This window comes from Gillisia mitskevichiae (assembly GCF_003634585.1).
GTDB lineage: Bacteria > Bacteroidota > Bacteroidia > Flavobacteriales > Flavobacteriaceae > Gillisia > Gillisia mitskevichiae.
The window spans coordinates 230687-346029 of sequence record NZ_RBLG01000001.1 but is presented as its reverse complement, the minus strand read 5'-3'; the positions used below and the strand labels follow the sequence as shown (position 1 = coordinate 346029).

At 35.1% G+C, this 115343-nt stretch carries 101 protein-coding genes and 2 tRNA genes (2 of these 103 running past the window's edge); 51 read left to right on the top strand and 52 right to left on the bottom strand.

Annotated elements, in window-relative coordinates:
- Both nagB and BC962_RS01590 read right to left on the bottom strand, forming a co-directional pair.
- A protein-coding gene (nagB, locus tag BC962_RS01595) for a glucosamine-6-phosphate deaminase (protein ID WP_121344186.1) crosses the window boundary here: on the bottom strand, nucleotides 1–1075 show its 5' portion. Its footprint begins 845 nt before the window's first position; 1075 of the gene's 1920 nt are visible here — the first part of the coding sequence; the start codon lies at nucleotides 1073–1075; the stop codon falls past the left edge of the window.
- Between the two features lie 42 nt (nucleotides 1076–1117).
- The gene (locus BC962_RS01590) at nucleotides 1118–2389 is read right to left on the bottom strand and encodes an ROK family transcriptional regulator (RefSeq protein WP_121344185.1); all 1272 of its coding nucleotides are present in this window, start codon (nucleotides 2387–2389) and stop codon (nucleotides 1118–1120) included.
- Between the two features lie 299 nt (nucleotides 2390–2688).
- Between BC962_RS01590 and BC962_RS01585 the strand changes: the two genes are divergently transcribed.
- The 4 genes from BC962_RS01585 (at nucleotide 2689) to dusB (ending at nucleotide 10474) form a co-directional block, all read left to right on the top strand.
- A complete protein-coding gene (locus BC962_RS01585; RefSeq protein ID WP_121344184.1) occupies nucleotides 2689–3816 on the top strand; it encodes an acyltransferase family protein in 1128 nt (375 codons plus the stop codon).
- A 43-nt stretch (nucleotides 3817–3859) separates the two neighbouring features.
- A complete protein-coding gene (locus BC962_RS01580) occupies nucleotides 3860–6811 on the top strand; it encodes a glycoside hydrolase family 3 N-terminal domain-containing protein (RefSeq protein ID WP_121344183.1) in 2952 nt (983 codons plus the stop codon).
- Between the two features lie 139 nt (nucleotides 6812–6950).
- Nucleotides 6951–9386 carry an outer membrane beta-barrel protein gene (locus tag BC962_RS01575; protein ID WP_245983966.1) on the top strand — a complete coding sequence of 812 codons (2436 nt, stop codon included), beginning with the start codon at nucleotides 6951–6953 and terminating at the stop codon, nucleotides 9384–9386.
- Between the two features lie 95 nt (nucleotides 9387–9481).
- Nucleotides 9482–10474 (top strand): tRNA dihydrouridine synthase DusB, encoded by a 993-nt coding sequence (dusB, locus tag BC962_RS01570; RefSeq protein WP_121344181.1) that lies wholly within the window; start codon nucleotides 9482–9484, stop codon nucleotides 10472–10474.
- On the opposite strand, the gene BC962_RS01565 is transcribed toward dusB, so the two are convergent.
- On the bottom strand, nucleotides 10471–11670 hold the full coding sequence (locus BC962_RS01565) for an ABC transporter permease (protein ID WP_121344180.1): 1200 nt from the start codon (nucleotides 11668–11670) through the stop codon (nucleotides 10471–10473). The genes dusB and BC962_RS01565 overlap by 4 nt on opposite strands.
- Before the next feature lies 1 nt (nucleotide 11671).
- Entirely contained in the window at nucleotides 11672–12064 is a 393-nt protein-coding gene (gene rbfA / locus BC962_RS01560; RefSeq protein ID WP_121344179.1) for a 30S ribosome-binding factor RbfA, read from the bottom strand.
- Nucleotides 12065–12201: 137 nt separating this feature from the next.
- Between rbfA and mce the strand changes: the two genes are divergently transcribed.
- Entirely contained in the window at nucleotides 12202–12609 is a 408-nt protein-coding gene (gene mce, locus BC962_RS01555) for a methylmalonyl-CoA epimerase (RefSeq protein ID WP_121344178.1), read from the top strand.
- 160 nt (nucleotides 12610–12769) lie between these two features.
- Nucleotides 12770–12843: transfer RNA gene (locus BC962_RS01550), tRNA-Ile, on the top strand.
- 40 nt (nucleotides 12844–12883) lie between these two features.
- On the opposite strand, the gene BC962_RS01545 is transcribed toward BC962_RS01550, so the two are convergent.
- Complete coding sequence (locus BC962_RS01545) at nucleotides 12884–13651, bottom strand: helix-turn-helix domain-containing protein (RefSeq protein ID WP_121344177.1); 768 nt, start codon at nucleotides 13649–13651, stop codon at nucleotides 12884–12886.
- Nucleotides 13652–13994: 343 nt separating this feature from the next.
- Here BC962_RS01545 and BC962_RS01540 point away from each other — a divergent pair, with 343 nt between their 5' ends.
- The 6 genes from BC962_RS01540 (at nucleotide 13995) to BC962_RS01515 (ending at nucleotide 23664) form a co-directional block, all read left to right on the top strand.
- On the top strand, nucleotides 13995–14390 hold the full coding sequence (locus BC962_RS01540; protein ID WP_121344176.1) for a YbjN domain-containing protein: 396 nt from the start codon (nucleotides 13995–13997) through the stop codon (nucleotides 14388–14390).
- Between the two features lie 12 nt (nucleotides 14391–14402).
- On the top strand, nucleotides 14403–15119 hold the full coding sequence (locus tag BC962_RS01535; protein ID WP_121344175.1) for a PspA/IM30 family protein: 717 nt from the start codon (nucleotides 14403–14405) through the stop codon (nucleotides 15117–15119).
- 2 nt (nucleotides 15120–15121) lie between these two features.
- Nucleotides 15122–15832, top strand: coding sequence for a hypothetical protein (locus BC962_RS01530; protein ID WP_121344174.1), 711 nt, complete (start codon nucleotides 15122–15124; stop codon nucleotides 15830–15832).
- Nucleotides 15833–15844: 12 nt separating this feature from the next.
- Nucleotides 15845–17911 (top strand): flotillin family protein, encoded by a 2067-nt coding sequence (locus BC962_RS01525; RefSeq protein WP_121344173.1) that lies wholly within the window; start codon nucleotides 15845–15847, stop codon nucleotides 17909–17911.
- Nucleotides 17912–18031: 120 nt separating this feature from the next.
- The gene (locus BC962_RS01520; protein ID WP_121344172.1) at nucleotides 18032–22927 is read left to right on the top strand and encodes a DNA repair ATPase; all 4896 of its coding nucleotides are present in this window, start codon (nucleotides 18032–18034) and stop codon (nucleotides 22925–22927) included.
- Between the two features lie 377 nt (nucleotides 22928–23304).
- A complete protein-coding gene (locus BC962_RS01515; protein ID WP_147405606.1) occupies nucleotides 23305–23664 on the top strand; it encodes a hypothetical protein in 360 nt (119 codons plus the stop codon).
- Here the strand turns inward: BC962_RS01515 and BC962_RS01510 are convergent.
- A complete protein-coding gene (locus BC962_RS01510; RefSeq protein WP_121344170.1) occupies nucleotides 23661–24248 on the bottom strand; it encodes a riboflavin synthase in 588 nt (195 codons plus the stop codon). The genes BC962_RS01515 and BC962_RS01510 overlap by 4 nt on opposite strands.
- Before the next feature lie 59 nt (nucleotides 24249–24307).
- Here BC962_RS01510 and pdxA point away from each other — a divergent pair, with 59 nt between their 5' ends.
- From pdxA to BC962_RS01465, 9 genes are all read left to right on the top strand, one after another.
- Entirely contained in the window at nucleotides 24308–25354 is a 1047-nt protein-coding gene (gene pdxA, locus BC962_RS01505; protein WP_121344169.1) for a 4-hydroxythreonine-4-phosphate dehydrogenase PdxA, read from the top strand.
- A gap of 95 nt (nucleotides 25355–25449) precedes the next feature.
- Nucleotides 25450–25992, top strand: a complete 543-nt coding sequence (locus BC962_RS01500; protein ID WP_121344168.1) for a YceD family protein — start codon at nucleotides 25450–25452, stop codon at nucleotides 25990–25992.
- Nucleotides 25993–26001: 9 nt separating this feature from the next.
- Nucleotides 26002–26199: a 50S ribosomal protein L32 gene (rpmF, locus tag BC962_RS01495; RefSeq protein ID WP_034920441.1), complete on the top strand. Its 198-nt coding sequence runs from the start codon at nucleotides 26002–26004 to the stop codon at nucleotides 26197–26199.
- A 170-nt stretch (nucleotides 26200–26369) separates the two neighbouring features.
- Nucleotides 26370–27365 (top strand): beta-ketoacyl-ACP synthase III, encoded by a 996-nt coding sequence (locus BC962_RS01490; RefSeq protein ID WP_121344167.1) that lies wholly within the window; start codon nucleotides 26370–26372, stop codon nucleotides 27363–27365.
- A 26-nt stretch (nucleotides 27366–27391) separates the two neighbouring features.
- On the top strand, nucleotides 27392–27892 hold the full coding sequence (gene accB, locus BC962_RS01485) for an acetyl-CoA carboxylase biotin carboxyl carrier protein (protein ID WP_121344166.1): 501 nt from the start codon (nucleotides 27392–27394) through the stop codon (nucleotides 27890–27892).
- 54 nt (nucleotides 27893–27946) lie between these two features.
- A complete protein-coding gene (accC, locus tag BC962_RS01480) occupies nucleotides 27947–29299 on the top strand; it encodes an acetyl-CoA carboxylase biotin carboxylase subunit (RefSeq protein ID WP_121344165.1) in 1353 nt (450 codons plus the stop codon).
- Between the two features lie 291 nt (nucleotides 29300–29590).
- On the top strand, nucleotides 29591–30709 hold the full coding sequence (locus tag BC962_RS01475) for an NAD(P)/FAD-dependent oxidoreductase (RefSeq protein WP_121344164.1): 1119 nt from the start codon (nucleotides 29591–29593) through the stop codon (nucleotides 30707–30709).
- A gap of 23 nt (nucleotides 30710–30732) precedes the next feature.
- On the top strand, nucleotides 30733–31404 hold the full coding sequence (gene mtgA / locus BC962_RS01470) for a monofunctional biosynthetic peptidoglycan transglycosylase (protein WP_121344163.1): 672 nt from the start codon (nucleotides 30733–30735) through the stop codon (nucleotides 31402–31404).
- 1 nt (nucleotide 31405) lies between these two features.
- Nucleotides 31406–31849 (top strand): GreA/GreB family elongation factor, encoded by a 444-nt coding sequence (locus tag BC962_RS01465; RefSeq protein ID WP_245983959.1) that lies wholly within the window; start codon nucleotides 31406–31408, stop codon nucleotides 31847–31849.
- Here BC962_RS01465 and BC962_RS01460 read toward each other — a convergent pair.
- The 7 genes from BC962_RS01460 to BC962_RS01430 all read right to left on the bottom strand — a co-directional run bounded on the left by BC962_RS01460 (nucleotide 31846) and on the right by BC962_RS01430 (nucleotide 38848).
- Entirely contained in the window at nucleotides 31846–32817 is a 972-nt protein-coding gene (locus BC962_RS01460; protein WP_121344161.1) for an ABC transporter ATP-binding protein, read from the bottom strand. The genes BC962_RS01465 and BC962_RS01460 overlap by 4 nt on opposite strands.
- An 83-nt stretch (nucleotides 32818–32900) precedes the next feature.
- Nucleotides 32901–35060, bottom strand: coding sequence for a prolyl oligopeptidase family serine peptidase (locus BC962_RS01455; RefSeq protein WP_121344160.1), 2160 nt, complete (start codon nucleotides 35058–35060; stop codon nucleotides 32901–32903).
- Nucleotides 35061–35139: 79 nt separating this feature from the next.
- Nucleotides 35140–36135, bottom strand: coding sequence for an aspartate-semialdehyde dehydrogenase (locus tag BC962_RS01450; RefSeq protein ID WP_121344159.1), 996 nt, complete (start codon nucleotides 36133–36135; stop codon nucleotides 35140–35142).
- Between the two features lie 228 nt (nucleotides 36136–36363).
- Nucleotides 36364–36612 carry a hypothetical protein gene (locus BC962_RS01445; protein ID WP_121344158.1) on the bottom strand — a complete coding sequence of 83 codons (249 nt, stop codon included), beginning with the start codon at nucleotides 36610–36612 and terminating at the stop codon, nucleotides 36364–36366.
- Between the two features lies 1 nt (nucleotide 36613).
- A complete protein-coding gene (gene mscL / locus BC962_RS01440) occupies nucleotides 36614–37039 on the bottom strand; it encodes a large conductance mechanosensitive channel protein MscL (RefSeq protein WP_121344157.1) in 426 nt (141 codons plus the stop codon).
- A gap of 61 nt (nucleotides 37040–37100) precedes the next feature.
- Nucleotides 37101–38207 carry an alanine racemase gene (gene alr, locus BC962_RS01435; RefSeq protein ID WP_121344156.1) on the bottom strand — a complete coding sequence of 369 codons (1107 nt, stop codon included), beginning with the start codon at nucleotides 38205–38207 and terminating at the stop codon, nucleotides 37101–37103.
- On the bottom strand, nucleotides 38207–38848 hold the full coding sequence (locus BC962_RS01430) for a thymidine kinase (RefSeq protein WP_121344155.1): 642 nt from the start codon (nucleotides 38846–38848) through the stop codon (nucleotides 38207–38209). Before BC962_RS01430 ends, alr begins: the two co-directional genes overlap by 1 nt.
- Before the next feature lie 201 nt (nucleotides 38849–39049).
- On the opposite strand from BC962_RS01430, the gene BC962_RS16260 reads away from it, so the two are divergent.
- The 5 genes from BC962_RS16260 (at nucleotide 39050) to BC962_RS01400 (ending at nucleotide 43284) form a co-directional block, all read left to right on the top strand.
- Entirely contained in the window at nucleotides 39050–39805 is a 756-nt protein-coding gene (locus BC962_RS16260; protein WP_183075426.1) for a hypothetical protein, read from the top strand.
- A 28-nt stretch (nucleotides 39806–39833) separates the two neighbouring features.
- Nucleotides 39834–40505 carry a 16S rRNA (cytidine(1402)-2'-O)-methyltransferase gene (gene rsmI, locus BC962_RS01415; RefSeq protein WP_121344152.1) on the top strand — a complete coding sequence of 224 codons (672 nt, stop codon included), beginning with the start codon at nucleotides 39834–39836 and terminating at the stop codon, nucleotides 40503–40505.
- Nucleotides 40506–41075 carry a uracil-DNA glycosylase family protein gene (locus BC962_RS01410; protein ID WP_121344151.1) on the top strand — a complete coding sequence of 190 codons (570 nt, stop codon included), beginning with the start codon at nucleotides 40506–40508 and terminating at the stop codon, nucleotides 41073–41075. It begins immediately after the preceding gene.
- A gap of 93 nt (nucleotides 41076–41168) precedes the next feature.
- Complete coding sequence (gene recJ / locus BC962_RS01405) at nucleotides 41169–42863, top strand: single-stranded-DNA-specific exonuclease RecJ (protein ID WP_121344150.1); 1695 nt, start codon at nucleotides 41169–41171, stop codon at nucleotides 42861–42863.
- Nucleotides 42864–42927: 64 nt separating this feature from the next.
- Nucleotides 42928–43284: a DUF6686 family protein gene (locus BC962_RS01400; protein WP_121344149.1), complete on the top strand. Its 357-nt coding sequence runs from the start codon at nucleotides 42928–42930 to the stop codon at nucleotides 43282–43284.
- Here the strand turns inward: BC962_RS01400 and BC962_RS01395 are convergent.
- Nucleotides 43281–44039: a UDP-2,3-diacylglucosamine diphosphatase gene (locus BC962_RS01395; RefSeq protein WP_121344148.1), complete on the bottom strand. Its 759-nt coding sequence runs from the start codon at nucleotides 44037–44039 to the stop codon at nucleotides 43281–43283. The genes BC962_RS01400 and BC962_RS01395 overlap by 4 nt on opposite strands.
- Before the next feature lie 138 nt (nucleotides 44040–44177).
- Complete coding sequence (locus BC962_RS01390; RefSeq protein WP_121344147.1) at nucleotides 44178–44630, bottom strand: 6-pyruvoyl trahydropterin synthase family protein; 453 nt, start codon at nucleotides 44628–44630, stop codon at nucleotides 44178–44180.
- A 135-nt stretch (nucleotides 44631–44765) separates the two neighbouring features.
- Between BC962_RS01390 and BC962_RS01385 the strand changes: the two genes are divergently transcribed.
- Entirely contained in the window at nucleotides 44766–45416 is a 651-nt protein-coding gene (locus tag BC962_RS01385) for a 2OG-Fe(II) oxygenase (RefSeq protein WP_121344146.1), read from the top strand.
- Here BC962_RS01385 and BC962_RS16535 read toward each other — a convergent pair whose 3' ends face one another.
- The 3 genes from BC962_RS16535 to BC962_RS01380 are packed head-to-tail and all read right to left on the bottom strand — an operon-like array spanning nucleotide 45417 to nucleotide 46532.
- Nucleotides 45417–45548 carry a hypothetical protein gene (locus BC962_RS16535; RefSeq protein WP_262674086.1) on the bottom strand — a complete coding sequence of 44 codons (132 nt, stop codon included), beginning with the start codon at nucleotides 45546–45548 and terminating at the stop codon, nucleotides 45417–45419. It abuts the gene before it with no gap.
- Between the two features lie 4 nt (nucleotides 45549–45552).
- On the bottom strand, nucleotides 45553–45717 hold the full coding sequence (locus tag BC962_RS16255; RefSeq protein ID WP_183075425.1) for a hypothetical protein: 165 nt from the start codon (nucleotides 45715–45717) through the stop codon (nucleotides 45553–45555).
- A gap of 47 nt (nucleotides 45718–45764) precedes the next feature.
- Nucleotides 45765–46532: an enoyl-CoA hydratase/isomerase family protein gene (locus BC962_RS01380; protein ID WP_121344145.1), complete on the bottom strand. Its 768-nt coding sequence runs from the start codon at nucleotides 46530–46532 to the stop codon at nucleotides 45765–45767.
- Nucleotides 46533–46760: 228 nt separating this feature from the next.
- On the opposite strand from BC962_RS01380, the gene BC962_RS01375 reads away from it, so the two are divergent.
- Entirely contained in the window at nucleotides 46761–47243 is a 483-nt protein-coding gene (locus tag BC962_RS01375) for a hypothetical protein (RefSeq protein WP_121344144.1), read from the top strand.
- Between the two features lie 148 nt (nucleotides 47244–47391).
- On the opposite strand, the gene BC962_RS01370 is transcribed toward BC962_RS01375, so the two are convergent.
- The 8 genes from BC962_RS01370 to BC962_RS01335 all read right to left on the bottom strand — a co-directional run bounded on the left by BC962_RS01370 (nucleotide 47392) and on the right by BC962_RS01335 (nucleotide 59281).
- A complete protein-coding gene (locus BC962_RS01370; RefSeq protein WP_121344143.1) occupies nucleotides 47392–48723 on the bottom strand; it encodes an MATE family efflux transporter in 1332 nt (443 codons plus the stop codon).
- Between the two features lie 16 nt (nucleotides 48724–48739).
- Nucleotides 48740–49258, bottom strand: a complete 519-nt coding sequence (locus BC962_RS01365; protein ID WP_121344142.1) for a GNAT family N-acetyltransferase — start codon at nucleotides 49256–49258, stop codon at nucleotides 48740–48742.
- A gap of 144 nt (nucleotides 49259–49402) precedes the next feature.
- Nucleotides 49403–49476 (bottom strand) — tRNA-Ala (locus tag BC962_RS01360).
- Between the two features lie 67 nt (nucleotides 49477–49543).
- The gene (locus BC962_RS01355; RefSeq protein ID WP_121344141.1) at nucleotides 49544–50422 is read right to left on the bottom strand and encodes an alpha/beta hydrolase family protein; all 879 of its coding nucleotides are present in this window, start codon (nucleotides 50420–50422) and stop codon (nucleotides 49544–49546) included.
- Nucleotides 50409–53168 (bottom strand): PD-(D/E)XK nuclease family protein, encoded by a 2760-nt coding sequence (locus tag BC962_RS01350; protein ID WP_121344140.1) that lies wholly within the window; start codon nucleotides 53166–53168, stop codon nucleotides 50409–50411. Before BC962_RS01350 ends, BC962_RS01355 begins: the two co-directional genes overlap by 14 nt.
- 68 nt (nucleotides 53169–53236) lie before the next feature.
- The gene (locus tag BC962_RS01345) at nucleotides 53237–54670 is read right to left on the bottom strand and encodes an OmpA family protein (RefSeq protein WP_121344139.1); all 1434 of its coding nucleotides are present in this window, start codon (nucleotides 54668–54670) and stop codon (nucleotides 53237–53239) included.
- Between the two features lie 248 nt (nucleotides 54671–54918).
- The gene (gene kbl / locus BC962_RS01340; protein WP_121344138.1) at nucleotides 54919–56112 is read right to left on the bottom strand and encodes a glycine C-acetyltransferase; all 1194 of its coding nucleotides are present in this window, start codon (nucleotides 56110–56112) and stop codon (nucleotides 54919–54921) included.
- A 31-nt stretch (nucleotides 56113–56143) separates the two neighbouring features.
- Nucleotides 56144–59281: a UvrD-helicase domain-containing protein gene (locus BC962_RS01335; RefSeq protein WP_121344137.1), complete on the bottom strand. Its 3138-nt coding sequence runs from the start codon at nucleotides 59279–59281 to the stop codon at nucleotides 56144–56146.
- A 170-nt stretch (nucleotides 59282–59451) separates the two neighbouring features.
- On the opposite strand from BC962_RS01335, the gene BC962_RS01330 reads away from it, so the two are divergent.
- A complete protein-coding gene (locus BC962_RS01330) occupies nucleotides 59452–60066 on the top strand; it encodes a superoxide dismutase (RefSeq protein WP_121344136.1) in 615 nt (204 codons plus the stop codon).
- 241 nt (nucleotides 60067–60307) lie between these two features.
- On the opposite strand, the gene BC962_RS01325 is transcribed toward BC962_RS01330, so the two are convergent.
- The 4 genes from BC962_RS01325 to purN form a co-directional block, all read right to left on the bottom strand.
- The gene (locus BC962_RS01325; RefSeq protein ID WP_121344135.1) at nucleotides 60308–62206 is read right to left on the bottom strand and encodes an amidophosphoribosyltransferase; all 1899 of its coding nucleotides are present in this window, start codon (nucleotides 62204–62206) and stop codon (nucleotides 60308–60310) included.
- Nucleotides 62207–62270: 64 nt separating this feature from the next.
- Entirely contained in the window at nucleotides 62271–63209 is a 939-nt protein-coding gene (locus BC962_RS01320) for a PfkB family carbohydrate kinase (protein WP_121344134.1), read from the bottom strand.
- 94 nt (nucleotides 63210–63303) lie between these two features.
- Entirely contained in the window at nucleotides 63304–63768 is a 465-nt protein-coding gene (gene rnhA, locus BC962_RS01315; protein ID WP_121344133.1) for a ribonuclease HI, read from the bottom strand.
- Nucleotides 63761–64363, bottom strand: a complete 603-nt coding sequence (purN, locus tag BC962_RS01310) for a phosphoribosylglycinamide formyltransferase (RefSeq protein WP_121344132.1) — start codon at nucleotides 64361–64363, stop codon at nucleotides 63761–63763. The genes rnhA and purN overlap by 8 nt, the downstream gene beginning before the upstream one ends.
- A gap of 146 nt (nucleotides 64364–64509) precedes the next feature.
- On the opposite strand from purN, the gene BC962_RS01305 reads away from it, so the two are divergent.
- From BC962_RS01305 to pyk, 5 genes are all read left to right on the top strand, one after another.
- On the top strand, nucleotides 64510–64743 hold the full coding sequence (locus tag BC962_RS01305; protein WP_010227409.1) for an acyl carrier protein: 234 nt from the start codon (nucleotides 64510–64512) through the stop codon (nucleotides 64741–64743).
- Nucleotides 64744–64759: 16 nt separating this feature from the next.
- Nucleotides 64760–66013 (top strand): beta-ketoacyl-ACP synthase II, encoded by a 1254-nt coding sequence (gene fabF / locus BC962_RS01300; RefSeq protein WP_121344131.1) that lies wholly within the window; start codon nucleotides 64760–64762, stop codon nucleotides 66011–66013.
- A gap of 9 nt (nucleotides 66014–66022) precedes the next feature.
- On the top strand, nucleotides 66023–66757 hold the full coding sequence (gene rnc, locus BC962_RS01295; protein ID WP_121344130.1) for a ribonuclease III: 735 nt from the start codon (nucleotides 66023–66025) through the stop codon (nucleotides 66755–66757).
- Nucleotides 66758–66867: 110 nt separating this feature from the next.
- The gene (locus BC962_RS01290) at nucleotides 66868–67353 is read left to right on the top strand and encodes an IPExxxVDY family protein (RefSeq protein ID WP_121344129.1); all 486 of its coding nucleotides are present in this window, start codon (nucleotides 66868–66870) and stop codon (nucleotides 67351–67353) included.
- Nucleotides 67353–68783: a pyruvate kinase gene (pyk, locus tag BC962_RS01285; RefSeq protein ID WP_121344128.1), complete on the top strand. Its 1431-nt coding sequence runs from the start codon at nucleotides 67353–67355 to the stop codon at nucleotides 68781–68783. Before BC962_RS01290 ends, pyk begins: the two co-directional genes overlap by 1 nt.
- A 59-nt stretch (nucleotides 68784–68842) precedes the next feature.
- Here pyk and dinB read toward each other — a convergent pair whose 3' ends face one another.
- Nucleotides 68843–69943, bottom strand: coding sequence for a DNA polymerase IV (gene dinB, locus BC962_RS01280; protein WP_121344127.1), 1101 nt, complete (start codon nucleotides 69941–69943; stop codon nucleotides 68843–68845).
- Nucleotides 69944–70058: 115 nt separating this feature from the next.
- On the opposite strand from dinB, the gene BC962_RS01275 reads away from it, so the two are divergent.
- From BC962_RS01275 to BC962_RS01265, 3 genes are read left to right on the top strand one after another with little or no spacing between them, the layout of a single operon-like run.
- Nucleotides 70059–70715 (top strand): NAD-dependent epimerase/dehydratase family protein, encoded by a 657-nt coding sequence (locus tag BC962_RS01275; protein ID WP_121344126.1) that lies wholly within the window; start codon nucleotides 70059–70061, stop codon nucleotides 70713–70715.
- Nucleotides 70716–70727: 12 nt separating this feature from the next.
- A complete protein-coding gene (locus tag BC962_RS01270) occupies nucleotides 70728–71198 on the top strand; it encodes a CYTH domain-containing protein (protein WP_121344125.1) in 471 nt (156 codons plus the stop codon).
- Between the two features lie 9 nt (nucleotides 71199–71207).
- The gene (locus BC962_RS01265; RefSeq protein ID WP_121344124.1) at nucleotides 71208–71702 is read left to right on the top strand and encodes a YciI family protein; all 495 of its coding nucleotides are present in this window, start codon (nucleotides 71208–71210) and stop codon (nucleotides 71700–71702) included.
- Between the two features lie 62 nt (nucleotides 71703–71764).
- On the opposite strand, the gene BC962_RS01260 is transcribed toward BC962_RS01265, so the two are convergent.
- The 6 genes from BC962_RS01260 to BC962_RS01235 form a co-directional block, all read right to left on the bottom strand.
- Nucleotides 71765–73171 carry an efflux transporter outer membrane subunit gene (locus BC962_RS01260; RefSeq protein ID WP_121344123.1) on the bottom strand — a complete coding sequence of 469 codons (1407 nt, stop codon included), beginning with the start codon at nucleotides 73169–73171 and terminating at the stop codon, nucleotides 71765–71767.
- 22 nt (nucleotides 73172–73193) lie between these two features.
- On the bottom strand, nucleotides 73194–76331 hold the full coding sequence (locus BC962_RS01255) for an efflux RND transporter permease subunit (protein WP_121344122.1): 3138 nt from the start codon (nucleotides 76329–76331) through the stop codon (nucleotides 73194–73196).
- Nucleotides 76332–76352: 21 nt separating this feature from the next.
- Nucleotides 76353–77477 carry an efflux RND transporter periplasmic adaptor subunit gene (locus BC962_RS01250; protein WP_121344121.1) on the bottom strand — a complete coding sequence of 375 codons (1125 nt, stop codon included), beginning with the start codon at nucleotides 77475–77477 and terminating at the stop codon, nucleotides 76353–76355.
- A gap of 40 nt (nucleotides 77478–77517) precedes the next feature.
- Nucleotides 77518–78006, bottom strand: a complete 489-nt coding sequence (locus tag BC962_RS01245; protein WP_121344120.1) for a GbsR/MarR family transcriptional regulator — start codon at nucleotides 78004–78006, stop codon at nucleotides 77518–77520.
- Between the two features lie 91 nt (nucleotides 78007–78097).
- Nucleotides 78098–78931, bottom strand: coding sequence for a phospholipase A (locus tag BC962_RS01240; protein ID WP_121344119.1), 834 nt, complete (start codon nucleotides 78929–78931; stop codon nucleotides 78098–78100).
- A 157-nt stretch (nucleotides 78932–79088) separates the two neighbouring features.
- Nucleotides 79089–80192 (bottom strand): isoaspartyl peptidase/L-asparaginase family protein, encoded by a 1104-nt coding sequence (locus BC962_RS01235; RefSeq protein WP_121344118.1) that lies wholly within the window; start codon nucleotides 80190–80192, stop codon nucleotides 79089–79091.
- Nucleotides 80193–80492: 300 nt separating this feature from the next.
- On the opposite strand from BC962_RS01235, the gene BC962_RS01230 reads away from it, so the two are divergent.
- Together BC962_RS01230 and amaB are read left to right on the top strand one after the other, a co-directional pair.
- Complete coding sequence (locus tag BC962_RS01230) at nucleotides 80493–81029, top strand: 3-hydroxyanthranilate 3,4-dioxygenase (RefSeq protein WP_121344117.1); 537 nt, start codon at nucleotides 80493–80495, stop codon at nucleotides 81027–81029.
- Between the two features lie 88 nt (nucleotides 81030–81117).
- A complete protein-coding gene (amaB, locus tag BC962_RS01225; protein ID WP_121344116.1) occupies nucleotides 81118–82671 on the top strand; it encodes an L-piperidine-6-carboxylate dehydrogenase in 1554 nt (517 codons plus the stop codon).
- Nucleotides 82672–82879: 208 nt separating this feature from the next.
- Here the strand turns inward: amaB and BC962_RS01220 are convergent, their stop codons facing one another.
- The 7 genes from BC962_RS01220 to hemB form a co-directional block, all read right to left on the bottom strand.
- Nucleotides 82880–83593 carry a 3'-5' exonuclease gene (locus tag BC962_RS01220; RefSeq protein WP_121344115.1) on the bottom strand — a complete coding sequence of 238 codons (714 nt, stop codon included), beginning with the start codon at nucleotides 83591–83593 and terminating at the stop codon, nucleotides 82880–82882.
- Nucleotides 83571–84746, bottom strand: a complete 1176-nt coding sequence (locus BC962_RS01215; RefSeq protein ID WP_121344114.1) for a serine hydrolase domain-containing protein — start codon at nucleotides 84744–84746, stop codon at nucleotides 83571–83573. The genes BC962_RS01220 and BC962_RS01215 overlap by 23 nt, the downstream gene beginning before the upstream one ends.
- A 39-nt stretch (nucleotides 84747–84785) precedes the next feature.
- Complete coding sequence (locus BC962_RS01210; protein WP_121344113.1) at nucleotides 84786–85256, bottom strand: methylated-DNA--[protein]-cysteine S-methyltransferase; 471 nt, start codon at nucleotides 85254–85256, stop codon at nucleotides 84786–84788.
- On the bottom strand, nucleotides 85240–86337 hold the full coding sequence (locus BC962_RS01205) for a CNNM domain-containing protein (RefSeq protein WP_121344112.1): 1098 nt from the start codon (nucleotides 86335–86337) through the stop codon (nucleotides 85240–85242). Before BC962_RS01205 ends, BC962_RS01210 begins: the two co-directional genes overlap by 17 nt.
- A gap of 135 nt (nucleotides 86338–86472) precedes the next feature.
- Nucleotides 86473–86961 carry a hypothetical protein gene (locus tag BC962_RS01200; RefSeq protein ID WP_245983956.1) on the bottom strand — a complete coding sequence of 163 codons (489 nt, stop codon included), beginning with the start codon at nucleotides 86959–86961 and terminating at the stop codon, nucleotides 86473–86475.
- Between the two features lie 184 nt (nucleotides 86962–87145).
- On the bottom strand, nucleotides 87146–87502 hold the full coding sequence (locus tag BC962_RS01195) for a hypothetical protein (protein WP_121344111.1): 357 nt from the start codon (nucleotides 87500–87502) through the stop codon (nucleotides 87146–87148).
- Nucleotides 87503–87562: 60 nt separating this feature from the next.
- Nucleotides 87563–88537: a porphobilinogen synthase gene (gene hemB, locus BC962_RS01190; RefSeq protein WP_121344110.1), complete on the bottom strand. Its 975-nt coding sequence runs from the start codon at nucleotides 88535–88537 to the stop codon at nucleotides 87563–87565.
- 211 nt (nucleotides 88538–88748) lie between these two features.
- Between hemB and BC962_RS01185 the strand changes: the two genes are divergently transcribed.
- A complete protein-coding gene (locus BC962_RS01185; protein ID WP_121344109.1) occupies nucleotides 88749–89624 on the top strand; it encodes an ABC transporter ATP-binding protein in 876 nt (291 codons plus the stop codon).
- Between the two features lie 2 nt (nucleotides 89625–89626).
- Nucleotides 89627–93232: an ABC transporter permease/M1 family aminopeptidase gene (locus BC962_RS01180; protein ID WP_121344108.1), complete on the top strand. Its 3606-nt coding sequence runs from the start codon at nucleotides 89627–89629 to the stop codon at nucleotides 93230–93232.
- A 200-nt stretch (nucleotides 93233–93432) separates the two neighbouring features.
- Here the strand turns inward: BC962_RS01180 and hemF are convergent, their stop codons facing one another.
- From hemF to hemA, 6 genes are read right to left on the bottom strand one after another with little or no spacing between them, the layout of a single operon-like run.
- The gene (gene hemF, locus BC962_RS01175; protein ID WP_121344107.1) at nucleotides 93433–94335 is read right to left on the bottom strand and encodes an oxygen-dependent coproporphyrinogen oxidase; all 903 of its coding nucleotides are present in this window, start codon (nucleotides 94333–94335) and stop codon (nucleotides 93433–93435) included.
- Nucleotides 94336–94342: 7 nt separating this feature from the next.
- Nucleotides 94343–94738, bottom strand: a complete 396-nt coding sequence (locus tag BC962_RS01170; RefSeq protein ID WP_121344106.1) for a hypothetical protein — start codon at nucleotides 94736–94738, stop codon at nucleotides 94343–94345.
- 6 nt (nucleotides 94739–94744) lie between these two features.
- Nucleotides 94745–95770 carry a uroporphyrinogen decarboxylase gene (gene hemE / locus BC962_RS01165; protein WP_121344105.1) on the bottom strand — a complete coding sequence of 342 codons (1026 nt, stop codon included), beginning with the start codon at nucleotides 95768–95770 and terminating at the stop codon, nucleotides 94745–94747.
- Nucleotides 95767–96429 carry a uroporphyrinogen-III synthase gene (locus BC962_RS01160; RefSeq protein ID WP_121344104.1) on the bottom strand — a complete coding sequence of 221 codons (663 nt, stop codon included), beginning with the start codon at nucleotides 96427–96429 and terminating at the stop codon, nucleotides 95767–95769. The genes hemE and BC962_RS01160 overlap by 4 nt, the downstream gene beginning before the upstream one ends.
- Before the next feature lie 5 nt (nucleotides 96430–96434).
- A complete protein-coding gene (gene hemC / locus BC962_RS01155) occupies nucleotides 96435–97346 on the bottom strand; it encodes a hydroxymethylbilane synthase (protein ID WP_121344103.1) in 912 nt (303 codons plus the stop codon).
- Nucleotides 97347–98600 carry a glutamyl-tRNA reductase gene (gene hemA / locus BC962_RS01150; RefSeq protein ID WP_121344102.1) on the bottom strand — a complete coding sequence of 418 codons (1254 nt, stop codon included), beginning with the start codon at nucleotides 98598–98600 and terminating at the stop codon, nucleotides 97347–97349.
- 199 nt (nucleotides 98601–98799) lie between these two features.
- Between hemA and BC962_RS01145 the strand changes: the two genes are divergently transcribed.
- The 8 genes from BC962_RS01145 to BC962_RS01110 all read left to right on the top strand — a co-directional run bounded on the left by BC962_RS01145 (nucleotide 98800) and on the right by BC962_RS01110 (nucleotide 109600).
- The gene (locus BC962_RS01145; RefSeq protein ID WP_121344101.1) at nucleotides 98800–99705 is read left to right on the top strand and encodes an AraC family transcriptional regulator; all 906 of its coding nucleotides are present in this window, start codon (nucleotides 98800–98802) and stop codon (nucleotides 99703–99705) included.
- A 110-nt stretch (nucleotides 99706–99815) separates the two neighbouring features.
- Complete coding sequence (gene hemH / locus BC962_RS01140; protein WP_121344100.1) at nucleotides 99816–100850, top strand: ferrochelatase; 1035 nt, start codon at nucleotides 99816–99818, stop codon at nucleotides 100848–100850.
- The gene (locus BC962_RS01135) at nucleotides 100850–102214 is read left to right on the top strand and encodes an MATE family efflux transporter (protein WP_121344099.1); all 1365 of its coding nucleotides are present in this window, start codon (nucleotides 100850–100852) and stop codon (nucleotides 102212–102214) included. Before hemH ends, BC962_RS01135 begins: the two co-directional genes overlap by 1 nt.
- Before the next feature lie 56 nt (nucleotides 102215–102270).
- A complete protein-coding gene (locus tag BC962_RS01130; protein WP_121344098.1) occupies nucleotides 102271–105399 on the top strand; it encodes a VPS10 domain-containing protein in 3129 nt (1042 codons plus the stop codon).
- A 5-nt stretch (nucleotides 105400–105404) separates the two neighbouring features.
- Nucleotides 105405–105953: a CopD family protein gene (locus BC962_RS01125; RefSeq protein WP_121344097.1), complete on the top strand. Its 549-nt coding sequence runs from the start codon at nucleotides 105405–105407 to the stop codon at nucleotides 105951–105953.
- A 47-nt stretch (nucleotides 105954–106000) separates the two neighbouring features.
- Nucleotides 106001–107464, top strand: coding sequence for a sensor histidine kinase (locus BC962_RS01120; RefSeq protein WP_121344096.1), 1464 nt, complete (start codon nucleotides 106001–106003; stop codon nucleotides 107462–107464).
- A 188-nt stretch (nucleotides 107465–107652) separates the two neighbouring features.
- The gene (locus tag BC962_RS01115) at nucleotides 107653–108435 is read left to right on the top strand and encodes an enoyl-CoA hydratase/isomerase family protein (RefSeq protein ID WP_121344095.1); all 783 of its coding nucleotides are present in this window, start codon (nucleotides 107653–107655) and stop codon (nucleotides 108433–108435) included.
- A gap of 88 nt (nucleotides 108436–108523) precedes the next feature.
- Entirely contained in the window at nucleotides 108524–109600 is a 1077-nt protein-coding gene (locus BC962_RS01110) for a PA0069 family radical SAM protein (protein WP_121344094.1), read from the top strand.
- Nucleotides 109601–109610: 10 nt separating this feature from the next.
- Here BC962_RS01110 and BC962_RS01105 read toward each other — a convergent pair whose 3' ends face one another.
- Together BC962_RS01105 and BC962_RS01100 are read right to left on the bottom strand one after the other, a co-directional pair.
- Nucleotides 109611–110081, bottom strand: a complete 471-nt coding sequence (locus BC962_RS01105) for a hypothetical protein (protein ID WP_121344093.1) — start codon at nucleotides 110079–110081, stop codon at nucleotides 109611–109613.
- Nucleotides 110082–110178: 97 nt separating this feature from the next.
- Nucleotides 110179–111225 (bottom strand): endonuclease/exonuclease/phosphatase family protein, encoded by a 1047-nt coding sequence (locus BC962_RS01100; RefSeq protein WP_245983952.1) that lies wholly within the window; start codon nucleotides 111223–111225, stop codon nucleotides 110179–110181.
- 126 nt (nucleotides 111226–111351) lie between these two features.
- Between BC962_RS01100 and BC962_RS01095 the strand changes: the two genes are divergently transcribed.
- Both BC962_RS01095 and BC962_RS01090 read left to right on the top strand, forming a co-directional pair.
- A complete protein-coding gene (locus BC962_RS01095; protein ID WP_121344092.1) occupies nucleotides 111352–114162 on the top strand; it encodes a carboxypeptidase-like regulatory domain-containing protein in 2811 nt (936 codons plus the stop codon).
- Nucleotides 114163–114182: 20 nt separating this feature from the next.
- Nucleotides 114183–115343, top strand: partial view of a DUF5689 domain-containing protein gene (locus BC962_RS01090; protein WP_121344091.1) — the 5' portion only. It continues 234 nt past the right edge of the window; 1161 of the gene's 1395 nt are visible here — the first part of the coding sequence; its start codon is at nucleotides 114183–114185; its stop codon lies beyond the right edge, outside the window.

Here is a 115343-nt window from a genome sequence, read left to right as displayed (position 1 = left end):
ATCTTTTATGAGCAGGTGCGGCTCGTTCTGGTCTTTGGGATTCATCGGAATTCGGTTTTCCTCCGGGCCATCCAGTTATACTATGTTGTAGGGTATTAAAAACTTCGATGTTTATATTGTACGCGGGCCCTTTCTCGGTGACTAATTGTGCCATCCCGTTGGTATTGTAATCCTCGTCTGTAAGTTTTAGAATAGGTTTGTTAACTTCAGAAGATAGCCAGATAACAGCTTTTTTTATTAGTCTGTTATCCCAAATACAATCTTTAACTAACCAAGGAGTATTAAATCTCGTTAATTCTGAAGCTGCATCTGTATCCAGAATAAATTCAACCTGATCTGAATGTTGTAAGTAAGTAGCGGGAACACTCCCTGAAATTTCTCCTTCTACTGCTTTTTTAATAATACTGGCTTTTTTCTTACTCCAAGCCAATAATATAATTTCTCTAGCCTTAAAAATGGTACCAATTCCCATGGTTATAGCCTTGGTGGGCACATTTTCTTTACCTCCAAAATCTCTGGAAGCATCTCTTCTGGTAAGATCGTCCAAAGTTACCAGCCTGGTACCAGAGTTAGGAGCAGATCCCGGCTCGTTAAAACCAATATGTCCTGTTCTACCAATACCTAAGATTTGGAGATCTAAACCACCTAATTCTTCAATTTTATTTTCATAATCTAGGCAGAAAGCAGCAATATCTTCTTTTGGTAATGTCCCATCTGGAATATGTATGTTCTCTTTTGGAATATCTATATGATTAAATAGATTTTCTTCCATAAACGTCACATAGCTCTGAGCTGCTGTGGGCTGCATTGGGTAATATTCATCAAGATTAAAGGTGATCACATTTTTAAAACTTAAACCTTCTTCTTTATGCATTCTAACCAGCTCTTTATAAACTTCCACCGGGCTTGCACCTGTAGCAAGTCCTAAAATAGCAGAAACTCCTTGCTCTTGTTTTTTTATAATAAGGGCTGAAATTCTTTTAGCAACACTTTTGGATGCTTCTTTTTCGTTATCAAATACCGTTACTGGTAATTTTTCATAACGTGTTGCTTCAAGTAGATTTAATCTTGCCATAATAAGTTTTTGCGGGATGTTGGGTAATAAAGTGTAAAGTGGTTATTTAAGTTGCGCCTTGGCCATTGTAATTTGTTGTTTGAAAATATGATCCATAATAGCAACAGTAGCTCCTAATAAACTTGAATTCTTACCTAATTTAGATAGTGAAATTTCTGTACGTTCTTTTAGCTGAATCATACAATATGTATTTATAGACTGCTGTATGGGAGTAGTTATAAACTGCTTGGCTTCAGCTATTTTTCCTTCTAAGATTATAAGTTCTGGGTTAAAGATCTGTATTAGAATTGCGATTCCTTTCCCAAGGTTTATCCCAATTTCTGAGAGCACATTTATTGCAAACTGATCTCCGCGATTGGCTGCCTCTATAATAATTGAAGGCTCTAGATCGTCAAGCACATCATTTACCATTTCCTTTAAAATAGAATGTTGCCCAGCTTCAATTCCCACTTTCGCTTTTTTAACCAAGGCAATTCCAGAGGCAACAGTTTCTAAACAGCCTCTTTTCCCACAATGGCATAATGCTCCATCTTCTACTAATGGGATATGACCAAATTCTCCAGCAAAACCAGAGGATCCCATATGTAATTTTCCACCCATTATAATTCCTAGACCAATTCCCCAGTCCATAGAAAGCACCAAAACGTTATTCTTATTCTTAGCAAGACCTAAACGAAATTCTGCTAAACAGGCACTTTTTGCATCATTTAAAATTGCTACTGGTTTATTGAATATTTTTTCAAACTCACTTTGCAGATCTTGAGGTTGATGATCTTTTAGGAAATAAGTGAAGTTTTTACCATTTTCTGAAGAAACCAATCCGGGCATACTAATTCCAATACCCATTAATTTATCTGAATTGATCTTAGACTCAGCTATAAGCTCGGATGCATGCTGATGTAAAATGTTTACAATATCAAAATCTTTAGAAATAATGGTGCTAATATTTTTCTCGAATAGGATTTGATGTGTATTATCTAAAATTGCTAGTTGTATCTGGAAACGTTCAATATGAATACTTAGCACAAAAAAGGTGTTTTCCTTTAAACCAAAAAGATCTGGTTTTCTGCCACCTACAGATTCTCCTCGGCCTTGTTTTGCAACGATTCCATCTTCTACCAATTGGTTTAGTAAAGACATAGTCGTTGGAAGACTCACATTAAAAGTATTGCATATATCGGCATTGGTATTGGCTCCATTAAAATAAAGATGTTTGATGATCCTTATTTTCTGAAGGTATTTTTTTCTTTCAACATTACTTAATCCTGGAGTAGGATTATGATTGATGAAAAATTCCTGTAATTCTTTCGACATAAATAAAATTTAAAGTTGAATTTAATTTGTCATTAAGATGAGTCCTTTTGAATTTAAAAAAGGAAGAATTAATTTTCATTAAAAATATGCAAAAAATTAATTTCAAAAAAGACTTTATTAAAATTTTTATGAAAGATTGATTATTTAATTAAAATTTATATTTTTAAGCATTCGTTTTAAAAATAAACCAAATAATATCCGTCTTAGGTTTGCTCAATATAAGTAAACGTTGATTCTCTTTTTATTTGGAGTTAAAAAAATAATTTGAATAGAACTTTTAATGCCATGATAGTTATTCTATGATAAAAAGGTCCCAAAGGTATTTAGCCTTAGATGTATTACGAGGATTAACTATTGCTTTAATGGTATTAGTTAACAATCCTGGTAGCTGGTCTAATATTTATGCTCCTTTTAAACATGCTGCTTGGCAAGGGTTTACACCTACAGATCTAGTTTTTCCGACATTTTTATTTGTTATTGGCAATGCTATGAGCTTTAGTCTTAGAAAATATGATGAGAAATCTGAAGAAGATTTTCTAAAGAAAATATTTACCAGAAGTCTTCTTATATTTTTTATTGGCCTTTTTATGAGTGCTTTTCCTTTTGTTTATAGAAACGAAGTTGGGGAATTCATTTTTAAAGACCTTTCCCAAATGAGGATCATGGGCGTATTACAAAGAATTGCAATATGTTATTTAATTGCTGGTTTAATGCTTCATTATATAAAAACTAAGGCAACACTTATTATAAGTATAAACATATTATTACTTTATTGGTGGTTTATGTATAGGTTTGGAACTCCTCCAGATCCATTTAGTTTAGCAGGGAATGCAGCACTAAAGTTCGACCTTTTAATATTCCACCCGGATAATTTATGGAAAGGTTTCGGAATAACTTTTGACCCAGAAGGACTATTAAGTACTTTGCCAGCCATAGTGAATGTGGTGGCTGGGTATATTGCCGGAATTTTCATTCAGCGTTCCGGAAATACAATTCCCACCGTATGGAAATTAGCCTTAAGCGGATTTTTATTACTTATCGTTGCAAAATTCTGGGATCTATATTTCCCAATTATAAAAGGGATCTGGACCAGCTCTTATGTGCTATACTCAATTGGTTGGGATCTGCTTCTTATAGCAGCTTTGATCTTGCTTATTGAAATTTGGAAATTTAAAAAATGGACCTATTTCTTTGTGGTTTTCGGAAGAAATCCTCTTTTCATTTTTGTTCTGTCTGGCTTAATAGCTATGTTAATGAGCATTATATGGATAGATGGAGGTTCCATAAAACCTTGGATTTATAATAATGCTTTTTTAAGCTGGCTTTCCAAATACAATGCATCCATAGCTTTTGCCGTTTGCTTTATGCTGCTCATGTGGATTATTGGTTATGTGCTAGACAAAAAGAAGATCTATATAAAAGTTTAAATTGGGTAAACCTATGGTTTACTATTATAACCTATTATTGAATATGAAATTTATTAAATTTTACACCACACTTTTTCTTATTACCAATATTTGCGCTAACATTTTTGCCCAGGAAACTAAGGCGAAAGTTCCAGAATTTGTTCAATATGAACATAGTGTTTGGGTGGACTCTGTGATGGCAACTTTATCTCAGGAAGAAAGGATCGCGCAACTAATTATGGTAGCTGCCTATTCTAATAGAGGAGAAGAACATAAACAAGAAATTCTAAAACAGATTAAAGAACAAAAGATTGGCGGACTAATCTTTTTTCAAGGAGGACCTGTGCGCCAAGTAACCCAAATGAATGAATATCAAGAAGCTTCAAAAGTGCCATTATTAGGGGCTATAGATGCGGAATGGGGACTTGGAATGCGTTTAGATAGTACTATTAGCTACCCATTCCAGATGAGTTTGGGAGCTATTCAAAATGATAGTTTGATCTATGCTATGGGTGTAGAAGTTGCCAAACAGATAAAACGTGTTGGATTACATTTAAACTTTGCGCCTGTAGTAGATGTAAATAACAATGCAGCAAATCCTGTTATTAATTTTAGATCCTTTGGAGAGAATAAAATAAATGTAGCCGAAAAGGGAATCGCCTATATGCTTGGATTACAGGATGCCGGAGTTTTACCAACAGCAAAACATTTCCCTGGGCATGGAGATACAGATACAGATTCTCATTATGCCTTACCTAGAATAACTCATTCTAGAGCAAGACTAGACGAAACAGAGTTGTACCCTTTTAGAGAGATAATAAAAGCAGGAATTGGAGGAGTTATGGTAGCTCACTTAGATATTCCAGCATTAGATTCTACAGGAGTTCCATCTACACTTTCTAAACCTATAATTTCTGGACTTTTAAAAGAAGAACTTGGCTTTCGGGGATTAATTGTTACCGATGCTATGAATATGAAAGGGGTTACTGAGGGTCATACTCCGGGAGAAGTAGATAAGGATGCTATACTCGCGGGGAACGATCTTTTAGAATTTACAGTAGCAGTTCCTAAAGCAATAGAAGAAATTAAAAAAGCGATCAAGCAAGGATTAATTTCTCAAAAAGAGATCGATGCACGTTGCAGAAAGATCCTCGCTATAAAACAATGGGCGGGTCTAGATAAGTATAAAGTAATCGATATAAAAAATATAGATAAGGATCTTAATTCCTCTTCAACAGAACTTTTAAACAGAAATCTTACGGAAGCTTCCTTAACCGTGTTGAGAAATCAGTCAGATTTATTGCCATTACAGCAACTAGACACTTTAAAAATTGCGGCTATTTCAATAGGTGGCGATAAAGACAATCAATTTCAGAAGAGCTTAGATCTATATACAAAAATAGCGCATTTCAGTATTCCCTATGAAGCTTCAATTGCTGAATTGGATTCGGTGAAAGAACAACTTTCTACTTTCAATCTTGTAATTCTTGGGATTCATGATGATAGCAAATTTCCTAGAAATAACATGAAGCTCACGGCAGATGTACAGTCTTTCCTAAAATCAATTTCGAAAGAAAAGAAGAGCATACTTACATTTTTTAAGAACCCATATTCGTTGGACAACCTTGGTGTTGCCGAAAGTGTTTCGTCCTTGATACTCACTTACCAAGACAGTAAAAATTCTGAAGACCTTGCAGCACAACTAATTTTTGGAGGAGTAGGAGCAAATGGAAAACTACCGGTAAGTATTGGAGATAAATTTAAAGAAGGAGATGGTTTAGATATTTCTGGAGGAATGAGATTTAAATACACCCTTCCAGAAGATGCAAATATGAATGCCGAACTTTTAAATAGAAAAGTTGATTCTTTGATGCAGCAAGCAATAGATCTAAAAGCTATTCCTGGTGGACAAATTTTGATTGCTAAGAATCAAAAGGTGGTATTTCATAAAGCTTACGGCTACCAAAGTTATTCAGACACTACAAAAGTGAAATTGACAGACCTGTATGATCTGGCTTCGGTTACTAAGATATCTTCAGCATTACCAGCTTTAATGAAACTGAAGGATGATAATAAGTTCAGTTTAGAAGAAGGAATAGAGACCTATCTCCCTTATTTTAAAAACTCTAATAAAGCAGGTGTTTCTATGAGGAAGATCTTGGCACATCAAGCAGGTTTTAAACCTTGGATCCCTTATTGGAAAACCACACTTAGAAAAAATGGAACATATAAATGGAAAACCATTAAAAAGGATTCTTCAGCAAGATTTCCTATAAAGATCGCGGAGAATATGTGGCTGTTTAAAGATTATCAGAAAGAGATCTTTAAACAGATCAAAAAATCTAAATTAGAAAAAGAGCAGAAATATCTTTATTCTGGCTTAGCTTTTTATTTATTCCCAAGTCTTGTGGAAAACTTGACTAAAGAAGATTTCGCAAGTTATTTAGATGCTAAATTCTACGATAAATTAGGAGCAAGCACTCTTACATATAATCCTAACCGAGAGTATAAGCTTGACAGAATTATGCCTACGGAAAATGATTTTCTTTTTAGAAAAGAAGCAATTCGTGGAACTGTGCATGATGAAGGAGCTATTATGATGAGCGGTGTTTCTGCCAATGCAGGACTTTTTTCTAATGCAAACGACATTGCAAAATTAATGCAGATGTATCTTAATAAAGGTACTTATGGAGAAGAGCAATATATTACCGAAGCTACAATGGAGGAATTTACCAAATATCAATTTCCTGATAATAATAATAGAAGAGGTTTAGGTTTTGATAAACCCTCTTTAGGAGAACGTTCTATAAATGGAAACACAGCAATTTCTGCTAGTAATTCCAGTTTTGGACATACTGGTTTTACGGGAACTATGGTATGGATGGACCCTGAGACCAACCTTTTATACATATTTTTATCTAACAGGGTCCTGCCAACAAGAGACAATACATTGTTATATAAAAGTAATACTAGAACTAAAATCCAGCAGGTATTATATGAGGCAATGCGAGATTAGAATTTAGTTTTTAGGATAAAAATTTCACTTTTGAAATTTTGGTGTAATCCATTTGGAATTTGGCATGTATGTTATAGGAAATGTTATATTTGTTAGCTAAATCAACCAAATTCTCAAAGAAAATCACCAAATTTTAATAATGAAAAGTAATTATTCCCCTGCCTTTCTTTGTTTGATCTCCCTACTATCATTCACTACCTACGCACAGAATTCCTTAAAAGGAGTTATAATAGATGAAAACCAAAATACCGTTTCGTTTGCCAATGTGATCCTGTTGCAAGCAAATGATTCTACAACCCTGTACAGAGGTTCTGTCTCTGAAGAAGACGGCGGATTTTTAATTGACGATATAGAAGATAATAGCTATATTTTGGAAATTAGATTTGTTGGTTATGAAAATTTCGTTAAAAAAATTGAGGTAAAAGGAAATACAAATCTTAGAAAATTAGTACTTATAGAATCTGCTTCAAATCTAGATGAGGTTACTGTTACTGCCAAAAAACCCACCATTTCCCGGAGTGTAGATAGAATTACCTTCAACGTGGAAAACTCTGTGCTTTCTTCAGGAAACTCTTATGAAATCTTAAAAAGAACTCCTGGAGTCATTGTAAGTCAGGGTCAACTTCTAATCAAGAATAGGCCTGCAGATGTTTATATTAATGATAATAAGGTTTATTTAACCGCACAAGAACTTCAGCAATTGCTTGAAGGCTTTTCAGGAGAAAATGTAAAATCTGTTGAGGTGATCACCAATCCACCAGCAAAATATAATGCTGAAGGCGGATCCATTTTGAATATAATCACTTCCAAAAACTTAGCTGTTGGATATAAAGGAAGCCTTAATGCATCTAATACAATAGCTATTAAACCAAAATATTCTGTAGGGACTAGCCATTATTATAAAACAGATAATTTAAATGCTTTTGCTAGCTACAACTACAATACTAGAAAAGATATAAAAACAGATCTTGGAAACATCACTTATTTTGATCCAATGGGGAACGTAGCTTCTATATGGGACGATGAGTTTAATAAGGAAACTAAAAGGGAGTCTCATAGTTTAAGTACAATTCTGGATTTCACTCTTTCAGAGAAAAGTAAATTAAGTTTGAGTGCAAATATTTTGTACACTCCAAAAGCTGATTCTGATATTGATGGGAGAACTGAAATTTATAATCCGCAAATGCAGTTGGACTCTCTTTACACAACAGATAGTAGATTAGAAAATGAAGGTGACAATTTATTGTTCAACGCTAATTATTCAACTTCCATCGGAGAGAACGGATCTACATTTAGCGCTCAGGCCAATTATATCAAATATAACGACGATCAAACTCAGGATCTTTTAACTCAGTATTTTTCGAACTCAGGAAACTTATTGAATAACAATTCATTTTATACAGTAGCAAATCAAGACACAGATATTTATACAGGTCAGCTAGATTTCACATCTACTATCGCCGGACTTGCTTCAGAATATGGAGCTAAATATTCTGGAATAGACTCTCAGAGTGGATTGGATTTTTTTGATACTAATTCTGAATCCAGACAGTTTGTAAATTCTCTTTCAGATGAATTTAATTACAATGAAAACATCTTCGCTGGATATTTAAGTGTTGCCAAAGACTGGGATACTTGGAGTATAAAAGCAGGTCTTCGTGGAGAGTATACAGATATTGAAGGAAATTCTGCTTCTTTTGGAGCGGTAAATACTCAGGAGTATTTCGAATTATTTCCAACAGTCTATTTAATGCATACCGTGGGTGACAATCATTCTTTTGGTTTAGATTATAGCAGAAGGATTACAAGACCGAGATTCCAAAGCTTGAATCCTTACCGGTATTTTTTGAATGAAAATAATTTTCAAGTTGGAAATCCAAACCTACAGCCAGGGATATCCAATAAAGTTTTATTGAATTACACCTATAAAAATAAGCTTTCATTTGATTTATATTACGATAAGATAAATGATGCCCCGGCAATATTACCGTTTCAAAATAATCAAAACCGAACATTAAGATCTGTAGCCGATAATTTAATTTACGAGCAGCAATTTAGTTTAGATATTTCTTATTATGACTATGTTACAGATTGGTATTACTTGTACATATATAGCTCTATATTTAAAATGAAAAATGAGTTTATAGCTTTTGAAAGTGAAAACCAGAAAGTAAATAATGAGGTGACTAGTGTTTATTTAAGCGCGTCTAATTATCTTACCTTATCAAAGGATGGTACATTCTCTGGAAATTTGACAGCAACATATTCCCCAGACTTCATTGCGGGATCGTACGATTTTGATGAGCCGCAATATGGAGTTTCACTAGGTTTAAGAAAAACTTTCCTTAATGATAGATTAAGCGCTACAGTAAATGTGGAAGATCTTTTTGACACTTATAATATCCCTTTACGTTCTAATTATTTAAATCAGGATAATTCATTTTTCGCAATGCCAGAGTCCAGAAGTATCCGTTTCGGCTTACTTTATAAATTTGGAAATTTCAAGTTAAGGGATAATCAGCGAGCATTAGAAGCAGTTGAAAAAGAACGTTTAGAAGCTCAACAGATGCTATAGAAATTCTTAATTCTATAAGACATTCCTATCTTAAACTTTAGTTACTGGCAAACTCGATCTAATTTCTTAATTTTGCAGCACTTAAATAAAAAGTAGTGGCTAAAATTGGAAATATAGATGTAGGAGAGTTTCCCTTGTTGCTTGCACCAATGGAAGATGTGAGTGATCCACCGTTTCGTGCACTTTGCAAAGAGCAGGGAGCAGATGTGGTATATACAGAGTTTATTTCTTCGGAAGGCCTTATTCGTGATGCTGCAAAAAGCATGATGAAACTAGATATCTACGAAAAAGAACGTCCGGTTGGCATCCAGATCTTTGGTGCTAACTTAGAATCTATGCTACAATCTGTAGAAATAGTTGAAAAATCTGGTCCAGATATAATAGATATAAATTTTGGGTGCCCTGTTAAAAAGGTAGTGTCAAAAGGAGCAGGTGCAGGGATTCTAAAGGATATAGATCTTATGGTCTCTTTAACTAAAGCAATGGTAGAACATACCAATTTGCCAATTACCGTTAAAACCAGATTAGGCTGGGACAACGACTCTATTAAAATAGTTGAAGTTGCAGAACGCTTACAAGATGTGGGTTGCGCGGCTATTTCCATTCATGGACGTACCAGAGTTCAAATGTATAAAGGAGAAGCAGATTGGGCTCCAATTTCTAGAGTAAAGGAGAATCCAAGAATGCATATTCCGGTATTTGGGAATGGAGATGTAGATACGCCTGAGAAAGCTATGGAAATGCGCGATAAATTCGGTTTGGACGGAGCTATGATCGGGAGAGCAAGTATTGGTTATCCTTGGTTTTTTAGAGAAGTGAAACATTTCTTTGAGACTGGTCAACATTTAAATCCACCAACTTTGGAGGAACGTGTAGATGCTGCAAGACGTCATTTACAGATGGCTATAGACTGGAAAGGCGAAAAATTAGGAGTTTTTGAAACTAGAAGACACTATACCAATTACTTCAAAGGGATTCCACATTTCAAGGAATACCGAATGAAAATGGTAACAAGTGATCATTCTGTAGATGTTTTTGAAGCTTTTAATGAGGTAGAAAGAGAATTCTCTGGCTTCGAATTTGCTTAAGAATTTAAAGCGCTTTTACTTCTACTAGCTGCAATATAAGAGGCAGATATCCCCAAAATGCTAATAGTTAAGAATACCAGTATAATATTTTCAGCTTTTATCTTTACAGGATAAGGGAGGCTGGGAGTTATCATTACAAAATTATACTGTAGCTGAAGGTAGATCAGGATTAACCCACAAACTAAACCTAGCATTCCACCAACAATTGTCATTAGCGAACCTTGTAAAAAGAAAATATTTCTAATAGATTTTTTGGTAGCGCCAAGGTTATGAAGGGTTTTAATATTCTCACGTTTATCCAAGATCACCATGATTATAGATCCAATTACATTAAATAAGGCTATTATAAGCACTAAAGTGAAAATAAGATATACCGCAAGGTTTTCGGTATTTAGCATTTTGTAAAGCGTTTCATTTAGCTGCGCTCGATCTTTTATTATCACTTCATTCCCAAAAACCGATGCTATCTCATTGCGAATTACTTCTAGATCCATTGTTGGGTCTACCTTAAGTTCGATTGCTGAAACTTGTCCTTCTTCTATTTCCAGTAAGTTTCTTGCAAATTGAATATTGGTGAAAATATATTTGCTATCTAATTCTTCATTAACACTGTATATACCTGTAACTATTACACTTTCCTTATTAAAAGCTTGAGAGGCATTAGTAATTTGTCCTTTTCCGGGACGTGGAACCATAATATCCAGAAGATTATTATAGTCGAAGGTGTTTAAGGAAAGCAATCTGGAAATTCCATTTCCCGCAACCACCTGGAATTCACTTTGAGTTAGCCAAGTACCAAAGACAATGGTACTATCAATAGAATTCACTTTTCTATAATTGGCATCGACTCCTTTAATAAAGGCGGTATGATTTTTAGATTTATAATCTAGAAAGACTCTTTCTTCAATAATTTCTGAAGTTGACAGAACTCCATCAATTGCTAATAACTTTCCTTTTTCAGCTTCAGTAAAAGAGAAATTTTTTCCACTTTCCGGGAGAATTTTAAGATCAGGATCAAATTCATTAGTAAAAGAAAGACTGAAATCTTTTAATCCTGAAAAGCCTGAAAGAACGATGAATAAAGAGAAAGCTCCCGCAAAAACCCCAATCGCAGCAATTATGGTAATAATATTTATGGCATTATTCGAACTTTTGGTGAACAAATAACGTCTAGCGATATAAAAGGGGAAATTCAAATTAAGATTTTTTCCTTTTGTCTAATAGATCCGGTTTAGAAATGGGATTATCTTCCCCTTTCATAGATTTTTCTATCTGATCTATATACTCTAAAGAATCGTCTACGTAAAACGTAAGATCCGGCATTCTACGCAGCTGATGTTTGGTGCGTTGTGCCAGTTCATGCTTTATTTTATATTTTATCTCATTAAGGTCATTCAAGATCTCTTCTCCATGTTTTGAAGGAAATACGCTTAAATATGCTTTAGCTATAGAAAGATCTGTAGTTACTTTTACTTTAGAAACCGAGATCAAAATACCCGTTACCCCAGAATCTCTCAAGTGATTTTGAAGGATTTCAGCTAAATCCTGTTGCAAAACCCCACCTATTTTTTTTTGTCTATTTGTTTCCATCTTGCAAAAGTAGCATATTTAAAGATTATAGTATTTTTATAATCGGAAATATGAAAGAAGTTACAAAAAAGTATAAGACGGGTCAATCGTTTTTCCATGGTAATTCTTAGACCTGAATCAATAATAAAACACAAAGAATGAATAAGATAGAACATATTGGTATTGCCGTTAGAAACTTGGAAGAGGCCAATAAAACCTATAAAGCGATTCTGGGAGTAGACAGTTATAAGACAGAAAAAGTAGAAAGTGAAGGCGTGGACACCTCTTTTTTTAAAGTTGGAGATAGTAAAATCGAATTGCTGGCAGCTACAAATCCAGAAAGCCCAATTGCCAAGTTCTTAGAGAAAAGGGGAGAAGGAATACATCATATTGCATTTAATGTGGAAGACATCCAGACTGAAATTGAACGTTTAAAGGGCGAAGGCTTTATATTACTTAATGATTTCCCGAAATCGGGAGCAGATAATAAGTTGGTTGCCTTTATGCATCCTAAATCTGCTAACGGAGTATTGGTGGAGTTGTGTCAGGAAAAGGTTGCCGAATAGCAGTTGAAAACTGAAAAAGAGATGCTGATTTTCTTGGTTTGATGCTGAACCTAAATGTATTAGTAGGTTTCGTGAGTCTTGCTGTAAACATTCTTTAAAAAATGCTTGTTCACTAAAAAGCAATTACATAAATTTGCGCCCTCATTATACCTATTGAGCCGGTCCTATAGCTCAGCTGGTTAGAGCACCTGACTCATAATCAGGTGGTCCCTGGTTCGAGTCCAGGTGGGACCACGTAATAATTAAAAGCCTTTCACTTTGTGAGAGGCTTTTTTTATGGATTACCTTCCTTTTTAGATTTAAGTTTTGCGAACTCTTGTTCTAAGAATAATAACTTCTCTTCAATTCCATCTGCAACTTCAGGGAGTCTATGATAGAAGACATAACGGATTCGCCACATCTCCTTTATATCTTTCAGGTTTATTTTAAGATCCTCAATATTTTTATGATCTGCTCTTAGTACTAGGGTTTCGTTGGTTATAAATAATCTTCTTAAAATTAGTTGCTTATCTACCAGAACAATAACTAAAACCCCATTATTGATTTTTTTATAGACTTTCTTTGGCACAAATTCTCCAACAACAATATCTTTGGGATATAGTCCCTTATCGTTGCTGCTCATCTCTAAGCTGTCTACCGTATAACCCCTAAATGTTTTTTCAGTATTAATAGGCAATTGCAAACAAGGCATATCCTTAATAAATTGTTCTTTATCATAGTGTGTTATATAGTCGGCACTATTTTTTTGAGTGATGCAGGGTATAGTTGCAAATTGCTCTTTTATAAGCTCCTCATGATCTGCGGCGATATCTCCTTTAAATTTTAATAACTTATTTACAGTTAGTTCCTTGGTTAGTAAATCGTCAATTGGTATGCTAAAATAATTAGCAATTTTGATAATTGTTTCAATCTTAGGTTCGCTTCTTCCTTCTTCGTAAGCCCCCAAGGTTCCTCGTTTTAAGTCGAATAAGTCGGCAAATGCCTGTTGGCTTAAAGTTTTAACCGTTCTTATCTTTCGAATATTTTTTCCAAAAAATGACATATTTTGCTAATTATATTTGCAACAATAAAAATTAATTGTATATTAGTCTAACGAAATTAGCTAAAAAAATCATTTATAGCTAATCTTTTTAGCGGTTTGTGTGATTCTATTCTCAGTTTTAAAAAATTTTGTTGCAAGAAATTTCTTGAAAAAATGGAATTATAATAGCCAATATTATTATTTAGATATCAAAAAATCAATTATTAACCAACTAACTTAACATTATGATAGTTTTAATTTTTCACATCGTGTCATTCGCTATTTCAATTTTATAGCCTAAGACTATTCTTTTTCGTATTATTAACCTTTGTAATTATTTACCTTTAACCGTTATAAATTTTACATGAAGAATCACCTAACCATCACACGAGACTTTTTACTGGAATTAAACTTTAATATCACAAGGGAAAACCCTGAAGATGGAATTCTTGTAGTACAGAAACAAGACGCTGGAATTAGAAATTTAATTTTAGGAATAGCGCCTCCAATTTTAATCATGGAACAATTTATCTTTAAAATTAACAATCAATCGGAGCGTATTTTTAAAGACTTGTTACAAAAGAACAGAGATATTATTCACGGTGCATTTGTTCTGGACGAAAGTGGAGAGAAAGTTATCTTTAGGGATACTCTTCAAATAGAGAACATGGATTTAAACGAACTCGAAGGTAGTTTAAACTCTTTGAGTTTATTAATGAGTGAATACTCAGAGCAAATCATCGAATTTTCTAAATATTAAAAACTTACAATTATGAACTTATTCAAAAGATTATTTAAAATTGGTCAAGCTGAAACAAATTCAGCCATAGATAATATGGAAGATCCAATTAAGATGACCGAGCAAGGAATTCGAGATATGAAACTTGATCTTGACAAAAGTCTAGAAGCATTAGCTCAAGTTAAGGCCTTAGCAATACGAGCTAAAAACGATCAAGATGAATTTCAAAATAAGGCTGAAGAATATCAGAATAAAGCCATTATTATTTTAAAGAAAGGTCATTCTAAAGAGATGGAGGCTTCAGAAGCAGATAGACTAGCTAAGGAAGCCTTAGTTCAGAAGGAAATGGCAGATCAGCAAATGATTCGAGCTAAGGAAGAATCGGCTAAATTTGATAATAACGTCGCTCAACTTCAAAAGAATATTCAAACCATAAAAGCCAATATTGGTAATTGGGAGAATGAGTTAAAAACCTTGAAAGCTCGGGTTAAAGTAAGTAATGCAACCAAAAGCTTGAACAAACAAATGGCAGAGCTGGACAGCACGGGAACTGTTTCTATGTTGGAGCGTATGAAAGAAAAAGTTGCTCAAGAAGAAGCTTTGGCAGAGGCCTATGGCGATATCGCAAATGCATCTAAATCTATAGATGACGAGATTGATAAGGCTGCCGATACCAGCAAAGCTAAGGCAGATGAAGATCTAGAAAAGCTAAAAAGCCAATTAGGTCTTAGTAATTCTAAAGACTCGTAATATTGACAGATTTATTAAACATATTATTTTCTGAAGTCAATATGGTTCTCAGTATCCTTCTAATTGTGCTTATCTTGTATTGGATAGTTACAATGATAGGAGGATTAGATTTCGATCTTGATTTTGATATAGACGTAGACCTTGATGCAGATCTAGAGGTGGATACTGGCATAGAAGGCGGGAACATGGATTTTGAAGATATCTCTAATGCAGAAATCAATCAAGAAGATGTTTTAGGGAAGCGCAGAAAACCTTTAAAGTGGTGGCAGCTATTTCTAATTTATTTCAACTTTGTTGGGCTTCCTTTTATGTTCACATTTACCTGCTGGATTTTTATATGGTGGTTTATTACCGCAATCACTACTGCTATAACTTACTCGTATGATAATGTATTCGGATTTATTATTATGCTGTTAGCTTTTTTTCCCGCATTATTTATTAATAAAATCTTTACGACTCCATTTAAGGGATTCTTTAAAAACCTTAATAAAGACGGAGATGTTGCAATAGATTTTCTTGGTAGACAAGGCATATTAATGTCATCAATTTCAAAAAATAAAATGGGAAATGCAGAGGTGAAAGTAGATGGAAATTCTATGTCTATCTATGTAAAATCTTTAACAGGCAAACCTATAACCTACGGGTCTAATATTTTAATAATTAAAAGATCCTCAGACTCTAATTATTACTTAGTTCAATCATATAACGATTAAATAACCAATTTTATGAATTCAATTTTACCAATTATTGGCATCGGTCTAGGTGTCTTATTATTTCTAATTATAGTGTATTTCGCAATTATTGCGATGTTCTATAGAAAAGTTCCTCAAGGACAAGCCCTTATTCGTACTGGCTTTGGAGGAACCAAAGTAGCAACCGATAAAGGAATGTATGTGGTACCGGTTTTCCATAAAGTAGAAATTATGGATGTATCGGTTAAAAAGATACAGATAGAGAGAATCGCACATGAAGGTCTTATTTGTAAGGATAACATGCGTGCAGATATCAAGGTTGCTTTTTTTGTAAGAGTTAATAACGATGTAGAATACATTAAAAAGGTAGCTCAGACTATAGGTGTAGAGCGAGCATCAAAGATTGAAACTTTAGAAGATCTTTTTGAAGCTAAATTTTCTGAAGCTTTAAAAACGGTTGGTAAGAAATTCGAGTTTATTGAGCTTTATGAAGCTCGTCGTGAATTTAGAGATGAGATCGTAGATATTATTGGAACAGATCTAAATGGATATACCTTGGAAGATTGTGCAATAGACTTCCTTGAACAAACATCTGTTACAGAATTAAAGCCAGACAACATTCTAGATGCAGAAGGTATCAAAAAGATCACCGAGTTAACTGCAATTCAAAATGTAAAAGCTAATCTAATTAAGCGAGATGAAGAAAAGACTATTCGTAAGCAAGATGTAGAAGCAAGAGAAGCTATTCTAGAATTAGATAAGCAATTAGCCGAAAAAGAGGAGCAACAAAAAAGGGAAATTGCTAATATCATGTCTCGTGAACAAGCAGAGACTCTTAAAGTTGCAGAAGAAGAACTTCTGAAATCTGAAACTGCTAGAATTTTTACTCAGGAAAAAGTAAAAGTTGCAGAAGAGAATATGGAGCGTCAAATAATTGTGGCAGCTAAGAATAAAGAGCGAACTGAAGCAGTTGAAACAGAACGAGTAGAAAAGGACCGATTGTTAGAGGCAACGGAAAGAGAAAGAGTTGTGACCCTTGCTCAAATTGAAAAGGAGAAAGTAGTTGAAGTAGAAAAGAAGAATATTCAGGATGTAATTAGAGATCGCGTTACTTTGGAAAAAGGAGTGGTAGAAGAGCAAGAGAATATGAAAGATATTCAAGCTTTCAAAACTGCAGATAGAGATAAGCAAGTGAAAATAACTATTGCTGAAGCGAATGCTGAAGAAAGTTTAATCACTACTATTAAAGCTGCTGAAGCACAAAAAGAGGCTGCAAAACAAAAGGCAGAAGAAATTAATATTGAAGCCTTAGCACATAAAGAAGCTAGTGAGAAGCAAGCAGATGCACGTAAAATATTGGCAGAAGCACAAGCGAAGGAAGAGGCTACCGTTGGTATGTCTGAGGCCCAAGTAATGCATGCGAAAGCAGATGCTAATGAGCGACAAGGAATTGTGGAAGCAAGCATTATTGAAAAGAAAGCTAAAGCTGAAGCTTCAGGAATGGAAGCCAAAGCCGATGCAAAACGTAAGGATGGTCTAGCTGAAGCTGCTGTAATTAAGGAGAAAGCACTTGCTGATGCTGCTGGTATAGAGGAGAAAGCAAATGCTATGAAGAAACTTGATGGTGTTGGAAAAGAACACGAAGAATTCAAGTTAAGATTAGATAAAGATCTTCAGGTAGACTTAGCACATATCAATATTCAAAAAGATATTGCAGATGCACAAGCTCAAGTGATAGGAGATGCACTTAAAGCTGCTAAAATAGATATTGTTGGTGGTGAGACTATGTTCTTCGATCAAATTATAGGTCAGATCACGAAAGCAAAAGGATATGATAGATTGGTTGAAAACAGTACGAACATCCAACAAGTAAAGGATGCTGTTCTTGGTAATGGAGATGTACATGCAAATTTGTTAGAAAGAGTAAAAGACTTTGCAGATAAATATGGAATATCTTCTGAGGACATTAAAAACCTAACTATTTCTAAACTTATTATGGATCTAAAACAGAAATCTAATGATGCTGAAGAACATTCTGTTTTTAGCGGATTATTAGATATGGCAAAAAGCCTAGGTCTTTCAGATAAAAAGTTGAAATAGCAAATCAATTTCACAGAATACTTCTAAATACAGCCTTAGAGTTCGCCGAAAGTAGTTTTCGGCGATTCTCTAAGTATTACAACATCAATATAATTTAAGTTTGAAATCAGCAAAAATATAATGGCAGAGCAATCTATTCCAGATAAGAAAGCACAATCACTTGATGGTGGCACCTATGAGATCATACAGAACCGTTTAAGAAAGCAAAAAGCAGAACTTCAAGAAAGAGTTGCCTTATTAAATAAAGATCGAAAGGATGTGTTTGGGTCCATTGAGACTAAACTTATTGCAAATGATAGAATTAATACAGAGAACAATTGCATTGCTAGCGATATAGTTTCGCTGAAAAATATTTGCCTATTTGGTTATAATGTGCATTTCGGCCTACGAACTAATATAAATTTGTCTGATGTATTTAGCATTTATGAATTCAAAGAAAATAAGTTTGAGCCAAGGTCCTTAGATTTAATTAACGATGAGGTTTTTCAAACAGATTTCACCAACCTTTACAAGTATTATAGAAACACCGTTTTTACCAAGTTCGCGATAATTGGAAATTATCTGCACATGGTATTTCAATTAAGCGAAAGCACCTCAGATATTAAAACATTTAAATGGCTTATAAAGGATAGTTCGCTAACATATGTTGATAATAGGAGTGATCACGAATTTAAATTTCCTCCGCAGCACGAATTTAAATGGCTAGAAGTAACAAGAGAAATGCATCGTCATGGTATCCACTCTCATGTTTCAATTTTAGATCGAATTTTTGTAGAGACTATAGGAGGAGATCTTACCATTAAAATTGAGGATAATACAGAGGATGGTAAAGGAATTTTGTCTGAACCTGTAGAACATACAGATCAAACCTTAGACGATGGACAATTTAAATATGCCAATCTAGGTAATTTAATCGCCTTAGAAATAAAACCGTTTCAAGAGGTGCCACGTTATTTTGTTTATAATCATAAGATTAAAGATGTTCAAAAAATTGAAAGTATAAAGGATGCTTGTGTTCTATTACCAGATGATCAAGGGATTATTTTTTCAACTGGTTATTATTTACAATCGGGTTCCTATAATATTTTTGATAATAGTATTCCAAATGTAAAATTTCAGCAAAAGATAGTTTCTCCTAATGGAGAAGATTTTCTTTATGTATTTTATTCTTCTAAAAAGGGACTTTATAATCTAATGGCTTACAATATTATTTCTCAGGAAACAAAAACGCCAATCATATGCAGCGGTTTTACTTTACTTCAAAACGGAGAATTATGTTATTTTAAAACCGAAGAGGAGCAAACTAAACACCACATAATTCAAATTTGGCAGACCCCATTTTTAAAGGGAGATATAATGCCTTCTCAGCACAACGAAACCCTATTGTTTAAAATTGGGAATAAGGATATTGTGAAGGCAATGGCAGAGGTAAATGCTTTAGTAACCCTTTTAAATAAGGAAGATAATTATGATGGATTGTATGAGGAAATTGCGAAAATTTCCAAAGATATTTTAGATGCATATTATTGGTTACCAGAGGAGGAAACGCAAAAGCTAAATCTTCCATTAATAGAGATTAACAAGGCTGCCAACTCTGCAATAGATGAATTTGAAAAAGTTGTTCAGCTAAAGAAGCAGGCAGTAAAACTCACGAAATCTATTCGTGAAAATGCAGATTTACTCTTCGGAAAAATAAAAAGCACATCCTTTAAGTCTATCCAAGAATTTGTAAAACTTCTTACAGATTTAAGAACCTTGCGTGGAGAAATAATAAGTTTGAAAGATATACGATATGTGGATAGTGAGTATCTGGAGAAATTGGAATTGGATATTACAGAATACACCAAAAAAATATCTCAAAACTGTGTTCAATTTCTTTTAAATGAGAAAGCGCTCCAGCCCTTTCATGATGAGGTTGCTAAAAAGCAAGCTATATTGGTGGAGATTGAGAAGGTGGTGCAAGCAAAAAAGATGGAAGAAGAGGTCAATAAAATTGCGACAGACCTTGAGTTATTAATAGATATTGTATCAAACCTAGATATTGAAGACACCTCCCATTCCACTAAAATAATAGACAATATCTCTTTAATATTTGCAACTCTGAATCAACTAAAGTCGGCAATAAGGAATAAGAAAAAATCCTTGGGAAGCATAGAGGCTAAGGCAGATTTCGCTGCTCAATTGAAGTTGATAGATCAAAGTATTATCAATTATATAGATATTGCATCTACCCCGGAGAAATGCGATGAATTTCAATCTAAAATATCTATCCAATTAGAAGAATTGGAAGGGAAATTTGCAGATTTTGAGGAATTTGTTTCTAGAATAATAGAGAAACGAGAAGAAGTTTATACTGCCTTTGAAGGAAGAAAAAATTCCTTGGTAGAAAAAAGAAATAAAAAGGCATTAGCGCTTCAAAATGCCTCTGAACGAATTTTAAAAGGAGTTCAAAAAAAGTCAGAAAGCCTAGGAAGCGCTGCAGAGATAAATGGCTATTTCGCTGCAGATCTCATGATAAATAAAGTGAGGGATATCATCGAGCAATTAAAAGAGCTTGAAGATAGTGGTAAAGCTGAAGAAATTGAAACAAGTCTAAAAACGTCACGGGAAGATGCTTTAAGGAAATTAAAGGATAAGTTAGAACTTTATGAGGATGGTGAAAATGTAATTAAGCTTGGCAAACATAAATTTGGAGTTAATAAGCAGCCTCTAGATCTTACCATAATATTGAAGGGAGGAAAGTTAAATTACCACCTCACAGGAACCGATTTTTATGAGGAAATAACTCATGAAACGTTACTTAGCTCTCGTGAATATTGGAATCAGGAATTTGTATCAGAAAATAATCTGGTTTACCGTGCAGAATATTTGGCTTATAAGATATTTAAGAAATTGCCAGAGTCTAAGTTGTTAAATGCAAGTCTAGAGCAATTACTTAAAATTGTTCAGGAGGAAAGTAGTGGTGATTATTCAGAAGGTTATATTAAAGGAGTTCATGATGTAGATGCTGCCAAAATTTTAGGTGTGCTAATAAGAAAGAACCATGAGTTGGGTATCTTGAGATATAGACCAGAGATTAGAGCGTTTGCTCAATATTTTTGGAATAGCCTTTCAACGGAGCTAATGGCAGAATTAGATCAAGTAATTAAGGCCTCTGGTGAGGTTTTTACGATATTTCCAGACACACAAGAATATCAGTTTATCATTAATGAATTGGGCACACACATTACAGAGTTTGCTCAAAAAACTCAGTTATTTGAACCTAATTTAAGTGGTAAAATTTCAGCCTATATTTTCGAAGAATTACAATCAGATCATCATTTTGCGAGAAGTAATATAGCCTTATCTCTTAAGGAAGATTTTGTAAGTGCTTTAAAAAAGCAAAATGCAGATATTAAATTTAGAACCAGTTTTGAGGCTATCCCAACTTATCCTGGGAAAGTGAGGTTAATTAAGCAATGGGTTTCCGCATTTATAAATTCTAATGCAATATCAGATGACACCCTGGATATAGACTTAAATAAGATCTATTTAGATGAGGTAGTTTGTCGGATTCTATTCGAGGACGAATCTGTATCTAAAACTAAGGCTGTTTTGCCAATAGAAAAAATAACAGGACTTCATGGTGATCATAAGATAATAAAGGAAGGCTCATATATTTTTAACTATCACGAATTTATTAAGCGTTTGGGGAACTTTGTGAATGTCGAGGTACATTCATATAATGCTTTTCGTGAAGCTAAGCATCAGGTAACTGAAGAATTAAAGGCCGATTTGAAGCTGGAAGAATTCAAGCCTAGAGTACTTACCTCTTTTGTGAGAAATAAGCTGATAGATCAAGTATACTTTCCATTATTTGGAGACAATCTAGCTAAGCAGCTAGGAACTGTTGGTGGTAATAAGCGAACAGATAGAATGGGATTATTATTGCTGATTTCTCCTCCAGGATATGGAAAAACAACTTTAATGGAGTATATCGCCAATAGGTTGGGATTAGTTTTCATGAAGATAAACGGCCCAGCGATAGGTCATGAAATAACTTCTGTAGATCCAGCAGCTGCAAACAATTCTGCCTCTAGAGAGGAATTGAAGAAGTTAAACCTTGCGCTAGAAATGGGAAATAATGTGATGTTATATTTAGATGATATACAACACTGTAACCCAGAATTTTTACAAAAATTCATCTCCCTATCTGATGGGACACGTAAAATAGAAGGAGTTTATAATGGCAAGCCTAAAACATATGATCTCCGAGGAAAGAAATTCTGCGTTATTATGGCAGGTAATCCTTATACAGAAAGTGGTGAGAAGTTCAAGATTCCAGATATGCTCGCTAACAGAGCTGATATTTATAACCTAGGTGAGATAATTGGCGACACAGAGCATCTATTTAAACTGAGCCTTATAGAAAACTCACTAACTGCAAATCCAATATTGCAACAATTGGGAAGCACTCATTTTGATGATCTATATACACTAATAAATCGAATTGAAAATAACTCTCAGGATGAGCAATTAAAAGGGAACCATAGTGTTCAAGAAGTTCAGGAATATCAAGAAGTTTTAAGGAAGGTTATTTCGTTAAGAGACACTATTCTTAAAGTAAATTCAGCTTATATTAAAAGTGCGGCTATGGAAGATGAATATAGAACCGAGCCTTCATTTAAACTGCAGGGTTCTTATAGGGATATGAATAAATTAGTGGCGAAAATAGTACCCATCATGAATGATAAGGAACTAGATCAACTATTGCTTTCTCATTACGAAAGTGAAGCTCAAACATTAACATCTTCGGCTGAAGCCAATTTGCTTAAGTACAAAGAGCTTGTGAATGATATGTCCTTAGAGCAAGAAGAACGCTGGTTGGATATTAAAGAAATATTCTTAAAAAACAATAAGCTTAAAGGTTTTGGCAGTCAAAACGAAATGACCCAAGTTATTGCTCAAATGATGATGTTTTCTGAAAATCTTCAGGGAATCAAAGAAGTATTGATTTCAGGTATTAATCAAAAGTAATAGTCAAAGACTAGGAAAAGATATTAAAAGCCTTTCAAGAAATTGAAAGGCTTTTTTTGTTAAATACTTATAGATCATTCCGTGTATCTATGAATGTAAAGTGCTTTTAAAATTTATTTTCAGAATGAATTTAAGATATGTACCTTTATTACACTTATCTATTTAGAATTGAATAGTTTAAGAATCCTTAAATTTTATGATTAATTAAAGTTGGCTAATAAAATAGCCGAGCAAATAAATATTGTATCGGTGATTCTCAGTAGTTTTATTTTTATTAGATTAATTTTAACTTTTTAAAACCCTATTGGAGATTATTCCGTTAATATTACGGAACAAGTTTTTAAGTAATTTATATATAAAGTAAATTGCAGCTAATTATGATGAGAAAAACCTTTGTTTATATGCTCTTAACAATAAGAGTGGTTTTTTTATTCGGAATAAATTTTTGTGAGGCTTTTTGGAATTTTGTTTCCAAACCATCCAAATTGCTATTGCGTACTTCCGTTGTTGCTGTAATTCTTTTATCTTCTCATAATTTTGAATTATATGCACAGAATAAAGGGCCAAACTGCGATCCAGGGGAAAGATTTTGTAGAGGAGAGTGTATGCCAGCAAGAGAATGTAGGCAAGGAGTGCCACCACCACCGGGATTACCAATAGATTCTAAATTACCTTATTTAATAATAGCGGGGCTTGGACTGGGGATCTATTTTTTAAAGTCTAAAAAAACAGCTTAAGCCATTTGAGTTAGTCGCTTTACATATTTTCCAATCACATCAAATTCAAGGTTTACCTTTTCGCCAACTTTTAAACTTTTAAAGGTGGTGTGCTCATAGGTGTAAGGTATTATGGCAACACTGAATTGATGAATTTCAGAATTCACCACAGTAAGACTAACCCCATTTATTGTAATAGATCCTTTTTCTATAGTGATATTTCCTAAAGCGGGATCATAGTTAAAAGTAAAGACCCAGCTCCCATTTTCTTCTTTTAAGTCAACACATTCTGCAGTTTGGTCTACATGTCCTTGTACTAGATGCCCATCTAATCTTGCACCTAATTTCATTCCGCGTTCTAAATTAACAGAATCACCAACACTCAAACTTCCTAAATTAGATTTATCTAATGTTTCTTGAATGGCCGTGACTAGATATGAATTATCATTTATCGCAACTACAGTTAAGCAAACCCCGTTATGAGCGACGCTTTGATCTATTTTTAATTCTGAAGTCATCGAGGCAGCGACATAAATATTGAGATTGCCTTTATCTTTCTTAATTTCGAGTATTTCTCCTACTTCTTCAACAATTCCGGTAAACATGGTTGTAGATTATTGTTACATTTGTGGTGTAAAAATATAAATAAAAAAGGGTAATAATTATGAAGTCCGTTCAAAAGATAAAACTAGGAATTAGTATTGGAGATCTAAATGGAATTGGAGGAGAAATAGTTCTAAAGACTTTTGAAGATTCTAGGATGCTTGATTTTTGCACTCCTATAATTTTTGCTTCGGTTAAAACTTTAAATTTTTATAAAAAACATTTTAAGCTTTCTCTTAATTTCCAAGGGGTAGAATCTGCAACAGAGGCTATTGAAGGCAAGATCAATGTGGTGAATATTTGGAAGGAAAATGTAGAAATCAACTTCGGGAAAGAAGATCCGGAAAGTGGAAAATATGCTTTTAAATCTCTAGAAGCCGCTACAAATTCATTGATCAATAATGAAATAGATGTTTTGGTAACCGCTCCTATTAATAAGAACACCATTCAGTCTGAAGATTTTAAGTTTCCTGGACACACCGATTATTTAGCCAAACAACTAAAAGGAGATAGTTTAATGTTCATGATCTCCGATAATTTAAAAGTTGGGTTGCTAACAGACCATGTTCCACTAAAGGATATAGCAAACGTGATCACCCCAGAGCTAATTGAAAAAAAGATAGCTACAATTACTCAAACTTTAAAACAAGATTTTAGAATTTCTAAACCCAAAATAGCGGTTTTAGGTATTAACCCGCATAGTGGAGATAATGGTTTGATTGGAAATGAGGATGAAGAGATATTAAAACCAACACTTCAAAAAATTAGAGACAAAGGGAATTTAGTATATGGTCCATATGCTGCAGATAGTTTTTTCGGATCTAAGAACCATGCGAACTTTGATGCTGTAATTGCATCTTATCATGACCAAGGTCTAATCCCATTTAAAACATTGTCTTTTGGAGAAGGTGTAAATTATACTGCTGGTTTAAGCAAGGTTAGAACTTCTCCAGATCATGGAACTGCTTTTGAAATTGCAGGGAAGGATTGTGCTAATATAAATTCATTTAAAGAAGCGGTATTTAAAGCCATAGAAATTTATAAAACAAGAGAGGAATACGAAAAGATCACTCGAAACCCCCTGAAAAAACTAGGAAAAAAGATATAAACAAAATATTGTTTATAACGAATAGTTAATTCATTATATTTTATATCTTTGCACCTGCCTTAGCTCGAGGGCGGGCGCGTGAAAACGATGATGTTATGAGGAAATTAGCGGCATATACAATCCCATTTGTTGGGCTTAAGATTGGAAGCCACGAGTTTGAGTACGAGATTGGCAAAGAGTTCTTTGAACATTTTGAATATGAAGATTTCAATAGTGCTGCACTACATGTAGATGTGGTACTAGAAAAGAAAGCAACTATGATGGAGCTTTTCTTTGAAACTTCAGGAACTGTGAACGTTAATTGCGATCTCACGAATGAACCTTTTGATATGCCTATTAATAGTAGCTTGAGATTGGTAGTGAATTTTGGAGATGAATTTAACGATGAAAATGAGGAGTTATTAATATTGCCTCATGGAGAATACGAGATTAATATTGCACAATATGTGTATGAGATCATAGTATTAGCAGTTCCGCATAAAAGAATTCATCCAGGTATTGAAGATGGAACATTAAAATCTGATGTACTGGATAAACTAGAAGAATTAAGTCCGAAAGGAACTTATGAAGATAATGACAATGAGGAAGATATAGATCCTCGCTGGAATAAATTAAAAAACTTATTAAACGATAAATAATACGTAGCAATGGCACATCCTAAGAGAAAAATCTCCAAAACGAGAAGAGATAAGAGAAGAACACATTATAAAGCTACTGTTCCACAAATTGCAAAAGATCCTACTACAGGAGAGGCACATGTGTATCACAGAGCTCATTGGCATGAAGGTAAATTATATTACCGTGGTCAGATTTTAATAGATAATACAGAAGAGGTACAAGCCTAATTATAGAGCTTTGCTAGAATACAAACTCTCACATTGTGGGAGTTTTTTGTTTTAAGTTGAATAAGTCCTAAAAAGGCCTTAATTTGCAACCCGATTCAAAGAATTTTTAGTACTTTTCTTTCTCTAAGAATAGTTCTTTACTATTGCAAAGAGTTTAAAATTAGATTTTTATGAATAAAATCACAGCAGCAATTACCGCTGTAGGTGCCTATGTCCCTAACGATGTTTTGTCCAATAAAGAATTGGAGAAAATGGTGGACACCAATGATGAATGGATTTTTTCACGCACAGGAATTAAAGAGCGCCGCATCCTTAAAGACCCTACTTTGGGAACTTCTTTTATGGCTATAAATGCCGCCCAAGACCTTATAGACAAAGCAAATATTAATCCGGAGGAAATAGATCTAGTTATTCTAGCAACTGTTTCTCCAGATATGCCTGTAGCAGCCACTGCTGTTTATGTGGCGACACAAATAGGAGCAGTAAATGCTTTTGCTTATGATTTGCAAGCTGCTTGTTCTGGGTTTCTATACGGAATGTCCACAGCAAGTGCTTATATAGAATCTGGGAGATATAAAAAGATCTTATTGATTGGAGCAGATAAAATGTCTTCCATAATAGATTATACAGATAGAACTACATGTATCATCTTTGGAGATGGAGCTGGAGCTGTTCTCTTTGAACCAAATACAGAAGGTCTAGGATTTCAAGATGAAATTTTACGCAGTGACGGGATTGGAAGACATTCTTTAAAGATCGAAGCAGGTGGATCCTTGATGCCACCTTCAGAAGAAACGGTAGCGAGTAAAAGACACTTTGTACAGCAAGATGGAAAAACAGTGTTTAAATATGCAGTTTCCAATATGGCCGATGTAAGTGAACAGATCATGAAGAAGAATAATCTTACTAATGATGACGTTAACTGGTTAATTGCACACCAAGCAAACAAGCGCATAGTTGGTGCAACCGCAAGTAGAATGAATCTTGAAGAGGAGAAAGTATTGATGAATATCGAGAGATACGGAAATACAACCTCGGCAACTTTGCCATTATTATTGAGCGATTTCGAGAAACAATTTAAAAAAGGAGATAATTTAATATTTGCCACATTTGGGGGAGGATTCACATGGGGATCTATCTATCTTAAATGGGCGTATAATTCTTAACAAATCAACACCCTAATATTCTTATTATGGATATAAAAGAAATTCAAAATTTAATCAAGTTTGTAGCAAAGTCTGGTGCTAGTGAGGTAAAACTTGAAATGGATGATATTAAGATCACCATCAAAACAGGATCTGAAGATAAGGAGCCAACTTATTTTCAACAAATGCCAATGCAAGGGCAAATGCAACAAGCCATGCCACAGCAACAACTTCCAGCTGTAGGACAAGAAGCTCCTAAAGCCGCTACTGGTGAATCTCAGGATGCTGCTTCAGACGAATCTTCAAAATATATCACGGTAAAGTCTCCAATTATTGGAACTTTTTATCGTAAGCCTTCTCCAGACAAAGATGTTTTTGTTGAAGTTGGAGATACTATTAAAACGGGAGATGTTCTTTGTGTTATAGAAGCTATGAAACTTTTCAACGAAATTGAAAGTGAAGTTTCAGGAAAAATAGTAAAAGTATTAGTAGACGATTCTTCCCCTGTAGAGTTTGATCAACCATTATTTTTGGTAGATCCGTCATAAATTGACCTTTTCATTAGATTTAATTTTACTATCTCAGTAAAAAATATATAAGGTATGTTTAAAAAAATATTAATTGCCAACAGGGGAGAGATCGCACTGCGAATTATCCGTACCTGTAGGGAAATGGGCATAAAAACCGTAGCGGTATATTCTACTGCCGATGCTGAAAGTCTTCACGTAAGATTTGCAGATGAAGCGGTTTGTATTGGACCCCCACCAAGTAACCTTTCTTATTTAAAAATATCAAATATCATTGCCGCTGCAGAGATTACCAATGCAGATGCTATACATCCAGGATACGGATTCCTTGCGGAGAATTCTAAATTCTCTAAGATCTGCCAGGAGCACAACATCAAATTTATTGGTGCAAGTCCAGAAATGATAGATCAAATGGGAGATAAAGCCTCGGCCAGAGCTACTATGATGGCTGCCGGAGTTCCTTGTATCCCGGGATCTGAAGGTTTGCTTAAAGATTATGCAGATTGTTTGAAGACTGCTAAAGGAATGGGCTTTCCAGTAATGCTTAAAGCTACTGCCGGTGGTGGTGGAAAAGGAATGCGTGCTGTAATGAAAGAAGAGAACCTGCAAACCGCGTGGGACTCTGCTCGTCAAGAATCTGCCGCAGCCTTTGGTAATGACGGGATGTATATGGAAAAACTCATCTTAGAGCCACGCCATATCGAGATCCAAGTTGTTGGAGATAGTACAGGAAAAGCTTGTCATCTTTCAGAAAGAGATTGCTCGATCCAAAGAAGACATCAAAAACTTACAGAAGAAACACCTTCGCCTTTCATGACAGATAAGTTGAGAAAGCAAATGGGAGATGCAGCTGTTAAAGCGGCAGAGTTCATTAAATATGAAGGAGCAGGAACCGTCGAGTTTTTGGTAGATAAGCATAGAAATTTCTACTTTATGGAGATGAATACTCGTATCCAAGTAGAACACCCAATAACAGAACAAGTAATAGATTACGATCTTATTCGCGAACAAATCTTGGTTGCGGCTGGAATTCCGCTTTCTGGAAAAAATTATTTCCCGAAATTACACTCTATAGAATGTAGAATCAACGCAGAAGATCCTTATAACGACTTTAGACCTTCTCCAGGGAAGATCACCAATTTACACGCTCCTGGAGGTCATGGAGTGAGAATAGATACTCACGTTTATAGTGGATATTCTATTCCTCCCAATTACGATTCCATGATCGCTAAATTGATCACTACTGCTCAAACCAGAGAAGAAGCTATCAGTAAAATGAAACGTGCTTTGGATGAGTTTGTAATAGAAGGTGTAAAAACAACCATCCCATTCCATAGGCAGTTAATGGACCATCCAGATTATATAGATGGTAACTATACTACCAAATTTATGGAGGACTGGAAAATGGATGCCATTAAAGAAGAATAACTTATAAGCCTCGAATTTCGAGGCTTTTTTTATGGGGTTCCCGCTCCTAAAAAAGCGGTCGGGCTATTTGCTTTTAGTCTCTAGCCATAAAAGTGCCTAGAGAGCTAACCGCTGCTATCCCTAACCCGATTGTATTTATAATACGTTGTCACATTGAGCCTGTCGAAATGTGATTTAACTAGAGATCCTTAGACAAGCTCAGGATTACATCCAATAAGAAAAAACGTCTATCATGTTTTGCCATTAAAAATTTTCCAAAACTTTACGTAATTTCACCCCTAAATTCATCGCATGAACTTATCCTACTGGGAACATCAGTCCTGGCTTTCTAATGTAGATCATACTATTGTTGGTAGCGGAATTGTTGGTCTTAATACAGCTCTTAGATTGAGAGAGAAATTCCCGAAGGCAAATATTTTAATTCTGGAACGTGGGTTCTTGCCCAATGGTGCGAGTACAAAAAATGCAGGATTTGCGTGTTTTGGTAGTCTTTCAGAAATCTTGGACGATCTTAATTCCCACTCAGAAGAAGAAGTTGTGCAATTAGTTCAAAAACGTGTAGATGGTTTGGCTTTATTACGCACAACTTTAGGAAATGAAGCTATAGATTTTAAATTGTGGGGTGGTTATGAACTTTTTACTCCACAAGATAAAGCGTTATTGGAGGACTGTGAATCTAAAATGGAGTATGTAAATAAACTGCTATTTCCAGTTTTTAAAGAAAACGTATTTAGTTCAGTGCCAGATAAATTCAATTTCAAGAAAATTGAAGAAACGCTGATCTTCAATAAATTTGAAGGTCAGATTAATACTGGCAGAATGATGGAGGCCTTGCTTCAAAAAGCGCTATCAGCAGGAATCAAGATCCTAAATAATATAACAGTACAAGAATTTTCTGAAGTAAATTCAGGAGTAAAAATAAAAACAGATCAATTTGAATTTTCCACAAAAAAGCTTTTCATAGCAACCAACGGATTTGCAGCTCAATTAGGAATGGATTCTGTAAAACCAGCTAGAGCGCAGGTTTTAATAACGAAACCAATAGAAAACCTTCAGATTCAAGGTACATTTCATTTAGATAAAGGCTTTTATTACTTCAGAAATATAGATAAACGTATCTTGTTGGGTGGTGGAAGAAATCTGGATATAAAAACCGAAGAAACTACCAACCTAGGGGAAACTGAGCTTATTCAAAATAAATTGGAAGAACTTTTAAGAGAGACCATTTTACCAAATATAGATTTTGAGATCGATAGGCGATGGAGTGGAATTATGGGGGTAGGAGTACAAAAAAAACCCATTGTAAAGCGACTTTCCAGCAACACTTTTTGCGGAGTTAGACTGGGCGGAATGGGCGTTGCTATTGGTAGTTTGGTTGGAAAAGAATTAGCAGATTTAATCCCTCACTAAGGGAGTTGATAATAATATATAATATGAAGAAATTTTTCAGGTTCATCTTTAAGCTAATCCTCGGTCTAATTGCCTTTAGCATTTTTATAGTGTTGCTTTATAAATGGGTACCAGTTCCTGCAACTCCTTTAATGGTGATTAGATATTTTGAAAATCCAGAAGAACCCATTAAGCACGATTGGGTTTCCTATAATGAGATCTCGGGATATTTACCACTGGCAGTTCTTTCTAGCGAAGATCAGAACTTTTTGAATCATTCTGGATTCGACATGAAAGCAATAGAAAAGGCAATTGAAAATAATAATAAAGGAAAACGTGTTCGGGGAGCGAGTACGATCTCTCAGCAAACTGCAAAAAACGTGTTTTTGTGGCCTCAGAGAAATTGGTTTAGAAAAGGGATGGAAGCTTATTTCACTTTATTAATAGAAACTATGTGGAGCAAGCAACGCATAATGGAGGTGTATTTAAATAGTATAGAAATGGGACAAGGAGTTTATGGAGCAGAAGCCGCCTCCCAACATTGGTTCAAAAAATCAGCCTCTAAATTAACTGCATATGAAGCTGCTGCAATTGCAGCAATACTTCCAAACCCAAGAGTTTACAGGGCAAACCCCGCAAGTAGTTATATCGCTCAAAGAAAAAGCTGGATAGTAAGGCAAATGCAGAATTATGGACCTTTCAGCATCAAAAATTAAGATGAAAGAGGAACTTTATAAAACCTGCGAAAGCTATTTGGAAGAAAAAATAGCCAGGATCTCTCATTCTATTTTAGATCTGGAGGCTGCCTTAACTAATGAATCTAAAAGCAGCGCTGGCGACAAATACGAAACTAGTAGAGAGATGATAAATATTGAAATACATAAGCTTTCCTCTCAATTACAGCAGTTTCAAAAATTACAGGTCACTTTAGAAATGGCAAAGCGCAATGCAAGTAGAGATATTGTAAGAATGGGAAGTTTAGTAGAAGCAACCAATGCAACTTATTTTATTTGCATCCCGATCGGGGAGGTAAGCCTTGGCGACAAGAAAGTATATGTTATTGGCGCAGCTTCTCCTATTGCACAGGCTTTAATAGGTAAATCTGTAGGTGATACTTTTACTTTTAATGCTGTATCCGGAGCTATTGTTTCTATAAGTTAGTTTCTAGTTCTAGATTTAATGAGGTTCTTATCTACTGTAATAAATACGCTCTCTCCAATCATAAGTGCTTTAGAATTTTCAAAATAGATGATCTTATTTTTTAGGGAAGCTTTTATAAGGAAATTACTTCCTTTAAAATAAGATGCTAAAACCACCACCTTTATACCTGAATTTTTATCTAAACGGATCTCATGAGGATATAATAAGATCATTTTTAGACTTGTCTCATTTGGGGTAATAGACTTTAACATTACCTCGTTTATATCTCCAAACAGAGAAGCTATATATTTGTTAGGCGGATTATTATATATTTCCTGAGGAGCATCATTTGCGTAAATCTTCCCATTTTTTAGTACAATGGTTTTATCTGCAAAAGATAGTGCATCGGTGCTGTCATGGGTGGCAATTATGCAGGTGATCTTATTTTCTTTTAAATAAGCAAATAGTTTACGGCGAAGATTATTTTTTCTAAAATGATCTATATGGCTAAAAGGTTCGTCCAGCAATAATAATTCTGGCGTATTGGCTAAAGCTCTGGCCAAAGCCACTCTTTGCTGTTGCCCACCGCTTAGATCTCCCGCTTTAGCATCGGCAAGCTCTGTCATCTCCACAACTTCCAGAAGTTCCATTATGCGCTTCTTTTTCTTCCTGGGATAAGCATTACTTAGGTGTTTTCCAACATTTTCTGACACAGTAAGTGGTGGCATCAAATCGAAATCTTGAGCTAAATATTTTATAAAGTCTTCTCCGGGTACCAGATTATGATTTGGACCACCCAGTTCTATTCCGTTCCATGAAACAAAACCGTCTGTATGATGTAGTCCGTAGATCAGCTGAAGCAAAGTGCTTTTTCCGCAACCGCTTTCCCCAATCAGGGAAACATGATCTCCTACAGCAATGTTCAGGTTTATTTTCTTTAAAACTGGTTTGTCATTATAACCAAAAGAGACATTTTTTAATTTCAGCATACTTTACACATGGGTTCTTATAAATAACAAGGTCGGAAATAGTTTACATCTCCGACCTTGTTAAAATTATAAATTTTGATTGACTATCCTTTCACTTTGTCACTCACCTTTTCAGGCAATACATCAAACCCCATATTATAAAGGGTAAAAGAAAAGATGTCGGCATATTCATCTATGATCATTGCAGTTGGTTTCCCTGCGCCATGACCTGCTTTTGTTTCGATTCTAATTAGAACAGGATTATTTCCGGCTTGTTTTTCTTGTAATTCTGCTGCAAATTTAAAAGAATGTGCAGGTACTACACGATCATCGTGATCTCCTGTAGTAACAAGGGTCGCAGGATATTTTACTCCCTTTTTTACGTTTTGTACAGGGGAATATCCATATAGGTATTCAAACATTTCTTTATCATCTTCAGAAGTACCATAATCATAAGCCCATCCTGCACCGGCAGTAAAAGTGTGGTAACGCAACATATCCATCACTCCAACTGCAGGCAATGCAACTTTCATTAATTCCGGACGCTGCGTCATAGTTGCACCCACCAATAAACCTCCATTCGATCCGCCGAGAATTGCTAAGTAGTCACTGGAAGTATATTTCTCTTTGATTAGGTATTCTGCAGCAGCAATAAAGTCGTCAAAAACATTTTGTTTTTTAAGTTTGATCCCTGCATCATGCCATTCTTTTCCATATTCTCCACCGCCTCGTAAATTTGGAACTGCATAAATACCGCCTTGTTCCATCCAAACCGCATTTGCGATGCTAAAAGAAGGAGTTAAACTAATATTAAAGCCTCCATATCCATAAAGGATAGTAGGGTTCTTTCCGTTAAGCTTAATCCCTTTTTTATGGGTGATTATCATAGGAACCTTTGTTCCATCCTTAGAAGTAAAGAAAACTTGCTTGCTTTCGTAATCCTCCGGATTAAAATCTATAGTTGGTTTATTATATAATTCTGATGTACCCGCCTTGATATCATATTTATAAATACTGCCAGGAGTTACATAGTTGGTAAAAGAATAATATAAATAATCCTTCTCTTTCTTAGTGCTGAAACCACCAACAGATCCTACTCCAGGCAATTCTACTTCTCTCACTAATTTTCCGTTGTAATCGTATTGCTTTACTTTAGAAACCGCATCTACCATGTACTCGGTGAAGAAATAGCCTCCACCTGTAGAAGGAGTTAATACGTTCTTTGTTTCAGGAATAAAATCTTTCCAATTTTCTGAACTTGGGTTTGCTGCATCTACAGTAACAATTTTTTGATTCGGTGCATCAAGATTGGTTACTATAAATAGCTTGCTGCCGTCATTTTCTATCACATAACTGTCTGTATCCTCATTGCCTATCAAGGTTACCAACTCTGGATTTGCTTTGGTGAGATCCATCATAAATAACTTTCCACCGGAAGTTGAATTTCTTGCAGAAATAAATAGATAGTGATTATCCTCTGTTACGTAACCCCCAACATATCTGTGCTTTTGAGCTGCGGTTCCACCAAAAACAAGTTTATCCTCGCTTTGTTTGGTTCCTAGTTTATGGTAAAAAAGTCTATGTTGATCTGTTTTTGCTGAAAGCTCACTGCCCTTAGGCTTTTCGTAACTAGAATAATAGAAACCTTCATTTCCTTTCCATGAAACCCCACTAAATTTTACATCTATTAGTGTATCTTCTATTACTTTTTTAGCTTCAGTATCCATAAGGATCACTTTTCTCCAGTCACTCCCTCCTTCAGAAATACTGTAAGCAGCCATTTTCCCATCTTCAGAAAAACTTAATCCGCCAAGAGAGGTGGTTCCATCTTTGCTGAATTTATTCGGATCTAAAAATAATTCTGCTTCTCCAGAGTCCCCTTTTTTACGATAGATAACGTATTGATCTTGTAATCCATCATTTTTATAGAAATAGTCGTAATCGCCCTCGGTAAATGGTGCTCCTAATTTCTCGTAATTCCAAAGTTCTGTTAAACGTTCATTCAATTCCTTTCTATAAGGGATCTTTGCCAGATAATCGTAAGTAACCTCATTCTCTGCCTTTACCCAGTCCTCGGTTTCTTTACTTCTGTCATCTTCTAACCAACGATAAGGATCTTTAACTTCTGTACCAAAATAATTAGTAATGGTATCTACTTTTTTAGTTTCTGGATATTTCAATGCTTCTGCTTGTTCTGGTTTGGAATCTTCTTTACAGGAAAAAAGACTTCCCACTGCAATAATTCCGATTAATAGTTTTCTCATAGTAACTTTAGATGATTTATATAATATAGGTAACAAATATGCCCTGTAAGTTACATTTAATAAGCAATTTAAAGAAAAATTAGGCCGGTAGCAGACCGTTCTTAAGCATATATTCTGCTATTTGTATTGCGTTGGTCGCTGCACCTTTCCTTAAGTTATCTGCAACGATCCACATATTTAGTGTTTTTGGCTGAGAATAATCTCTTCTAATTCTACCAACAAAAACATCATCTTTCCCTTCAGCATAAATAGGCATTGGATAGGTGTTTACTGAAGTGTTATCTTGTACCGTAATTCCGGGGAACTCACTTAATAATTTTCTTACATCATTTTCTTCGAAGTCTTTTTCGAATTCAATATTTACAGATTCGCTATGGCCTCCCACAACCGGAATCCTTATTGCCGTAGCAGAAACTTGAACAGAATCGTCTCCTAAGATCTTTTTGGTTTCATTAGAAAGTTTCATCTCTTCCTTTGTGTAGCCATTATCTGTAAAAACATCACAATGAGGAATCGCATTTTTATGAATTGGGTAAGGATAAGCCATTTCCCCCTGTTCATTATTATATTCATTTTCCAGCTGTTGCACTGCTTTTACACCGGTTCCCGTTATAGATTGGTAGGTGGAAACAACAACTCGCTTTATTTTATAAGTATCATGAAGTGGCTTTAAGGCCATCAACATTTGTATTGTAGAGCAATTTGGATTTGCAATAATGAGATCTTCAGATGTAAGTTCTGAAGCATTGATCTCCGGGATCACCAATTTTTTTGAAGGATCCATTCTCCAAGCGGAAGAATTATCCACCACTTTTGTTCCAACTTCAGCAAATTTTGGAGCCCATTCTAAAGAGGTATCTCCCCCTGCTGAAAAGAGTGCAAGATCTGGTTTTAAGCTTACCGCTTCTTCCAACCCAATAACTTTAAAGGATTTATTGTTGAATTGAATGTTGTTTCCAATAGATTTCTCTGAAGCTACCGGATATAATTCTGATATCGGAAAATTTCTTTCCGCTAAAACTTTTAATATTACTTGCCCAACCATTCCGGTTGCACCAACTACTGCTACTCTCATGCTTTTTTATATAAATGAATTAGGAAGAGGTCTAGATCTTCTAAATAATATTTTTAATAATCGATACAAATGTATTGTACAAAAAAATATCTGGATAATTTGAAACCATTAATTTAATAGGTTTCTGCGGAATTAAACACATTTTTAATTTTAGTTAAAAAAAGAACCCTTCACATTGTGAAGGGTTTAGGTTTAGAATATATAATGTAGCGGTGATCGAGCTACGTCTTATTTAAAATATAATTCCTTGAAATTTTGAAACCTTCTACCATTATAAAACATTTTCCAGATATCGGCTTTGTCAATAACCCCTTTACTTACAAGTCTTAATCCATCTATATATGTTCTATAAATTAAGGAGTAAAATATCATGAAGATAATAAAGCTCCAAGAATCTATATAATGCATTCTCATCAAGAACAAGATTATTGCAAAGGGCAATAGGATTGTTGTATAATAAAGATAGATGTTTTTCAATTTAAGAATTTTGCTTTTTTAATTCGTCTCTAATCTCTATAAGTAACTCTTCTTGGGTAGGACCTTTTGGAGCCTCTGGTGCTGCTACTTCTTTCTTTTTAGTTTTTTCGTAAGCACGAAGCACCACAAACAGGATAAGTCCCACTATGATGAAATAGATAATTGCCTGAATTAAATTTCCATAGGTAAGAACTGCAGCTTCTGCAGCTTGAGCGGCTTCTAAAGTATCGTAATTCTCTCCATCTAATGCAACGAATTTTTGTGAGAAATCTGTACCTCCAGTGATTACACCAATAATAGGCATAATAATATCTGCTACAACAGATGAAATTATCTTATTGAAAGCTGCACCAATTACTACGGCAGTAGCTAAGGCAATAATGTCCCCTTTCATTAGGAACGTTTTAAAATCTTTGAAGAATCCCATTTTTTTTGAATTATTTGTTAGTTGGAACCCAATTTACATAAAATCCATAATAAAATGTTTTTTATTTTATAATATGCCTCTTAACCCGCTGTGAGATCCCTGTAATTAACTCGTAAGAAATGGTGTTCCCGCTTGTTGCGAATTTGGTTGCATGTTGAGGGCCGCCAAAAAGAATCACTTCATCCCCTTCTTCACATTCTATTCCAGTAATATCAATCATTATCATATCCATGCACACATTTCCAATAATTGGAGCGTATTGATCTTTAATATAAACTCCACCTCTTCCATTACCGTATTGCCTGTTAATACCATCTGCATGGCCAATTGGTAAGGTAGCGGTCTTGGTTTTTTCTATTGCAGTAAAAGCTCTATTATAGCCTACACTTTCTCCTGCTGCTAAATGATGGATTTGAGAAATAATAGTTTTAAGCGTGCCAATTGGTTTTAGATTTTTATTGATCTTTTCATCATTTCCAAACCCATAAAGACCAATACCACTTCTCACCATATCAAAAGCGGCTTCTGGGTAATTAATTATTGCTGAAGTGTTACTTATATGTAATAGAGGCCTATATTTCAAGTTTTCAAATAATTTGAATGCCATTTTCCTGAATTTCCCTAATTGTTGCAACGTAAATTCGCGTTCTCTCCAATCTTCACTTGCTGCTAAGTGGGAAAATATAGACTTTACTTTTACTGAAGATGTTTTATTTAGATAATCGAAGATCGTTTCCAATTCGTTTTCTATAAATCCAAGTCTGTTAAGGCCAGTATTTAATTTTAAATGAATTGGATAATCCTTCTGACCAAGTTTTTCAGCAGTTTTAATAAATTCTCTAAGTACGTACTCACTATAAATGCTAGGTTCCAAACATCGTTCTATAATTTCTTGAAAATTTATAGATTGTGGGTGCAGCACTAAAATAGATTCAGTAATACCGTCATCTCTAAGAGAAACGCCTTCTTTAGTATAGGCAACTGCAAAATAGCCCACTCCTAGTTCACTCATTTTTTTAGCAACCTCAGAAGATTCACTTCCATATCCAAAAGCCTTTACAACACCCATTAACTCTACATCTTTTGCGAGTTTAGATCTCAGGAATTTGTAATTATGTTCCAGAGCTTTCAGATCGATCTCTAGAGTGGTTTCATGAACAGTAGACATTAAGTGGATGTTTTTCCCGGCTCTACAGTTTCTGCATCTTTTACAGAATAATGTTTAACCCTTTCTTTAAGCATTGCCTTAAAATAAGCAGCTCTACTTAAAGGTTCGTACTCTTCATTTTCTCCTAAAAACACTAGATCATCATTAACAGCTTTTCTATAGCTAAATTGAGCAAGATTACCAGTTCTTGTGCATACCGCGTGAACCTTGGTTACATATTCTGCGGTGGCCATAAGATTTGGCATGGGTCCAAATGGATTCCCTTTAAAATCCATGTCCAAGCCAGCTACAATTACGCGAATTCCACTATTAGCGAGATCGTTACAAACAGTCACTATCTCATCATCAAAAAATTGGGCTTCATCTATTCCAACTACATCACAACCATCGGCTAAAATGCGAATATTTGCTGCAGAGGGAACCGGTGTAGACCTAATTTCATTAGCATCGTGAGACACTACCATCTCTTCATGGTATCGTTTATCTATGGCAGGTTTAAAGATCTCTACCTTTTGTTTTGCAAACGTGGCCCTTTTAAGTCGGCGAATCAATTCTTCTGTTTTACCAGAAAACATAGATCCACAGATAACTTCTATCCAGCCAAATTGCTCCTTGTGATTTACTGTATTTTCGAGAAACATTTTGTAATTTTCAGTGCAGTTTAGGATTTGTACCTAATCGGCATAAAGTTGAAACAAATTTATTAAAAATACAACCGAGGTGGATGTAGGTTAAAGTAAATTTGTAAACCAATTAATACTTATGGAAGCTAAGATAAATTAAAGTTGGTAGCATTATTGCACTTTATAGTCTATATCTTCTAAATAAAAATAATACTTGTGATGAAAAAGAAATTGGAATCTGAATTAAAAAACTTAGCAAACACTATACTTAACAATACTTCCGGATCTTCTACTACGCAATTAAAGCAAATGGCAAAGGAGCTTTATGAGAAATTGACCATTATGTCTTTTACAGAAGACAATTTGTCTAGATGGGAAGAAACACCAAGTACTTCTATTGCGGAGAAAAAAGAGGAAACTATTCAAAAAGTAGCAGTAGAGCCTGAAAAAGATGAGTACTTGCCAGATGGAACAGAATATAATAGTTCTGAAGCTATTACCGAGCTTAATACTGAAATGATAAAGGATATTGTTGCCCAGATGCCTCCAGAGACAGAGCATGTAGATAGTATGGTTGAGGGTATTATTGCTCCAAGCAGCAATGGGAAATTACCCGAGAATTCTTCTGAATTTAAAAAAAGTGATTTTAGAGATATTGGGGTAGATTATGATAATCTTCCAAGTTTCGAGCCTGTTAAAAAACAGGATAAAGATAAGCCTAGATCTCTAAACGACCGACTTAAAAAAGGGATCAATATAGGACTTAATGAACGTTTGTCGTTTATTAAACACTTATTTGATGGACATACGAACGACTATAACCGAGTGATCTCGCAATTAAACACTTTCGATAATCTAGACGATGCACATAAATTTATTCAGCAAGTCGTAAAACCAGATTATAAGAACTGGGCTGGAAAAGAAGAGTATGAAGAGCGATTTATGGCCCTTGTAGAGAATAAATTCAATCACTAGATCTTCCAGAGATTAAGTTCACTTAATTATGTCAAAACTATATTTGGTACCAACACCTATTGGTAATCTGGAAGATATCACTCTTAGGGCAATTCGTGTCTTAAAAGAGGTAGATTATATTCTTGCTGAAGATACACGTACCAGTGGAAAATTGCTGAAACACTTCGAAATTAATACACCCATGCAAAGCCATCATATGCATAATGAGCATAGAACGGTGGAAAATATTGTTAGGAGAATTAAAAACGGAGAAACTTTCGCTTTAATAAGTGATGCAGGAACTCCTGCCATTAGTGATCCAGGGTTTCTATTGACTCGGGAATGTGTAAAGGAAGGAGTAGAGGTAGATTGTTTACCAGGTGCCACAGCATTTGTGCCTGCATTGGTAAATAGTGGTTTTCCGAATGATAAATTTGTTTTTGAAGGCTTCTTACCTCCAAAAAAAGGACGCCAAACACGTTTTAAAATTTTGGCGGAAGAAACCAGAACCATAATTTTTTATGAGTCTCCGCATAAATTATTAAAAACACTTGCTGGCTTTATAGAATATTTCGGGGAAGATAGACTGGTTTCAGTTTCTAGAGAGATCACTAAGCTTCATGAAGAAACCATTAGAGGAACAGCAAAAGAAGTGTTGGAATATTATACGAATAAACCACCGAAGGGCGAAATTGTAATCGTGGTTAATGGGAAAGCATAAATGGAACATCTATTAGCTACCATTAGGCAGTGTGAATTTTGTGTAAATAATCTGCCTCAGGGCGCTAGACCAATTATTGAAGCTTCTAAAGATTCTAAGATTTTATTAATAAGTCAGGCTCCAGGTAGAGTTGTGCATGAATCTGGAATTGCTTGGGACGACCAAAGCGGTAAAAAGCTTAGAGAATGGTTAGGAGTAAATGAAAGTACTTTTTACAATACTTCAAATTTTGCTATCTTACCAATGGGATTTTGTTATCCCGGTAAAGCAAAAACGGGGGATATGCCGCCTCGAAAAGAATGTGCCCCCCTCTGGCACGAACAGGTATTTTCAGAATTAAATAATTTGGAACTTATAATTTTAATAGGCTCTTATGCGTCTAATTATTATTTGCCTCAGGAAAAGACGAAGCTTACAGAAAAAGTAGCCGACTTTAAGAAGTATCTTCCTAAATTCTGGCCTTTGCCCCATCCTTCGCCTGTAAACAGATTTTGGAGAATTAAAAATCCTTGGTTTGAAGATGCTGTGGTGCCAATGCTTCAGGAAAAGATCGCTTCAATTTTAAATTAAGCTTTTTTACATCTTAAATTAAATATGGATGTGCTAAAGCGACATTAAAATGAATCACTATACATTTATAATCAGTTTTCAATCTTAATATATATGCGCTGGACGCTTAAACCTAAACCAAATCGTGATACTGTTAGTATGCTAGCTTCTAAATTGGGAGTAGAAATACCCATAGCTTCTTTACTTGTACAACGTGGGATAGAGACTTTTGAGGAGGCTAAAAAATTCTTTAGACCTTCTCTAGAAGATTTACATGATCCATTTTTAATGAAAGACATGGATAAGGCTATAGAGCGAATAGAGCGAGCTATAGAGCAAGAGGAGAATATCATGGTCTTTGGAGATTATGATGTAGATGGAACCACTAGCGTTGCTTTAGTATCTTCTTATCTAAAGACTTTTTATCCCAATGTGGTCTCTTATATCCCAGACAGATATGCGGAGGGTTATGGAGTTTCTTATATGGGAATCGATTTTGCGGCAGATAATGATATATCCCTTATCATTGCGTTAGACTGCGGAATCAAGGCTATAGAAAAAGTGGCTTATGCAGCTGAAAAAAATATAGATTTCATTATCTGTGATCATCACCGGCCAGGAGCAGAAATTCCCAAAGCGGTGGCAGTTCTGGATCCAAAAAGAGAAGATTGCGATTATCCTTATAAAGAGCTTTGTGGTTGCGGAGTTGGATTTAAGTTATTACAAGCTTGGAACATTAAAAAGAACATCCCAATAGATATTTTATTGCCTTATTTAGATCTAGTTGCAACTGCAATAGGAGCAGATATTGTGCCTATAACTGGAGAAAATAGGGTTTTAGCTTATCACGGACTTCACGTTATAAATGTGGCTCCAAGACCCGGATTTAAGGCGATCTTAGAGCAAGTGAAAAAAGAAACGCTTAACATAACTGATGTTGTTTTTATTTTGGCACCAAGAATTAATGCCGCGGGGAGAATGAAACATGGCTTGCATGCGGTGAATTTGTTAGTGGAAGATGATATAGAAGTAGCAAAGCGATTCGCATCGGAAATTGAAGCCTATAATTCTGAACGTCGTGATGCTGATAAAAGCATTACTGTTGAAGCCTTACAACAAGTGGAGGATCTAGATGAAAAAGAGCGTTTTACAACAGTTGTCTATCAAGAAAACTGGCATAAAGGGGTGATTGGGATCGTAGCCAGTAGATTGATCGAAACTTATTATAGACCAACTTTAGTTTTTACCAAAAGTGGAGATAAATTAGCGGCTTCGGCCAGATCTGTTAAAGGTTTTGACGTTTATAATGCTCTGGAAGCTTGTACTGAGCATATAGAGCAGTTTGGAGGACATATGTATGCTGCTGGATTAACTTTAGCTGAATCTCAATATGCTAATTTCAAGAAAAAGTTTGAAGAAGTGGTTTCAGGAAGTATAGAAAAACATATGCTAACGCCAGAGATCGCCATAGATGCTGAAATAAAATTAGTAGATATTACCCCAAAATTTCATAGAATATTAAAGCAATTTGAACCTCATGGTCCAGGAAATATGTCGCCGGTATTTTTAAGTACCAATTTAAAAGACACAGGATATGGAAAATGTGTGGGAGGTGACGATCTTCATTTGAAATGCGCTGTAAAGCAAGGAAATAATAATCGTCAGATTGGAGCAATTGGATTTAATTTGGGTCCTAAAAAAGAACTTATTGGTGGTTCTCAATCTTTTGATGCAGTTTATTCTATAGATGAGAATGAGTGGCAGGGCAATGTGAGTTTGCAGTTAAAGCTGAGAGATATAAAGTCTTAAAAAACATCCGTTATTTAGATTCATTTTAAATAATAATTTTATCTTTGAATAAATTGTTTCAAAGATGGAGGATGTAAATGTTATTTATCATAATAATTTCGGAATCGCTTTTAAGTGGAAAGAGAGTATTGTAAGGATTAAAACCGATAGGATTCAACTGGTTTTTAAAGATATGGGCTTTTATTTAACTGAAAAAGAAGTTAGGGAATTCTCTGAAAATATTAGAATAGCACAACCTTATAAAGCTTGTTCCAATTGTGAAAATCCTAGCAACTGCCGAACAATACTATTGAAAACACCTTTAAAAAAGATGGATTTCGTTGTGAATAAGCAAGAGCTAAATGAGATCTGTGATCTTGTGGAAGGCACATTATTTCACTTACAAATTGAAAGTTATTTAAAAGACTTAGGTAGAAATTAAGGTTTATAAGTTTTTAGTAAAACTTCTTTTCCGTCGAATTCTGCATAGGTATAAAAATTGATCCAATCCCCAGTATTTATATAGGTTGAGGTGTTTGAAAGTTCAATTTCTAAAGGCAGATGTCTGTGACCAAACAGAAAATAATCGAAGTGTTTAGTCTCTAATTTTTTACGGCAATACTGTATAAGCCATTCCCCTTCTTCGCCTAAAAATTGCTGATCTTCTTCTCCAGAGATCAATTTATTTTTTACAGATAAATGTTGCGCTAAAGGCACCCCAATATCTGGATGTAACCATTTATACAACCATTTTGAAAGTGGATTCGTAAAGACCTTTTTCATTCTTTTATAGCCAATATCGCCTGGTCCTAAGCCATCACCATGACCAATTAAGAAGGTTTTAGAATTGAATTCGAATTCCTTTGGTTTATGATATACAGGTATATTTAACTCCTTCTCAAAATAATCGTGCATCCAAAGATCATGATTCCCAACAAAGAAGTAAATGGGGATTCCACTATCTCTTATTTCGGCAAGTTTCCCTAAGGTGCGAACAAAGCCTTTTGGTACTACATGTTTATATTCGAACCAGAAATCGAATAGATCTCCTAATAGAAATATTGCTGCAGCATCTTCTTTAATTTCGTCCAGCCACTTTACAAACTTTGCTTCTCTAGGTTTACTTTCCTCTTGAGTAGGAGCACCTAAATGATTATCGCTTGAAAAGTATATTTTTTTGCCTTCCGGAATATTCATGTTTCGTATTTGAACGTGTAAATATAACTATTTTAGGAAAGAAGCAGGATTAATGCGCAAGGGATGGTAACGGCATCCCCCGATCTTTATCGGGGATAGAGCGTACAGCCCGACCTTGCTTTTTTGCAAGGTTGCGCCCTAAGAATTATCACTTGCATACCACTCTGCAAAAGAGGTATCTGTTTCTTGTAACTTTAAAGAGAACAACTCTATTTGTGAGGGCAATTGGCTCTTGATCTTATCGGCAAAATCCAATACCATATTCTCACTGGTTGGCTGATATTCTACTAGGATCACGCTATGATCTCTGTTTTCCAACTCTTTTGCAAGTTCAATATGTGGGGTGTTCTTATTGAAAACAGTAGCATGATCGAACTTATCTACGATCTCCGATTTTACGATCTTCTTAAGGTCGCTAAAATCTATCACCATTCCATATTTTACATTGTTGGTATCTGTAATTGGCGTACCAATTACGGTAACACTTAACTTATAACTATGGCCGTGAACATTCTTGCATTTTCCGTCATAGCCATAAAGCGCATGTCCAGTTTCAAAAGAAAATTGTTTGGTGATCCTAATCTTATTCATAACTACAATTTGATGCAAAGATACTAGATTTTCCTTCTAAAACTTTTAGATACAATCAAAGCTTTCTCGCACTACATTTGTATACCGAAAAAATTATAATTTAAGTTTCTTGGAAGCGGCCAAATTAGAAAAGAAATGATAGCAACAGAGGAGTTATATGAGCAGCTAGAGTTTAGAGAGAATCCTCTTTACGAACGTATTATTACAGATCTGGTTGAAGCAAAATACAGTATTGTAGATGACTTTTTTAGCTTAGAGGAAGTAGAAAAACTTCGCTCTACCTTGTTGCATGAGTACGAAGAAGATAACTTTAAAAAGGCTGCAATTGGGAATAGGGTAAATGAAGTGATAGAAAAATCTGTTCGTGGGGATTTTATTCTATGGTTGAATGAAGCTGATGCTGGGGAAAATGAAAAGATCTTTTTTGATAAGATAAATCCATTTATCTCTTATTTAAATAAGACCTGTTTTCTAGGGATCCTTTTTAAGGAATTCCATTATGCATTATATCCAACAGGTACTTTTTATAAAAGACATTTAGATACTTTTCAGAATGACGATAGGCGTAAGCTTTCTTTGGTTTGTTATTTAAATGATGAAGACTGGAAGCCAGAAAATGGAGGAGAATTAGTGATTTATAAAGCTATAGATGGTGTAGAAAATCCTATTACTATTTATCCGTTTCCTGGAAGAGTAGTCGTTTTTGAAAGTCAGATATTAGAGCACGAGGTAAAACCTGTAAATACTATGCGATTAAGTATTACGGGTTGGTTAAAAACACGCTAGTTATTTCTTAAATTTTTTATAAAGTACCACTCCAATAAGGGCTATTGCAACTAGTATCCAAAAACCCATTCCGCTTAGAAATGAGAAAATATCGTAAGTAGTTTCACTTACAGGCACTTCATTTTGTGTCATTTTTCTAGTGTTTTTTCATGTAATTTCTAGAATACAGAAATATGGCTACAATTAAAAAGATTGCGAAGATATACCATTTATTTTCTAGGAGGAATTCCCAAAGGGTAAAGCCCCACTCCTGTTCTGGCGTTGGTTGTTTGTCTTTTGGAATTCCAATTTGCAATGGCATAGTTTTATATTTTATAGAAATATACTCATTATATCTATGGGTAGCACCTATTTTTTAAATTTTGATAAGGCATTCTTTGTGAATTCAGACAATACTAATTCTCCAGAAACGGCAGCGCGATCTATTAATAATTTATCCCAATGCGCAGTATTTTCCCAAAGGACTCTTTTCATTTCTTGGGTAGCTTGCGAATTGTAAGAAGCTAATTTTTCTGATAACACTTCTACCTCTTTATCCAGATCTGAAATTGAATCGAACACCTTTGCGTAAAGTCCTTTTTCTTGAGCCCAATAGGCGTTCTTCCATTCATGAGCTGCAAGACTTAACTCAGATAAAGCAGACAATCCCATTTTTCGTTCTACAGCTGGAGCAATAACAAAAGGTCCTATTCCAATAGTAAGTTCAGATAGTTTTATTGAAGCAGCTTCTGTGGCCATGGTATAATCGCATGCAGCAGCTAATCCAACACCACCTCCAACGGTTTTTCCCTGAACACGCCCGATGATCAATTTTTTACACTTTCTCATGGCGTTTATTACATTGGCAAAGCCTGAAAAGAACTGTTTTCCCTGGTCTAGGTTTTCAATCGCTACCAATTCATCAAATGAGGCGCCGGCACAAAATGCTTTTTCACCTTCAGACTTAAGAACGATCACATTTACATCATCATTTTCAGATAATTTGTGAAACTCCTTTTGAAGTCTTTCTAATAATTCTGAAGGAAAAGAATTGCTTGCTGGATGTCCAAATTCAATCGTGGCGATTTTATTTTGAATGCTGGTATATAAACTTCCGTTCTCGCGGGTAGTGGTCATAAAAAATAGATTTTATCAAATATAAAGATAATGCTTAAAACGTCACAATTTCAGTAGGAAACAGGGTAGTTAGTTTTCTAATCAATTTCATAACAAATTGAAAATGAGAGAACAAATGGGGCCAGGGAAATAAAGTAGAAAATATATTTATTTCTGCGCAACCTTTTGCAAATGCAAGGTCATATAAGTATAGAAACAATAAATGTTTAATCTTAAAAAATTAAAAAAATGAAGAAGTTGATTTTATTATTTGTGAGTGCATTAGTACTTGTTAGTTGTAATACCGATGATGATGGCCCAAGAACATTATTAGTGGCTGCTGAAGTAACTAATATTGATGTGCCTGAATTTTTTGAAGCAGGAAAAACTTATGATATAGATGTTACTTATTTGTTACCGGACGCTTGCCACACTGCTGCAGGAATAAAAGCTCAACGCGGGAGTAATAGCAATGGCGAAGAGGAATTTCGTCAGATCTACGTTACTGGAGTTTCGTCTTTCGATTCTAATTTAACCGAATGTAATGAAGAGGCAGAGGAAGAGGATCTTATTAAGGAAGCTACTTTTAATTTAAGCATTCCAACAGATGAAGATGAACCTTATACGTTCTTTCTTTGGGCAGGTTTAGATGAAAATGATGAAAACATTTTTACTGAGGTGGTTGTGTCTGTAGGAGATCCAGATAGCACAGATCCTGTTGCTGCCGAATAATGTGAAAATGATGTTATAGTATTTCTTTCCTAGTGATACGAAAACGTATGCTAGTAGAAGATATTAGAAATTTAAGTCACAGGGAAATCTTTTCCTGTGACTTAATATATAAGGGAGCTGCTGAAAGTCTAAAAGGATAATTTAAATTTTAAATCTCTTTCTTTAAATATTTCCTTCGGAATTGAAATACTAGGGCACTACTTCTAATAAGCATCCAGGCAAAGAAAGCGATCCATATAGCATACAGTTTCAATCCAAAATAATCACAAATCAATAGAACAGGTGTAAAAACCAAAAAAGTAGCTACCAACAATAGGTTTCTCAAATATTTTGCTTCCCCAAGACCTTTAAAGATCCCATCGAACATAAAAGCAATAGCATTAATAGGCTGCATAAGTAATACCAGCCAAAATACTGAAGAAAATAATACTAATACACTGGCTTCTTTGTTAAAAATGAGTCCGATTTCATTGTAAAATAACGCACATATCCCCATTAAGATAAGAGCGATCAGTACGGAGTATTTGCTTATTTTTTTACTTAATTCCCAAAGACTTACATAATCTTTAGCTCCTAATAATTTCCCTCCAATTGCATTGCCGGCATTTGCATAGCCATCTATAAAAAAGGCAAAGAACAACCAGATGTTCATTAGAATACTTTGTGCCGCGATATAATTCTTCCCATAATCTGTTGCATAGGCATTTGCCAAATAAATGGCAAAATTAAGCGCAGCTGTTCTTATAAAAAGATTCCCAGCCATTAAGAGCAATCCATTTAGCTGAGGGTTGATATTAAAGCTCAATTTTAAATTAAATGGAGTCTTCTTAAAGAAGAACCATAAAGCCATAATTAACATCACAGCCTGTGCTATTAAACTGGCAATGGCAGCTCCTTTTAGATGCATGGCAGGAATATAATCTTCCACGCCATAAACCAGTAAATAATCCAAACCAACATTTACCAAGGCTCCTGTAAGACTACATTTCATTGCCCAGAGCGTATTTTGTAATCCACGAAAAACCCCAAATATTGCAAAAGTCACCAATGTTAGTGGATAGCCTATGGCACGAATTTGATAATAATCTTCTGCATAATTTAAGATCAAACCTTCGGCATTATAGGCACTAAAAATGCTGTTGGCAAAAAAGGCGGTAACTGCATATATTACTAAACTAAATAAGAAATTAAAGGCAATTGCTTGGGGAATCAAAGTCTTAACCGCGTGCAACCTATTGGAACCTAAATGCCTGGAAACAATAGAGGAGATCGCGGTTTTTGTTTGTGCCACGATCCAAATAATAGCAGAGAGAAAAGACCCAACAATTCCAGCTGCCGCCAAAGCTTCAATGGGATTTGTGTCTACATTTCCTATTATTGCAATATCCGTTAAAGAAATAAGCGGCTCTGCGATCCCTGCTATAATTGCTGGAATAGCCAGTTTATTAATATTCTTAAAACTTATTGCTGAAGAAGACAAGTGGTTTGTATTAGATTTATAACGAGTTCTTTTTTAATACTAACTCATAACAATGAAATGGGGCAGCGCTTTGCTTTGGAAAGTAAATATCTTCTAATTTTTGATAACCTCTGGTTTCATAAAATTTCTGATTCCTTTTATTAAGGCTAAAAGTGTCTAATCTAATAGAAGTGTAGTTTAGATTCCTAGCAAATTCTTCAGCAAAATCCATGAGCTTTTGTCCATAGCCTTTTCCCCAACTAGAGGGATGTGTTGCCAATCTGTGGATATAAAGATTTTTTTCTGAAGGACTTATCCACGAAACAGGGATATACTCTTCATCCATTTTTTCTGATAGTACAATAATGCCTAAAAATTGATTACTTACTTCTAGAATATATAATTCCTTAAGGTCTATATCCTGTTGAAGCTTTTCTATAGAAGGATAATGCTCATTCCATTGGAAGATTCCCAATTGCTTCATTCCAACAGCACATGCTTCGGTTAGTTTTTTTGCATTTAAAAGATCTGCTTGAGATGCCTGTCTAATTTTCATATTCAAGGAAAGTTATATGCTAAAATAAAAAAAAACCATCCCGAATAGAATGGTTTTATCCCTCATTGAGGGTTTTAAATTACAGTCCCAATAGTTGTCGGGAATTTAATTACATTTAAAAATAATCTCTAAATATAAATTTTGTGGAGAATATCGGAGTCGAACCGATGACCTTTTGGCTGCCAGCCAAACGCTCTAGCCAACTGAGCTAATCCCCCAAAATTCGATCTCAAAGTTAAACAATTATTTATATGATCGAAATATATTTTAGACCGCAAAAAGAACTTAATTCTTTAAAAAGCCAAGCTCTTCTTCAGCAATAAAATTTGAAGTTCCTTCTAACACATATTTAAAATTAGCGGGTAAAGATTTACTGCTATCCCATGGATGTGATAGATCATACACATGATCTGCACCTTCTACTAGTAATAATTCTGGATATGGGCTCCATTTGAATAATTTTCCAGATTCACTTAATGGAACTGAAGTGTCTTTACTTCCATGTACTATTAAATGCGGAATTTTTAAAGCTTTTGCTGCTCTAGATATTGTTAATCGTTCCTCATTCTCTTTAAAGTTCTTGTAGAATTGAAAATGATGCGGAAGCTGCTGTTTGGTTCTGGTATTTACTATGTAGTTTACTCCTTTTTGTTTCCATTTATCCAAGGTGTCACCAGAAGGGAATCTTGAAGCAAAATCTGATACAGCCGAAAATGTTACCAACTTGGAAATTCTTTTTTCTTCTGCCGCTTTAATAATACTTATTCCACCACCTCTAGAATGGCCGATCAAGGTGATATTAGAAATATCTAAATAGCTTGCATACTTTGAATTTGGTAGGAATAACCAATCTATTACAGATTGTAGATCATCTAGCTCTTTGGTATAATTATTATCTCCAAATGCCTCAATATCTAAAAACTCAGTTGGGTTATCTGGGGTAGTTCCATTGTGAGAAAAATTGAATTTCAAGAAAAAAATTCCATTTTCTGCAAATTGTTTCGCCATCAAATCCCATGCGCCCCAATCTTTAAATCCTTTATAACCATGGCAAAATATTACTACTGGTTTAGGTTTTGTTTCTTCGGAAAACACCAGATCTGTTAAAATAGGTTTATTATGTTTACCGGTAATTTGAATATTGTTCTTTTTAATAAGCTCCATAAGCGGGTTTTAATTCTTTTTCTATAAATGGAATTTTTGGATCGCAAATTTCCAAAATCAATTTAGACAATTGTTCCTGAAAATCATTCAGAATTTCTTCTGTAATATTCGAATTTTTTATTGATTTGCTTCCTTGTCTTTCTTTTAAACTAAACTTTAAAAATCCTTCTTTTAAGTTTTTGAAGGAGATCACTCCAGCTTCTACTTCACCCTTGTTTTCTGTATTGTCCAAAAGCATAGTAGCATAGGTTAATACCTGAAAAGGTTTGGAATACTTATCATAATCTGAAGTTAGTAAATCCCACTCTGTTATTTCTAACTGATTTTGCATCACTTTACCTGTCTTGTAATCTACGATCCTTAAAACCCCATCTAAAAGGTCTACTCGATCTACTTTTCCTCGTATATGCACAGGAAAATTTAGTTCTGGGATGGAAAGTGCTGAGGTGAGATTGGTTTCTACTTCTTTTATAATAATATTCTTTCCTGCCTCTAATTCCTTGATCTCCATATTCAGGAAATTGATAACATAACGCTTTGCCACTTCAAAGATCAGAAGATTTTTCCCCAGATTTAAAGGTGCCTTGCTATAGGTTTTTTCAAACTGGAGCTTTACTTCTTGTGCGGTTAATTTTTTAAGTTTCGTTAAGTTTTCAATAGTAAGAGGTTTTCCTATAAATGGTTTATAGAACACCTCTAAAGTATCATGAACTACAGTCCCTAAAGTATTGTAGGCAACTGTTTCTTCTACCTCTTCATTGTCCTTAATTCCTAGAATGTATTGTTTATAAAAGTCTAATGGATTTCTAATATAAGTGGTGAGGGCTGAAGGTGAAAACCCGCGGCCTGCCAGAAACTTTAATTTTTCTAGTATTTCAGGAGTTTTTTGAATTTGCTGAAGTTCATTTTTAACTGCCGGCACCTCTGGTGAAATTATAGAAGTAGTTATTTTATGAGCAGATTGTTTTTCGTGTAACAATTGTAATAGAAATCTACTTTTTTCACTTCCCATCTGGCTTTCGGTATCCGTATCATGAAGTAAATAAATTTTCTTTGCTCGATGAAGCAAATGATAAAAGTGATAGGTATAAATAGCATCTTTCTCCTTGTAGGTAGGAAGATTAAAGGTTTTTTTAAGATCGTAAGGGATAAAAGAATTATTGCTTTTTCCAGCAGGTAAAATTCCTTCGTTTACAGAAGTTAATATCACAGTTTCAAAATCTAACCCCCGTGTTTCTAACATTCCCATTAGTTGTAAACCTTGAAAAGGTTTCCCTTGAAAATCTAGTGATTGTTGACTACTAAGTTCCCTGAAATATTGCAGCAGAGATACCAATGATGTAAAATGTGGGAACTCGGTTATTAATTCACGAAGTCTCTCTGTCACCAAATGGTAGTGATATAAAAATTCTAGAGACAAACTGTCTTCATCTTTATTTAATAGCTCTTTAAAATGCTTTATAATAACATCAAAGCGTTGTAAAACCTGTATTGGTTTAAGTTTGATATCTGTGAAACAGGCCGAAATTAATATCTGTTGCTTTGCTGAAAAAAAGCCATCTATTTGCTGCTTGCTTAGATATAGTAAATTTTCTGTTTTAATTTTATTTACAACTTCTTCAGATCTAAAATTGGTTGCCTTAATAATTAGTGGAGAACTTAAAACGGCAATCACATCTTTATAATAGATCTGGTTGTTCTCTATTTGATAGATTTCGAATAATTTTTCAAAAAAGCTCGAGAATATGCTGTATTTCAACGGATATCCCATTGTAATGTTTAGGGCTTCAATATTTGAAGGAATAGAATTAAGCATTGGTAGCAATAGCGATTCATCTCCTAGTACTAATGCCGTAGAATTAAGTTGAGCAGGGGTTAATTCTGAGAGGGTTTCTGCCACAAATTTCACCTGTCCAATATTTTTTGGAACTCCTATAATTTCAATTTCCTTTTCAGAATTATAGGTGTTAGAAGCAAATTGGAATTCGTTGGTTTTATAATATGGCCAGTTTTCAAGATATTGTCTTATGAACAAAGAAGCATCGTGATTATCGTCTTTTAGAAAGATTTCATCTATGTCCCAAAATATCCTTGCCTTATTAGCCAACATAGATTGAATAATATGCTGCTCTGCATTATTCAAGGCATTGAATCCTAAGAAAATATGGTTTTCGGCATTGTGCTTAGCGAACTCATCTATATTCTCTGCTGCATGCCTATATATTAAACCTTGATATCCTCCAGATTTATTTAATAAATTACTTTTTAGCAAGCTGTAATATTCTGGAAGTTTTTTCCAAAAGACTAAATAGTTCTTTACAATGTCTGTTTGGTTTTCTCCTAAAGACCAGTGATTTTTATCTTGAATTTCGAAGAGATAATTAAAGATCTGTGTTGGATCTATTAAATATCTATCAATTTCATTGAAATCATGTATTAGTGTTTGTGCCCAATTTCCAAAACTCTCGAAATCTTCTAGTTGATCTTTTGGAGTAAGTTCTTTATATACCTCATATAGCTCGAACAAGGTATGTACAGAATCTATAGTAGTTAATCCTGAAACTTTTTCTGAAAACTCTTCGATACTAATAACCTCTGGAGAAAAAATAGGTCTATCTACCAAGTTAGCAAGTTCTTTTCTAAGATAGGCACCAGCACGTTTACTAGGGAGAATAAAGACCAATTTAGAGATGTCTTTTTCCTGAGAAAGTAGCTGTTTAAGGATTTGGGTGATGAAAGATGTCATAGGTTAAAAATAGAAAACGCCCCGAGAGTATCGGGGCGTTTTTTAAAAAACTTTAAAGCTTTTTTATACTACATTTTATCTGTAGAATCTTTTTCAGTTTCTTTCGTTTCTTTCATTTCTTTGTCTTTATCCAAAGAGATGTTTACACGTCTGTTATCTTGTCTTCCTTTTGCAGTTTTGTTAGTTGCAATTGGTCTAGATTCACCATAACCTTCAGAAGTTAATCTGTTAGCAGGTACACCAGCAGAGATTAAAAATTCTCTTACAGAAGCAGCACGCTCTTGAGATAATTTCAAGTTGTAAGCATCGCTACCTTGAGAATCTGTGTGACCTTCAATATGGAAAATAGTATTTGAATACTCTTCCATGATATCAGAAATAGATTTTAAAGCATCACCAGAATCAGGACGAATAGAGGCTTTGTTAAGATCGAATAATACAGTTTTAGAGTATTCGTTCAATTCTTTAATTGCTTCAGCAGTTGGTTCTGGACATCCGTTGTTAGCTACAGTTCCTGCAACTTCTGGACATTCATCATCTTTATCTAAAACACCATCACCATCTTTATCCTTGAAAGGACAACCTTTGTTTTCTTTTGGACCAGCTTCGTTAGGACATTCGTCTTCACTATCTTTTACTCCATCCCCATCAGCATCAGGACATCCATTCATTGCTGCAATTCCAGCAACAGTAGGACATTCATCTTTAGGATCAGGAATTCCATCACCATCTGTATCTGCACATCCATCAAATTCAGCTAAACCAGCAACTTCAGGACAAGCATCTTTACGATCCTCGATTCCATCACCGTCAGTATCAGGACATCCGTTAAATTCAGCTAAACCTGCAATCTCAGGACATTCATCATCTTTGTCATAAATTCCATCACCATCAGTATCTTTTCCTCCGAAGATTAATTTAATACCAGCAGCATGTTGGAAATGAGAATCTGCTTCATCTTTAAAAGCATGTTTGTAAGTAGACTGTACGTTTAAAGCAACGTTATCTGTGAACCAGATGTTGAAACCAGCTTTACCGTTTAAAGTTCCATTTCCTTCAGAATCTAACCAGTTGTAACCACCACCAAGTCCTAGTTGTGGGTCAAACCATCCGTCGTTTAATAAAGCTCTAAGACTGTAGTTAGCCATACCATCTACTGCGTAGTAAGATAAATCATCTACACCTTGATCTCCGAAAGAGTCTATTTGGTTTACAGAACCTGCAACCTCTACAACGAATCCTCCACCAACATATCTAGAAACAGAAAGTCTAGAAACAGAAGGAAGAATATTCCATTTTTTAGTATCAAAAAATTTGTCTCCAAATTCTCCTCCGGCTACGCCGTTACCAATCATTCCTGGGGTGTCGTCACCAGTACCAAAATAGTTAACCGCGTTTGTTCCAATACCGATGGCCCACGGGTTGTTCGCGTCTTGTGCTTGCATTGAAGATAAGCCCAAAACAAACATTGAAGCTAATAAAAATCTGCTAAGATGTTTCATATTTGTTGATTTAGTTTTAAGTGTTAATTGAAGCAAAAGTATGTGCTAATTCGATATTAACAAAGATAAAAATAATAAAGTTTTCTTAATTGAAGCCTATATACACTGTATTTAAAGGGTTTTGCTAAGTTTTAAGCTATAAAACCAGCATAATTCGCCTAAATTTTAAACTAAAACATTAACAGTATAAACCTTAAAAAATTATAAAAACCTAATATTTTTAACAGTTAAAAGATTGGGTTCTGTCTTTATATTACTTTTAATTCTTTTCCCACTTTTGTAAATGCAGCAATAGCTTTGTCTAAATGTTCTTTTTCATGCGCTGCTGAAAGTTGAACTCGAATTCTAGCCTTATCTTTTGGTACTACAGGGAAAAAGAAACCAATTACGTATATTCCTTCTTCCAATAATTTATCTGCCATATCTTGAGATAGTTTTGCATCATAAAGCATAACTGGCACAATTGCAGAATCACCATCGATTATATCAAAACCAGCGGCCTTCATTTTTTCCTTGAAGTACTTTGTATTATCCTCTAACTTATCTCTTAAACTTGTATCATTTTTAAGCATATCAAACACCTTTATAGAAGCACCCACAATAGAAGGAGCTAAGGAATTTGAGAATAAGTAAGGTCTAGAGCGTTGTCTTAACAGATCAATGATCTCTTTCTTTCCAGTTGTATATCCTCCCATTGCACCACCAAGTGCTTTACCAAAGGTTCCAGTAATAATATCTATTCTGCCTAGGACTCCTTTTTCTTCCATAGTTCCAATCCCTGTCTTCCCTATAAATCCTGTGGCGTGACATTCATCTACCATTACCATCGCATCATATTTATCTGCTAAATCACAAATTTTATCTAAAGGAGCAACCAAGCCATCCATAGAGAATACTCCATCTGTAACGATCAATTTAAATCTTGCGCCTTTTTCATTAGCAGCTTGTAGCTGTTTTTCTAGATCTTCCATATTGCCATTTGCATAGCGATATCTGGCTGCCTTACAAAGACGAACTCCATCTATAATAGAAGCATGATTCAGAGAATCTGAGATAATAGCATCTTCTGCAGAGAGTAATGGTTCAAAAATCCCACCGTTCGCATCAAAACATGCAGCATAAAGAATAGTGTCTTCTGTTCCGTAGAAATCTGCGACCTTTTGTTCTAATTCTTTATGAATATCCTGAGTTCCACAAATAAATCGAACACTAGACATTCCAAATCCATGGGAATCCATAGCATCTTTTGCTGCTTGGATCACTTCTGGATGAGAAGATAAACCCAAATAATTGTTAGCGCAAAAGTTAATAACCTCTTGTCCGGTACTTATTTTTATAGCTGCTCCTTGTGGGGAAGTAATTATGCGTTCTTTTTTATAAAGTCCGTTTTCTTTAATTTCTTTAATTTCAGTTTGTAAGTGCTCTTTTATCGATCCGTACATAATTTCAATTTTTTTCAAAAATAAACATCTTTTAAATAAATGTGAGGTTCACTTCTGTATTAATATATATGAGTATTTTTTTATGAATGCTAAATCCCATTTCAGTTAGGATATTTGCGTATTGCTCCATTTGGAGTTGATGCGTCTTTTGAAATGCACCGGTTTTATAATCTATGATAGTAACTAATTTATCTTTTATATTTAATCTATCCGGTCGTAAAACTTCTCCATTTGGGTTTAGAATATTCCTTTCTTTTACAACGATACTTTTATCAGTATAATATTCTGACAGTTCTGGATGAAGAATAACTTCTGAAATTAATTTCTCTATTTCCAGAAGTTCACTTTCTGAAAGGTTTTCATCTTGAGTGAATTTCTTAATTGCTGAAGGCATATCTTCTATGGTATCTATTTCAGAAAATATATCATGATAAAGATCTCCTTTAACAATCGCTTTTTCCTGAAGCGAATCCCATAACAACCCAGATTTTGTCATTATTTGTACCGCATTATTTTGAGTAGAGGAAGAGAAAAAATGATTGTTTTTTAGATTACTTGTTTCTTCTGAAGCTTTGTAATTTTCAATAATTTTATTACCAAACTCGAAGGTTTCTTGATCTTCTTTCCAATTATTTACATCTTTTAAATAGCCAATGAGTAAGCCAGACACCTTATTTTCATTGATCTCGCCTTTAGCCGTAATATCTAAATTAGAGATTATATATAATTGCTGTGCAGCTCGAGTAAATGCCACATAAAGCACATTAATACTATCAAACTCTGTTTTATCTAAAAGTTCTTGATATGCATTTGCTTCAGTTTCTCCCCAATCTAACATCCCCTTTGAAGCTTTTAAATAACCAATTGGTATATCATTTAAACCTTCGGGCAGAGGCAACCAGATAGATTCTCTGGAGATATCCTGTAGTGCCGAATTCGCAAATGGGTAAATAACTATCGGAAATTCTAGACCTTTAGACTTATGAATTGTCATAATCTGGACGGCATCATTGGATTTTGGTGCAAGGATGCTCAATTTTTCACTTTTCTGATTCCAGAGTTCTAGAAATTCAGAGATACCTATATTTTGGTTATTTAAAGAATCAAAAACAAAATCTAAGTAGAATTGCAGATAAGCATCGGACTCTTTGATAAGAGAAAAAGCTCTTATAATATATTCTGCAGCTTCATAGATAGATAAGACCTGGATTTTTTTAATATCGAAATAGATCTCATATTCTGTTAGCCAATCAAAAAGCTCCTGATGTTCCTTTTCTAAATTTTCTAGTATTAATTTATGAGCATCTTTGATCTCTAATTTTTGAATTAGATAATTAAGCAGTTCCCATTTTATATTTTTATCGTGAGGATTTAAGGATGCAGTAAAAAGATTGTTGATAAAACGAACTTCTGGAGAATTAGATACTAATAAGGATTCCGAAGAAACTATAGCTATTCCTTGCTCATTTAAATAGTTTGCAATAGCAAAACTTTCCTTCCTAGTTCTGGTTAATATACAAATATCACTTCTGGAAACGCCTTGCTCATCTAGATCTTTAATGATTTCTAAAGATTTAATTGGGTGCATCTCTAATTCCTCTTCTTTCTTCTTTGCTTCTAAAAAAGAAATATTCACATATCCACCACCCGTTTTTATAGGCTCTTGCCCACTTTTCTGAAAAAGGGTTTTATAGGTATTACTTTCAAATTTATTAGAAATATACTGGAAGAAAGAATTATTAAATGCAACTACTTCTTTAGCACTTCTATAATTGGAAGGAAGGTCTATTACCTCTTTTTCTACCTGAAATGGATTTCCAAGCATACATAGATCGATAAACTGCTCTGCTTTTCCACCTCTAAACCTATAGATAGACTGTTTAGCATCTCCTACTAAAGTGATATTTGCAGCTGGCTCCGTGTTAGATTGAATGGTGTTAAGATTATGATCTGCTAATGGAATTATATTCGTCCACTGCATTTCTGAAGTGTCCTGAAATTCATCTATAAAATAATTTTTATAGCGTTCTCCTAGCCGCTCGTATATAAAGGGAACAGGCTGATTGTTGATCTCTTTCGCGATAGTCGGATTAAAATCGGAGATAAGCACAAGGGAGCGCTCTTTCTTAATTTTATCGATTTCATTAGAAATCTCGCTTAGAAGAGAAAGCGGAATAATACTTTTATCTATAGCTTTTAAATAATCTCGTTTAAGAATTGCTCTTTTAGACTTATTAAAATATTCGGCAATTTCAGTTTGATGTTGATCTAAAACAGCTTTTTTATCATCACTCAATCTCTGTGGGTAAAGAGCGGAATCTTCAAGCTTATCCTGCCATTTTGCTCCAAATAATTTTATATAGTTTTGATTTTTAATTTTGATGAAATATTTAAATAAATAACCACCGTTAAAATCCTTTTCGGTGAGTTCAAATTTAGATAGAAGTTCAAAGAAGGAATTAGCAGCATCGATAATATCATCTTCAATTAAAATAATCCCCATTTTAATTTTTTCAGAAAACTCTGCAAAATCCTGAAGACTCTTTCCTTTTAATTGTTGCACATATTGTTGCTGACTCTCGCGAATTAGTAATTTTGAGAAAGAAAACAGATCTCTGCTTATATCCCAACTCTTGTCGTCATCGGTTTTATCCAATGTAAACTTTAGAAGCACCTTGGTAAGTTCTTTTTCTTCACCAGCTCTATTAATTACCCGGTCCACGGCTTCTTGTAAAATAAGATCTAAATTGAGTTCAACTTCAAAGTTCACAGGAATTCCAAGATCCTTGGCAAAAGTTCTTATAATTTTATGTGTGAATCTATCTATAGTAGAAATATCGAATGCGGCATAATTGTGAAGAATATTCTTAAGAATTCTTTTTGCTCGTAGCTGAATTTCCGCTTTATCTAAATTAGTCTCTTGAATAAGTAGTTTTAAAAGAGAATCTTCACTTAAAATATTTTCTGAAGCCAACGAACTAAGCCCTTGTATCACTCGAGATTTCATTTCTCCAACAGCCTTATTGGTAAAGGTGATTGCGAGGATATTTTTATAAGCATCGTCTCTGTTGCTATTTAAAAGTAATACTAGATAATCTTTTACTAGAGTAAAAGTTTTACCAGATCCTGCAGATGCATTATATATAGTAAAGGTATTGGGATTGATCAACTAATAGATTTTATAAAGTTCGTAGGTCTAAATTAAAGGAATATGGTAATAAATACATCTCAATAGAACACAATCTTTAAGTATTTTATAACACAAAAACATTTAAATTAAAATCCTTAATGCCTAAATTTGAAACTCTTGAATAAATAATAACTAAAAAACATATAATTATGGCTTTTGAATTACCAAAATTGAATTATGCTTTTGACGCATTAGAACCACATATAGATGCTAAAACAATGGAAATTCATCATGATAAACATCATGCGGGATATACCAGCAAATTAAATGATGCTATTGCAGGAACAGATAATGAAGGAAAAACAATAGAGAATATTCTTGAAAACTTAGATATGTCCAATAAAGCTGTTAGAAATAACGGTGGTGGTTTTTACAACCATAATTTGTATTGGGAAGTGATGTCCCCAGACGGAGGCGGGAAACCAGAAGGAGAACTTGCAAAGGCAATAGACGCTGCGTTTGGTTCTTTTGATGCTTTTAAAGATGAGTTTTCTAAAGCTGGAGCTACGCAATTTGGATCTGGATGGGCATGGTTATGCGTTCATAAAGGCGGAAAGGTAGAAGTTTGTTCTACACCAAACCAAGACAACCCACTAATGCCAGAAGTTGGATGTGGTGGAACACCGATCTTAGGAATGGATGTTTGGGAACATGCTTACTATTTAAAATATCAGAACAAGCGTCCAGATTATATTAATGCATTCTTTAATGTGATTAACTGGAAAGAAGTTTCTGCAAGATATGCTCAGGAAAAAGAAAAATAGATCTTGATTATATATAACAAAAAATGGCCGAGGAAACTCGGCCATTTTTTGTTGACTATTGCGCATAAAAAAAGGTGGATGAGAATCCACCTTTTTTTGCCCCAAATCTACCATGAACTTAACCTACTTATGCTATGGCTTTGCTAATATATGGAATAAATGCACCTACGCAAACACTTTTAGACAAACAACCCAGATAATAGTTAAACGGCAGTTTATGTGCTATATATTTGAAAATCAATTAATAAGACCTGCCTTCATTTCCTTCATAAAAGTTTATAAAAGCTCTATTTACCACACGATTTCCTCCAAAAGTTGGATAATTTCCAGTAAAATACCAGTCCCCTAAATGCTCGGGACAAGCTTTATGAAGATTTTCAACCGTTTGATAAATGATCTTAACTTTTGTCTTTACCTCTGGCTCGCTTAATAATTCTGCTATTTTATCTGAGATCTCTTGGTCTGTAAATGGTTCGTAAATTTCTTTTACAAAATTCTGTACATCCTTATCTTCCAAATGAACTTGTAACTTACACTTATTATAAACTTCTTCTATAAGATCGTAATTACCTGCATCTTTTAAAAGTTCCAAGGCAGCTCTAAACGCAACTAAGCCTTCAAGTCTAGCCATATCTATCCCATAACAATCTGGATATCTTATTTGTGGTGCAGAAGAAACCACCACCAATTGTTTAGGATTCAATCTATCCATCATTTTAATGATACTTTTCTTAAGAGTTGTTCCTCTCACAATACTATCATCTATGATCACCAGATTATCTTCAGGCTTCACCACACCATAAGTAACATCATAAACGTGTGCTACTAGATCATCACGACTGCTGTCTTCAGTAATAAAAGTTCGAAGCTTCACATCTTTTATAGCAACCTTTTCAGTTCTTAGCTTGTGAGCTAAGATTTCTTGAAGTCTTTCGTCTGTAAGAGTGTCTTTTTCTGAAAGAATGGCTTCATTCTTTTGCTTGTTCAACTCATCCTGTGCTGCTTCTACCATTCCGTAGAAAGAGGTTTCTGCAGTGTTTGGAATAAAGGAGAAAACGGTATTTATGGTATCGTGGTCTATAGATTTTAAAACTTCTGGCATCAATAGACGACCAAGCATTTTACGTTCTTTATAAATTTCAGCATCACTTCCTCTAGAGAAATAAATACGTTCAAAAGAACATGCTTTTCTTTCTAAAGGTTCTAATATTTGCTTTATAGAAACTTCACCATTCAGCTTAGTGATAATTGCATGTCCAGGCTCTAATTCTTTTACATCTTCAAATTTTACATTGAAAACAGTTTGAATTACAGGTCTTTCTGATGCTACAACTACAACTTCATCATCCTTATAATAATAAGCTGGTCTAATTCCTGCAGGATCTCTTAGTACAAAAGAGTCACCATGGCCTAATAATCCAGCCATCGCATAGCCACCATCCCAATCTTTTGCAGACTTTTTCAAGATCTTCGCAACATTAAGCCTATCTGCAATTAGTGGAGATGCCTCTACTTTTGTATAGCCTTCTTTCTTTAATTTTTTATATAATTTTCTAACTTCATCATCCAAAAAGTGTCCAATCTTCTCCATCACCGTTACAGTGTCTGCACGTTCTTTAGGGTGTTGTCCAAGTTCTACCAGCTTGTCAAAAAGGGTGGAGACATTGGTCATATTAAAATTCCCAGCTACAATAAGGTTACGGTGCATCCAGTTGTTCTGGCGAAGAAATGGGTGAACACTTTCTATGCTATTCTTTCCAAAAGTTCCATAACGCACATGTCCTAGATAAAGTTCACCTATATATGGTATGTTCTTTTTCTGAAGAGCTACATCATTAAGATATTCGGGGTGCTCGCTTAATTCTGTATTAATACGCTCGTTGATCTGTGCAAATATATCCTGAATAGGTTGAGAGGCATTAGATCTTAGTCTACTAATATATCTATCTCCAGGTTCTGTATTTAATTTAATACTGGCAAAGCCCGCCCCGTCTTGTCCGCGGTTATGTTGCTTTTCCATCATTAAATACATTTTATTTACCCCGTAAAATGCACTTCCGTATTTCTCTTTATAGAATTCTAAGGGTTTTAATAATCGTATTTGGGCTATCCCACACTCGTGTTTTAATGCGTCACTCATAACTAGTACCTTTCGGGTTCAATAGGGTTGAAAATTCAGTTTAGTCACAAAAAAAACCCTGACATTACAGGGTTTTAGTAGGCGTTAATTCTATATCGAATTGTGTTAAGCTCTGAAACTCTTGAAGGCGTGATTCTAATTCTTGATGTTTTAGACTCTCCATTCTCTCGGTTCCAAATTTCTCTACACAAAAGGAAGCTAAGCTAGATCCGTAGATCACTGCATTCTTCATGTTTTCAAAAGAAATATCTTCAGATTGAGCTAAATAGCCAGTGAATCCACCAGCAAAAGTATCTCCTGCTCCAGTTGGATCAAAAACTTCTTCTAATGGTAAAGCAGGTGCAAAGAAGATCTGATCTTTATGAAACAATAAGGCTCCATGCTCTCCTTTTTTGATCACTACATATTTAGGACCCATTTTTTCGATCTTTCTAGCAGCTCTTACCAAAGAGTGTTCATCTGTTAATTGTCTTGCTTCTTCATCATTAATCGTTATTACATCTACTTTGGAGATCACTTTTTTAAGATCCTCTAAAGCATTGTCCATCCAGAAGTTCATGGTATCTAATACAACTAGCTTTGGGTTATTAACCTGTTCTAAAACGCTTAGTTGAACTAAGGGATGAAGGTTCCCTAGCATCACGATTTCCGAATCTTTAAAATCTTCAGGTACAACTGGGTTAAAATCTGCTAATACATTAAGTTGTGTGTCTAAAGTATCTCTGGTGTTTAGATCGTTGTGATATTTTCCACTCCAAAAGAAAGTTTTCCCTCCTTTTACAACTTCAATTCCTTGGATGTCTATTCCATTATTAGTTAATAAGTCCATATGTTCCTGAGGAAAATCTTCTCCTACTACAGAAACTATAGCGCTTTTAACGTTAAACTGGGAAGCAGATAAGCCAATATATGTGGCAGCACCACCTAATATTTTATCGGTTTTTCCAAATGGGGTTTCAATTGCATCGAAGGCTACTGTGCCTACTATCAATAATTTACTCATAATTACGTTTCAAAAATGTGCTGCAAATATACGGTTTGTTTTTCAAGGCACTTAGCAATTTTAAAATTTATGAAATCAAATTTTAGAGCTATTCCTATTCTGCAAAACCTTCGTCTATAAGAAGACGTTTTTGCTTAGATGCTTCCACTGCAAGCGTATCACAACGTTCATTTTGAACATGGTTATTGTGCCCTCTAATCCAATGGAAATCTACTTTGTGCTTTCTGTATTCTACAAGAAGGTCTTTCCAGAGATCTGAATTCTTCCTATCCTTGAATTTTTTCTTCTCCCATCCGAAAACCCAGCCTTTTTTTACAGAATCCACTACATACTTGGAATCTGTAAACACCAGAACGGATACTCCGGGTTTTTTTAACTTTTTAAGAGCATCTATTACTGCTAATAGTTCCATTCTATTATTAGTAGTATGCTTAAAGCCTTTAGAAAATTCTTTCTTATAAGGTTTGCCTACCCATTCCATAACGATTCCGTAGCCACCAGGGCCAGGATTACCGCGGGCGGCACCATCTGTATAAATGTGTACTTCAGGTTTAGTCAATTGTTGGAGCTTCTAATAATTTCTCGATCACTTTTGGGAAATGACGATGTTCTAATTCGTGGATCTTTTCAGTTAGACTTGTTAGAGTTTCTGTTGAAGAAATAGGAAATCCTTTTTGAAAGATGATCTGTCCATCATCATATTTTTCATTTACATAATGTATAGTAATTCCGGTTTCTATTTCCTTATTATCTAAGACCGCACGATGAACATTCTCACCAAACATCCCTTTTCCGCCATATTTAGGTAGCAAGGCTGGATGAAGATTAATGACCTTATTTGGGAATTTTGCTATGATAGCGCTAGGGAATAACCAAAGAAAACCCGCCAAAACAATAAGATCTGGTTTAGTATCTTCCAAAATATGTAAAACATCATTTGTTTTATAAAACGCATCTCTATCAAAATAAAGAGCGGTTACATTTAATTTCTGAGCCCGGTCTAAAACTTTTGCGGATGACTTATTGGATAATACACAAACCACTTCGGCAATATTGGAATCTTTAAAATAACGTATAATGTTCTCAGCGTTAGAGCCTGAGCCAGATGCGAAGACAACAATTTTTTTTGGGATTATTCTTTTTTGTGAGGACAAAACTTCGCTGTTAACAATTATTAAGTGTAAAAATAAAGGGTTTAAATGAAAATTCCGTAAATTCCCGTCACATTTTTAAAGTAAAAACCAGTTTTAAAGTAAAGTTTTTTATTTTTGCAACTTAATCAAAATTAAAATAGAATATTATGTCAGACATTGCATCAAGAGTAAAAGCGATTATCGTTGACAAGTTAGGTGTTGACGAGAACGAAGTTGTTACAGAAGCAAGTTTCACGAACGACCTAGGCGCTGATTCATTAGACACTGTGGAATTGATCATGGAATTTGAAAAAGAATTCGATATCCAGATTCCAGACGACCAAGCAGAAAACATTGCTACAGTTGGTCAAGCAATTTCTTATATTGAAAAAGCTAAATAAAAAAGAATAGTACTATATGGAGTTAAAGCGAGTAGTAGTTACAGGCTTAGGAGCCCTTACACCTATTGGAAACAATGTTGAAGAATATTGGAATGCATTGGTGGCTGGTAAGAGTGGGTGTGCACCTATAACCTATTTCGATGCTGAAAAGTTTAAGACAAAATTCGCTTGTGAACTCAAAAATTTTAATGCTCTTGATTTTTTCGATCGGAAAGAAGCTAGAAAACTAGATAGATTTGCACAATACGCAATTGTTGCGTCAGATGAAGCTATTAAAGACTCTGGAATAGACCTAAATGTTGTTAACAAACATAGGGTAGGAGTAATTTGGGGAGCAGGAATTGGAGGACTGGAAACATTCCAAGACGAGGTGATCAATTTCTCTGAGGGAGATGGAACACCGCGTTTTAATCCATTTTTTATCCCTAAGATGATTGCAGATATTGCCCCGGGTAATATCTCTATTCGTCATGGTTTTATGGGTGCAAACTATACAACAGTTTCGGCTTGTGCCTCTGCTGCCAATGCTATGTTCGATGCTTTAAATAACATTCGCTTGGGATATAGCGATGTGATTATTTCTGGTGGATCTGAAGCTGCGGTAACTAAAGCAGGAATGGGAGGATTTAATGCTATGCATGCTCTTTCTACAAGAAACGATAGTCCCGAAACGGCTTCAAGACCTTTTGATGCAACCAGAGATGGATTTGTATTAGGGGAAGGAGCAGGTGCTTTAGTTCTAGAAGAGTATGAACATGCAAAAGCACGTGGAGCAAAGATCTACGCCGAGTTAGTTGGCGGTGGACTTTCTTCTGATGCCTACCACATGACGGCGCCACATCCGGAAGGAATTGGAGTTGTTGCGGTAATGGAGAATTGTTTACAAAATGCAGGTTTAAAGCCTGAAGATGTAGACGCCATTAATACTCATGGAACATCTACTCCTTTAGGGGATGTAGCTGAACTGAAAGCGATTTCTAAAGTTTTTGGAGAACACGCGAAGAATATTAATATCAATTCTACAAAATCCATGACAGGTCACCTGTTAGGAGCTGCGGGAGCTATTGAAGCTATTTCTTCAATACTTTCTATGAAGTATGGAATTGTTCCTCCAACGATCAATCATGAACATCGAGATGAAAACATAGATCCAGAGTTAAATCTTACCTTGAACAAAGCGCAAAAACGCGAAGTGAACGTAGTAATGAGTAATACTTTTGGATTTGGAGGTCATAACGCATGTGTACTGTTTAAAAAATTAGACGAATAACCTATCGCAATGAGTGTTATTCGAAACATATTAAATTCCCGTTCTTCTAAAGACGGGAATTTTTTTATTGAAATTCAAAAGATCTTGGGTTTCAAACCAAAAAACATCAATTTTTATAAAAAAGCATTTACTCACAGATCTTTAAATCAAAGAGATGAAGACGGGAATGCAATAAATTTTGAACGCTTAGAATTTTTGGGTGATGCTATGCTTAGCAGTATAATTGCAGCCTATTTGTTTAAAACTGTGCCAGGAGGCAATGAGGGTTACCTTACCAAGATGCGCTCCAAGGTGGTAAGCCGTAAGCACTTAAATGAATTAGGAAAAGACCTGAATCTTATAGGTCACGTGCAAACCAACATCCCTAAAGAACAATTTGGTGCCAATATTCATGGAAACTTATTTGAAGCCCTTATAGGTGCAATTTATTGGGATCGTGGATACAAATACTGCAAAAAATTTATACATGATCGAGTGATCATTCCTTATGTAGATATTGAGCAGCTAGAAGGAAAAGTGATTAGCTATAAGAGCTTACTTATAGAATGGTGTCAAAAAACCAAGAAAGATTTTAGTTTCGAAGTTTATGATGATTCCGGAAATGATGAAGTGAAACATTTTGCTGTAAAACTTAGAATAGAAGATAAGGTAGTAGCAAAAGCAAGAGCAACTTCAAAAAAGAAAGCTGAGGAAAAGGCATCTAAAAGAGCATATTATGCTTTACAAGAAAAGATAGATAACTAGCAGTCAATAGCTTCCCACTATAACGTTTTCGTAGAAATTTATCAAAATATCCTATTTTTCTCTTAGAAATCTGTATTCTTATTTTATCTTTAACATTAAAGATTAAGAGTATGTTATCCCATAAATTAGTTTTGGATGATGTAGAGGATAATTATCATTTATTGGCCATCCATAGTTCATTAGAAGAATTTAAAATGGCTTTTCTTTTGAATAGGAATCTACATTTAAGCCTTAGACGTGCTCCAATTGATGTAGATTTTAATCATGGTGAGGTACAGGCGTTGTATCCACTTTACCTTTTTAAAGAACCTACTAAATACCGGACGTATTATTTGTTTAAGAACAAGTATAAGGGCTCTGTAAAAAAGGTAGTAAGTTCAGGTTCTTTATTTGTAGAAGAAGAAATTTCTACTCAGCTCACATATTTAATTCCGGAGTATAAAAAGGTAGATTATTTTTTGAAAATAGAAGATGATCTAGAAGAAGATCTTATTCAAGACCTTCTAAATGCCATTAGTAGGATACCAAGAGTTATAACAACATATATAGTTGATGTAAATCAGCTAAAATCAAGAAACAATTTAATTGTAGATTAATGCCAGAAAATAAAAGAACAAAAATCGTAGCCACATTAGGACCAGCAACCAGCGAAAAATCTGTTTTAAAGGATATGCTAGAAGCAGGAGTAAATGTGTTTAGGGTGAATTTTTCGCATGCAGACTATGAAGATGTGAAAGAGCGAATTACAATGATCCGTGAACTTAATGAAGAATTTGGATATGCTGCAGCAATATTAGCAGATCTTCAAGGCCCAAAATTAAGGGTCGGGAAAATGAAGGAAGAAGTGGTTGTGAACCCCGGAGATCAAATCATTTTTGCAACAGGAAAGGAATTTAAAGGAACTGCATCTCGTGTTTATATGAACTACGAGCAATTTCCAAGAGACGTACAACCAGGAGAACGTATATTATTGGATGATGGAAAGTTGATGTTTGAAATTGTAAGCACCAACAAAACGAATGAAGTTGTAGCAAAAGTAATTCAAGGAGGGCCATTAAAATCTAAGAAGGGAGTTAATCTTCCAAACACTAAGATTTCTTTACCAGCACTTACGCCTAAGGATATTGAAGATGCAATTTTTGCATGTGAACTTGAAGTAGATTGGATCGCGCTTTCTTTTGTGAGAAATGCGGAAGATTTAATAGGATTGCAAGATCTCATCAAGAAACATAGCGATCATAAAATTCCAATCATTGCAAAAATCGAAAAACCAGAAGGTGTTGAGAACATAGATAAAATTGTTGCTTATTGCGATGGATTAATGGTTGCTCGTGGAGATCTTGGTGTAGAAATTCCAGCACAGGAAGTTCCACTTATTCAGAAGCAATTGGTTCTAATAGCTAAAAAAGCAAGAATTCCTGTGATCATCGCTACCCAAATGATGGAAACAATGATCACAAGCCTTACTCCAACAAGAGCAGAGGTAAATGACGTTGCAAATTCTGTAATGGATGGTGCAGATGCAGTAATGTTAAGCGGGGAAACTTCTGTAGGTAAATATCCAGTTCAGGTGATAGAAAAAATGACGCAAATAATAAAAAGCGTTGAGAATTCTCCACTTATTAAAGTGCCTCATGACCCACCACATGTTAGAACAAGTAGATATATCACTAAATCTGTATGTTTTCATGCAGCGATAATGGCAAATGAAATAAAAGCAAAAGCAATTTGTACACTTACAAATAGTGGTTATACTGCCTTTCAAATTTCAGCATGGCGCCCAGAATCTACTATTTTGGTCTTTACTTCTAACCATAGAATTCTATCTCAGTTAAGTTTGTTATGGGGAGTGAAAGCTTTTTTCTACGATAAATTCGCAAGTACAGACGAAACTATAGAGGATATTAATAAAATAGCAAGGGATAATGGGTATGCAGATACAGGAGATTTTATGATCAATCTTGCATCTATGCCAATTGCAAATAAAGGAATGGTAAACACCCTTCGTGTTTCAGAAATAGCTTAAAATCAATTAATGATATTTAGCCACTGTTTACAATTATGTGAACAGTGGTTTTTTTATGTTTAAAAATCAAATCTTAGCTGTACTGCAATAGAAGATTCTTTTTCTGGAGATACCTTTCCTCCAGTATTTAAATTGGAAAGTGTAATTCCCAAAAGCCGTACTGAGTTCTTCATTTTTTCCTGATAGAGTAATTCTTTTGCAGTGTCTAAAATAATAGCTTTTGAAGCTATGTAATAAGGCAAAGACTTGCTTCTTGTTTGCAAAGTGAAATCGCTATATTTTATTTTTAAAGTGACAGTTTTTCCAGCAACTTCACTCTTTTTTAACCTGCGTTCTATTTCTTCAGCAATATTTTCCAATCTTTCCAGCATAAAGATCTCTGATGCGATATTCTCATTAAAAGTTCTTTCTGCCCCTAGGGATTTTCTAATTCTGTCTGTTTTAACTTCACTCGTGTGAATTCCCCGCACTACATTATAGTAGTACCTACCGCTTTTACCAAAATTCTCGGTTAGAAATTCTTCGGATTTTTCTTTTAGCTGAATTCCTTTAAAGATCCCTAATTGGTACATTTTCTCTGCAGTCACTTTTCCGACGCCATAGAATTTTCTTATCTGCAATTGCTCCAAAAACTCTTCTACTTCCTCAGGATTTACAGTTTTTTGTCCGTTAGGTTTATTGATGTCACTTGCAACTTTCGCTATGAACTTATTGATGGAGATCCCTGCGGAAGCATTTAAACCTGTCTTTTCTTTTATTCTATCCCGAATTTCTTTTGCTATTAGAGAGGCGCTGGGAATTCCCTTTTTATTCTCGGTTACATCTAAATATGCTTCGTCTAAAGACAGCGGTTCCACAAGATCTGTATATTCTAAAAAGATATTTCTTATTTGTGAAGAGATCTCTTTGTATCGTTCGAATCTAGGTTTTACAAAAATTAAAGATGGGCAATTCCGTTTTGCGATCACACTGCTCATAGCACTCTTTACACCAAATTTCCGAGCCTCATAACTCGCTGCAGAAACTACACCTCTTTCTGAACTTCCACCAACTGCAACCGGTTTATTCCGCAGATCGGGATTATCCAATTGCTCTACAGATGCATAAAATGCATCCATATCTATATGAATTATCTTTCGAATTGGGACCTGAGTTTTCACAATGCAAATTTAGGGAAACTTGGATTACCCAATACAATTACACGAGTTAGAACTAGGCAGTTTAAATAGTTAATAATCTACTACCTTTGATATATTACCATATTAAAAAATTCTTATGAAATCAGCTATACTATTAGGGGCAACAGGATTAACTGGTGGACACTTATTAAAAATGTTATTAGATGATCCAAAATACGATAAAGTGAAAGTTTTTTCAAGATCCAGTGTGGGTTTCGAGCATGACAAACTCGAAGAGCATTTGGTAGATTTATTGAAGCTGGAAGATTACAAGGATAGCTTTCATGCAGATGAAGTGTACTGCTGTATTGGAACCACAAAAAGTAAAACTCCAGATAAGGAAACCTATAAAAAAATCGATTTTGGGATTCCTGTTACCGCAGCTAAATTATGTAGAGAAAATGATATTTCTACTTTCTTGGTGATCTCTGCTCTTGGTGCCGATGCTAACTCCAGTATGTTTTACAACAAAGTTAAAGGAGAAATGCAGCATCACGTCTTGGAACAAGGAATTAAGAATACTTATATTTTTCAACCTTCATTAATTGCCGGCGAGAGAGAAGAAGAAAGATTTTTTGAGAAATTAGCTATAAAAGGGATGAAGGTTTTTAATAATCTATTAGTAGGATCTTTAAAAAAATATAGATCTATTCATCCTAAAACTATAGCAAAAGCAATGCATGTTTGCGCAAACTCTGGTTATCCGAAAATATTGATCGAATCTGATGAAATTGAGAAATTAGCTTCAGAATAATTTTAAAAATTTATGGTAGAGATAGAGCGAAAATTTTTAGTGACTTCAGATAAATTCAAAAATGAAGCATTTAAAAGTTCAGAAATAAAACAAGGGTATTTAAACTCGCATCCAGAAAGAACTACAAGAATCCGAATTCAGGATGAAATTGCATTTATCACAATCAAGGGAAAATCTTCTAAAAGTGGTCTGTCTAGATTTGAGTGGGAAAAGGAGATTGCCGTTGTGGAAGCTTTGGAACTTTTAAAACTTTGCGAGCCTGGAGCTATAGAAAAAGTTCGATATTTTGTGAAATCGGAGGAATTCACTTTCGAAATAGATGAATTTTCGGGAGATAATCGAGGCCTCGTGATGGCAGAGATCGAATTGACTTCAGAAAAAGATACTTTTAAAAAACCAGATTGGCTTGGTGAAGAGGTAACAGGAGATTTGCGATATTATAATTCTCAACTAAGTAAAAACCCATTTAAAAATTGGATATAATAGAAGATCATGAAAAAAGCAATTTTAATTTTAGGTGTAGTAAGTTTATTATTAGCCTGTAACCAGTCTAAAGAAAAGAAAATTACAGAAACTTCTGTAGCAGTAGAAAAGACTCAGGAACTTACTTTAGAAGAGCGTGCAGATCTACTTAAAAAGGAAGGTTATCAAATTTTTCTTTATAAAGAAGGAGATTCTACCTATTTGATGCAGCAATATTATATGGTGTTTTTGAAAAACGGAGAAAACAGAGATCAGGATTCAACGGAAACTGTCAAGCTTCAATCCAATCATTTGGCACATTTAGAAAGGATGGCTGTAGAAGGTTATGCTAGTTTAGTAGGGCCTTTAGAAAGTGATGGCGATATAAGAGGGATCGTAGTTTATAACACAAAAACGTTAAAAGAAGCAGATAGCCTTGCCAATATGGACCCCATGGTGAAAGCAGGAAGATTAAAAGTGGAAGTTCATCCTTGGTGGACCCAGAAAGGTGGGAAATTGAATTAAATAAATCAAGCCTGAAGTTTTTAAACCTCAGGCTTGATCTCCAACAACTAACTATACTTTTTTTATTGCCAACCGCCACCTAAAGCGCGGTACAGTTCTACAACAGATGCTAATTGATTAAATCGGGCATCTATTAAATTTAGCTGAGAATTAAGACTGTTTTGTCTTGCAATGATCACTTCTAAATAATTCACTAAACCATTATCCAATAATTCTTCAGAATACCTTGTAGCATCTGTGTAAGCTTCAAATTCCTTTGTTTTCACGTCTATCTTATCTGTGTTGAATTGATAAGCATACAGCGCGTCTGACACCTCTTTCCCTGCAATTAACAACGCATATTGAAAATTAAGCTTTGCCTGTTCTTGTCTGGCTTGAGAAACTTCGAATTCGGTTCTAATTCTTCTCTTATTTAATATAGGTTGAGCAAGAGACCCAACTAAATTTGCGAAAAGGGAATTTACATCGAAAAGCTTTTCTATATCTAAACTTTGTAAACCTCCTGTTGCGGTAAGTTGTAAGGATGGGTAGAAATTACTTCTAGCTACATTGGTAAGCTCGAACGCATTAATTAAATTAAACTCGGCTTCCTTAAGGTCTGGACGATTCTTTAATAATTCTGCAGGAACCCCGGTATTTAGATCTGTGGTTATTTCCTGTTCATTTAAAGTGGTTCTTTCTTTTCCTTGTGGAGCTTCCCCTAATAATATGGACAATGAATTTTCCTGAAGTCTTATCTGATTCTCGATATCTAATAATAAGGCTTTCGCGGTGTATAATTGTGCCTCGGTCTGTTTAACACCAACTTCGGTTAAATTTCCTGCATCTTTAAGTGCTATTGTGGTTTCTAAAGCTTCCTCCCGAGCACTTATGGTTTCCATAGTTACCAATCGCTGTTCATCCAATGCTAATAACTGGTAGTAAGTTGTAGCAATATCAGAGATCAATCTTGTTTTAATAGTTTGGTGCGCTGCAACACTTTGAAGGTAGGAGGCATCAAAAGCTCTGGAGTTACTTCTAATCTTCCCCCAAATATCTGCTTCCCAAGAGGCTGTTGCAGCAATTTCATACGCATCACCACTATTTAATCCTCCAAGGGCTGCCTGAGAGTTTTTAGAATATTCTTGATGTGTAACTCTTGCTCCGGCATCTAATGTTGGTAAATACCCAGCTTTCCCTTGTTTTACATAAGCTTCTGCAGCAATTATTTGTTGCAAAGCGATACGCACATCTAAATTATTTTGAAGTCCATTTTCAATATACTCTCCAAGAACAGGATCTGTAAAGAGTTCTCTCCAAGAAACCTCTGCCATGCTTAAGCTGTCCTGTGGAAGCTCATCTGTTCTGAAGAGATTTTTACTAGGAACTACATCTTCACTTCTCTTGTAATCTTTGGCTACAAAACAGGATTGAAGGCTTAAAGCAATCATTCCCACAAGTAAGAATTTCGATTTATATAGTAATTTCATTGTATTAAATTTCTTATTCTTATTATTCGTTCTCAATTAATACCGGCTTCTTTCCTACTTTCTCTTGTAACCACTGGAATAGGATAAATAAGATTGGTATTACAAAGACTCCCGTGATGGTTCCAATTAACAAACCACCAACAGCTCCGGTTCCAATTGATCGGTTTCCTGCAGCTCCTACTCCGTTTGCAAGCACTAACGGCATTAATCCTAGAATAAAGGCAAACGAGGTCATTAAAATAGGTCTTAAACGAGCTTTTGCTCCATGTATGGCCGCATCTACAATAGATTCTCCATTCTTTCTACGCTGTATTGCAAATTCTACGATTAGAATAGCATTTTTAGCAAGTAGTCCTATCAGCATGATCAAAGCGATCTGGAAATATATGTTGTTCTCCAATCCTGTTAGTTTAGTGGAAATATATGCCCCAAAAACTCCTAATGGAAGAGAGAAAAGTACCGTAAGTGGTAATAAATAACTTTCATATTGTGCAGCAAGTAAAAAGTACACAAATACAATAGATAGAATAAAGATCATAGTGGTTTGATTTCCCGCACTCACTTCTTCTCTCGTTAATCCGGAATATGCAGTACTATAATTACTAGGCAAAGTTTTAGCTACTTCCTCAATTGCGGTAATAGCATCTCCAGAACTATAGCCTGGATTTACAGCTCCAGTAAGAGTTGTAGAGTTAAACAGGTTAAACCTTGTAACAGATTGCGGTCCATATACCCGCTTTAGAGTCATAAACTCTGTAATTGGTGCCATTTCACCGCTTCCTGTTCTAACATATAGTTCATTGAGCGCCTCTTTGCTGGCTCTATCTTCTGGTAAGGCTTGAATATACACTCGATATTGTTTCCCAAATTTGGAAAAATCTGATGCATAAACCCCACCGATATATCCTTGTAAAGTGGAGAAAATACTACTAATTGGAACTCCAAATTTCTTCGCCACTGGAACATTTAGTTCTATCTCATATTGAGGATAGCGAGTGTTAAATGAAGATTGTGCGTATTGTATTTCTGGTCTTGCTGTTAATTTCTGTATGAATTCCTGATTCACCTTATCTAATTCTTCGAAACTAGAACCAGATTTATCTAAAAGATTCACTGTAAATCCAGAAGAGTTACCAAATCCAGGAATACTAGGCGGTGAAAAGAAAATAATATTAGCTTCGGGAATTGTAGCAGCTATACCAAATAACTTTCCGGTTACAGCTTTAATAGATTGGCTATCATCTTTTCGTTCATCCCAATCATTTAATCTAATAAATCCAAGTCCGTAATTACTACCAGCTCCACTAATTAAACTTCGCCCGTTAATTACAGATGCTCCTTTAACTTCAGGAAGTTGAGAGATCTTTTCATATAATTTCTGATTCACTTCATTGGTTCTATCCATAGAAGCTCCTGCAGGTAGTTCAACATTCATAAAGATAATTCCACGATCCTCATCTGGCACAAATCCAGTTGGAGTAGTATTAGAAGCCCACCAAATACCTCCAACAGCAAGTATAAGTATTAAAGGAGTGATCCATTTATGTTTGAATAAAAACCCTAAAGATTGTCCATATCTGTGAATGGAAGCATTAAATCCGCGGTTAAATCCAGTATAAAAACGTTGAAGAAAACTCTTTTTCTCTTTTCCTTGTTGTTTTTTGTCGTGTGGTTTTAATAATAAAGCACAAAGTGCAGGACTTAAGGTTAAAGCATTTACTGCAGATATAATTATAGCAATAATAAGTGTAACCCCAAATTGTTCATAAAAAACTCCCGTAGGTCCTTCAATAAAAGTAACGGGAATAAATACTGCGGCCATTACTAAAGTTATAGATATAATAGCTCCAGAAATTTCATGCATAGCATTTACGGTAGCTTTTTTAACATCATTAGCTCCTTCATCAATTTTGGCATGAACGGCTTCTACCACTACAATGGCGTCATCTACCACAATACCAATTGCCAGAACTAAGGCAAAAAGTGTAAGAAGGTTGATTGAATACCCAAAGAGGTTTAAGAAAAAGAACGTTCCAATAATAGATACAGGAACTGCAATTGCAGGAATAAGTGTAGATCTAAAATCCTGAAGGAATATAAACACGACAATAAAAACCAATAAAAAGGCTTCCATTAATGTGGTCACTACTTTTTCTATAGAAGCATTAAGGAAGTTGTTAGTATCATAAGGGATAAAGATCTCTATTCCATCTGGAAGGTCTTTTTCTAAAGAATCCAGCTGTTCTTTAATTGTGGTAATAATTTCTTGTGCATTAGAACCTTTTGTTTGGAAGATCCCCATGTTTACTGCAGGATATCCATTTGTGGAAGAGCCACCATCATAAGATAGAGCATCCAATTCAATTTTTGCAACATCCTTCAGCCTTAAAAACTGTCCGTCGCCAAGAGCTTTAATTACAATATTGCTATATTGATCTTCAGATTTAAATCTTCCACCATATTTAATAACATAGGAAAATGTCTCACCATTATTCTCTCCTAAGGAACCTGCTGCAGCCTCTAAACTTTGTTCTCTTAGCGCTGCGGTAACATCTGATGGCATAAGATTATAAGCCTTCAATTTACTTGGCTGTAACCAAATTCTCATGGCGTAATCTTTTCCGCCAAATACATTTACGTTACCAACCCCATTCACCCTTTGTATTTCCGGGATCACATTTATTTTTAGATAATTCTGAATAAAAGTGTCATCATAATCTGGGTTAGTACTATAAAAGGAAAGGAACATCAACGCACTTGTTTGCTGTTTCTGAGTAGTTACTCCAATTTGTTTTACCTCTGCAGGTAATAACGGGTTGGCTCTAGCTACTCGGTTCTGTACATTCACCGCAGCAATATCTGGATCTACATTTTGATCAAAATAAACTGTAATAGAGGCCGTACCATCGTTGGAAGCTGTTGAAGTGATATAGGTCATTCCCTCAACTCCATTTATCTGTTCTTCTATAGGAACAATTACACTTTCCAAAATAGTTTCTGCACTTGCACCGGGATATGCGGTACTTACAGAAATTGTTGGCGGTGCAATATCTGGATATTGAGTTATTGGTAAATTTGTTAACCCAAGGATTCCTAATATTACTATAATAATAGAAACTACCGTTGAGAGAACCGGACGTTCAATAAATGTTTTAATCATGATCTTTTCTTTCTTCTCCGGTTAGTTAAATATTTTTTCTAGTGGTTTTGCTACAGAATCAAATGCTACAGGTTGTGGGCTTATTCTGGCGCCAGTTCTTAATTTATTAGCTCCCTTAGCCACTACGCTATCTCCTTTTTCTACACCAGAATCTATTATATATAGATTACCAACTTCAGCAACCACCTTTACAGTAGTAGAAACCACAGAATCATTGTTCTGCAATTTGAATAAAAGTACATTTCCTTGTTGCTCATGTGTAGATTCTTTGGAAACCACTAAAACGTCTTTATAAGTTTTAGGAATTTCTACACTCGCGCTATTCCCATTAGTTAATAATCTAGATGGATTATCAAATATTGCTCTAAAGGATATAGATCCAGTATTTGGATTGATCACAGAATTGATCGTTTGAATCTTCCCTTCCTGTTCGTATAGACTTCCGTTAGCAAGTTTTAATCGAACTGCAGGAATATTATCTATTTTATCTTGAACAGTTGCTCCCTCTGCGGCTTGAATGAAATCTAAATAATCTGTTTCATTCATGGAGAAATAGGCGTATACTTTACTTATATCTGTAACAGTAGTAAGTGGTTCTTGATCTGAAGCACTTATTAATGCACCTTCTCTTTTTCGAATAGAACCAACATAACCATCTACTGGACTTTTAATATTTGCATATCCAATATTAGCCATGATCCCATTATAGCCACTTTGTGCTTGCTGAAGTTTTGCTTTAGCCGTTTGCAATTGCACAGAACTTATAATGTTCTTTTCTACTAAAGGTTTCAATTTATCTACCTCAACTTGGGCCGCATTAACATTAGCTTTAGCCGCAGCAGCGTCTTGTGATAAAGATTGAGTTTCAAGTTTAAAAAGGATTTGTCCTGCTTTAACTTTTTCACCTTCATCTACTAAAACTTTAGTGATATAACCAGATACTTTTGCTCTTACCTCACTATTTACAATTCCTTCTACACTAGCAGGGTAAGATGTAAATCCAGTAAGTGTTTTAGTTGGCACTTCATATACGGGATATGGCATTGGTTGTGCTGCCTGAGCTGCATTTTGATCTTGTCCTTTCCCACAGGAAACTAAGGAGACTAATCCTATGGATACAATTATTAACTTTATAATATTCTTCATGTTGATCTTAAAATTTAATAGGGATAATTGGGTATGTAGATTATAATTCTGCGATATTTTTCTTCAATTTCTTGACAGCGTTGCTAACTTCTTCTAGAAATAATAAATAGTTCTCATGAAAATGAAGATCAAATTCTTCAGATTCTATGGTGTTTTCCTTGTTAGCGTCTTTTTTATATTCGATGATATCCGAGTGAATATCATATTGCTTATTCCATTTCTCCAACATTTCGTTCATTACCTGAACAAGTCTATTTGGAGTAACATTGAAATAGCGTTTTCTATCTCCCGGTTTGGTGAAATAGCTTACTCTCCCTGATGCTTGTAGAGTATTTAAATGTGTGCAGATGGTGCTTTTGCTGGCATTTAGATCTTTTACCAAGCTTTCGAAAGTACTACCACCTTTACCAGTGAGGATTAAAGTAGAGAAGATCCTTGCCTCTAGAGGAGCCATGTTATCTTCATTCTCTATAAAAACACCTAGTCTTTCAACCAGTTTATTTTTTCGTTCAATTAATTCTTTACGCATTTCTATAATTTGAAATGCAAAATTAGTATTAGTTCGGTAATTTCCGAACTAATAAGTAACTAAACTTTTGTTAATGTATTTAGGGGGTAATTTATTTAGACTTTAAAATATTTAGGTCGGTAGATTTAATTACATATCCTAAGCGAACCATGCTTGTATATTGGTTGTAATCTATTAAGCTTTCGGCATATCCCGCAAACCACTCCAGCATTAAATATTGATTTCCAGAATTGTTGAATAATTTATAAAGAAGACGAGTAGAAGCAGCCCCTTTCCAACCTTCTAAGCCTTTTCTAACAGTAAGATCGGCGATTAATCTATTGCGGATAATTGTTTGTTCTATCTTAATTTCACCAAGTCCTACATAATCCAAAATATCCGGATGGTTCTCTTTATAAGCTATCGGTACCCAAGCTTTAACACTAAGTATAGTCCTTCTTCCAATTGGAGTATGGAAAGCACCAGTGATCCTATTCCAACTCCTACTATCTAAACTGTCTCTCCCGTTAGATTCATGTTCAAACTTTAACTCGGCCAACCCAAAAATTGACCCTCCTTTGTTAAAAACAGGCTTTCCAAGACCTACTCCTGGATTAAAATTGATCTCTTCAAAAGGGCTTGATAAACTGTAAACATTCCAAAACGCTTTTTGAGAATATGTTATAAATAAATAACTATTTAGAGGCAACGTTGCTCTAGTAACAAATTGCTTGAAGCTGATCTGATATTTAATATCTGAATTATTCTTAGTAATTGCTTTATTAGTTGGTGCACCGCTAATAAAATAATTATCCTGATAGCTAGAAAATGATGGCATTTCCTTGATAGTATCATACACTTCAGGTCTTGTAAGTCGCTGGCCTAGCATAGTAGATTGAACGAAAAAAGAAGAAAAAAGAAGGCAAATAAATAGTAATCTATTCATAATTAGGGTTTAATGCCGTGAAGACAGAGAATTTTTCAGTCGGCAAAGATACTTTTAACTTTCTAAGTAAACTACTTTCTCTAGGTGCAACTTGGTTAAAAATAGCATAAAAAAAGCTCCAATTATTTGGAGCTTAAATTGTTATATAGAATTATGCTTACTCATTTTCTTCAGGAGAATTTTCATTTTCTTTGTAGATACCTATGGTTAATTCTCCTTTTTTATTCATCGCGGCACGGTACATTCCAGCAGAGTTGAACTCCATAGCAATATTTCCTTTATTGTCTATAGCTATAATCCCACCTTCGCCACGTAGCTCGGTTAATTTTCCTTGAATCACCTTTTTAGCAGCCTCTTCAAGGCTCATTTTCTTGTATTCCATCATTGCTGAAATATCGTAGGCTACAACTCCTCTCATAAAGAATTCTCCCCAACCAGTTCCGGAAACTGCACAAGTAGCATTATTAGCATAAGTTCCTGCGCCAATAATTGGAACATCTCCAATTCGATTCCATTTTTTATTGGTCATTCCACCCGTGGAAGTACCAGCTGCTATATTTCCATTCTTATCTAAAGCAACACAACCTACCGTACCAAATTTAGATTCTTTTATAAAAGGATCATAAAATGCAGTTCTAGCATCGGCGCTGTCTGCCTTCATCTTTTCAGCCTCTTTTACTTTTTGCAGTGATTGAAATCTGTTTTCTGTATAGAAATAAGAAGGCTCTACTAGTTCCAATCCGCGTTCTTTTGCAAATTGCTCTGCTCCTTTACCGGATAGTAAAACATGTGGAGAATTCTCCATTACCTGAAATGCCAAGTTTATTGGATTTTTCACCGTGGTCACTCCAGCAACGGCACCTGCATTAAGGGTTTCTCCATCCATAATGGCAGCATCCATCTCGTTTGTTTCTTGATTGGTAAAAACTGCGCCTTTGCCTGCATTGAAAAGCGGCGAGTCTTCCATAATATTAATTGTACGTTGAATAGCTTCTATAGAAGTTCCTCCATTAGCAAGAATTTCATGTCCAGCTCTTATGGCTTCTTCCAAAACAACTTTGTAGGCAGTTTCCAAAGAATCTGTCATGTTCTCTTTAAGTATCGTTCCGGCACCACCGTGAATTACAATCCCAAAATTGTCGGTTTCTACCTTATCTGAAGTGGTTTTTTGCTGTGGTTTATCAATGGGTTTTTTTTCTTCAGTTGCATAATTACATGCTAACAAGAGGGTGAAAGAAAAGAAAAGTAATAGTTTTTTCATGAATTTGGGTATTGAGATCTTTGAATTAAAAGTACTAAAATAATATTCAGGTTTAGAAGATGAAAACTGAATTTCTTGGAAGCTTCTTTTTTGCGTAAGCGATAGCAGCGTAAAGCCCGCAGTCCAGAGTCTCATCCCGTCTCGTCCAGATAGCTAGGAGCTATTAAAGACTCTGGACGAGGACTTGAAGCGAATAGCGCGGTGACCGAATAGGGCATACGCGCAAAACATTTAGATAAGCTTTATAGCTTTGTGTGTGAGAATGATTAATTTTAAACAACTTTATTAAACTAATAGATTATGCCAATAAATAAGCCTTTTAACTTAACCAAATGGGTGGAGCAAAATAGGGATTTACTGAAACCGCCTGTTGGGAATAAGAACCTATATAAAGAAAGTGACGACTATATTGTGATGATCGTTGCAGGGCCCAATGCTCGCAAGGACTATCATTATAATGAAACCGAAGAATTGTTTTTTCAGTTGGAAGGTAATATCGAGATCCATGTTCAGGAGAATGGAGAGAAGCAGGTTATGCAACTGGGACCTGGAGATATGTATCTGCATCCCAGAAAAGTACCGCATTCTCCTATTAGGGAAGCTGGGTCTATCGGACTTGTAGTAGAGCGCAAGCGTTTGGGAGAAGAAGGTAAAGATGGTTTGCTTTGGTTTTGTGATAATTGTAACCATAAATTATATGAAGTATACTTCCCATTACACGATATAGAAACCGATTTTCTAGGTCATTTTAAGCACTTTTATGGAAGTAAAGACTTGCGAACTTGTGATAATTGTGGGACTGTGATGCCTGTAGACGAGCGTTTTATTAATTCTTAATGAATGAAAGTAGATAAAGGACAGGTTTCTTTTAATATTTATTATTTTCGCAACAACTAGTTATAATTAAAGATAAAAACACAAATAAATGAGTGATATAGCAGAAAAGTTTGGTATTAAACAAGCCTTAAAAGACCTAGGGATTACAGATGTTAATGATGGAACTTCTACCGGAAAAGAATTTTTTGGAAGTGGTGAAATTATTGAATCTTATTCTCCTGTAGATGGTTCTTTGATAGGAAAAGTGAGATCTACCACGAAAGAAGATTATGAAAAAGTGATGACTGCTGCTACCGAAGGTTTTAAAAGCTGGAGAACGATGCCTGCACCATTACGTGGGGAAATAGTTAGAAAATTTAACGAAGAACTTCGAAGATTAAAAGAACCTTTAGGGAAACTGGTTTCTTACGAGATGGGGAAATCTTACCAAGAAGGTTTAGGAGAAGTTCAGGAAATGATAGATATCTGTGATTTCGCAGTTGGATTATCAAGACAATTACACGGACTTACCATGCACTCTGAGCGTCCTGGACATAGAATGTACGAACAATACCACCCACTTGGAGTAGTAGGAATTATTTCTGCTTTCAACTTCCCGGTTGCTGTTTGGTCTTGGAATACAGCATTAGCCTGGGTTTGTGGAGATGCTTGTGTTTGGAAAGGATCTGAAAAAACACCAATTACTTCTGTAGCTTGTCAAAAAATAGCAGCAAGAGTTTTTGAAGAAAATAATGTGCCTGCAGGAATTTCTTGTTTGGTAACAGGAGATTATAAAGTAGGAGAAATGATGACTTTGGATAAGCGTATTCCGCTTATTTCTGCAACAGGATCAACCAGAATGGGTAAGATCGTTGCTTCTAAGGTAGCAGAACGTCTTGGAAAATCTTTATTGGAATTAGGTGGGAACAATGCAATTATTGTAACTCCGGATGCCGATATTAAAATGACTGTTATTGGTGCTGTATTCGGTGCTGTGGGAACTGCAGGACAACGTTGTACTTCTACCAGAAGACTTATAATTCACGAATCTATTTACGATAAGGTAAAAGAAGCTGTAGTTGCTGCATATAAGCAATTGCGTATTGGGAATCCTTTAGATGAAAATAATCATGTAGGACCACTTATAGATAAAGATGCAGTGAAAAATTACCAGAACGCTTTAACTAAAGTTGTTGAAGAAGGTGGAAAGATCATTGTTGAAGGTGGTGTACTAGAAGGTGAAGGTTTTGAAAGTGGTTGTTACGTAAAACCAGCGATCGCTGAAGCTGAGAATTCTTACGAGATCGTACAGCATGAAACTTTTGCACCTGTATTATATATGATGAAGTATTCTGGAAATGTTGAAGATGCTTTGGAAGTACAAAATGGGGTGAAACAAGGGCTTTCTTCTGCAATTATGACCAATAACCTAAGAGAGGCAGAACACTTCTTATCTGTTAATGGGTCTGATTGTGGTATTGCTAACGTGAATATTGGAACCAGTGGAGCTGAAATTGGTGGAGCCTTTGGAGGTGAAAAAGAAACTGGTGGTGGTAGAGAGTCTGGATCGGATGCATGGAAAGTGTATATGAGAAGACAAACCAACACTATAAACTACACTACAGAATTACCATTATCTCAAGGAATCAAGTTTGAATTGTAGTAGTTTAGAATAGAGATCTAACATTTTAGATTTTATAAAAACCACCTTGAAAAAGGTGGTTTTTTTGTTTGCTTTTTTTTTGATGAATTCAGGTTTTAATGAACATTGTGAGGCTTCGACAAGCTCAGCCTGACAATTATATTTAACATGTCAGACTGAGCCTGTCGAAGTCTGAATTTAATAAAACGTTTCTTGTGGTAGCTGAAGTCTAAACCGAAATGATCTCAGAATCCACTAAGAGATCTTCTTGCCTGAACTTTAAAATAACTTGTGCGATAGCGATCACGTCTTTTTCACAATAAGCAACAATCCTATCTATGTTTCCTTCTTCATAATAAACATCCCGAACTTCAGATCCATCTATATCATCTTTTGGAGTTTGTATTCCCAAGACGTTGGTGAGCAACTTTAACGAAGTATAGTGTTTGTAATCTCCGAATTTCCATAATTCTAAGGTGTCTAAATGTGGCACTTCCCATGGTTTTTTTCCGAAGAGATCTAATTTTGAAGGTAATGACAAGCCGTGAATTATCATTCTTCTTGCAAGAAAAGGGAAATCGAATTCCTTCCCATTATGTGCGCAAAGTATATGCTGAGGTTTATAAAAGTGCGTGTTCAATAAACTGGAGAATTCCTGTAGTAATTGTAATTCTTCTCCCTTATAAGATGTTATTCTAAAAGCTCTCTTTCCTTCTCTCAAAGTAAAGTAACCAACAGAAATACATGCAATTTTTCCGAATTCTGCCCAAATGCCCGCTCGATCATAAAAAGCTTCTGCAGTAAATTCTTCTTTACGTTGATATTTTGATTTATCATCCCAAAGTTTTTGTTTCTCCTTGGTTAAATTTTGGAAGGTTTTTTCTTCAGGAACTGTTTCTATATCTAGAAACAGAATATTTTCAAGTTGTAGTTTTCGAATCATGGGCTAGCATTTTATAAGCTTCATCTATATAAATAAAGAAATCTTTCGAGTGTTTTTCACCTTCTTCTCTTCTAATTAAATTATGGCCTAGCCTCACTATAATAATGTTATCTTCAGGGATCACTATTACGTATTGGCCTAATATTCCGCGCATACAAAAGATTTCTTTTCCATTATAATCACTTAACCAAAATCCATAACCATATTGAGGCGATTCCTTAAATCTTGGGTTTGTTGCAATATTCACAAATTGAGGATCTAGTATTTGTTCTCCTTTCCATTTCCCATCATCCTTAAAGAGTTTACCAAATCTGGCAAAATCTCGTGCGTTGGAAGCAATACAACAATAGGCCTTTTCCATTCCTTTTTCTTCACTATCCAGTTGCCAAAGAGCATCATCAGACATTTCTAAAGGTTTCCAAAAGCTTTCACTCAAATATGAAGTTAATGACATTCCAGTAGCTTTTTCTATTGCCATTCCCAATAAAATGGTATTACCGCTTAAATATTTAAAGGATTTTCCAGGTTCTTCTATAACTCTTAAATTCAATCCTTCACTTCTAATATCATCACCAAAGTATGCGCGCGCTGTTTGAGAAAAAGGGTTAAAATAATCTTCATCCCAATCTAATCCAGAAGACATAGATGCTAAGTCTCCAACGGTTAATTTTGACTGGTTTCCTTCGTTAAATTCTGGAAAGAAATCACCCACTGGTTCATTTAAACTTTTAATATATCCATCTTTAATCGCCTTTCCGAGTAAGGCTACTGTGATGGATTTTGCCATAGAAAAAGAGTTAGTTTTAGATAACAATCCATAATCTTCTGCATAATCCTCATACCAGATACTGTCATTTTTAAAGATAAGAAAAGCGACAGTCCCTAATTCTGTATTTAGATCTGTTAGCTTAGCTGTAGGTTTAGCCTTGTTATAATTTTTATGAAGTGGCCATGAGGAGATCACTGTCGAATCAGATTTTATTACCCGATTGGGAAATTCTGGATAGTCGTCTATATATGCAGTTTTATGTCCCTGAAGATATACCACTTGTATCCCTTTTAAAATATAATCGTAATCGAATATAAATAAGAGGATCACAACTAATAAGATAGTTGCTAAAAACCCGCCAATTATTTTTAAGATTAACTTCATAACACTTAAAATTAGGGATTTTTAATTTATAAGAGAATTTTAAAAAAGTTCTTGCTGTAAAGGAGGATTTTCAAAATCTAATAACCATTTTTTTCGCCATAATCCACCAGCATAACCTGTTAAAGAACCATTGCTTCCAATTACTCGATGACAAGGAGTTACTATCCAAAGTGGGTTCTTACCATTTGCTGCTGCAACTGCCCTAATAGCTTTTACATTTCCAAGTTCTTTAGAAAGTTCTAAATACGATCTAGTTTTACCGTAGGGAATTTTATTTAGGGCCTGCCATACTTTTTTTTGAAATTCAGTCCCGGAGGGATTCATTTTAAAATTAAAATCCTTTAGTTCTCCAGAAAAGTATCTGTTTAGTTGCTCTACTGCAGCTTCTAATTCCTCTGGAACATCTTCTTGTTTAAATTCTTTTTGATCTAAAATTTCAATTTTGCTAATACCTTCCTTATCACCTGTTATTTCGCAGGTGCCTAAAGGCGTTTTAATTGAGATCGTCATTCTTATTAGATTTTATTTCAGAATTATTTTGCTGAATAAGTCCCAATTTTTTAGCCCGTTTTTCCCAGTTTTGTCGAGCCATGAGCTGCATATCTTCTATGTGATCGCTTTCATCCATGATCTCTAAGCCTAATAGTGTCTCAATAATATCTTCCATAGTTACCAAGCCAATGGTATTTCCAAATTCGTCTGATACTATAGAAATATGAGCTTTTCGTTGAATAAAGATCTCGAAAAGTTCTGGGATCGGAGTATTGCGATCTGTAATAAAGACTTCCCTTTTTAAAATACTTAAAGGTTGTAGCCCTTTTTCATCTATCATTTCCTCAAGAATATCATCTTTAAGTACAAAGCCTGAGATATTATTTGGTTTCTCCTTATAGACCGGGATTCTGGAGAATTTTAAATTTTTATGAGCCCGGTGAAATTCTTCAATGGTAAGAGATTCATCTTCAATGGTAGCAACCGTAAAGGGAGTCATTACATCTTTTGCCATAACCGATTTAAAAACGAGTAGATTTTTAATTACAGTAGTTTCATTTTCTTCAAAAAAGCCTTCTTCTTCAGCGGCATCGGTAATTGCTAAAAACTCTTCTCTACTCATAGTGCTTACATGTGCAGATTTACCAATTAATTTAGTGGTAAGCATCATTAGCCAAAGAACTCCAGTGTATTTCAATGGAAACAGTAAAATTTTTAAAATAACCGCCGTGAATTTCCCAAGTGATTGCCAATAAGTCGCTCCAATTGTTTTTGGGATTATTTCAGATAGAACTAAGATCGCCAAAGTCATAATGGCTGAAACAATACCAACCGAATTTCCGCCGCCAAAAACTTTCTCTGCTTGCACACCTACAAGAATTGCTCCCACAGTATGAGCGATCGTATTTAAAGTTAAAATGGCGATTAAGGGCTTGTCTATATTTTTCTTGAAATGATTTAACGTGTTTGCATAAGCTTTTCCTTCCCTTTTTTTAACCCGAATATATGTAGGAGTGATGCTTAATAAAACAGCCTCCAGGATAGAGCATAAAAATGAAAAGAAGATTGCTAAAACTGCATAAAGAATAAGTAATTCCATAGTTCGATTTCATTTTAGAACTCTAAATTAAGGATTCTTTCATATAATTTGGTGTTGTGAGCTCGGAGAAATAAAAAAATGCTGCTGAAAATATGGGCTTTCAGCAGCATTCGCAATCAATCTAACACTTAAATTTTAGGCAGATAAGTTCTTTCTAATTAAACCATCCCATTTATTCGCTATGAATAATTGAGTATCGGCATCTAAACTGTCATTATCATCTTCATCATAAAACACAACCTCCTTCATTTTTTCCTTAGAATTATTCTTCAATAATTCCAGTCCAATGTGAGTTAAGGCAAGTTTATTCTTATTGCCTATTTTTTGTTGATGACCAGATTTAGCCACAACACTTTGCCCAACTTTTTTAAGGTCTATAACATCATATTTTGTCTGATCTTTTGGATCTATCACTAAGAATTTTTTGGTGTTACTATCCAGGCCAAGTATTAAAGAATTTGTAATTTCCACTTGATCCAATTTCATTTGGTTTTCTGTAGCTAGACGATATAAATTCTTCTTTTTTCTTTTTTCTTTTGTTGAATGTTTAATGATCATAAAGACGATAGGTCCAACAAATAGTGCCAATAACGCGATGCCCATGATGGCAGATGCATTTTCCATTTTAATGTAATTTTAGAATTGTGATGTAGAATCCGCTTTCCTGTAAGTAGCTAATAAGCTCTCTCTTTGGATAGGTTTCTAAAAATTGTTTGAGTAATCTTTTCTGAAGGATTGAAAACATAAATAGTTAGACTCAAGTTAATTTTTGAGACTGTTATTTATTGAATTCAACTAAGAAATATGATCACCAAAAAAATTGGAATGGAAATATTTGTTGTGAAAGAAAATGGCGTGCATTTGGCGAATACTCCCAAATACTGGTGCCGCCTGAATGTTTTCTTAATGTATTTTCTGAAAACTGAAGTTCGGGAATTCTAACAAAAGAAGAAAGCTCATTGCTGGATTCTTGCTCGTAAGAAATAGTGATCCTTGCCTCTTCAAAAGAAACGGCTTTTTTATTCTGCTCTGCCTGTAAATAGTCAAAATTCCTGGAATTAAGATCCAGTGTATCTGTAGGAAATGAAAATGCCGAACTGCTGAATGCATTTAGAAATGCCAACAGCAGTAATAAAAAAATAGTATTTAATTTATTGATTTTCACCTAACAAATGTACATTAAAAGTGAATTCATAATTAAAAAATTAAGCTAAATTTTATTTGCTTAAGAGATCAATTTTACGGCATCTTTTGCGAAATAACTTGCAATCATGTTTGCACCTGCACGTTTAATAGCTGTTAATTGCTCCATCATTACAGCATCATGATCAAGCCATCCTTTCTCTGAAGCTGCTTTTATCATAGCATACTCGCCACTAACCTGATAAACTGCTACGGGAACATTCACGGCGTTCTTTATATCACGAACGATATCTAAATAACACAATCCTGGTTTTATCATTACAATATCTGCACCTTCTTCAATATCCATCAATGTTTCACGAATGGCTTCTTCTCTGTTGGCAGGATCCATTTGATAAGTCTTTTTATCTCCAAAACCAGGAGCAGAATCTAAAGCATCGCGAAATGGACCGTAAAATGCAGAGGCATATTTTGCGGAATAACTCATAATTCCTGTATCATAAAAACCTTCATCTTCTAATAAAGTTCTCATTTCAAAAATCCTTCCGTCCATCATATCGCTAGGTGCTACAAAATCGGCACCAGCAATGGCGTGAGAAAGGGACATTTCAGCAAGGATCGCAGTAGTGTCATCATTCAATATTTTACCATCGGCTACAACTCCGTCATGTCCAAAAGAGGAATAAGGATCTAATGCCACATCTGTTATTACTAGCATTTCTGGAACTGCATTCTTTACGGTTTTAATTGCGCGTTGCATTAAACCATCAGCATTTAAGGCTTCAGTTCCTGCATTATCCTTTAAATTATCTGGAACTTTCACGAAAAGCAAAACCGACTTAAGTCCGAGTTTCCAAAGTTCTTTCACTTCCTTTTCCAAGAGGTCCAAACTAAACCTAAAATAGTTAGGCATAGATGCTATCTCTTCCTTCACTCCTTTCCCTTCAACAACAAATAAGGGCACTAGAAAATCGTTCGGAGAAATTATATTCTCTCTTACTAAAGATCTAATAGTTTCGTTAGTTCTAAGTCTTCTATTTCTTCTTAATGGATACATAGGAAATGTCTTTTTATTAAATATTTCAGAAGAGATCTTGAATATTAATAGCGCTCCTGAAAATTAGGTTTTGCAAATATAAAGCATGCTTAAGAATTTCTTGGTATTAAGCTATGGGGATTATATTTTCAAAACTCAAGTATAAATTGTAACGTTACTGCTTATTAGTTACTAATAGAATTAATAGTAAAATCCAGCTAAACCAATCACTATGCTTTCCATAAAAAATTTAAACAAAACATATCCTAACGGAACACAGGCACTTAACAATGTAAATTTAGAGATCAATAATGGGATGTTTGGCTTATTAGGTCCCAACGGTGCAGGGAAATCCACCTTAATGCGCACAATTGCAACCTTACAATTAAGTGATTCTGGAAGTATAGAATTTGATGGAATAGATGTTTTTAATGAGCCAGAAGAACTGAGAAAAGTTTTAGGCTACTTGCCTCAGGATTTTGGAGTATATCCAAAAGTTTCTGCAGAAATGATGCTGAATCATATTGCAAAAATAAAAGGTATTCATAATAAGTCTGACAGGACTGCTTATGTAGCAGATCTTTTGAATAAAGTGAATTTATATAAATTCAGAAAAAGAAATTTAGGGGATTATTCAGGTGGAATGAGACAACGATTTGGAATTGCACAAGCTTTGATTGGCAATCCTAAATTGATAATTGTAGATGAACCCACTGCTGGTTTAGATCCTTTAGAGCGCAACCGTTTTCATAATTTATTGAGCGAGCTGGGAGAAGATGCTGTGGTTATTTTGTCTACTCACATTGTAGACGATGTAATTAATTTGTGTACAAATATGGCAGTTTTCAATGAAGGTTCTGTAGTGGTACAAGGACATCCTCAGGAGTTAACCAATTCTCTTAATGAGAGAATTTTCAGAAAAAGAATTGAAAAAGAAGAATTAGAAAAATATCAATCAGATTACACAGTATTATCTGCTTATTTAAGAAGCGGGCAATTAAACGTGAATGTTTATGCCGAATCTCATCCTGAGAACGGTTTTGAAGTAGTGAATAATACTTTAGAGGATTTTTATTTCTATAGTATCAACCAACCTCAAACTGTATAATCATGAAAGAGATCTACTTATTTGAACTAAAGTACAGATTGCGCAGACCCGCAACTTATATCTACCTGTTTTTAATGTTTCTTATACCTTTATTATTTGCGGTATTCGAAAAATCCAATACGGCACAATATACAAACAGTCCTAATGCCATTATGGGCGTTTTGGGAGGGATGAGCATTTTATGTCTTTTCTTTTATGCAGCCATAATGGGGGTTGCAGTCTATAGAGATGAAGAACATAGAACCGCACAAACTTATTTCACTTTTCCTATAACAGAGAAAAATTATATTCTTGGAAGATTCTGGGGAAGTTTTACTATAGTTACTTTTCTAAATATTGCTGCCGTTCTAGGCGCAATGTTCGGATTTGCAATTGGAATATTCTTAGACAGACCAGATTATGGTACTTATACAAGCTTTAATATTGCTTCCTATTTTTATCCATTTGTATACTTGTTAACTTTTAACGCCTTCTTTATTGGAAGTTTGTTTTTTGGGTTGATGACGTTCTTTAAGAGAATGCCTATTTTATATTTAGGAGGTATTGTGATCTTTATACTTACAATTGTATCCTCTAGACTTTTGGCAAATTTAGATACCGAATGGTTAAGTATATATGTAGATCCATTTGGAAATAAAGCTCAAAATTTTATAGATAAATATTGGTCTGTACATGAACTAAATACTACCCAACTTTCGCTTACCGGAAAGTTCTTGCTAAACCGAATGATCTGGTTAGGAATAGCGATCGCGATCTTTGTTTTTACCTTACTTCGTTTCTCTTATAAAGGCTTTTTATCTTCAAAAAAGAAACAAAACACGAAGGAGGGAAAAGAGGTATATTCTACAAATAATCCACTTCCAAAGATCGTCCAGGTTTTTAATAGTAAAGCGAGGAGAGAGAATTTATGGTCTTTAAGCAAGATAGAATTCCTGTCGATAGTTAAGGAGACGGTGTTCATAATTTTAATGGTTATTGGAATTGTTATAGCCGGTTTTATTGCATATCAATCCAATCAGATATACGGCACTCCCTCAATGCCTCTAACCAGATATATGGTAGCCCAGATTGCTGGTGGAATTTCATTATTCTCTGTGATAATTCTTATCATCTATGCTGGAGAAGCAGTGCATAGAACTAGGCAAAATAAGACCTTCGAGTTTTACGATGCTTTACCTGTAAGTAATAACACCTTATATCTTTCAAAAATAATATCACTTATAGGGGTAGCGGTATTGCTTACTTTAATAAGTATAGTGGTTGGGATTATTTATCAAACCGTTAATGGGTATTTTAATTATGAATTGGGGATGTATTTCATTTTCAATTTTGCCCGAATTTTCCCAACGTATATAACAACTTTGTTACTTGCCTTTTTTATTCATGTATTGGTGAACAATAAGTTTTTAGGACATTTTATAGTAATAGTAATATATATAGGATTGCCATTATTGTTTACACTTGCCTTTAAAACATCCAACCCATTACTTATTTTCGGCGGAACGCCTGGAGGATTTTTAAGTGATCTAAATGGATTTGGACATTATTTGGTAGGGGAATTTTGGCTGAACACTTATTGGGTTTTATTCACTTGCATATTAGCTGTTATTGGGAAGGTTTTTTGGAATCGGGGATTTTTCTCTTCTGGAAAAGAGCGTTTACGCGTGGCGAAGCAGCGATTTTCCGGAAGAACTATCGCATACTCCTTAGTGTTAGTATTTGCTTTTGCTTCGGTAGGGGCATATAGTTATTACAATCTTAAAGTTTTAAACAAGCTGGAAGATGGTAATTATGGGGAAAAAGTAAACGCAGATGCTGAAAAGAAATATGGTAAATATATAGGGAAACCACATATTCAGGTGTTAGATCTAAAAGCTTTTATCGATATCTTTCCTGAAGAGAGAAGAGTAGAAGCAAAAGGTGAATTTAAGGTTGTCAATAATTTTGAAGTAGCTATAGATACCGTATTAATGGAAGTAAAGTTTCCTATTGCAGCTACCAGAATTACAAAAGTTATATATAATAACGTAGAGTTAAAACCATTTTTGAAGGATACCGTATATCGCCTTTTCATGTATAAATTGCCAAAGGCATTGCAACCAAAAGAGACGGCTTCGTTAGTAATAGAAACTAAAGCCATTACTAAAGGGTTTTCTGCAGATAGTGAAACGGCGGTTTTAGATAATGGAACCTTTTTCACCGATGCTATATTTCCATCTTTTCACTATGATCGTGCATTAAGCGATAATGGAGTTCGAATTAAAAATGGTCTAGAAAAACTGGATTATTTATATCCTCCAAGAACAGACAGTATCGCTCTTAAAAAGAACCTGTTTAACGAAGATGCAAATTACATGACTTTTGAAGCGACAATTAGCACTGCTAAAGGTCAAACTGCACTTGCACCCGGATTACTTACTAAGAAATGGGAAGAAAATGAGCGCAGTTATTTCAATTATAAGCTAGAGGAGAAATCAGATTATTTTTTCAGTTTTGTTTCCGCAGATTATGAAGTTAAAAAAGATAGCTGGACTGCTCCAAGCGGGAAAAAGGTAGACATAGAGATCTATCATTCTGAAAAGCACAATAGGAATTTAGAGTATTTTATAAAAGGGATAAAGATCTCTTTAGACTATAATTCTAAAAACTTTTTTGAGTATCCATATTCTGTAATTAGGATCATCGAATTCCCAGCACATTCTAATTATGCACAATCTTTTGCCACTACAATTCCGTATTCTGAAGACTTCGGATTTGTAGCAGATTTCTCTAAAGCCGAAGATTATAACTACGCTTTTAGAGTGACTTCCCATGAAGTGGCTCACCAATGGTGGGGCCATATTGTTACTCCAAGTAAAACTTCTGGAGCTAATATAATTTCTGAAACCTTGTCTGAATATGTTTCACTAATGACGATGAAAAAAGAATATGGAGAAAATGGGATCAAATCATTTTTGAAGAATTCTTTGGATACTTACTTATCGAGTAGACAATTCAGTTTTAAACCTGAGCGCTCTTTAATGAACGTGGAAATAGCTGATTATATCTGGTATAGGAAAGGTTCAATGATCATGTACGATTTACAAGATGTTATTGGAGAAAACAAAGTAAACGCAGGACTTCGTAGCTTTTTAGAAGAATTTAAGTACAATGAAAAAGGCTATTATGCAACTTCAGAAGATCTTTATAAAGCTATATATAAAGTTGCTCCAGATTCTTTAAAATACAAAGTAGATGATGGTTTTAAGGAGATCGTACTCTATGAGAACCGTGTAATTGAAGCTAAAACCAAAGAATTAAAATCTGGAAAATGGGAAACTACCTTCACCGTAAATTCTAAAAAGATCTATTATGATGATGCTGGAAAAGAAAGAGAAATAGACACTAAGAAGAACCTTGTAGATATAGGCTTGTTTGGGGAAGATGTTGTAAACGATGAAAAAGTAACAATTAAAGACCCATTCTATTTTGAATTAAAATGGTTAGAACCGGGAGATAATAAGTTCACCATTATCACCGATAAAAAACCTTTAAAAGCAGGAATAGATCCTTATAATAAGTTGATAGATAGAAACTCAGATGATAATTTGAAATCTATTGAAGAGTAGGTAGAAAATCTCTCTAATGTTGATATAACAGAAATCCTTCCTTCGTAAGGATGAGAAAGGGAGGCTGTAGTGTCACTTCGAGCGGAGTCGAGAAGTAAATTGAACTTGTCGAAATGTGAATGTCATTAAATTTTAAAGCCTTTCAATATTACCTTTAAGTAATATTGAAAGGCTTTAATTTATTAGAAAGATAATTTATCTTAAACCCAATCTTTAGGATGAGCTAGCACTTCTAAAAGTCGTTCTTCTTCACTTCCAGCTTCTGGATGATGGTCGTAAACCCATTGCACATGTGGCGGTAAACTCATTAAAATGCTTTCTATCCTCCCGTTGGTCTTCAAGCCAAATAAAGTGCCTTTATCATGCACTAGATTGAATTCTACGTATCGTCCACGTCTAATTTCTTGCCAATCGCGCTGTTCTTTAGAATAAGGCAATTCTTTTCTTTTTTCAGCAATAGGAACATAAGATGCTAAAAAGCTATTTCCCACTTCAGTAACAAAATTAAACCAGTCTTCCATGCTCATTTCTTCTGAAGCTTTGCAATAATCGAAGAACAATCCTCCAATTCCGCGAGCTTCATCTCTATGTGCATTCCAAAAATATTCGTCACATTTCTGCTTGTATTCTGTATAAAAACTAGGATTATGCGCATCACATGCTTTTTTACAGATCTCATGAAAATGAGTGGCATCTTCATCAAACAAATAATAAGGAGTAAGATCTTGCCCACCGCCAAACCAACTATCAATCACGGTACCGCTTTTATCGTACATTTCAAAATAGCGCCAATTAGCATGAACCGTTGGTACCATTGGGTTTTTTGGGTGAAGCACTAAACTTAGACCGCAAGCGAAAAAGTCTACTTCTCCTACTTTAAAATATTGTTGCATAGCAGGAGGAAGTGGGCCATAAACTTCAGAAATATTTACGCCACCTTTCTCGAAAACAGCACCGTTCTCTATAACTCTGGTTCTACCTCCGCCACCTTCAGGGCGTTCCCATAGATCTTCTTTGAATTTTACGGAACCATCAACTTCCTCCAATTTAGAAGTGATCGTATCTTGAAGTTGCTGTATGTATTGGAAGAATTTATTTTTCATGCTGAATTTAAACTAATGCTTTTGCTTGGTTTAATTTCTGAATTAAACTAAACGAAAATGTTTTACTCTCTATTTGTGCTGCTTCGTAAACGGCGATCGTAGCCTTTGCCAAGTGCGATTCGTGTTGTTCATCTTCAAAAGGAATGATCTTTAATAGAAAATCTCCAAATTCTTCCAGGTTGGAAAAATCGAAATTTAGCTGCTTCAATTTCAGCAATAATTCTTCCGAAGACCAAGTTTCAAGATCTGAAATATTAAAGCCTAGCTGATCAAATAAGAGTCCGTTTACCTTAGATCGTTGTTCGCTCTCATAAAATTCAGGAACAAATTCTAGCTCGATCAATCTGCCAACAAGCTCGTTGATCTTTTGGTTTTCTTCATCTTTTAAGCCTTTGCTAAGCATGGCATTTTATTTAGAATATTCTTTAACAGCATCTACAAAGGCACGGGCATTTTCTACCGGAATATCTGGTAAAATTCCGTGACCTAGATTCACGATATATTTATCTTTTCCAAATTCATCGATCATTTGATGAACCATTTTCTTGATCTCTGCAGGTGGAGAATATAATCTTGAAGGATCAAAATTCCCTTGTAGCGTAATGTTTCCACCAGATAGGTAACGTGCATTTCTAGCTGAACATGTCCAATCCACACCTAAAGCTGAAGCTCCAGATTTAGACATTTCATTTAACGCGAACCAACATCCTTTTCCAAATGCGATTACATGAGTTTCATCTTTTAAGGCATCTATAATTTGTTGCATATATTGCCATGAAAAAGTTTGATAATCTGTTGGAGACAACATTCCTCCCCAAGAATCGAATATTTGTACAGCGTCTACTCCGGCAGCAACTTTAGCTTTTAAATAAGCAATAGTAGTATCGGTTATTTTTTGAAGCAATGTATGTGCAGCAACAGGATTGGTGAAACAGAATTTTTTTGCAATATCGAAATTCTTAGACCCTTGTCCTTGTACCGTATAACATAAGATAGTCCACGGGGAACCCGCGAACCCTATTAAAGGAACCTCATTATTCAAGGCTTGTTTGGTCATTTTAATAGCGTCCATTACATAACCTAACTCCTCATGTACATTTGGCACAATTACTTGCTCTACATCTTTGCTGGTACGCACAGGATTTGGAAGCCACGGTCCAACGCCAGGTCTCATTTCTACCTCAATATTCATCGCTTGAGGGATCACCAAAATATCACTAAATAAAATTGCTGCATCTGGACCTACTTGATGAATTGGCATAATTGTGATCTCGGTAGCTAACTCTGGAGTTCTACAACGCGTGAAAAAATCATATTTCTCCTTTAATTTCATGAAATCTGGCAAATATCTACCCGCCTGTCGCATCATCCAAACTGGAGGCCTGTCTACAATCTCCCCTTTTAATGCTCTTAAAAATAAGTCGTTCTTGATCATATCTTATATTTTTTAATCGCCTGTACGATCACATTTTCAATACTAGGCTTATTTGCAATAATTATATGTTGAGTATGTTTTTTTGCTTCGGCGGCCGTGGTCGCACCAATACAGAAGGCGGTACTTGAATTTATATCATTTTCTTGGCAATAGCTTTTTACACCACTTGGGCTAAAAAATAATATTCCATCGAAACTGCTATCAAATTTTCTGAAATTTAAACGGGTGTTATAAACCACTAATTCTTTTATAGAAAAATTTGCAGCTTTCAAAATCTTAGATAACTCTTCCCTACGCATAGAACCGCAAATATGAAGGAATTCTTTTTCTTGAAAATCCTTAACTATCAAGTTTGCCAATTCTTCGCCATAATCTGCGGAAGCGATCACACTATAGCCTTCTTTCTCGATCTCTGCCTTGGTCTTTTCTCCAACGCAAAAGATATTAAGCTCCCTTGTTTGAAATTCTGGATATTGTGTAAAGAAACCTTTTACTCCGTTCTTACTTGTGAAGATAAGATTTCTGGGTATTGGAGCATCTAAAGAAGTATTATCAAAGCCAATGCTTATTGCATCGTATTCTACGAGCCCGATTCCTGAGTTAAGCAGTAGTTGTTTCTGATTTTCAGCTAGTATTTTAGTAGAGAGTATGGTAGCCATAGCAGTTAATTTAAGGCCTCTTTAATTCCTTCCATCAATACTCTTCCTCCATTATTAAGCACTTTTATAGCGCATTCTTTCCCGAAATTTGGAGCGTCTTCTATCGCGATCTTTCTTTCTATAGAAACTTGTTTTTTTCCATCTAAACTGAATAAAGCAGCTTTAAAAGAGATCTCATCTCCTTCGATGGTTGCTAAAGCCCCAATGGGAGCGGTACATCCACCTTCCAAAATTTTCAGGAATTCACGTTCTATATGTACGCAAATCTCAGAATCTCTATGATTCAGTGCTTTTAAAATGTCTCGTGTCTCTGTATCGTTTTCCATAGCAACCACTAGCATAGCGCCTTGAGCTGGTGCGGGAAGCATCCAGTCTAGATCTAATGAGTTTTCTGGAGTTAGGTTGATACGCTCTAATCCTGCAGCGGCAAATATTGCCCCGTTCCAATCGCTATCTTCCAGTTTTTTCATTCGGGTATTTACATTGCCTCGAAGATCTACAGAATTATGAGTTGGATATTTATTTAACCATTGAGCTTTTCTTCTTAAACTTCCGGTGGCAATAAGCCCCTCCGCAGTTAAAAAATCTAAACCTTTGTGAATAAGTACGTCTTTATGATTTGCTCTTTTTAAAACCGCTGCTTCTACGATCCCTTTTGGAAGAGCTGTTGGCACATCTTTCATAGAATGCACAGCAATATCTATTTTGCCAGTAAGCATGGCGACATCTAAGGTTTTGGTAAAGATACCTGTGATACCCATTTCGTATAAAGGTTGCTCTAAATTTAGATCGCCAGTAGATTTTACGGGAAGTAATTCTGTGTTATGACCTAGTTTCTCTAATGCGGTTTGAACTGTTTTGGCTTGCCAAAGCGCTAATTCGCTATCTCTGGTACCAATTCTTATCACTTTGTTCATTTATTTGGAATCTTCTAGTTGAAAGACTTTCTGGATAAGTTCCAGGCTTTCATCTGAGGTGTTAGAATCATCTTTAAGGTGATTGGCAAAATGATTCATTATTTTTTGAATAATTCTATTGCTTACTATTTCTGCCTGTTCACTATTGAAATTGACTATTTTTTTGCTCTGGAAGTCCAGCTCCGCATCTTTCATCGTTTTCAACTTCTTCTTTAAGGCTTTAATGGTAGGTGCGAATTTTCGCATTTCCAACCATTTGTTGAAATCTCCTTCCACTTCCTTGATGATCACTTTTGCCTGCGGAATAAATTCTTTTCTTCTTTCCAGTGTAGCATCGGTCATTTGAGAAAGTTGATCTAAATGAACTACAGTTACATTTTCCATTCCCATCACATCGTCTGCAACATTCTTAGGAATAGAAAGATCCAAGATCAATAACTTCTTTTTCGCGTAGATCAATTCTTTAGAAATGGTTGGGTTTTGAGCTCCTGTTGCCACTACTAGAATATCTGCTTGGCGAATTTCCGATTGAAGATCGGCGTAATCTTTTACTTTTAAATTAAATTTTCCAGCAATTTTTTCCGCCTTGTTCTTAGTTCTATTGATTAAGGTAATGTGACTGTTTTTGGAATGTTTTACCAAATTTTCACAAGTATTTCTACCTATTTTTCCTGTTCCGAATAAAAGGATATTCTTATCGGTAACATTTTCAACTTCATTTAAAATATATTGAACTGAAGCAAAACTCACCGAAGTAGCACCGCTGGAAAGCTGTGTTTCGTTCTTAATTCGCTTGCTTGCTTGAATTACCGAATTTATAAGACGCTCCATAAAAGGGTTGGCAACCCCAATTTTCTTTGAGGCTATGAAAGCGATCTTTAATTGACTTATAATTTCGAAATCTCCAAGTATTTGGCTATCTAAACCGGTTCCCACTTTAAACATATGGGAAATAGCTTCTCTGTTTTTATAAACAAATGCCACTTTCTCGAACTCCTCTACTGTACCATGAGTATGTTCACAAAGTAATTTGATAAGTTGATATGGGTGTTGCGCAAAACCATACAACTCCGTTCTGTTGCATGTAGAAGTAACGATAAGACCGTCTATACCTTCTAATTTGGCTTGTTGCAGTAAGTTTAATTTTCCTTCTTCCGTAAGGCTGAAATGTCCTCTAATATCGGCATCGGCTTTTTTATAGCTTAAACCAATTGTATAAAAGTGTTTCCCGCGAGAGATATGATAATTTTCCATGAACCTAATTAGGTATTCGATGGCAAAGGTAAATGATAGCTTATTCAAAAAGTAACGCTCAAAGTACTAAATATGTCGCTTGATGGGATTTATATTAAGAAGCCTCTTGAATTGGTGTAAATACGCTAAATTTGTAGTGATTTCTAATGTTACAGAATATTTAGTTTAGATTGATTCTAAATAAAAAACATAAAATCTTATGATATCTGAAGAAAAAAACATCGCTGAAGGGTTTGTGGACGAAACTAAAATTGAAGATGGTTTCTATATTTTGAAGTTCCAAAATGAAGAAAATCAGCCACAAAGAATTACCAGAGAAATAGATAGTAGCTATATTCAATTTCATTTTTGTGTGAAGGGAGATGGGAAATTTCTCTTTAATAATAGCAGTTATGAATTACCATTGAAGGAGGAGTTTTCCCTGCTTTTATATAATCCACAGAGGGATTTACCTTTAAATTTAGATCTGCATCCAAAATCTTGGTTAATATCTTTAGTGATCTCTATTAAGAAATTTCACTCCATGTTTTCCCAGGAAGCAAATTATATTCCTTTTTTAAGTGAAGAGAACAGCGATAAGAAATATTATAAAGATGGGGATATTTCACCTTCTATGGCTATTGTTCTTAATCAACTGATGAATTTCAATTTAATGCCTTCCATAAAATCCCTATACTTTAAAGCGAAAGCATATGAGTTGTTAAGCTTGTATTTCAATAGAACAGGAGATAATAGTGTGGAGCAATGCCCGTTTTTAGTGGACGAAGAAAATGTGATGAAGATAAGAAGAGCCAAAGATATTGTGATCGCGCATATGGCAGAACCACCTTCTCTTCAGGAACTCTCTACAGAGATCGGTTTAAGTTTGAAGAAATTAAAGGAAGGCTTCAAACAGATCTATGGTGATTCTGTTTATAGTTTTCTCTTCGATTATAAAATGGAATATGCCCGAAAATTATTGGATTCCGGAGAATTTAATGTGAATGAAGTTGGCTTAAAAGTAGGCTATAGCACGGCAAGTCATTTTATAGCTGCCTTTAAAAAGAAATTTGGAACCACTCCTAAGAAGTATGTAATGTCTTTAGCGCTCCCAAACAATTCTTAATGTATTGATTTTTCTAATGATCACATTCGTCAAAACAACCAAACAATAGCTCGCATAATATTTTATAATCGTAATTTTATTTTCTGAAAAATTGCTGAAAACGAAGAAACATGAGTAAAGGCGTACTTCTAGTAAATCTGGGTTCTCCAGATAGCACAGATCCAAAAGATGTTAAAAAATATTTAGGTGAATTTTTGATGGACGAACGTGTAATAGACGTTCCCTTATGGGCAAGAACCTTGCTTGTAAAAGGAATCGTACTTAACACACGTCCTAAACAATCTGCTGCTGCATATCAAAAAATTTGGTGGGACGAAGGTTCTCCTTTAATTGTTTTATCCGAGCGATTGAAAGATAAGATAGACGAAAACACCTCTGTTCCTATTGTCTTGGCAATGCGTTATGGAACTCCTAACATTAAATCTGGACTTCAGGAATTGCATGATCAAGGTGTAGATGAGGTTTTAATTTTCCCTTTGTATCCACAATTTGCAATGGCTACTACAGAAACTATTTTGGTGCTGGCTGAAGAACTAAGAAAAGAGTTTTTTCCAAACATGCAGTTTACCTCTGTTCCCGCATTTTACAATCATCCAGATTATATTCGTGTTTTAGCCAATAGCATTCAAGAAAAGTTGAAAGATGTAGAATATCAACATATCTTATTTTCTTACCACGGAGTTCCAGAAAGGCATATTCGCAAAAGCGATATCACAAAATCTCACTGCCAAATTGATGGTTCTTGCTGTAAAACAGCATCTCCTGCTCATCAATTTTGCTATAGACATCAATGTTTTGAAACTACAAGATTGGTAGCAGAAGCTCTTCAGCTAAAAGAAAACAGCTATAGCGTTTCTTTCCAATCTAGACTAGGTTTTGATCCTTGGTTGCAACCTTATACAGATAGGACTATAGAAAGATTTGGAAAACAAGGAATGAAGAATTTAGCAATTGTTACTCCAGCTTTTGTGAGCGATTGTTTAGAAACTTTGGAAGAGATCGCAATGGAAGGGGAGGAAATTTTTCATGAAGTTGGCGGGGAAAAATTCACTGTTGTTCCTTGTTTGAATACTCGAGAAGATTGGGTAAAAGTACTTTCTAGATGGGTAGACGAATGGGCGTTTTCCAATCCTGTTGAGGCATAATGGCAAACGTAAATTCAGCGGCTTTAGGTAAAGATCCTATTTGGAGACTACTAATAAAACAGGCATTACCAGCTTCCATAGGGATCTTGGTAATGTCTTTGAACATTCTTGTAGATACCATTTTTGTTGGAAACTGGATTGGGTCTATAGCTATAGCTGCAATAAATGTAGTTTTACCCGTTTCTTTCTTTATTGCTGCTCTTGGTATGGCGATAGGGATTGGAGGTTCTTCCATTATCTCCCGAGCCTTAGGAGCAGGAGACAGTAAAAAAGCTTTGAAGACCTTTGGAAATCAGATTAGTCTTACTTTAATTTTAAGTGTTTCCTTAGTTTTGGTTGGATTAACCTTTATGGATTCTATAATTCCAGCTTTTGGCGGGAAAGGAGATATCTTTGATCCGGCGAAGATCTATTATACAGTTGTTCTTTACGGAGTGCCTTTCTTAGCACTATGTATGATGGAGAATAACGTGATTAGGGCAGAAGGGAAACCTAAATTTGCGATGATCGCGATGATCATTCCTTCAGTTTTTAACCTCATCTTGGATTATATTCTAATTAACTTATTAGATATGGGTATGTTGGGAGCGGCCATCGCTACTAGTGTTTCCTACTTTTTCTGTTTTGCTTATGTAGTTTGGTTCTTTCTGTCTAAAAATTCTGAATTAAAGATAAACTGGTCACATTTTGGTTTCGATCTACCTGTGCTTTCAGAAATTTCATCCTTAGGATTTGTAACCTTGGCAAGACAAGCCGTTGTGAGCATTACCTATTTATTAATGAATAATATTCTCTTTGAATTAGGAGGAGAGGATTCGGTTACCGTCTATGCTATTATTGGAAGGATGCTCATGTTCGCACTCTTCCCAGTTTTAGGAGTTACTCAAGGATTTCTTCCAATTGCGGGGTTCAATTTTGGCGCTGGGAATTGGGACCGGGTTAGAAAAAGTATCAACACCGCCATTTTATATGCTTCAGTTTTAGGATTATTAGTATTTGCGGGAATCATGACTTTTTCAGAAGATATTGTTCGCATATTCACAGACAATCCAAATGTTGTAAGAGACACCCCAAATGCTATGCGTTGGGTGTTTGCTGCAACACCAATAATTGCATTACAGCTTATAGGTTCAGCATATTTTCAAGCTATAGGAAAAGCTGTTCCAGCCTTGTTACTCACTCTCTCTAGGCAAGGTTTTTTCTTTATTCCTTTAGTCCTTATCTTACCTATGTATTATGGAGAGATAGGAGTTTGGATCTCATTTCCCTTGGCCGATGTCCTTTCTACACTCGTTACCGCCTATTTTCTCAACCGAGAGATCAGGTTACGCTTAAAGCCCTCGCTTTCTGAAAAGGTTACCTAGAAATTGGTATATTTAAATTTCTAATATATCAGCTGACTGATTCAATCACTTTTTATATGAAGGCAACTCTACTAAAACTTTTTATTCTCTTTTTTTTCTTCGGAATTTATACGGAAACAAACGCACAGCGAAGCAAAAAATCTTCTTCTTCTGAAGTAGATCAGGAAGCATATGCGGCTTTAAAATATAGATTGATAGGTCCTTTTAGAGGTGGAAGATCTGCAGCAGTTACTGGAGTTCCAGGAAAGCCTAATTTATTCTATTTTGGATCTACAGGAGGTGGTATTTGGCGTTCTACAGATGGAGCAAGAACTTGGGAAAATATCTCCGATGGTTTCTTTGGAGGCAGTATTGGGGCAATAAGTGTTGCAAATAGTGATCATAACATAATCTTTGCTGGAGGCGGTGAAAAGACCTTAAGAGGAAATGTTTCTTCAGGTTCTGGAGTTTGGAAATCTGTAGATGCTGGAAAAACCTGGAATTCTATGGGCTTAGAAAAAAGTAGACATATACCCAGAATAGCTATTCATCCTACAAATCCAGAGATCGTGTATGCTGCAGTCTTGGGGAATATTTATAAGCCAACTCAAGAACGCGGAATTTATAAAAGTTTAGATGGTGGGATCACTTGGAAAAAGTCACTTTTCGTAAATGATCAAGCTGGAGCGGTAGATCTTATTATGGATCCTAATAACCCGAGAATATTATATGCTTCTACTTGGAGAGTACAACGCACACCTTATAGTTTAAGTAGTGGTGGCGAAGGTTCTGCGCTTTGGAAAAGCACCGATAGTGGAGAGACCTGGAAAGAGATCTCAAAAAATAAAGGTTTTCCAAAGGACACGCTTGGAATTATGGGAATAACAGTATCTCCTGTGAATTCGAATAGAGTTTGGGCTATTGTTGAGAATAAAGATAAAGGTGGAGTTTATAGAAGCGAAGATGCTGGCGAAACCTGGAAGAATATAAATAGTGATCGGGAATTAAGACAACGTGCTTGGTACTATACAAGAATTTATGCCGATCCAAAAGATGAAGATGTGGTATATGTGGTAAATGTGTCTTATCATAAATCTAAAGATGGAGGAGAGAATTTCACTTCAGCAAGAGCGCCACATGGAGATCATCATGATATGTGGATAGCGCCAGAAAACCCAGAGAGAATTATTATGGGAGACGATGGTGGTGCACAGGTAACTTACGATGGTGGGGAGACTTGGAGTACCTATCATAATCAGCCAACAGGACAATTTTATAGACTTACTACAGATAATCATTTTCCGTATAGGATCTATGCAGCACAGCAAGATAATTCCACTATAAGAATAGATCACAGAAGCACAGATTATTCTATTACTGAAGAAAATTGGGAATCTACAGCAGGTGGAGAATCGGCGCATATCGCGGTAGATCCAGAGAATGATGATATTGTATATGGAGGAAGTTACGGTGGTTTTTTAACTCGTGTAAATCACGAAAAGAATACCCAACGCGCCATTAATGTTTGGCCAGATAATCCAATGGGACATGGGGCCGAGGATATGAAATATAGATTTCAATGGAACTTTCCTATTATCTTTTCCAAGCACGATCCTAATAAATTATATACTTTCTCTAATCATGTTCATGTAACAACCAACGAAGGCCAGTCTTGGGAAACTATAAGTGAAGACCTAACTAGAAACGATCCATCTAAATTAGGATCCAGTGGAGGGCCAATTACGCAAGATAATACGGGAGTAGAATACTATGCTACTATTTTCGCTGCTGAAGAATCTTCTTTACAAGAAGGCTTGATCTGGGTTGGAAGTGATGATGGATTAGTACATGTCACTAAAGATGGCGGGAAGTATTGGGAAAATGTAACTCCAAAAGACCTTCCAAAATGGACGCAAATAAATTCCTTGGAAACAAGTGATCATGATGCTGGGACAGCTTATATAGCCGCAACTAGTTATAAATCTGGAGATTTTGCGCCATATCTATACAAAACCACAGATTTTGGTAAAAACTGGACTAAGATCACTAAAGGTATAAATGCCGAACATTTTACACGAGTGATCAGGGAAGATCCAACCAATAGGAATCTATTATACGCAGGAACCGAAGAGGGAATATATGTCTCTTTCGATCAGGGAGCGAATTGGAATCAATTTCAGTTAAATCTACCAATTGTTCCTATTACAGATCTAGAAATAAAAGAAAATAATCTAATAGTTGCCACGCAGGGAAGAAGTATCTGGATCTTGGACGATCTAAATGTATTGCATCAAAATAAAGATGCTTCAACTAATAAAACGAAGCAGTTTTTATTTCAGCCCAAGCCAACCTATAGAATTGGTGGAGGAAGCAGAAGTAATTCTAAGACCGATGGAACAAATCATCCAAATGGTGTAGTCACTTATTTCAATATTAAAGATCTGGATGAAAAGAAAGACAGCATTCACCTTACCTATTTCAATCAGACTAATGACACTTTAAAATCCTACGGGAACCAATCTAAAGAAGATAAACTGAAAGTAGAAGAAGGTGCAAATATGTTTGTTTGGGACATGTATCAAAAAGGAGCAGAAAAACTTGATGGTATGATCCTTTGGTGGGCAGATCTTGAAGGCCCAAGGATTCTTCCCGGAGAATATACAGTGGAATTAAATGTGAACGGAGAGAAACAACGCAAGAGTTTTACAGTCCTTGCAAACCCAAATGCTGAAACCGATGCTGCTGGCCTTAAAGCCCAATACGATTTTATTACCGATGTAAATTCTACCGTAGATGCAGCGCATAAGTCTATAAAGAAGATAAGAAAGATCAACGCGCAATTAAAGTCTTTCCAAACTCAATATAGGACAAAAGCTGAGGTGAAAGATCTAGTTGAAAAAGCTAAAGAAATGGAAGAGCGTTTTGGCGAGATCGAAAAAGCCTTATACCAAACACAAAATAAAAGTGGCCAGGACCCTTTGAATTTTCCCATTAAATTAACCAATAAACTAGCGCATTTAAATTCTTTGGTTGGAATGGATGACTTCCCTCCAACAGATCAAGATATCGCAGTTAAAGACGAATTAACTTCAGAAATAAAGAAGGAGTTAAATGCTTTCAATTCTTTAATAGATAAAGAAATTGAAGATTTCAATAGACAATTCAATGCGAAGAATCTTAATTATTTATTTTTGGACGCTCAATAGAATCAATGGAATATTACAATTACATTAAATCTCTTCATTTAATATTTATAATCACCTGGTTCGCGGGCTTGTTCTACATTCCGAGACTTTTTGTTTACCATATTGAGGCTGCAGCAAAACAAGAACCAGAACGTTCTATCTTGACAACCCAGCTAAAATTAATGACCAAACGGCTTTGGTATATTATTACTTGGCCTTCAGCAATATTAGCAAGTATCTTTGCTTTTTGGATGCTCTATTTAATGCCTGTGTGGGTAGAGCAAGATTGGATGCAAGTAAAACTGGGATTTGTAGTATTGTTATATGCATATCATTTTAAATGTCATTTGATCTTTAAAGAGATGCAAAATGATGTTATAAAATGGACTTCCAATCAAATGCGTCTATGGAATGAGGGGACTACATTGATATTGTTTTCAGTAATATTTTTAGTGATAGTTCGGGACGCTATTAACTGGATCTATGGGGTGCTTGGAATATTTTTGTTAGCAGGCATGTTGATGCTGGGTATTAAAATCTATAAACGCATACGTTCCAAAAACCCAAACGCCTAACATGGTGTGATAATTGATTATTTCAGAATAATTACTCGAAATACTATATGAGGCTTTTAAAACTATCTTTAAGAAACCGAATCTTCATTTCCATGATGTTGCTGGTTCTCGTAGCTTCTATACTTATCGCTGGCGTTACAGTTTTTCAATATAAACAGGAATCTGAAGATTATCACCGCGAACGTCTGGAACGAAAGGAGCAAGCAATTAGAGAGAATATAAAGTTTGTTTTAGAAGGAACAACGTACTTGGTGAATACAGAGAATATGCCTGCGATCCTTCAGGAAAACGATAAAATTTATGAGATCTCCCAAGTGCACGATATGCAGCTTAATGTGTACGATCTTAATGGGAAACTGCTTATAAAATCTAACGAATCATTCTTTAGGGACACTACCAATGTTCAGATCCCAAAGCATATTGTAAAAGAACTAGAAAATTCCCAAAAAAAACGATATTTAAAGAGATCTCAGGTAAATGACCAGAAATTTCAATCTTCTTATACTTATATAACCGACGTTAAATTTAAGCCGCTCGCGATCCTCTACTTGCCATATTTACAGGATGATGATCTGCTTCAGAAAGATCTTAATAATTTTTTGGTAAAATTAGGTGAGGTCTATCTATTTATGTTTTTAATAGCGATATTAATTTCGTATTTTCTTTCTAAATACATCACCAAATCTCTTAAGATCGTTTCTCAAAAGATCATTGAAACTCGTTTAGATAAACGCCTTCAAAAGATCCAAATAGATAACGCTTCAGAAGAGATCTACGCGCTGGTATCTGCATATAATAGCATGATAGACGAGTTGGAAGAAAGCGCAGTTAAGCTCGCTACAGGAGAGCGAGAACAAGCTTGGCGGGAAATGGCAAAACAAGTGGCACATGAAATAAAGAATCCGTTGACCCCGATGCGTTTAACAGTACAAAGTTTTCAAAGAAAATTTGATCCTGAGGATCCAACGGTGCATCAAAAAGTAGATGAATACACCAATACCCTTATTCATCAAATAGATACGATGAGTGCGATAGCATCTGCTTTTTCAAATTTTGCTAAGATGCCGGCACAACAAAATGAGATCTTGAATGTGCCAAAGATCGTTAAGTTGGCGTTGGATATTTTCAATGAAAATTACATGGTTTTTCATTCAGAAAAAGAAGAAATTTTAGCAAAATTTGATAGAACTCAGCTTATTAGAGTGGTTACTAATTTGGTAAAGAATGCTACACAAGCCTTACAGGAAGTAGAGAACCCTAAGATATTGGTCGAGGTTTCTGAAGATGAAACTATGGTTATTATTCGCGTTTCGGATAATGGAATTGGGATTTCAAAAGAGGATAAAGAAAAGGTCTTTGAACCTAAATTTACCACAAAATCTAGCGGCATGGGTCTTGGATTGGCGATGGTAAAAAATATAGTAGAAACCTATGATGGTGAGATCACCTTTATTTCTGAAAAGGATAAAGGGACTATCTTTACCGTAAAGTTTCCGAAGCAAAAGACATGAAAAACGGCATAAATATTAGTGTATTTAATGTGATGCTGAAACGAGTTAAGCATGATCACCATTCTAGAAAATAATACAGTCCCCCTGAACTTGTTTCCGGGCCTAAAATTATATTAACAGCTCGAGATGTGAAATTTAAAATTTAGGCTGTAAGTAAGAAATAATAAAAATCTAAAAATACATATATTATGAATTTTGAAAATATTTTAGTTGAAAATAATGAAGGTATCCTTCAAATTACAATAGACAGACCGTCTAAATTAAATGCTTTGAACAAAGCTACTATAGAGGAATTGCATGTAGCTTTTACAGAGGCAAAAGTAAATCAAGATGTAAAAGTGGTCATTTTAACGGGTAGTGGTGAAAAAGCATTCGTTGCGGGTGCAGATATTAGTGAGTTTTCAGATTTCTCTCCAGAAGAAGGAAAAGCACTTTCTGCTAAAGGTCAGGCAAATTTATTCGACTTTGTGGCCAATTTCCCTAAGCCAGTAATTGCCGCTGTAAACGGATTTGCACTTGGCGGCGGACTTGAACTTGCTATGGCAGCACATTTTAGAGTTGCTAGCGATAATGCAAAAATGGGACTTCCTGAAGTTTCCTTAGGAGTTATTCCAGGTTATGGTGGAACTCAAAGACTGCCACAATTAGTTGGGAAAGGAAGAGCTATGGAAATGATCATGACCGCTGGAATGATAGACGCTAACCAAGCTCTACAGTATAATTTGGTGAACCATGTAGTTTCTCAGGAAGAGCTACTGGACTTTGCTGAAAACCTAGCTGGAAAGATCATGCGGAATTCCTTAGTTGCAATAAGCTCTGCTATAAAAGCGGTAAACGCAAATTTTGAAACTGGTGTAAATGGTTTTGAAACAGAAATAAATGAATTTGGATGGTGCTTTGGGACTGAAGATTTTAAAGAAGGTACCTCCGCATTTTTAAACAAACGAAAAGCAAATTTCCCAGGAGAATAGTTATTAGTACTTTTTTCAATTTTAATTGAAATCATTATAAAAATATGGAATATTTCCTTTAAATAGGAATTATTCCATATTTTTGTTTATGGAAAAAGAAGAGATTTTCACTAAGGGCAGAGGCGCCCAGATTAATGTAGCCAATAAGTTTAGTGCGCTTAGTCATGAATTTAGAGATGACTTCCTAAACTACTGCGAAATGGAAGGAGATGAGGTTGCCAATTCTAAGACCAGCATTATAGACACTTTTCCTAAGACTATTATTAATAAAGTGATTAGCCCAGATATTGGAATGGAATATTCTCTGAATCCTTATCAAGGTTGTGAACATGGTTGCATATATTGTTACGCGCGTAATTCCCATGAATATTGGGGATACAGTGCAGGGATCGATTTTGAACAGAAAATTCTGGTTAAAAGGAATTCGGTAGCCTTGTTAGAAAAAAAGTTACAGAGTTCCAGATGGAAAGCTGTACCAATTGTGCTTTCCGGAAATACAGACTGTTATCAGCCGGTAGAAAAGAAGCTTGAGATTACAAGGCAGCTTTTAAAAACCTTTTTTAAATATAAACATCCTGTAGGCATTATCACTAAAAATTCCTTGTTGCTTCGAGATCTTGATATCTTGAGGGAATTAGCGAAAGATAATTTGGTGCAGGTTCATCTTTCTATCACTTCCCTAAATGAAGACACAAGACGATTACTAGAACCTAGAACTGCAACTATTAAAAAGCGACTAGAAACTCTGAAGAAATTAAGCGAAGCTGGGGTTCCGGTTAGTGTGATGATGGCTCCGATTATACCCGGAATAAATAGTCATGAAATTCTTCCTTTGGTAAAAGCTATTTCTGAAAAAGGCGCTTTGGGCGTGGGTTATACCATGGTGAGATTAAATGGTGCCATTGGAGGCATATTTTCTGACTGGATACAGAAAGCAATGCCAGATAGAGCAGAAAAAGTGCTGCATCAAATAGCCGAATGTCACGGTGGAAATTTAAACGATAGTGAGTTCGGCAGAAGAATGAAAGGTTCTGGAAACATAGCAGAACAGGTTTCTCAGCAATTTAAAATTGCCAGAAAGATGTATTTATCTGGAAGATCTACTCCAAAACTAAATTGTGAGCTGCATCAGCAATATAAAAATGGCCAAATGCAGCTTTTTTAATTGAAATATATTAAAAGCGGTATCCAACTTTAACATTTCCCCAAGGAGCAAATGTTTTTGCCATTGCGGGTCCTAGGTCTACTCCCAAATTAAATCCTTTTTCACCAAAATAACTTACTCCTATAGGAAGGTAAGCTACTAAAAGTCCATCATCCTCACTAGTACCCCAAATATCCAATGCTTTAGCAGAAATGATAGTTCCAGTAAGTCCTACATGAAATAACATTTTGGACACTTTTATTCCAGAAGGATAGTATTTAAAACCTGCTCCTACACTTGGAATACCAACACCTAGTTCTAAACTTATATTTTCTGAAACAACACGATCGTAAGTTATTCCAATTAACGGGGTAGTTCCTAAAATATTGAAGGAAATGGCATTTTTGCGCATTCCTTCGATCCCAGAAGTTGTTTCCTGTGCAATGCTGGTAAAAGAAATAAAAACAAAAGTAAAAATTAAGAGTAAATTGTTTTTGGTCATAATATTTGGGAACTTCTATCTGGAAATTCCTTAGCAAGGTATGTTAAAAACCTTAAGAAAATTAACATTTCTAATAAATATTGTTAAAAAATTATGATTATTCTTGTTTAACTAAATATATATAAACTGGAAAATGATCTGAAAAGCCACCAGTGTAGCCACTGTAATCGTAACTCCTAAAAGGATATCCACGAAATTGCCCGTTAAGGGTAATGAGATAATGCGAATTAAATATCCCTGCTTGATAAAATTGAAGCCCACCACGACTGCCTAATAAAGACTCAGAAACCAGTATCTGGTCGAATAAATTCCAGCTATCTCTATACGCTAAAGAACCTTTTCCTTGCTTTGCTAGGTTCTCCATAGGATTAAACATTTCTTGAGCAACGATGGTTTCCCGATTATTGCTCGTTTTTAAAACCTTTTTAAAGCTCTTATTGGTAGGGTCGTCATTAAAATCGCCCATACTAAGAATTTTAGCGAAAGGATCTTTTTGGTAAATGGAATCTATAATTTGTTTATTTAAATAAGCCGCCTTTTCTCTTCTGTAATTTGTTTTTGCCTCACCTCCGCTTCGGGATGGCCAATGATTTACAATTATATTGATGGCTTCTCCATTTAACGTTCCAGAAACAACTAATTGATCTCTTGTAAAGACCCTTTTGGTAGGATCTTCAAGTTCATAAAGCATTAATCTTCTAGATTGAGAATTGTCTGGTGTGAATAATGATCTTTGATATAGAAGTGCTACATCTACGCCACGACGGTCTGGAGAATCGTAATGAATTATTTGATAATTAAATTCTTCTAGAAGGGGATGACTCACCAAGTCTTCTAAAACCTGAAGATTTTCAATTTCACATAATCCTATGATCGCAGGGGCGGTTTTAGAATTGTCTAGACCAATTTCAGAAATGACCCTGGCAATATTCTTTAATTTATCATGATATTTTTCTAGGGTCCAAACATCTTTACCCAGAGGAGTTCTGTCGTCATCAAATGTTAGCGGATCATCTTCTGTATCGAATAGGTTTTCGACATTGTAAAACGCTATAGTATGTATATTATAATTTTTTCTTTCTTGTCCCAAGGAATAGTTTGTAGTTAATATCACCGTAACTATGGTAATTGCTAGCTTTCTCAAATTTATACAATTATCGGGAGTCTGTCTCATGAATTTTAAAAAGTTAAATTATTAGCGAATTTACATTTTTTATAAGTTCGAGATAATAAAAAGAGTATCTTAATTGCTGAAATTGAGCGATTTATAATGAAAAGCAGAAAGCTTTTATTATTACTGATGCTTTTTAGCATCCTCAAGATTTCTGCTCAAAACACCGCCCTTACAGGTTCCGTAGTGGACGCCTTGTCTAATGATCCTATTGCAGGGGCTCGCCTGAAATTGGAGGGCACAGCTTTTACTAAAATTTCAGAAACCGATGGTAGCTTTTCCTTTACCGATGGAACTTTAGAGTCTGCTTCCTATATTATAGAAGTTTCAAAACCCGGATATGTACTATTGAGAATTCCAATAAATCTAACTATTGGTCAGCTCAAACAGTTAGGTCAAATTCCTTTGCAACCCGATCTTATGAAGGAGCAAATTCAATTGGCTACTATCAGTTTGTCTGAATCTGAATTAAATGAATATCAAGGCGGGACAGATAATATTGCTGGCCTACTTCATGCATCTCGAGATGTTTTCCTGAATGCCGCCGCTTTCGATTTCAGCAGTACTTTTTTCAAACCCAGAGGTCTGGGTAGTGAATACGGAACGGTTTCTATAAATGGCTTAGAAATGAATAAGTTTTTTGATGGAAGACCACAATGGAGCACTTGGGGAGGATTAAATGACCTTCAAAGAAATCAGATCTTTGCAAATGGCTTGGTGCCTGGAGAAACAACATTTGGTGCGCTGGCAGGAAACACTAATATTATTATGCGAGCTTCCCAATATCCTAGAAGCACGAAAGTCTCCTATGCTGCAGCTAACAGGAGTTATACGGGAAGAATTATGGCAACCTATAGCTCAGGGGAAAAACCAGGAGGATGGTGGTATGCTTTAGGTTTAGCTAGAAGATTTGCAAATGAGGCGTATGTTGAAGGGACTTTATACGATGCTAACTCCTTTTTTATTTCCGCAGAAAAAAAGTTAAACTCAGAGCATAGCATAAATATTACAGGATTTTATACTCCGAATATTAGAGGGAAATCTTCTGCGAATACCCAAGAGGTTTTTGATCTTAAGGGTAGAAAATATAATTCTTTCTGGGGAATTCAGGACGGGGAAATAAGAAATAGCAGGATCAAAGAAGTAAAAGAGCCTGTTTTAATGCTGAATCACTTTTGGAAGCTTTCAGATAAAATTAAAATCAATAACAATATTGCTTACCAATTCGGTTCTACAGGAAATACCCATTTGGATTTCGGTGGGACTCGGTTGGTTACTCAAACAGATGGACAAGAAAGTTTTGTTGGTGGTGGGAGTAATCCAGATCCTTCCTATTATCAGAAATTACCAAGCTATTTTTTAAGATTTTCTGATGATCAAAATTTTGAAGCAGCGTATCGTTCGCAAAAAGATTTTCAGGATAACGGACAAATCAATTGGCGCGATCTTTATGCAGCAAATAGTATTTCTTTAAATAATGGTGGAAATTCTATTTATGTAATTGCTGAAGATAAAGTGGAAGATAGGCTGTGGATTGCAAATTCCATATTAACAGCCAATATTAACTCTTCAGTATTAATAAATGCGAAGCTTAAATTTTCATATTTAAACAGTGAGAATTATTCAGAAGTAAAAGACCTTTTAGGAGGAACGGGCTATCTGGATGTAGATTTCTTTTCTGAAGGGGATAGAGCTCAAAGCGATCTTTTGAACCCTAATAGAATTGCCTTTTTAAAAGAAAAATTTAAATATAACTTTAATTGGAAGGCTAGTTCTGCAGAAGCATTCATTAATACCTTAATGAGATCTCAAAAGTTAGATTCCTACATTACTCTCAATTTATCTCAGACAAATTACCAGCGTGAAGGATTGTATAAAAACGGCAATTTTCCGGAGAATTCCTTGGGAAATAGTAAAGCCCTTGAATTCACAGATTATGGCGCAAAGGCTGGAACTGTATGGAAAGTTACTGGAAGACATTTAATAGAATTTAATTCGGCATATTTAACTAAAGCTCCTGCTCTTAAAAACTCTTTTTCAAATTCCAGACAAAACAACAACGTAGTAGAAGGGATAAAAAGCGAAAATATTTACTCTGGAGATGTAAGTTATATTTTTAGAAGCCCTTTACTAAAAGTGAGATTTACTGGATATTATACCCAGATCAATAACGCTACCGAGATATCATTCTACTACGCAGATGGGCTTTCTGGTTTAGGAAGAAATAGTACAACAGCATTTGTGCAAGAGGTACTAACAGGGATAGATAAGCAACATTTAGGCTTTGAGTTGGGAGCCGAGACTCAAGTTACATCTACTTTAAAATTGAAGACTGCCATGGCGATTGGACAATTTATATATAACAATAATCCTAATTTAAAACTTACTTCAGACGATTTTATAGAAGCTCAAAATTATGGAGAATCAGCATTAAAAAATTACAGAATTGCGGGTGGTCCACAACGTGCTGCTCAAATTGGTTTTGAATATCGCGATCCAAATTATTGGTGGTTTGGCACTACGCTTAATTATTTTTCTCACGCATTTTCAGATGTTAGTCCTCTTAATAGAACCAACAATTTCGCTACAGATTCTGATGGCTTACCGCTGTTGGATTATGATGAGAATATGGCACGAGAACTCTTAAAACAGGAACAGTTTAAAGATTATTTTTTATTAAATGCTGTTGGTGGAAAGTCGTGGAGAATAAAGGATTATTATATCGGATTTTTTATGAGCATCAATAATATTTTGGATGAATTGTATAAAACCGGAGGCTTCGAACAATCTCGAAATGCAAATTTTAGAACCTTGAAAGCAGATAGAGATCGAGAACAGCCTGTCTTTGGCTCCAAATATTGGTATGGTACAGGTGCTTCCTATTATGGGAATGTATTCATAAGATTTTGAAATTAATAATATGAACGAAGATGGAGAGATTTAAAAAGTATAGTTTTTTAGGAGGATTAGTGGTAGTTCTATTTATGAACTCTTGTGTAAAAACCGATGATTTTAGTGTTCCTGAATCTAATATTACTGAAGATGGTTTTGAGGGAAATCTCACAAGTATTTCTGGCATAAAGGGCAATTATAATCCTACCACTGGAGATATTTACACTTTTAATAATACAGAGGCTTTCATTGAAGGTTTTGTGATCTCTAGCGATGAGGCTGGAAACTTTTATAAGAAATTAATAATACAGGATCGAGCTTCTAATCCAACTTCTGGAATTCAAATTTTAGTAGATAATACCTCCTTATTTTCAACTTACGAATTTGGTAGGAAGATCTATGTAAAGCTTGATGGCTTAAGTTTAGGGTTTAATAATGGGGTCTTTCAGTTAGGAATTCAAAACAGAGAAAATGTGGTAGCAATTCCATTATCGCTTTTAGATGAACATATCATCAGGTCTAGTATAACTTCAGAAATAGAACCTATTTCCTTGGATATTATAGAATTTAATGAAGCCTATCGCAATCTTTTTGTCCGGTTAGAAAATGTTCAATTCAACAAAAACCTAATTAGAGACGAGAAGCGATTTACCTTTGCTGCGGAGGTAACCGATAGATTTGACGGAGAACGGCAAATAGAGAGCTGTAGCACAGGAAGCACGAGTTTTCTAAGCACTAGTACCTTTTCAGACTTTAAATCCCTACTGCTACCTCAATTTTCAGGAAGTGTGGAAGGAGTTCTAACCCGTAATTTTTATGATGATCATTTTGTAGTAATTTTAAATTCACCAGAAGATCTACAATTTGATGAAGGATCAAGGTGCGATCCTGAGTTTTTAAAATGTGGTCAAAATGAAACCGTTGGGAATAAAGTTTTGTTTGAGGAGAATTTTGTTGGTATAAGTAATGAAAACATTTTAGATGGGCGAGGATGGACAAACGTAAATATCTATGGAGGAAATGAGCGTTTTGAAGATGGGATCTTAAATAGCGACAGATTTATTAGAATTTCTGCATATGGCACCTCAGAAAACCCTTTGGAGGCTTGGTTAATTACTCCAGCGATCAATCTTAATAATTCAGTAAATGAAATTTTAAGTGTAGATATTAAATCTTCTTATGATAATGGAGTATTATTA

What these genes read in the sequence shown, in the direction of transcription:
- BC962_RS01345 (WP_121344139.1), bottom strand. Translation starts at nt 54,670, where the DNA reads ATGAAACATCTTAGCAGATTTTTATTAGCTTCAATGTTTGTTTTGGGC.
- BC962_RS01395 (WP_121344148.1), bottom strand. Translation starts at nt 44,039, where the DNA reads ATGAATATTCCGGAAGGCAAAAAAATATACTTTTCAAGCGATAATCAT.
- alr (WP_121344156.1), bottom strand. Translation starts at nt 38,207, where the DNA reads ATGTCTACTGTTCATGAAACCACTCTAGAGATCGATCTGAAAGCTCTG.
- BC962_RS01575 (WP_245983966.1), top strand. Translation starts at nt 6,951, where the DNA reads ATGAAAAGTAATTATTCCCCTGCCTTTCTTTGTTTGATCTCCCTACTA.
- BC962_RS01230 (WP_121344117.1), top strand. Translation starts at nt 80,493, where the DNA reads ATGCCAATAAATAAGCCTTTTAACTTAACCAAATGGGTGGAGCAAAAT.
- accC (WP_121344165.1), top strand. Translation starts at nt 27,947, where the DNA reads ATGTTTAAAAAAATATTAATTGCCAACAGGGGAGAGATCGCACTGCGA.
- BC962_RS16535 (WP_262674086.1), bottom strand. Translation starts at nt 45,548, where the DNA reads ATGACACAAAATGAAGTGCCTGTAAGTGAAACTACTTACGATATTTTC.
- mscL (WP_121344157.1), bottom strand. Translation starts at nt 37,039, where the DNA reads ATGGGATTCTTCAAAGATTTTAAAACGTTCCTAATGAAAGGGGACATT.
- BC962_RS01455 (WP_121344160.1), bottom strand. Translation starts at nt 35,060, where the DNA reads ATGAGAAAACTATTAATCGGAATTATTGCAGTGGGAAGTCTTTTTTCC.
- BC962_RS01385 (WP_121344146.1), top strand. Translation starts at nt 44,766, where the DNA reads ATGATAGCAACAGAGGAGTTATATGAGCAGCTAGAGTTTAGAGAGAAT.
- hemE (WP_121344105.1), bottom strand. Translation starts at nt 95,770, where the DNA reads ATGATCAAGAACGACTTATTTTTAAGAGCATTAAAAGGGGAGATTGTA.
- BC962_RS01135 (WP_121344099.1), top strand. Translation starts at nt 100,850, where the DNA reads ATGGCAAACGTAAATTCAGCGGCTTTAGGTAAAGATCCTATTTGGAGA.
- BC962_RS01475 (WP_121344164.1), top strand. Translation starts at nt 29,591, where the DNA reads ATGAACTTATCCTACTGGGAACATCAGTCCTGGCTTTCTAATGTAGAT.
- BC962_RS01170 (WP_121344106.1), bottom strand. Translation starts at nt 94,738, where the DNA reads ATGCTTAGCAAAGGCTTAAAAGATGAAGAAAACCAAAAGATCAACGAG.
- BC962_RS01250 (WP_121344121.1), bottom strand. Translation starts at nt 77,477, where the DNA reads ATGAAGAATATTATAAAGTTAATAATTGTATCCATAGGATTAGTCTCC.
- BC962_RS01400 (WP_121344149.1), top strand. Translation starts at nt 42,928, where the DNA reads ATGGAGGATGTAAATGTTATTTATCATAATAATTTCGGAATCGCTTTT.
- BC962_RS01355 (WP_121344141.1), bottom strand. Translation starts at nt 50,422, where the DNA reads ATGGAGCTTATTAAAAAGAACAATATTCAAATTACCGGTAAACATAAT.
- rnc (WP_121344130.1), top strand. Translation starts at nt 66,023, where the DNA reads ATGAGTGTTATTCGAAACATATTAAATTCCCGTTCTTCTAAAGACGGG.
- BC962_RS01380 (WP_121344145.1), bottom strand. Translation starts at nt 46,532, where the DNA reads ATGACCACTACCCGCGAGAACGGAAGTTTATATACCAGCATTCAAAAT.
- BC962_RS01375 (WP_121344144.1), top strand. Translation starts at nt 46,761, where the DNA reads ATGAAGAAGTTGATTTTATTATTTGTGAGTGCATTAGTACTTGTTAGT.
- BC962_RS01210 (WP_121344113.1), bottom strand. Translation starts at nt 85,256, where the DNA reads ATGACGATCTCAATTAAAACGCCTTTAGGCACCTGCGAAATAACAGGT.
- BC962_RS01410 (WP_121344151.1), top strand. Translation starts at nt 40,506, where the DNA reads ATGGAACATCTATTAGCTACCATTAGGCAGTGTGAATTTTGTGTAAAT.
- BC962_RS01350 (WP_121344140.1), bottom strand. Translation starts at nt 53,168, where the DNA reads ATGACATCTTTCATCACCCAAATCCTTAAACAGCTACTTTCTCAGGAA.
- BC962_RS01240 (WP_121344119.1), bottom strand. Translation starts at nt 78,931, where the DNA reads ATGAATAGATTACTATTTATTTGCCTTCTTTTTTCTTCTTTTTTCGTT.
- BC962_RS01585 (WP_121344184.1), top strand. Translation starts at nt 2,689, where the DNA reads ATGATAAAAAGGTCCCAAAGGTATTTAGCCTTAGATGTATTACGAGGA.
- BC962_RS01270 (WP_121344125.1), top strand. Translation starts at nt 70,728, where the DNA reads ATGGTAGAGATAGAGCGAAAATTTTTAGTGACTTCAGATAAATTCAAA.
- BC962_RS01545 (WP_121344177.1), bottom strand. Translation starts at nt 13,651, where the DNA reads ATGTCATTTTTTGGAAAAAATATTCGAAAGATAAGAACGGTTAAAACT.
- amaB (WP_121344116.1), top strand. Translation starts at nt 81,118, where the DNA reads ATGAGTGATATAGCAGAAAAGTTTGGTATTAAACAAGCCTTAAAAGAC.
- BC962_RS01325 (WP_121344135.1), bottom strand. Translation starts at nt 62,206, where the DNA reads ATGAGTGACGCATTAAAACACGAGTGTGGGATAGCCCAAATACGATTA.
- BC962_RS01105 (WP_121344093.1), bottom strand. Translation starts at nt 110,081, where the DNA reads ATGACCAAAAACAATTTACTCTTAATTTTTACTTTTGTTTTTATTTCT.
- pdxA (WP_121344169.1), top strand. Translation starts at nt 24,308, where the DNA reads ATGAAGTCCGTTCAAAAGATAAAACTAGGAATTAGTATTGGAGATCTA.
- BC962_RS16260 (WP_183075426.1), top strand. Translation starts at nt 39,050, where the DNA reads ATGAAAAAGAAATTGGAATCTGAATTAAAAAACTTAGCAAACACTATA.
- BC962_RS01265 (WP_121344124.1), top strand. Translation starts at nt 71,208, where the DNA reads ATGAAAAAAGCAATTTTAATTTTAGGTGTAGTAAGTTTATTATTAGCC.
- BC962_RS01590 (WP_121344185.1), bottom strand. Translation starts at nt 2,389, where the DNA reads ATGTCGAAAGAATTACAGGAATTTTTCATCAATCATAATCCTACTCCA.
- BC962_RS16255 (WP_183075425.1), bottom strand. Translation starts at nt 45,717, where the DNA reads ATGCCATTGCAAATTGGAATTCCAAAAGACAAACAACCAACGCCAGAA.
- BC962_RS01200 (WP_245983956.1), bottom strand. Translation starts at nt 86,961, where the DNA reads ATGGAAAATGCATCTGCCATCATGGGCATCGCGTTATTGGCACTATTT.
- fabF (WP_121344131.1), top strand. Translation starts at nt 64,760, where the DNA reads ATGGAGTTAAAGCGAGTAGTAGTTACAGGCTTAGGAGCCCTTACACCT.
- BC962_RS01185 (WP_121344109.1), top strand. Translation starts at nt 88,749, where the DNA reads ATGCTTTCCATAAAAAATTTAAACAAAACATATCCTAACGGAACACAG.
- BC962_RS01275 (WP_121344126.1), top strand. Translation starts at nt 70,059, where the DNA reads ATGAAATCAGCTATACTATTAGGGGCAACAGGATTAACTGGTGGACAC.
- BC962_RS01205 (WP_121344112.1), bottom strand. Translation starts at nt 86,337, where the DNA reads ATGGAATTACTTATTCTTTATGCAGTTTTAGCAATCTTCTTTTCATTT.
- BC962_RS01120 (WP_121344096.1), top strand. Translation starts at nt 106,001, where the DNA reads ATGAGGCTTTTAAAACTATCTTTAAGAAACCGAATCTTCATTTCCATG.
- hemC (WP_121344103.1), bottom strand. Translation starts at nt 97,346, where the DNA reads ATGAACAAAGTGATAAGAATTGGTACCAGAGATAGCGAATTAGCGCTT.
- hemB (WP_121344110.1), bottom strand. Translation starts at nt 88,537, where the DNA reads ATGTATCCATTAAGAAGAAATAGAAGACTTAGAACTAACGAAACTATT.
- hemF (WP_121344107.1), bottom strand. Translation starts at nt 94,335, where the DNA reads ATGAAAAATAAATTCTTCCAATACATACAGCAACTTCAAGATACGATC.
- kbl (WP_121344138.1), bottom strand. Translation starts at nt 56,112, where the DNA reads ATGTACGGATCGATAAAAGAGCACTTACAAACTGAAATTAAAGAAATT.
- hemA (WP_121344102.1), bottom strand. Translation starts at nt 98,600, where the DNA reads ATGGAAAATTATCATATCTCTCGCGGGAAACACTTTTATACAATTGGT.
- pyk (WP_121344128.1), top strand. Translation starts at nt 67,353, where the DNA reads ATGCCAGAAAATAAAAGAACAAAAATCGTAGCCACATTAGGACCAGCA.
- BC962_RS01365 (WP_121344142.1), bottom strand. Translation starts at nt 49,258, where the DNA reads ATGAAAATTAGACAGGCATCTCAAGCAGATCTTTTAAATGCAAAAAAA.
- BC962_RS01465 (WP_245983959.1), top strand. Translation starts at nt 31,406, where the DNA reads ATGAAAGAGGAACTTTATAAAACCTGCGAAAGCTATTTGGAAGAAAAA.
- BC962_RS01220 (WP_121344115.1), bottom strand. Translation starts at nt 83,593, where the DNA reads ATGATTCGAAAACTACAACTTGAAAATATTCTGTTTCTAGATATAGAA.
- rsmI (WP_121344152.1), top strand. Translation starts at nt 39,834, where the DNA reads ATGTCAAAACTATATTTGGTACCAACACCTATTGGTAATCTGGAAGAT.
- BC962_RS01130 (WP_121344098.1), top strand. Translation starts at nt 102,271, where the DNA reads ATGAAGGCAACTCTACTAAAACTTTTTATTCTCTTTTTTTTCTTCGGA.
- BC962_RS01145 (WP_121344101.1), top strand. Translation starts at nt 98,800, where the DNA reads ATGATATCTGAAGAAAAAAACATCGCTGAAGGGTTTGTGGACGAAACT.
- BC962_RS01095 (WP_121344092.1), top strand. Translation starts at nt 111,352, where the DNA reads ATGAAAAGCAGAAAGCTTTTATTATTACTGATGCTTTTTAGCATCCTC.
- BC962_RS01125 (WP_121344097.1), top strand. Translation starts at nt 105,405, where the DNA reads ATGGAATATTACAATTACATTAAATCTCTTCATTTAATATTTATAATC.
- BC962_RS01330 (WP_121344136.1), top strand. Translation starts at nt 59,452, where the DNA reads ATGGCTTTTGAATTACCAAAATTGAATTATGCTTTTGACGCATTAGAA.
- BC962_RS01115 (WP_121344095.1), top strand. Translation starts at nt 107,653, where the DNA reads ATGAATTTTGAAAATATTTTAGTTGAAAATAATGAAGGTATCCTTCAA.
- BC962_RS01490 (WP_121344167.1), top strand. Translation starts at nt 26,370, where the DNA reads ATGAATAAAATCACAGCAGCAATTACCGCTGTAGGTGCCTATGTCCCT.
- BC962_RS01180 (WP_121344108.1), top strand. Translation starts at nt 89,627, where the DNA reads ATGAAAGAGATCTACTTATTTGAACTAAAGTACAGATTGCGCAGACCC.
- BC962_RS01235 (WP_121344118.1), bottom strand. Translation starts at nt 80,192, where the DNA reads ATGAAAAAACTATTACTTTTCTTTTCTTTCACCCTCTTGTTAGCATGT.
- BC962_RS01320 (WP_121344134.1), bottom strand. Translation starts at nt 63,209, where the DNA reads ATGAGTAAATTATTGATAGTAGGCACAGTAGCCTTCGATGCAATTGAA.
- BC962_RS01525 (WP_121344173.1), top strand. Translation starts at nt 15,845, where the DNA reads ATGAATTCAATTTTACCAATTATTGGCATCGGTCTAGGTGTCTTATTA.
- BC962_RS01430 (WP_121344155.1), bottom strand. Translation starts at nt 38,848, where the DNA reads ATGTTTCTCGAAAATACAGTAAATCACAAGGAGCAATTTGGCTGGATA.
- accB (WP_121344166.1), top strand. Translation starts at nt 27,392, where the DNA reads ATGGATATAAAAGAAATTCAAAATTTAATCAAGTTTGTAGCAAAGTCT.
- BC962_RS01260 (WP_121344123.1), bottom strand. Translation starts at nt 73,171, where the DNA reads ATGAAATTACTATATAAATCGAAATTCTTACTTGTGGGAATGATTGCT.
- recJ (WP_121344150.1), top strand. Translation starts at nt 41,169, where the DNA reads ATGCGCTGGACGCTTAAACCTAAACCAAATCGTGATACTGTTAGTATG.
- BC962_RS01110 (WP_121344094.1), top strand. Translation starts at nt 108,524, where the DNA reads ATGGAAAAAGAAGAGATTTTCACTAAGGGCAGAGGCGCCCAGATTAAT.
- rpmF (WP_034920441.1), top strand. Translation starts at nt 26,002, where the DNA reads ATGGCACATCCTAAGAGAAAAATCTCCAAAACGAGAAGAGATAAGAGA.
- BC962_RS01510 (WP_121344170.1), bottom strand. Translation starts at nt 24,248, where the DNA reads ATGTTTACCGGAATTGTTGAAGAAGTAGGAGAAATACTCGAAATTAAG.
- BC962_RS01540 (WP_121344176.1), top strand. Translation starts at nt 13,995, where the DNA reads ATGAAGAATCACCTAACCATCACACGAGACTTTTTACTGGAATTAAAC.
- BC962_RS01500 (WP_121344168.1), top strand. Translation starts at nt 25,450, where the DNA reads ATGAGGAAATTAGCGGCATATACAATCCCATTTGTTGGGCTTAAGATT.
- mce (WP_121344178.1), top strand. Translation starts at nt 12,202, where the DNA reads ATGAATAAGATAGAACATATTGGTATTGCCGTTAGAAACTTGGAAGAG.
- BC962_RS01580 (WP_121344183.1), top strand. Translation starts at nt 3,860, where the DNA reads ATGAAATTTATTAAATTTTACACCACACTTTTTCTTATTACCAATATT.
- rbfA (WP_121344179.1), bottom strand. Translation starts at nt 12,064, where the DNA reads ATGGAAACAAATAGACAAAAAAAAATAGGTGGGGTTTTGCAACAGGAT.
- BC962_RS01520 (WP_121344172.1), top strand. Translation starts at nt 18,032, where the DNA reads ATGGCAGAGCAATCTATTCCAGATAAGAAAGCACAATCACTTGATGGT.
- BC962_RS01515 (WP_147405606.1), top strand. Translation starts at nt 23,305, where the DNA reads ATGATGAGAAAAACCTTTGTTTATATGCTCTTAACAATAAGAGTGGTT.
- BC962_RS01535 (WP_121344175.1), top strand. Translation starts at nt 14,403, where the DNA reads ATGAACTTATTCAAAAGATTATTTAAAATTGGTCAAGCTGAAACAAAT.
- BC962_RS01450 (WP_121344159.1), bottom strand. Translation starts at nt 36,135, where the DNA reads ATGAGAGTAGCAGTAGTTGGTGCAACCGGAATGGTTGGGCAAGTAATA.
- mtgA (WP_121344163.1), top strand. Translation starts at nt 30,733, where the DNA reads ATGAAGAAATTTTTCAGGTTCATCTTTAAGCTAATCCTCGGTCTAATT.
- BC962_RS01160 (WP_121344104.1), bottom strand. Translation starts at nt 96,429, where the DNA reads ATGGCTACCATACTCTCTACTAAAATACTAGCTGAAAATCAGAAACAA.
- BC962_RS01460 (WP_121344161.1), bottom strand. Translation starts at nt 32,817, where the DNA reads ATGCTGAAATTAAAAAATGTCTCTTTTGGTTATAATGACAAACCAGTT.
- BC962_RS01390 (WP_121344147.1), bottom strand. Translation starts at nt 44,630, where the DNA reads ATGAATAAGATTAGGATCACCAAACAATTTTCTTTTGAAACTGGACAT.
- BC962_RS01305 (WP_010227409.1), top strand. Translation starts at nt 64,510, where the DNA reads ATGTCAGACATTGCATCAAGAGTAAAAGCGATTATCGTTGACAAGTTA.
- hemH (WP_121344100.1), top strand. Translation starts at nt 99,816, where the DNA reads ATGAGTAAAGGCGTACTTCTAGTAAATCTGGGTTCTCCAGATAGCACA.
- BC962_RS01255 (WP_121344122.1), bottom strand. Translation starts at nt 76,331, where the DNA reads ATGATTAAAACATTTATTGAACGTCCGGTTCTCTCAACGGTAGTTTCT.
- BC962_RS01215 (WP_121344114.1), bottom strand. Translation starts at nt 84,746, where the DNA reads ATGAAGTTAATCTTAAAAATAATTGGCGGGTTTTTAGCAACTATCTTA.
- BC962_RS01290 (WP_121344129.1), top strand. Translation starts at nt 66,868, where the DNA reads ATGTTATCCCATAAATTAGTTTTGGATGATGTAGAGGATAATTATCAT.
- BC962_RS01245 (WP_121344120.1), bottom strand. Translation starts at nt 78,006, where the DNA reads ATGCGTAAAGAATTAATTGAACGAAAAAATAAACTGGTTGAAAGACTA.